Raw genomic sequence first — 112,563 nt, forward strand, 5'->3', positions numbered from 1 at the left:
CTGCCTTGGTGTTGGGGATCGCTTCCAGTCGATCTGTTTCTGCGTGATAAATCACCAACTCATCTTTGGCGACATCAACACCCACGATCGGCTTTGCGACAGAAACCGGCATTGCCATTGAAAATCCTCCGGGCTAAGGTTTGAACACTTGAAGGGTTCACCCAGAGGCGCAGGCTTGTTCCTATCGTCGGTCTAGGCCAGATGCATTCTTTATCGGCGCTTGGGTGAAAGGAGGAGGGGTGAAATCTCCCACGGTCTGTACTGCGGCTAACAGTCAGAATCGAGCTTTGTCCCTCCTCCTCCCTTCAAGTCCTACCATACAAGCGAGCTTGCTCGCGATGAGGCCATCCGTTGCACTGAAGACTCAAAACCGGCGCAATGAAAAAGGCCGCGGTCCATTTGGATCGCGGCCTTTTTCATGCCCGGTTATTCACTTCACACCGGATCCAGCTCCGGCTCGTCGGCCTGGACATTCACCGTGGCCTTCACCGCATCGTGACGACGGATGTATTTCCAGTCCGCTTCGTCGATGTAGATGCCGTTCGGGCCGCTGCCGCCTTCCAGGTCGATGGCGACACTGGCGCAGACTTGCGGCTTCACACTGGCGAGGATCGGCACGAAGCCCAGTTGCAGGCTGGTCTCCAGCAGTGCCGCCTGGTTTTTCTCGTCGATGTCCGCCGCTTCGTCCAGGTAGTAAGGCAGGCGCACGCGGCCGGCCTGTTCGCGGTCCATCAGGTGCAGCAACAAGTACATGTTGGTCAGCGCCTTGATGGTCATGGTGGTGCCGTTGGACGCCGCGCCGTCGATGTCGGTGTGGATCACGGGCTGGCCGTTGACCTTGGTGATCTCGAACGCCAGTTCGAACAGGTCCTTGAGGCCGAGCTGGTTGTGATTCGCCGCCACCAGCCGCGCCAGGTATTCCTTGGCCTCTTCGTTCTTGTTGTCCTGCTCGGCGCTCTGGCTGAGGTCGAACACCGACAGCGTCTCGCCTTCCTCGTACTGACCGGCGCTGTGGATGATCTGGTCGATGTGCTTGAGCGCTTCCTTGTTCGGTGCCAGGACGATCCGGAAGCTCTGCAGGTTGGACACCTGGCGCTTGTTGATCTCGCGGTTGAACAGCGCCAGTTGATGCTCGAGGCTGTCGTAGTCGCTGCGGATGTTGCGCAGGGTTCGGGCGATGTCGGTCACGGCCGCACGGCGCGCCTTGCCCAGGGTCAGGGCCTCGTCGGTGCGGTGGGCATAGGCGTTGATCAGCAGTTGCAGGCGCCGCTCCATGTCATCTTCGCTGTCGAACTTGGCCACGCCCTTGAGGCGCACCTGGGCATACAAGGCTTCGATCTGGCCATCGACGCGCAGCAGCCCTTGCCAGCTGTCCTGGTAGTCGTTGAGCAGCGGCAGCAGGTTGTCCATGGAGTCGTCGACCGGGTCCATGAACGGCGTGCCGAACGGCAGGTCCGCCGGCAGCAATTGGCGACGGCGCAAGGCATCGTCGAGGGTGCGTTGCTTGGCTTCCATGTCGGCGATCTGCCGGCCCACCAGTTGCAACTTGGCGGACAATTGCTGGACGCGTTCGGTGAAGGCATCGCTGGAGCGCTTGAGTTCGTCCTGGGCGGCTTCCATCTGCGCCAGCTGCTCGAGCTTCTCGCCTTCCTCGGCGCTCAGGGTCTGGCTGCGACGGAAGTCTTCCAAGGCTTTTTGCGCATCCAGTACCTGCTGGTACAGCGCCTCGGTCTGGGTCTTGCTCGCGGCGCGGTCGGCGGCCACGGCTTGTTGGGTCTTGAGCTGCTTGAGTTCTTTTTCCAGGCGCTCTTTCTGGTCCCGCAGCGCGGCACGGTCGGCCAGGGCTTGCAGGGCGGGCGGCTCGATGTGGGACAGGTCGATGGACAGTCCCGGCACTTCGAAGCGCTCACCCTTGAAGCCGTCGAGGATCAGCTCCATGGATTTGACCCACTCGCCGTTCTCGTCCAGCGCGATGCCGTGTTCGCCCAGAGGCAGGCTGAACAGGGCGCTGTTGAACAAGCGCATCAGGCGTTCGACATCCTGCTGCGAGAATTCTTCACGTAGGCGGGCATAGCTGTTGTTGTCGGCGTGATCGAGTTGCTGCTTGACCGACTTCAGGCGTTTTTCCAGGTCCCGCAGGCGCTCTTCCAGGTCTTCGGCGCTGAATTGCCGGGACTGGGCCAGGGCGCCGGCCAGTTCGTCATGGGCGTCCTTGGCGGCGAGCAGTTGTTGCTCCAGGACCTTGACGTCGTCCACCAGGGCAAAGCGATGCTTGAGCACCGACAGCTCGCCGAGCCAGCGCTGGATGCCGCTGATTTCCCGCTCCAGGCGCATCAGCTCCTGGGTGCCACCGCGCTGGTCGTTCTGCAGCGAGTCTTGCTCGTTGCGGTAGTGTTCGGCCTGGATAGTCAGCTCTTCCTTGCGCGCACTGGCGTAGTCCGACCAGGTGCCGAGCAACGAATCGAGCAATGGCGAGAGGCGATGCAATTTGCCGCGCAGGACATCGCGCTGCTTCACGCCATTGGCCAGGGCTTCCACCAGCGGGCCGGCGGCCACGAGGGAGTTGTAGTCCTGTTCCATGCGGCGTACGTCACGGAAGGCTTCTTCGCACGCGGCGATGTAGTCCACGCTGCCGGAACGCAGGCTGTGTTCGAACGCATCGAGGAACAATTGCTTGAGCTTGGCCGCGGTGATTTCGCGCATGTGCAGCAGGTTGATGAACAGCGCGCGGAAGGTCTTGAGGCTTTGCTCGCTGGTGGAGCGCAGCGGGATCAGCGTCAGGTCCAATGGGATTGAGGTGTGCCCACCCACCAGCAGGCGCCGCAGTTCATCCGGCTTGAGCTCGTAGGCTTTCAGGCCTTCGCGCTCCAGGTTGGTGAACAGCTCTTTCTGCCGCAGGCACGTGTCATTTTTCTGATAGTGGGCCAGGTCCAGTTTGCCGGCATAGGCAAAGAACTGGTGCCCGAAACCGCCGCCGGGGCCGCGACCGACCACGCCAATCACGTGCGGGCCGTGGGGCAGGGCGACTTCCACCAGGATGTAGCTGGTGTCCGAGGCAAAGTAGAAACGCCGGGATTGCTCCAGGCTGTACTTGCCGAAGCTCATGTCCGACATGCGCGCCAGGATCGGGAACTGCAAGGCGTTGATCGAGGCGGATTTACCCAGGTTGTTCGCGCCGTACACCGACAGCGGTTCTTCCAGCGGGAACAAGCCAAGGCTGTAGCCGGCGGTGTTCAAAAGGGCAAAGCGGCGGATGCCGTAGCGTTCCTTGCTCATGCGTCGGTCTCCTGTTCTTCGGCAATGGCGCGGGCCAGGGCGTCTTCTTCGCTTTCACCTTCGAATTCGCTGAGGTCCAGCGGATCATCGGTCTGCAGCAGTTTTTCGTCGCTGTCTTCGTCGATCAATACCGGTACCGGCAACGGCAGCACGCTGTGCAGGCTGGCGGCCAGGTCGCGGTCCTGCTGGACCGACAGGCAGACGTCGAGGAAGCGGTGCATCGGCGGCAGGAAGCGGTACACGCCGTTTTCTTCGCTGGCAAAACCCAGTTGGGTCATGCGGCGCATGATTTTTTCTTCCAGCTCTTCCTGGGTCTGTACTTCGGCCTGTATGAACAGGTCGCGGTATTTTTCCAGCAGCGAAGGCAGCTCATCGCGGCCCAGGCTGCCGCCGTCGAGCACGGCGATCGGGTCACGGCCCTGGTCGGCCAGGTGCTCGACCAGGATGAAGGTGAACAGGGCCAGGCGCTGGGCGGTCTTGTTTACCGCCGCGGCGGCCAGATCCGGGACGAAGTAGTAGAAGCCACGGGTGTCGCATACCAGCTCGAAGCCCAGGGCCTTGAACAGCGTGCGGTACTGGTCCTGGAAGTTCGACAGTTGCGCGTACAGCTCCGGGTCGCGGCGGCTGACGTGGTAACCCTTGAACAGCTCGCGGAAGATCGGCGCCAGCTGGGACAGTTCGGATAGATCAAGATGCATGGGGGATGCTCGCAGAATCCTCGGCGGCGGTGTCGCCGGCCGAGAGCAGGGCGAAGGAGCGCAGGCTGACCTGATGCTCGTGAGTGTGGTAGTCGCGGCGCTCCAGGCGCTCGCGCTTGAAGCGTTTTTCCCGCGACAGGCGCGAGAACCAGTACAGCAATTCGTCGGTGGCGCCGTCCGGTTCCTGTTCCAGCAGCCAGGTCATCAGGTCCGGCATCGGCAGGGCGTCTTCGCAACGCTCGACCATCTCGCGCACAGTGCGTGGCGCGCGCGGTGCTTCGCCACCCTTGTGGGTCTTGTGGGACTTGGGGAAGCGCGCCGGTCTCGGTTCGAAACGGGCCAGGGCATAGACATAGGCTTCGACCTGGCTGGCACTGCCCAGGAAGGTGCTTTGCGGCCGAGTGAACAGCGGCATGGCGGCTTGTGGCACTGCGTCGATGCCTTTGCGGCGAATGGCGGCCAGGGCCAGGGCGGCGCCACGGGTCACGGCGTTGTGGCGGCGGGCTTCTTCGCGCAATGGCAGCAGCAGCTCGCGGGCATGGCGCAAGGTCAGTTGGGCGCTGGTCTGCATCTCGAGGATGCGCGCGTGGGTGCGCAGCAGCATGTCGTCGTCCACCAGGTGCCCGAGGCGCTGCTGTTCGGTGAGCATGCGCAACAGCACGTTCTCGACCTTGCGCACGCCTTGCTCGAAGGCGCCGTCGGCGTTCACCAATTGGATCATCGGCTCGACGTATTCGTCCCAGGTCGCCAACACTTCGGCGTAGCGTTGACGCAGCGGGATCTGTCGGTCGCTGGTCTTGGCCCGTTCGGCCACGGCCACCAGTGCCTGTTCGTCGTTGGCGAGTTTCTTGAGGACGTCGCGCACACGCATGTCCAGCAGGCGCAACTGGCGGGCCAGGTCGTTGCCGTCGCGAATGTCGAAGGCGTCCTGGATGTAACCTGCCAGGCGCTCGAGGTGGCGCAGGTAGGCTTCGATTTCCAGGCACAGGCCCAGGCGGTGTTCGCGGCGCAGGTAGGCGAGGAAGTCGTGGATCTGGGCGTTGAGCTCGAAGCGGTTCGGGCTTTTCGCCACCGGTACGAGGATGTCCAGGCGGATCCACACGTCCAGCAGGTTGGTGATGTCCTGGGGCGTGCTGTCCAGTTGTTGGGCGGCCAGCTGTGAACGCAATTCGTTGAGGCTCAGGGTGCCCTGGTCGAAGTGCTCGCACAAAGGTTCCAGCAATGCCCAGTGTTCAGCGAGGGCGCGCAAGACGCGCTTGGGTTCGATCATCGCAATGGCCGTCGGGTTGGCAATTAAAAGCGGCGATTGTACTGCATCGAGCCGGTTGCGATTCACCCCTTGGACGGACTGTCGTTCTCTATCGATCAACTATTGCTCCAACAGGGAAGCGATCCGCGCCGAAGGGCGGTAGAATCGCTTCCACTTTCAGTTATCCACAAGTGGCCGACCCTTGCTTATCGAGTCCCGTCGCCGCGCCTATCTGACCGCCATGCAGGTGGTCAACTGGCTGCCGCGTACCGAATTGCCGTTCGCCGCCCCGTCGCGGCCCGAGCTGTTGGAAGCGCCCGAGCCCGAGTACATCGCGCCGGCCGTGATGGCGCCTGTGGCCAAGACGGTCGCCGAGCCGCCAGCGGCAGCCCCCGAGCGTCCAAAGATCGAAGTGCCGCGCCCGAGCCTGGCGTCGACCCGCACCAATGCCAAGCCGGTGGAGGAGGTGGTCGAGGCGCCGCCCAAGGCTCCCTATGTCGCCCCGCCGCGTTTCGCCCTGCAACTGCTGCGGGCCGGGCGTTGCCTGCTGTTGGTGGAGTTGCCCACGGGCGAGCCGTTCCAAAGCCGCGATCCGGCCTATTTGCTGCTCAAGGACATGCTGCGGGCTGCCGGTCTGCCGGACAGCCCGCAAATCATCGGCGAGCCGGTGCGTTGGCCGTTGTTGTCACGGGGCACCATGGACCAAGGGCCGGAAGCGGCGCGGGATTTCGTCCAGGGCTTCGTTTCGGCGCGGCTCGAAGACGAGCCCTGCGTGTGCCTGTGGCTGATCGGCCTGCCGGCGGTGAAGTTTGCCGGCGAGGCGGATGCCGAAGCATTCAATCGCGAACTGCAGGTCGAAGGCCTGGGCTCGGCCTGGGCGTTGCCCGGGTTGGAACTGTTAATGGAAACGCCACAGCGCAAGGCTGATGTCTGGCAAGCCATGCGCCGGCTGATGGCGCGCTGGAAAGAATCGAATGAGTGACGCTGTATCGTTCCGCCCGATGACCGAGGCGGACCTCGACGCTGTACTGAAAATCGAATACGCCGCCTACAGCCATCCCTGGACCCGCGGGATATTTCTCGACGGGCTGGGCAAATACCAGATTTGGCTGATGTTCGAAGGCCAGCAGCAAGTGGGCCATGGCGTGGTGCAGATCATCCTGGATGAGGCGCACCTGCTCAACATTACCGTCAAACCGGAAAACCAGGGCCGTGGCCTGGGGTTGCGCCTGTTGGAGCACCTGATGTCGATCGCCTACAAGGCCGAGGCCCGGGAATGTTTCCTGGAGGTGCGTGACAGCAACCGCACGGCGTTCCGCTTGTATGAGCGCTATGGCTTCAACGAAGTGGGCCGACGCCGGGATTACTACCCGGCGGTGGGTGGGCGCGAGGATGCGGTGGTCATGGCGTGTACCTTGGTGGATTGAACTGGACTACCGCTATCGCGAGCAAGCTTGAGGCCAGCGCATAAATGTGGGAGCGGGCTTGCTCGCGAAGGCGGCGGTACATTCAGGATTGATGCAAACTGATTCACCGCTTTCGCGAGCAAGCCCGCTCCCACAGGAGCTTGGCGGTGTGCATCAAGTTTGTGATCAACACAAAACCATGTGGGAGCGAGCTTGCTCGCGATAGCGGTTGCCGGGTCAAGGCTTGCCATCCAGCGGATCGATATCCGCCATTTCCGCCTCGTCCAACCCGTCGCCTCCGCCAATATCGTTTTCATCCACCACGCTCAGGTCCCAGTCCGCCCGCTCGTCGGCTCCGGCTTCGTGGGCGTCCCGGGCGCCGTCTTCGTGAATGAGGGTTTCCGGGCTCATGTCGTCATCGGTCGGTTCGTGATCATCCGTCGAGGCGCCTGTCATGCCCGCTTCACGCACGCGTTCACGAGGCATCAGCTGTTCGCGTTCGTCCTGCGGCAATTCGTCGCCGATTTTCGCGCTGGGCTGCTCGTCGTCGAACTCCAACTCATGCATCGAGCCCATGCGATCCTCATTGTCGTCGATGGGTTCCGGTTGCGTCGCATCGAAAGGGCGTCGTGAATCATTCATGGCAATTCCTCATACTGTGGGCCTTACTGGTGTCGACCGACAGCGCAGCCAGGAATTCCAATGCATCGCCGACGTGACCTCGACCGGCGGTCGTCTGTCACAGTTGCGCACTCTCTATCGAGGCTAGACAGCATGAACGAATTACAAGATCTGATTGATAACAACGCGCGCTGGGCCGATGCGATCAAGCAGGAGGATCCTGACTTTTTCGCCAAGCTGGCTCGTCAGCAAACCCCGGAGTATCTGTGGATCGGCTGTTCCGATGCGCGGGTGCCGGCCAACGAGATCGTCGGCATGCTGCCGGGCGATCTGTTCGTGCACCGCAACGTGGCCAACGTGGTGCTGCACACCGACCTCAATTGCCTGTCGGTGATCCAGTACGCAGTGGACGTGCTCAAGGTCAAACACATCCTGGTCACCGGCCATTATGGCTGTGGCGGCGTGCGTGCCTCGATGCAGGACCGTCAACTGGGCTTGATCGACGGCTGGCTGCGTTCGATTCGCGACCTGTACTACGAACATCGCGAGGCGTTGGGCCAGTTGCCGACCGAAGAAGAGCGGGTCGACCGCCTGTGCGAACTCAACGTGATCCAGCAGGTGGCCAACGTCGGCCATACCAGCATCGTGCAGAACGCCTGGCACCGTGGGCAGAAACTGTCGATTCATGGCTGCATCTACGGCATCAAGGACGGACGCTGGAAGAGCCTGGACACCACGATCAGCGGGTTCGAGCAATTGCCGCCGCAGTATCGGCTGCGTCCGGTCGGCGCGCCCTGACGCCGGCTCGTCAGTCGCGGTGACACTGACGACGCCAGTGCCGTAGAAATGTCATTCCCTGCTCATTGGGCGGTTCGTCATAGCCGGTAATCCAGCCATGACAGTTGTACGAACCGCACCGGCAGGCGAACTGGCGGTACAGTTTCTGTTCGGTGCTGGCGTAGTCCATCGTCAGGCAGTCGCCTTCATCGATACGGGCCAATGACCACAGCCACAGTTCGCTCATGTCGAGGAATACATTCGGGTTGCAGGAGTGCAGCAGCAATCCGGCGAAGCGTGGGTCATACATGTGCACGCCTGGCAGGATCTGCAACGTGTGCAGGCGCCGTCGGCTCACCAGCAACCCCGACACCCTGCACATCCTCGTCATGGGCGCGAAGAACTTGCGAGCGATGATGCCGTGGCCGCGCCCGTCGCTCGTCTGGCGCACTTCAAAATCGTGCACAGAGGGGTAGCCCAGGCGGGTGCTGAGTTGTTTTTCCGGGTAGATGCAGTCCCGGCGTTGGGAACAGGTGTCATCGCGGATGAACAGGCTCATGACAGTCCTTGTCGGTGATAGACACTCGACTTGCTGGCGCTGGCGATCCTGCCGGCGGTCGTTGAAAAAGCTTTTGACAGCTTCGCCCAAGTCGAGGGCCGTATCTACTGTCGAGTCTGACAGGAGCCAAAGGCGCTTTCCCGTGTCAGCACAAGCTTACGCGGGAAGGCGCCTCAAGCTTTACACCGCCTCGGCAGGCAGCGGCATGGGCACTTTAAGTTGCGGAAGTTGCGACTTGATCGCTGGCGTTTCGCATTTTTTCGCTGCATCTGCCTCGCTCAGCTTGCGCACCGAGGTGTAGAACAACTCGCAGGTCTTTTCCTTTTGCGTGACCTGCCAGGTCTGCGTGCATTGGTTCAGCAGGGTGCTCGGGTCGGTGCCCGGCTTGCTGCCCATGCCGGCTTGCCAGCAGGCGGCGCTCAGGTCCTGGCCCATGACTTTCAAGCCGGCGGCATCGGCCTTGGCTTCGTCACCGTCGTAGTTTTCCTTGTCCGCGGCATACCAGATATAGCTCGGGTGGTTGGAGCCCAGGACCGGGACCTTGACCCCCGCGGTCGGCGTGATGGTCGCCAGGCCGAGCACGCCAACGGTCTGGCCGTACTGGGTCTTGATCCAGTTCCGAACGGGCGCTCCGAAGGCCACCATCGGCAATGCGGCGCCGCTGGCGGTTTGGGTGACCTGTGTGACCATGGTGGTCTGGTAATCGTTGAAGTAGCTGTAGAGCCCCTCCAATGTGCTGCCAGCATTGGACGGCGCTGCGATGGGCGCGATGTCGATGATGGTCTGGTAGGCCGGCGTCTGTTCAACGACAATGCCGTTGACGGTCAGCAGCGTGGCCCAGCGATCAGTGGTCGCCGACTCCAGGTAATCCTGGGCCTGGGTCAGGGAGTAGTCCGGCGGGAAGTGCAGCAACTCGACACTCTTGCGGTTTTCCAGGGCCATGCCCAGCGGCAGGAACAGGTACCAGTTGTAGGACCATTTCTTGTCGCTGTTGAGTTTCGAGGCACCGTTGTACGCCAGGTCTCCGGCGTCGAGCAGCGCCTTCAGCGGTTGGCCGTAGCTCTTGGGCACGCCGTCGATGCTGGCATAGACCTTATCGTTGTCGATGTTGACCTGGACCTTGGCGGTGTCGTAGCCGTCGCGCTGCACACTTTGGGTCAGGTAATGCTCGACGGTCTGCTCCAGGGTCCAGTCGCGAAAGCAAATGACGTTGCAGTTGTTGGGGTAGGCGAAGAGGCGGGTGACGCGCTCGGTGCTGCCCAGCTGTACGTCGATCTTGGTAACGTCGGCGGCGTGGACGGTGGCGCTCAGGGTAAGGGCGGCAAGAGGAAGCACTGCGAGTTTGAACATGCTCAGATCCTTTTCAGCGTGAGGGACCCTTGAAAGCAGGGCGTATCCATACTGAAACAGACCGAGCCGAAGAAGAAGTGGGCCGATGGAAATATCGGCCCTTTTTTATGGCTTTATGGCATCACTGGCGGCAAATAACTCAATGTCGTTCCCAGCGCCCATAGCAACGCCAGGACCAAGGGCGTATGCACCAGCAACTGCACGAAGGAAAAACCGATCAAGTCCCTCGCCTTCAGTCCCAACACCCCCAACAACGGCAGCATGTAGAACGGATTGATGAGGTTGGGCAGCGCTTCGGCGGCGTTGTAGATCTGCACGGCCCAGCCCAGGTGATAGTTCAGGTCGTTGGCCACCTGCATGACGTAGGGCGCTTCGATGATCCACTTGCCGCCGCCGGAAGGAATGAAAAAGCCCAGGACCGCCGAATAGACGCCCATCAGCAAGGCGTAGGTGTCATGGGAGGCGATCTGGACGAAAAAGGTCGAGATATGGTGGGCCAGGGTCTGGGCATCGCTGCCCTTGACCGTGGTCAGCAGCGCGGCGATCGAGCCGTACAACGGGAACTGGATCAACACGCCCGTGGTGGTCGGCACCGCGCGGGCCACGGCGTCAAGAAAGCTACGCGGCCGCCAGTGCAGCAAGGCGCCCAGCATGATGAACAGGAAGTTATAAGTGTTGAGCCCGGAGATGGCACTGATCGCAGGCTTGGTCGAAAACTCATGGAACAGCCAGCCGGCGGCCAGCAGTACCAGGGCGATGGTCAGCAGCGGACTGTGCTCCAGCCATTCTCCCGGGCGGGTACGGGGCTGCAACGCCGGCATGCTGAAACTCGGGTCGACCCCGCAGGCGGCGGCGTCACGGGCGCTGTTGGGGCCGGGCGCGGTGGCGTAGGCGACAATCAACGAGATCACGATCAGCGCCAGCAGCATCACGCCAGACTGCCAGAGGAAAATCGTCTGAGTGAACGGAATGACGCCGGTAATCGACAGGATCGAAGGCGGCAGGCTGGCCGGGTTGGCCTGCAGTTGCGCCGCCGACGAAGACAAACCCAGCGCCCACACCGCGCCCAGGCCCAGGTAGGCGGCGGCACCGGCGGCGCGGTAATCCATCTTCAGGTCGGTGCGACGGGCGAGGGCGCGCACCAGCAAGCCGCCAAACACTAACGACAGGCCCCAGTTGAGCAACGACGCGACCATGGAAATCAGTGCCACCCACGCCACCGCGGAGCGACCGTTGGTCGGAATACGCGCCAGGCGATCGATCAACTTGACGGCGGGCGGCGAGCTGGCGACCACGTAACCGCCAATCACCACGAAGGCCATCTGCATGGTGAACGGGATCAGGCTCCAGAAGCCGTCGCCAAATGCCATGGCCGCCGCCGTGGGCGTGGCGCCGATGAATTGCGTCGCCACGGCGACCACCAGCACCGCCAGCGCGGCGAAGACCCAGGAGTCGGGGAACCAGCGCTCGGCGAAACTGGAACAGCGCAAGGCGAAGCGGGCGGAACGGCTGTCTTCGATGTCAGTGGTCACGGCAATTACCTCGTTTTTATGGTTATGGGTATTCATGGCGGCAAGGCTTCAAAGGTCAGGCGCAACAGTAGAACAATCCAGTGACCATGGGAGGTTTATCGGGTTCGAGGTCACCCGGGAATATTTTCAATAGGGCTCACGGCGCTCTTTAGAAAAAAAATGCCGGGCCGATGGCAAGGGAACAGCCTAATAATTCTTCTGCTGTTCCTGGAGCTGCCCATGTTCAACAACCGCCTGAAGCAGGAGCTACTGGCTCTTCGCCAAGAACTGTCCAGCCTTGTGCAAGTCAAGGAAAGCCTGGACCGTGAAATGCTTGGTCTCACCCTGGATGCCGATGGAAGGATTCAATCGGTCAATCAGAATTTCCTCGACGAGATGCACTACAAGAGCCAGGACCTGATCGGTCGGCCTGTGGATGAGTTGGTTCCCGCGTATTTGAAATCCAATGAATTCCAGGCTCGCTTCAAGTCGGCGCTGACCCGTGGCGAACACTTCTCCGGTGCCGTGCGCTTGCTACGGGGCAACGGCCAGGAGGCCTGGCTGCGTTCGATCCTCCAGCCCGTACGGAATGCCGACGGGCGGATCCGCTTTTTTTCGATGTATGCCAATGACCTGACCCGCACCATCGAGGGTTCCCGTGAACATGAAAACCTCATTGGTGCGTTGGTGCGTTCAACGGCGGTGATCGAGTTCGATCTGGGCGGTCACGTACTGACGGCCAACGATCGCTTCCTCAATGCCATGGGCTATAACCTCGCGCAGATCAAGGGCAAGCATCACCGCATGTTTTGTGAGCCCGAGGAGTACAACAGCGCGGACTACCAACAATTCTGGAAGCGGTTGAACAGTGGCGAGTTCGTGGCGGGGCGTTTCAAGCGCATCGACAGCAACGGCCGCGAGGTCTGGCTGGAAGCCTCCTACAACCCGGTGCTCGATGCCAACGAGCGACTGTACAAAGTGGTCAAGTTCGCCACTAACATCACGGACCAGGTCAACCAGGAAAAAGCCGTCGCCGAAGCGGCCAACATTGCTTACAGCACCTCGTTGCAGACCGACAACAGCGCCCAGCGCGGCACGACTGTGGTGACCCAGGCCGTGGACGTGATGCGCGACCTGGCCCGGCACATGCAAACCGCTGGCGAAGGCATCGAGGCGTTGAACGAGCAATCCCAGGTGATCGGTACCATCGTTAAGACCATCAGCGGCATCGCCGAACAGACCAACCTGCTGGCGCTCAACGCCGCCATCGAAGCGGCCCGGGCCGGCGAGCAAGGGCGGGGCTTTGCGGTGGTGGCCGATGAGGTGCGCCAACTGGCATCGCGTACCAGCCAGGCGACCGAGGAAATCGTCGGCGTGGTCCGCCAGAACCAGGACATGGCCCGCAACGCGGTGGCGCTGATGACCGACGGCCAGCACCAGGCCGAACATGGCCTGGCCCTGGCTGCCGAGGCGGGGACGGTGATCGTCGAGATCCAGGATGGGGCGAAGAAGGTGGTCGATGCCGTGAGCCAGTTTGCCAATCAGCTATCGACTTGAAAAAACTGCTGAGCGAGCCGCCATCGTGAGCAAGCTCGCTCCCACAGTTTTACCAAACTGTTCAAAAACCTCGCGTACGCCACAACCCCCTTGTGGCCCCGCTCCCACAAATGCTGATCGGCGAGTGCTTAATCTCCCAGCGCGGCGCCTTCCCGCCGCGGGTCCGCACCGCCGGCCAACGAGGTTTTCCCTTGGGCGTCACGTACCCGGACAATCGCCTGGGTGCCGCTGTTCATGTCGATCTCGCTCACCTCATGGCCTTTGTCTTTCAGTGCCTGGATCAGTGCCGGGCTGAATTGGCCCTGCTCCAGTTCGGTAGGGCCGTTGCGGCTGCCGAAGTTGGGAAGGTTGATGGCGGTTTGCGGGTCGAGGTCCCAATCCAACAGGCCAATCATTGACTTGGCGACGTATTCGATGATCTGGGAGCCGCCGGGGGAGCCGACAGCGGCCACCAGTTCTCCCCGACGGTCGAAGATCAGCGTCGGTGCCATGGACGAGCGTGGGCGCTTGCCCGGTTCGACGCGGTTGGCGACTTTTTGCCCATTTTCTTCGGGGATGAACGAGAAATCGGTCATCTGGTTGTTGAGCATGAAGCCCTGGACCATCAAGTGTGAGCCGAACGCCGACTCCACTGTCGTGGTCATGGACACGGCGCCACCCTGGTCATCCACGGCCACCACTTGCGAGGTGGAAATACGCAGGGGGGAACGGTCCGGGGCGTAGGCCACCTGGATGCCCGGTGGTGTGCCGGGCTTGGCGACGCCCATGCTACGAGGGCCGATCAGGCTGGCGCGGCTGGCCAGGTACCCGGCATCGACCAAGCCTTTGAGCGGCACGGCGACAAAATTGGGGTCGGCAATGTATTGGGCACGGTCAGCATAGGCCAGGCGCTCGGCTTCGGCGATCAGGTGCACCGCTTCGGGGGTGGGTTCGATGCCGGCGGGCTTGTCGGTCTTGACGGGTTTCAAGGGCGCGAGGGCCGCGTGGCTGTCGCGCTGTTCCAGGGCCTGCAACGTGCCGAGGATTTGCGCCACGGCAACCCCGCCCGAAGACGGTGGTGGCATGCCGCAGACTTGCCAGCGCTTGTAGTCGGTGCACAACGCCGGCCGCTCCCGTGCGGTGTAGCCTTGGAGGTCATTGAGCGAAAGGCTGCCGGGGTTGGCGTGGTTTTGTACCTTGGCGACGATCTCCTCGGCGATCGGGCCTTTGTACAGCGCATCGGGGCCTTCGTTGGCGATGCGCTTGAGCACACCGGCCAAGGCTGGATTCTTCAGCACCGTGCCAACCGCCTTCGGGCTGCCATCAGCGTTGAGAAAGTAGGCGGCCATGTCTGGTGAGCCCGGCAAGGACGGGTCGGTAGCGATCAACGTGTGCAGGCGGGGTGAAATCGCAAAGCCTTGTTCCGCCAGCGTGATGGCTGGCTCGAACAGCGTCGCCCATTTGAGGCGGCCATGTTGGCGATGGGCCAATTCCAGCCCACGCAACACCCCCGGTGTCCCCACGGAGCGACCGCCGATCTGGGCGGCGGTAAACGGCATGGGTTTGCCGTCGGCTTGCAGGAAAAGTCTTTCGTTGGCGCCAGCCGGTGCCGTTTCGCGGCCGTCATAGGTGCGTACGGCCTTGCCATCCCACAGCACAATGAACGCACCGCCACCGATGCCCGAGGATTGCGGCTCCACCAGGGTCAGCACGGCCTGCATCGCGATGGCCGCGTCGATGGCCGAGCCGCCGCGCCGCAACATCTCGCGCCCGGCCTCGGCCGCTAAAGGATTGGCCGCAGCGGCCATGTGCTTCTCGGCGTAGCGGGTCTGCAGATCGGTACGGAAGCCGGAGATGACCTCCGGTGGGGCGGGCAATGCCGGTGTCGCTGTGGAGGAGGGTGGCGCCTTACAGGCCGCGAGTGTTAGAGCGACAGCCAGCAGCGAAACGGCTGACAGGCGACGAAAATTCGGTTTGAGGTCTGTAGGCACGTGTCGCTCCATCCGTGGTGTGGAATATAGAGACCGACTGTAGCGATGGGAGGTGTAGGGCGCAAACCAGAAGCCGAATTGTTCACGCGCCATTCCCAGTCTTGGGGGCTCGACAGCGCATTTGCCACGCCGCAGTGTGGCGTGGCATGCCGGGCCGATGAACCTAAGGGGCGGGCGTCAGTGTCAGGGTGCCTTGGGTATGCCGGGCCACGTCCGTCGATGAAAGGTGCAAGGCCTGGTACTCGCCGCGCATGAAGGGCAGGACCTGATCCTCATAGTGGCTGTTGAACGGAACGCCGCTCTGGCCCACCGGGAGTATGCCGAGGGCTTTGTCCGGCGTGGCCAGGTCGATGACCCGTCGCGTCGAGGGACCGTAGGTGACCGACCAGGGCGCCGGACTCAGCGGTGCGGAGAAGTTGTTCGGCACTTCGTGGCTCCCAGGGGCCGGATAAGGGCCTGCGTTGAGCAGCGGTGCCAGCCATTTCTGGCTGCCAAGCGGATGCCCCTGCGTCAGTTGATGCACCTTGCCCCATTGCCAGTGCGTGGAGTCGTCACCCAGGGTGGCCCGCAGATGGGCGATGCTGGTGTTCCAGGCACGAACGATCACGTCGGCCCGCGTCTGCACGTCCGGTTGTGTCCTGTCCTTCCACCAGGGCGAGTACTCGTCGGCGACCAGGCGCGGCAGCGCAGCGTCTATTACGCGGGTGCTCAACAGATTCTGGAACATCGTGTCGCCCAGCTCATCGTGCAGGGCGCCATAGCTCAGGTCGTAAAGGAACTGCGTGAACAACGTGGCGTCGATCGAGTCCAGCGGGTAGTCGCCCTGCCACTGCGCAAGCCCCTCCAGCCACTGGCGTTGGCGCGGGTCGGCAATCGCCGCGCGCAGGATCGGCAGCACCGGTTGCAACACACGTTGGGCATAGCCGGTCTGGGTGTCGAGTTGCAGCCGGGTGCTTTTTTCGATGTTCCACTGATCGTCCAGGTCCAGTTGTCGGGTCAGGCGTCGGCCTCGGTCGGGCAGGTTGTAATAACCGGGTATCGCCATGCCATCTGGCGAGACGGGCTGGGCGTTGGCGGAGACGATGTAGCCCCTGGCTGGATTTTCTTCATGCGGGTTGGCGCTGAACGGGTAGTAGCCGTCCTTGTCGGCGTCGGGGGTGCTGCCGTCGAGAATGAAATCCGCGGTGACTTGGGACGGGCGCCTGGGCAATCGCGCAGCCGCCCACCAGGCGATGTCGCCTTGGGCATTGGCGTACACCACGTTGAGTCCCGGGGCCTTGATCAATGACGCCGCCGAGCGAGCCTTGTCCAGCGTGTTGGCGCGGTTGAGCTGATAAAAGGCATCCACCACCGGGTTATCGCCGTCCAGGTACGACCACCAGAGGGCGATGGGCCGGCCAGGGGCATTGTCGCCCAGCGCATCATTGATGATCGGGCCGTGGGGGGAGCGGCGCAGGCGCAGCATGACCGGTTCGGCATCACGCACCTCGATAGTCTGCTGTTCTTCCTGCATGGCGACCCAACGGCCCTGGTACCAGACTTCATCGGGGTTGTCGGGATTGGTGGTTTCGCCAATCAAGTCAATGTCATCGTTCTGGAACATCGTGAGGGTCCAGGCGAAGTCGTTGCTGTGCCCCAGCAAGGCGAACGGCACGAGGCTTTCGTAATCGCCGTAGAGTTCGAAACCGGGGGCGTTGAGGTGGGCTTCATACCACACCGATGGTACGGAAAAACGGATATGCGGGTCACCCGCCAACAGCGGCTTGCCGCTTTGCGTGCGCCGGCCCGAGACAACCCAGGCGTTGCTGCCCTCCATCTGCGGTAGCCCGGAATGGTTCACGGCCTGTTCGCTGAGCTGCGCCAGCGCCGCCATCGATTGCCAGTCGGTGGCGTTCAGTGCCTGGCTGCCAAGGGCGCCCTTTGGGTCCCAACTGCGATCGAAAATGGCCAGGTAGGGTGCCCCCAGCGAGTCCTTGACGTAGGTCAGCATGGGTTCGGTACGAAACGCAGCGGCGAAGCTGTAGGCCATGTAGCCGACCACGCTGTAGACGTCCTGGGCGGTGAACGGCCTCTTCTCGATACCGAGCAAGTCGAACTCTACAGGGCGTGGATTTTCCATCTGATAGGCGTTGATACCGTCCAGGTACGCCTGCAACGCCTGCCAGGTCGCGCTCTGGTGATCGGCATGCGCCACCTGCCAGTCTGCTTGTTCACGGATACGCAGGGTGCGGAACAGTCTGTCGGTGGGCAGCAGCTTGCTGCCCAGTACGGCGGCCAGTTCACCGCGGGCCAGGCGCCGGAGCATTTCCATCTGGAACAGGCGGTCCTGGGCATGCACGTAACCCAAGGCTCGGTATGCGTCGGGCTCGTTGCCGGCAGTGATATGCGGTACGCCACGCTCATCGAACCGCACCTCGACTGGCGACTGTAGTCCAGGCAGGCTGGCCAGCCCCTGTCGCTGCGGTTGCTTGCCATAGAGGTAGATGGCGATCACGGTAACGCCGATCAGCAGCGCCGCCGCAACGAAGACGCCGATGCGCTTGAGCACGCGTGGTTTTGCAAGGGGCGTGGGGGGCAGGGAGACATTGAGGGCGGTCATTGCACGCCCAGCCTTTGGCGAGCGTGACGCAACCGTTGCAGCAGGTTGAGCAAGGGGCCGGTCATGACCGTGGTGACGACGGTCATGATGACAAAAAGGGTAAAGAGCTCTTTGCCGATAATCCCCAGGTCGAGGCCGATTTTCAGTACCACCAGTTCCATAAGGCCCCTGGCGTTCATCAATACGCCGATGTCAATGGCCACCGGTGTCGAATAACCGGCGAAGCGGGCGCCCAATGCCCCGCCCAACAGTTTGCCGGCGATTGCCACCAGCAGCACCAGGCCTAGCAGGCTTACACCGACGGCCGAAAACGTCGCAGCGGTGGTGTTGAGCCCGGCGAGGGCGAAGAAACCGGGCATCAGCACAATGACCGCAATGTGCTCCACTCGCTCGACCAGCATGTTCAGCAGCCGTTGGTCTCGCGGCAGGCACGCGCCGAACAGAAAAGCCCCGAACACTGCATGAACTTGCAGCCATTCGGTGATGCTGCCGTACACCAGCGCACCACACACAAGTACCGCGAGCAGGGTCAAGGTACGCCTGCCCTCGAGGTGGGCTATCCAGCGCCTCAACAAGGGACGTACGCACCAGAATGAAGCGCCGCACAAGGCTGCCAGGCCACACAACCGCAGAGCCAACTCCTGCCATTGACGGTCCAATTGCAAACTCATCGCGGTGATCGCCAGCAACACCCAGGCACAGACATCACTCACGGCGGCAGCCATCAGCGAGAGCGCACCGACCTCACTGTCGAGCAACCGTCGCTCCTTCAGAATGCGCGCCAGGACCGGGAACGCGGTGACCGAAAACAGCGTTGCAATGAACAGGTTGAAGCCTAAGTGGGGGACGCCGGCAGGTGCGAAGGTGCTGTAGAGAATAGGGGCGATCGCAATGCCCAGAATGAAGGGCAGGGCAATGCTGCAGCCGGCGATCAGCAGCACTTTGCCATGGGCGTAGGGGGAGTGCTGTTCAGGCATACGGAACTCGGCGCCGACGACAAACATGAACAGCAGAATTCCGAGGTCGCTGAGCACCTTTAATTGTGTAACAGCGTCGCCCTTAAATAGTGCATGGTGGAAGTCGGGAAAGAAAAAACCAAGTACTAAAGGGCCCAATACAAACCCGGCGATCATCTCGCCAACCACTTCTGGTTGCCCTAGTCTTTTCAGAAAGGCACCCGCAACCTTGGCCGTTAATATTATAAAAACGATTTGCAAGAAGAGCATGGGGTTACCTTGTCCGAGAATTGAGGGTACGCCGCCACCGGGCTCTATATAACGTGCTGGCAGTAGGCAGAGGATGTTAGCGGAGCGCGCGGGGATAAAAAAACTACCAGATCTGGTAGTATTTTTTGATGAGATGAACCTGTTAGATTTTCCTCGCTTCGTTGTTGTGCGGCTTGTTAGTCGTGCCCGACTCATGTTTGCCGATAATTCAGAAGGTCGATTATGAAAGACGCGATATTTACGATCATTCATCAAGCCCTGATTGAAGTTAATGCCACACGTAAAGAGAAGATCGATTTACAGAATATCGATACGTTGGCGCTTTATGGTACTACCGGGGTGTTCGATTCCATGCAATTGGTCAGCTTTCTGGCTGCGGTAGAAGAAGGCTTGGACGATGAACTGGATATTGAAATCTCGTTGACGTCGGAAAAAGCGGTGTCACAGACCGTCAGCCCGTTCAGCAGCGTTGCCTGTTTGATTGATTTCATTATCGCCGAGCAGCAGGTTCCTCAACTGGCCTCTGCCTGAATGAACGCCTCGCAGGGAGCATTGACGTGAACGTGACGGTCCGTAAAGCGCTGAGCAGTGACATGTACCCGGTGTGCAAACTGTTGCGCGAGTCCACCTTGAACTCCAACTGGATAGGCGTAAATGTGCGCAAGCGCATGTTTGCCGATATCTGGTCCGGGGGAGAGGACTACTTCGGCTATGTGATGCTCGACGGCGACGTGGTGGTGGGTTTTCTCGGTTTGCTGTTTACCACCCAGCCCTGCAACGGGCAGCAGCGCTTCTGCGAATTGCACAGTTGGTACGTGCAGGTCGAGTACCGCAAGGAAAGCCTGAAGCTGTTGTTGCCGGTACTGTCGATGCGCAAAGTCACGCTGCTCAACTATACGCCCACGCCGGATGTGTACGAGATCAGCAAGAAGTTCGGCTTTATCGACCTGGAAACCGAGCTGGTGCTGATGTACCCCTTCCCCAATCCGCTGAAAATACGTCGGCGCTATCGCCTGGAAACCGATGTCCATCGAGTCGCGGGCTGGCTGAGCGAGCAGGAAAGCGTGGTCTTCCGGGATCACGCGGGGGTCGAGTGTCGGCACCTGATGATCGTCGATTCAGTGACCGGCGAGTCCTGCTACCTGATAGTCAAGCGCATGACCCGGCGCTGGTTCGAGCCGATCGGTCGGGTACTGTTCATCGGCAACCCGCAGTTGTTTGCACGCAGTCTCGACAGTTGGCGATTGTCCTTATGCCTGCAAATGCGCGTTCAGTGCCTGGTGAGTAATGCGGCGGAACTGGCGGGGTATCCCCTTAGCGGTGTTCGGTTGATCAAGCGCGAAGTTCCGTCACTGGTAAAACCTGCTTCTGGCAGTTTGGCAAGTGCACCGATAAAGCCGCTGTACAGCCTGCCGCTACTCATCGGATATAAGTTGCATTGATATGATTATATTGTTGACGGGTACCCGCAAAGGTGTCGGTAAAGAAGCGGCGCTGTATTTTCTGGAACAGGGCCACTTCGTCATTGGTTGCAGTCGCGGTGAAGGTTCAATCGAACATGAGCGCTACACGCACTTCTGTCTGGATTTGAATGACGCCAGTGCGGTCAGGAAAATGATCAAGCATATTCGCTTGAATCATGCGCAACTGGATGTGCTGATCAATAACGCCGGTGAAGCCAATATGGCGCCTTTTCAGTTGACGCCCGCCGAGACGGTCCAGGGTTTATTTGCGAGCAATGTATTTGGCTTGATGAATGTTACCCGCGAAGCCGTCAAGTTAATGCAGAAGAACGAGCATCCGGGTGTCATCGTGAATATATCTACCGTGGCGACCCATTGGGCCATTCCAGGCCAATCGATATATGCCGCCAGCAAAGCCGCTGTCGAACAGCTGACCCGAACGTTGAGCAAGGAACTTTCGGTTTTTGGCATTCGCATCAATAACCTGGTGTTACCGCTGTACCGAAGCTCTTTGACCCGCACACTTCCTCAAGAGATCAGACAGAAGATGATTGAGCGCCAGACGATAGCCAGGCCCTGTGTGTTTACCGACCTGATCGGACCCTTGAAGTTTCTTATCTCCAGCCAGTCGGCTTTTGTGACGGGTGAAACCCTCAGCCTGGGAGGTGTGCAATGAGCCGCGATGCCTTGCTGGCAACGCTGGCCGAACCGGGGCAGCGCGTGGCGCTGTTGCATGGCGAGCAGCAGTGCACCTACAACGATCTGCATGCCAAGGTGCAGCAGTGCCTGGCCTGGCTGGTCGACCACGGCGTCAAGCCGGGGGATGCGGTCATCCTCAACAGTGACTACAGCGTGCCTGGCGTCGCTGCGCTGTTGGCCTTGTACCTGAACCGCAATATTGTGGCGCCGCTGGTCGATCTCAGTGAGCGTTCCCTGCAAACCCTGCAAGGTGCCGCACGGTGCCAGTATCGGATCGAGATCGTCGCCGATGCCTGGGTGCATCACTCGCTGGCACAACCGGTCGCCGACGAAAGCCCTGAGTACTACAGCGCGCTGCGGGAGAAGGGGCGCTCAGGCCTGGTGTTGCTGAGCAGCGGCAGTACCGGCGCGCCCAAGGCGATCCTGCATGACCTGGATGACCTGATCGACACCAAGCTGGGCAAGGAGCGCAAGAAGCCCCTTTCGATCCTGATGTTCCTGTTGTTCGACCACATCGGCGGCTTGAACTCCTTGCTCAACACGCTGGCGGTGGGCGGGTGCGCGGTGATGCCGGTCGATCGGGCCCCCGAATCGATCTGCGCGCTGGTGGCGCGGCATGGGGTAAAGGTGCTGCCGGTCAGCCCTACCTTCCTTAACCTGATCCTGATGGGGCGGCATCACGAACAGCATGACCTGTCCTCGGTACGGTTGATCACCTATGGCACTGAAAGCATGCAGCAAAGCCTGCTCAAACGGGTCCAGCAGGCGTTTCCCAAGGCCAAGATGCTGCAAACATTCGGCACCAGTGAAACGGGTATCAGCGCTACGGTCAGCCAGTCCTCGGCCAGCACCTTTTTCAAGCTGGCCGATGCGAACACTCAGTACCGCATTGTCGATGGCGAGTTGCAGCTCAAGACCCGCAGCCAGTTTGTCGGCTATCTGAACCAGGACACCGATAACGTCACCGAAGATGGCTGGTTCCGTACCGGTGATCTGGTGGAGCAGAACGAAGAGGGTTATCTGCGGATCCAGGGACGGCAAAAGGAGCTGATCAACGTCGGAGGGCTCAAGGTGCTTCCCACCGAAATCGAGGACGTGATGCTGCGCAGCTCGCTGATCGACGACTGCGTGGTCTACGGCGTGCCGAATGCGATCACTGGCCAGGCTGTACACATGGATGTCATGGCCGCAGGCGTGGAGAGCAAGAAAGCCCTCAAACAGCATGTGCTCGAGCATCTGGGCAGTTGCCTGGAAGCCTACAAGTTGCCTGTCAAAGTCAACAAGGTCGACGAAATCGCTTTTTCCAATCGGTTCAAGAAGACCCGGGCGGTGCTCTCATGAGCGATATCGTGATCCTCGGCGCCGGGCGCTTCGCGCTGGAACTGGCGACTTACCTGCAAGACATCGAGCCGTTGGCAGTGGTGCGTCACCTGATCGTGCCGGATGAGGCCGGGGGCGATGCCGCCCCTGCCGCGCCGTGGCCCGCCCAAGGCCTGGACCCACGTTATCGCTACGTTCTGGGGGTGGCCGATATTGCCTTGCGCCAGCAACTGATCGACGCGTACTTCAGCGATGGCCGCTTGTTGGCGCCCAACTTCATCCACCCCAGCGTCCGTCATCGGTTGGACCTGCGCACCAGCCGCGGCAATGTCATCGCCGCCGATTGCCACGTGGGTGTCAACACCCGGATCGGTTCCTGGAACATGATCAATTACCACTGCAGCGTGGGCCACCATTCGCAGTTGGGCGACAACAACTTCCTGTCACCGCATTTCAATGCCGGTAACAGCGTGACCCTCGGTAATCGCTGCTTCATCGGGCTCAGTACCGTGGTCACGCCCCAGACGGTGATTGAAGACGATGTGACGATCCAGGCCGGTTGCACCCTCAGCGAGTGCATCCCGGCGCATTCGCACTGCACATCCACGGCCCGCCAGAAAATCCTTCAACTGGTCTAAAGGAGTAGTAACCGCATGAACAAGTCTGCACACGTCATTATCATGGGCGGTGGTCCAGCTGGCAGCATCGCAGCGTTGACCTTGCAAAAACTTGGGCACCAGGTGACGGTGTTCGAAAAAGAGAAGTTCCCGCGCTACCGCGTAGGCGAATCTTTCTTGCCTGGCACGTTGTCGATCCTGCACCGCCTCGGGCTGAGTGAAAAGATTGCGCAGGCCGGCTACGTGCTCAAGCCTTCCGCCACCTTCCTGTGGGGCAAGACCGAAGCGCCGTGGACCTTCTCGTTCAGCACGCCCAAGACCGAAGACTGGGTGTTCGACCACGCCATCCAGGTGCTGCGCTCGGACTTTGACCAGATGCTGCTCGACACCTGCCGTGAGCGCGGTGTGCGCGTGTTCGAGGAGGCGGCAGTCATCGATGTGGATACCGAACAGGCCGACAAAGTCAGCGTCACGGTACGGCACAAGGACGAGACCAGCGAATTCACGGCCGACTACCTGATCGACGCTTCCGGCAGCAATAGCCCGCTGGTGCGCAAGCTGGATCTGCGTGAGTACGACGAGTTCTACAAAAGCGTGGCCTTGTGGTCGTACTTCAAGACCCCGGACCCGTTCAAGAACGACCTCAATGGCACCACTTTCTCGATCACTTTCGAAGATGGCTGGATCTGGATGATCCCGCTCAAGGACGGTATCTACAGCGTGGGTACCATTGTCGACCAGAGCAAGCTGGCCGATATCAAGGCCATGGGGCTCAATGCTTTTTATGACAAGACCCTGGCCAAGAGCGAGCGAGCCCTGTCGATCCTCAACGGTGTGGAGCGTTACGAGGATGTGAAGCTGGTGCGTGACTGGTCCTACGAAACCAAATACTTCTCCCGCAACCGCTTTTTCCTGTGCGGCGATTCGGCCTGCTTCACCGACCCATTGTTCTCCCAAGGGGTGCACCTGGCCTCGCAGTCGGCGGTCAGCGCAGCCAGCAGCATTGACTACCTGATGCAGCATCCGGAGCAGAACGAAAAGGTCCACGCCTGGTACAACCGCAGCTACAGCGAGACCTACAACCAGTACCACGAGTTTCTGGCGTCCTTCTACACGTTTGCCTCGTTCACTGAGCCGGAATCCGAGTTCTGGACCAAGCGTCGCATCAGCGAGTCGGCCGACGAACGCTTGAAGCGCAAGGAGTGGTTCGAGCAATTGGTCAACGGGGAAAAACAGAACCGCCCGCAGATTGGCGACTTCAAGGACCGCGCCTCCACCATGATTGCCATCGGCCGGCACCAGCGCAATGAGTTGACCGACGAGTTCATGGATGCCGAGCTTAACCCGGCTCGCGTGCGCTGGATCTCCGACTTGACCAAACAGTTGAATCGCATCGCCAGCTTCAACTGGTTGGGCGACCGGGTCGAGACCGCCGACTATTTCAAGATCGAGCCCCTGAGCTTCAAGCTGAGCCTCAAGCGGATCCTGTCCAACGGGGCCGGCAAGGACATGACCAAGTACACCGTGAGCGAAGCGCTGGTGCAGCTGTTCAAGGACCTCTACGAACAGAAATTCGGCTACAAGGAGTTGATGGTGCGCCTCAACGAAGTGGGGGAGGTGAACTCCTCGCAGTTCGTTATCCGGCTGATGGAGGCCGGTTTGCTCGATGGTTTCGACAAGCATGGGCAACGAGTGCTGGTGCAGGATCGCCTGCGCTTCGATGGGGTAGGTGTCGAATATGAAGTATGACGAGGGGTTCAGTTGGCTTTTCCTGGCGGGCGTCGGCAACTCCGGCGATACCCACTGGCAGCGGCATTGGAAGACCGAGCATCCCGATTCATTGTGGCTGGAGCACCGTGACTGGGATAACCCGGACTGCGAGGAGTGGGTCGCGGATTTGCAGGCGCTGTTGTCCGGGCAGCAGCGACCGGTGGTCGTGGTCGCCCATAGCCTGGGGTGCCTGTTGCTCCTGGAGTGGGCGGCGCGACATCGCTCGGACCTGATGCGCGGCGCGTTTCTGGTCGCGGTGCCGGACCCCAATGGCAAGCAGTTTCCGGAGCAGGCCCGTGGCTTCCGACCGGCCGACCAACTGAGCGTCGACTTTCCGGTCACGGTGATCACCAGCCAGAACGATCCCTACGGGGACCTGGATTACGTTCAGCGCAGCGCCCGCCAGTTGGGTTGCGGCTGCACCAACCTGGGCGAGCTGGGCCACATCAATGGGAAGTCGCAGTTGGGGTACTGGGATCAGGGCTACAACCTCTTGCAATCCTTTGCCCGGTCACTGAGTCACTGAGTGACGATTGAACACAGGCTGCCCACGGCGGCCTGTATTTCTTTAAGCCATCAGGACGATGCTATGTCAGCTAATGCCGTGTCTGTGCTGCCGGGCGATGAGCTTGGCGCCGCATTATCGCCATCGGTTCGAGGGGTTGCGCAGGGGCAGTGCCACCGTATCCCGGTGCATGCCCGATTTGAAGGGCACAGTGTGCCGGCCACGTTGGCGGTCCGGGACGAGGTGCATTGCGTGCTTGAAGTGCCGGCCGGTCTCTACAGTGCCAACCCCGAGCCTTTCACCGTGACGCTGTGTTTCCAGCAGTGCCTGCATCGCCCGCAAGTGCCGGTGAACATGCAGGGACGGTGGTCAGGCAATGACCGACCCTGCCTGGAACTGGTGAGCTGCGGCTCCAGGCCGGCGTACCTGAATGAGCGCGATCGCGCCGACGCGTCACTCAGGGCGGCGGCGCGAAGCCCCATACTGTTCAATCGTCGCCTGACCGTACAATTGCATTACCTCAGCCCGCTCAACGGCGCCTTCGAGGTACTGGACCGAGATGTAGTGATCGTGCCGGGCATGGACCTGGAACTGCAGTTCAACTGTCCCTGGAGTGGCCAGGCCATGGTGCGTGTGCAGGTCCAGGGGCGTTTCGAGGACCAGGGCCGTTTCCTCTGTCATTTCCGGGTGCTGGACAAACCCTCGAGCACCGCGGTGGCGTTGATGCTGCTGTGCCAGCGTCGGCACTTTTCCTTCGACAGCCTGCCCGTGGCGCTACGCAAGAGTCCGGCCATCGGTCGCCTGATCCATGTCGCGATTATCGAAGGGACCGGCGCCATGGACGATTTGCTGACGTGCCGCCTGGCTGCCAACCGCCACTACGGTCGGCTGGAGGACGTGCAGGATCCGCGAGTCTTGTGGGATGAATGGGACCCTTACGCCATCCAGGTCAGCGCGCGGCTGGGCAATAAATGTGTGGGGGCGGGGCGTGTCGTCGTCAACAGCGGCTATCGTGAGCGCTGCGAGATCGAGATGGCGACGCCCTTGCCTCAATGGTTGTGGGCGGCGGGTTTTGTCGAGATGTCCCGGGTCGCCATTTTACCCGAGTACGCCGGGCATCACGTGATGCTGGCACTGCTGCGCGAACTGGGCCGGATTACCCTGCATCTGCAGAGCCGGTACATCGTGCTGGACGCCATCGATCTCCTGGTGCCGATCTACACCCGACTAGGAGCGCAATGCCTGCCGATCAGCAAAAAGCACCCCTATAGCGGTGAAACCGTGCGCGTCATGTATTTCGACGTTGGCCGTCTTCTGAGCCGTCTCGACTGGCATTTGCCCCAGTGGCTGTTTGTCTTCGGTCCTACCATCGGGCACAGCGTGCATCGCCAGCACATCAGCCAGTTGGCCGCTCAATTCCGGGTGTCGGCCACGGGGATACGGGTCAAGCGGGGGATCGCGCGTGCGCTCAAGAAACTCATGGGTTAATCCCTCGGTCGTGAGGCTTGTCAGCTCCACCGCGTCGGCCACCCTGTACGCCGGTTGGGTGGCATTCTGCGCCCGTCAGTTACCCTGGATGGCCATGGCGCAATCGGCCTTGGCGCAGTGGCTGCTCAGTTTCGCGGCTACTTTTGCGTTCTCGGCATTTATCAGCCGCCGGATCGGCAGCAGCCCGCACCAGGCCGTTGCGGTGCGAGTGGCCGCTTGGGCGATGCTGATCTACGCGGCTGTGCTGCTGAGCGTGCACATGATGATCGGCACGCCGGATCCGGTGCTGACCCTGCTCCCGGTATTGGGCCTGGCGGGAGCCTATGCTTTGTTCTATGCCCGGTTGCAGGTCCGTCACAATGCCCGTGAACAATCTGCATGAGCGCGTTGCAGTTGGTTGTCTTCCCGGTCCATGCACTGGCTGATGTCGCTTGGCATACCGTGCTGGACGCACAGCAGATGCGACACGCCGCGACCTTGGGCGAGCGCCAGCGAGTTCGTTACCTCAACGCACGCATTGCCCTGCGCCTGACGGTGGCCGGGCTTGTGCAGTGCGATCCGCAACAAGTGGCGATCGAACAGCAGGCCTCGGGGCAATTGTGCATTTGTACCCAGCCCCGACTATTCGCCAGCGTGACTTATGCACAGCGCCTGGGCCTGCTGGTCGTGGGGTCGTCCCGTGTGGGCCTTGACTACGAGGACGGTGCCGCCCCGGTCTTCTGGCGCAGTGCTGTGCGTCGATACTTTTGCGAGAGTGAGCGTCGCTGGCTCCAGAGTCGCGATGAGGGTACGCGGGAAGCCGACTTTGTGTGGTTGTGGACCCGGCGCGAGAGTCTGCTCAAATACCGGGGGAGTGGGATACGCGGTGATACGCGGTGCTTATGTCGGCCCGAAGATGCCGCCCCTTCCCAGCGCAGTTTCAACCTGGCCGGAGGAGTCGGCACACTCACCGGTGAGGTGCTTACAGCCGATCTGTTGCCTTCGCGGTTGGGCCTGTGCGGTGAGTGGTCGCCAGAACTCGATTTCAGCTGGCACCCGGCGCCTGGCCGGATGCCTTGCTGTGTCAGATCTGAATGAGCTGCATCGACAGGGCCTGGACAACGGCGGCGCTACGCGTCGTCACGCTGAACTTTCGGCGGATATTCTTGAAGTGATAGTCCACGTTGGCTTCCGAACAGCAGCAGATATTCGAGATCTCCCAACTGGTCTTGCCAAAGGCACTCCAGCGCAGTATTTCCTTTTCACGCCGGGTCAGCTTGACCTGGGTGACGGGCGCTGGCGGAACCATCAGGGCCAGGGCGGCTTGCAGGGCTGCGTCCCTGAGCATCGATAGCGTACCCATGTGGTGCCTGATCATCGATTGCGCCTGATCAGCGTCGCGTGCCTGGAGATTGAGGCCCAATGTCCCGAACTGGCCTTGCGGGCCGTGCAGGGCGAAGGTGACGCCATGCTCCAGGCCGTGGGCGATGGCCAGCGCTCGCAGGCTGTGTTGTTGCGGTGAGCTGTACAGTCGCTCGGTCCAGACGATGGGCGTGACGTTATGCATGCAGTGCAACATGACCGGGTCGATCCTGACGTAGCCTGCCTGTTCGTAGGCCTCATGCCAGGCTTGTGGGTAATCGCCGATGACCAGTTCGCTGCGCTCCCGTGCGTTTCTGTCCTGTTTGAGGCGCAGTTCATAGCGGCCAAAGCCCAGTTGCAGAACCGGTTCTTTCAAGCGATCGAACAGATCGCTGCTGGTCGAGACGCCGGGGCCGTCCAGAAGAAACTCAAGCGCTTGCGATAACATCATTCATTTCCTTTTCAATGATTGCCGGCTCAGCATCGCAGGATGCGGATCAACGGTTCATCAGCCAGATCGAAGCCGCGACCAACAAACCTCCAAGGCATTGCCAAACGGAGAGTTGGATATCCAGTACGGCCCAGGACAGCAGCACCGCGAACATGGGCGCCAGGAACAGCCAGCCACTGGTGCTGGTGGCGTCTGCCTGTTTCAGCGCGACGAACCACAGCCCGAACGAGCCGGTCGAGGCCGGTATGGCCAGCCAGGCAAACCAGCCCCACTGCTGGATCGAGAGGTGATCGGGCCAGTGTTCGCCGGCCAGGAGGGCGCAGGCGAGTGCCCCCAGGGCGCCGATGAACAGTTGCCAGAAACTCAAGGTCCACGTGCCGACCGCCACCGGGTTGCGCTTGATGATCAGTGTCGCGGTGGCCCAACTGACGGCGGCGCCCAAACCCAGCGTTACGCCGATCCAGGCGCCAGGCTGTGGGTCTTTTGCAACGTCAGCGCCAATGGCCAGCGCTACGCCGATCAAGCCTGTAACCAGGCCCAACAGGCGGTTGGCCTTGAGCGGCTGCGCGAAGAACAGTCGGTTGCCTACCGCGACCCACACGGGGTTGGTGAAAAGCAGGATCGCGGCCGTGGAGGCCGAAACGGTGCGCATTGCCAAGAACAGCAGGCTCATCACGGCCGTCGTCTGGGTAAGGCCGATGAGGGCGATCACCAGCACCTGTCGGGCGTCCAAGTGGCGTGGGAGCAGGTTGGTACGCCAGGAACCACCTTGCATGAATACCAATGGCAAGGTTGCCAGCGCGGCCAGGAAGAACCGCCAGCCCACCAGCATCAAGGGATCGAATCCCTGGTCGAGCAATATCTTGCCCGACACGAAACTTGAGCCCATCAGAAATGTGGACGCCAGGATCGTGACAGCGAAACCCAGTCGGCTATGGAGGCCCGTCGCCTCGCCAGCCACTGACATTGCCATCAGCGGATCTCGATCCGCAGCGGCAGGACCCGGCTCGGTAACAATGGTGCGATGCGCCATTGGCCCAAGCGCTTGGTGGTTTCCTGTGGTGCCGGCGCCAAGGCAAGCTGCAGCACCCCGGTTCCGTCGATCAGCGCTTTGCCGGCGCTCAACCTGAGGCTCTGGCTCTGCTCCAGGAGCATGTCGCGACCTTCCCAGCTCACCCAATGACTGCCGCTCAGGGCGTGAGCGATGATGTCCTGGCGCAAGTGCAACGACATCAACTCGGTCGGGCGAAGATAGATGTAAACCCAGTCCGGCTCGCCGTCGGATGACCCCTGGGAATTGGCACTGAAAGAGACCGTCAACGTACGCACCCTGGTCTTCCTTCTGAAAAAGTCATTGGAAAATACATCTGTGCTTACATTAAATGGCCGGTTTCGGTAAAAACATCAGTAATTTCTTGAAGTAATTGTTAGCGGGGCTTACATGTCGGCGATCCCTCCCCTCAGTTGTCTGCGCAGTTTCGAAGCTGTCAGCCGCTTGTCCAGTGTCACCTTGGCGGCGACGGAGCTGCACGTCACTCATTCGGCGGTCAGCCAGCAGCTCAAGGTGCTGGAAGAGATGCTGGGTGTGACACTGTTCGTGCGCGAGGGGCGTACCTTGCGCATCACTGAAGACGGTCGGTTGTACTCGTTGCAGGTGCGTGAATCGTTGAAGAACATCGCCGATGCGACTCGCCAGGTTAAAGCGCAGCCCAAGGCTTCGGAGCTGGTGGTGGCGGTCATGCCTTCCTTCGGCTTCTCCTGGCTGCTGCCGCGCATCGGTCGATTCCAGGCGCGTTACCCGCATATCACGGTGCGCCTGCAGGCCAGTCTCACCGTGACCAATCTGGCGCAGGAGGCGGTGGACGTCAGCGTGCGCATGGGGCGGGGCGACTGGGAACAGGTGGAAAAACAGCTGTTGTTTCACGACGAAATGATCGTTGTCGCTTCCCCGGGCTTCAATGGTGGGCAGTTACCGCATACGCCAGCGCAGATCGTCGCGAGCCCGATCATTTTCACCATGGACTCCTGGCAGCCCTGGTGCGAGGCGGCGGGGCTGGACACCGAGGTCACGCGCAAGGGGCTGTGCAGCAACGATTCGAATCTGGTGCTGGAGGCCGTGCGACTCAAGCAGGGTATCGCGCTGGTGCGTCGCAGCCTGGTGCATGACGCCATCGGGCGTGGTGAACTGGTGCAGTTGAGCGAGCATGCGGTGCCGTATGCGTACCCGTATTGGCTGCTGCTACCAGACCGCGAGCGCGTCGAGGCCAAGCGGCAGCAGTTTGCCGAATGGCTGGGTGAGGAGGTTGAGTCGTATCTGCGAGAGCTCAGCCAGGCACGTCGACTGCCGGCCTGCTGAGCGATCCTTTTTTCGATGCATAAAAAAACGGCCTATCTTTCGATAGGCCGTTTTTAGTACTTGGTGGCTACACAGGGACTTGAACCCCGGACCCCAGCATTATGAATGCTATGCTCTAACCAACTGAGCTATGTAGCCAAGTGGCGCGCATTATTCGCCGGTAACGAAGATGTGTCAAGCGTAAATCTGAAATATTTCTCTGCGCTTTCAACCGCTTAACAATCTCCGCCGCAGATCCCTGTCAACTGAGCTGAAATCTCCCTGTGTTGGCACTCAAGGCCTGGCTCCCCTGACTCAAGGTATCCGCCGCCACGTTCACGGCCCGTGCGCCTTCGAGCAAGCGCATGGCCGCCTGGTCGACCTGCTGGATGTTGCCGCTGACCTCGTCGGCGGTGCTGGCTTGTTCATCCACGGCAGTGGCGATTTGCGCCAGGGTGTCGGTGACACTTTGCACGGCGCTGGCAATTTCTCCCAGCCGTTCGCCCAGGCCGGTGACGGCTTGGGCGTCGGTCTGGGCCTGGCCGCAGGCGGCTTCCATCAGGCTGACGGCTTCGTTGACCGTGGCACGCAGGCTGTCGACGGTGCCGGCAATCTGTTGCGTGGAGGACTGGGTGCGTTGCGACAGGCTGCGTACTTCATCGGCCACCACGGCGAAACCACGGCCCTGTTCCCCGGCGCGAGCCGCTTCGATGGCGGCATTGAGGGCCAGGAGATTGGTCTGCTCGGCCACGCCACGAATGGTATCGACCACCAGTTGGATCTGCTGCCCTTGTTCGCTGACGCGCCCCAGTGCGGCGGCGGTTTCGTTGAGTCGCTGGTTGAGCTGTTGGATGCTCGCCGTGGTGCGCTGGCTGTCGCGGCTGCTGTCGGTGGCGATGCGGCGGGTCTGCTGGGCACTGTCGGAAGCCTGTTCACAACTCTTGGCCACGCCCTGGGAGGTGGCGGCCAGTTGCGTCGCGGCGGCGGCGATCTGGCTGATCTGCATCTGCTGGGCCTCGACTTCTCCCAGGGCGCCGCTGGAGTGGGTATTGAGGGTGCGTACGGCATTGCTCAACTGCAACGTTTCGTGGTCCACCCCCAGCAGGCTGTTGCGCAACTGCACCACGGCGACATTGAGGGCGGTGCTGATGGCCGCCAGTTCATCGCGCCCTTGCACCGGCACTTGCAGGCTGAGGTTGCCGTCGCGCAGGGCTTCGGCCAGCAGGGTGATGCCGCTGGCGCTGCGCCGGATCGACGCTTGCAGGCACACAAAAAGATACAGCGCCGCCAGCAGCAGGCAGCCCAGCACCGTCGCTACCAGGCTGAACTGGCGAATCGCCGAACCGTGGTAGTGATCCAGCCGCGTATCCAGTGCCACCAGTGATTGTTGCCGCAGGGTCGCCAGGTCGGTAAGGAGGGCGTCCATGTGTTTTTCGAAGTCTTCCGGCTTCAGGTTGATGGAGCCGCCGAATACGCCGTCATCCAGCACTTTCAGGCCGGCGTCCAAGTGCTTGAGGCTGCCTTGGAATTGTCCGGCCCAGGTTTGCAAATCGCTGGGCAGGCGGGTTTCCAGCAATGCTCCGGTCTTGACCAGTTGGTCCCGGGCGTCACCGATACGGCTGCGCAGGTCCCGCAGTTGCAGGCGACTCTGCAGCGTGAACTGGCCCGATACCACAGAGGCCTGGCCAACGCTGGCCAAGCGGCCGACCCGTTCGATCAGGTCCGGTGTTTGTTGGGTGGAAATCTGGGTCAGCAGGTAGGTTTCCAGCCAAGAGGCGAGGGTCAGGCGGTTGTCCATGACCATCTGCTCGCGCAAGGCTTGCAGGGCGCTGAGGGCCGCGGTGAAACGGTCGTAGCCGTCCGGCCACCAACCCACGCTGCCCAGGCTCTTGGAGTCCAGACCGTTGAGGCTGGTTTGCAGGGTTTGATAGCGGGCAAGCGTGTCGGCTTCGGCACCTTCGCTTTGCAAGGTGGTGCCCAGGTCGCTGGCGGCCTGGTTGAGGGCCGGCTGCACCGCATCGAAGGCCGCCATGGCGGCGATGGTCGCCGGGGTCGGTTGGCGATTGGTTTCCGTGGCGCGCCAGCGGGCGGCGCGGTTGCGCTGGGCGGTGAGCAGGTTGTCGAGATTATCCAGTGCCAGCAATTGGCGAACCCCGGCGCGCTCTCCGGAAATCAGGCTGAGTTTGTCACGATAGTCCTGGCCGATGAGCCACAGGCTGCCCATGAGCGGCAGGATAAAAAGCAGGAACAGCAATTGGAATTTGCGGGCGAAGCCGAAATGCCCCAACAACCTGATTCCCGGTGATAGAAAAGCCTGCATGCCCATACTCCCCTGGACACCCCTGCACTGTTTTTGTGCGTTTTTACACAGTGCTAAAACGGGTGCCCTTTTAAAAGGCTTCGAAAGTTTGTCCAAATCGGCTCGGTAGGCCAGCTCTGTAGCGAAACTTCCCATTCTCGGTCTCCTTTGTAAGGAAGCCGCGTTGTAGCTCATTAACAAGGCAAGATTCAGACCATGGCGTTGGGCTATCACCTTGGAATTCGACAATTTTTTCAAGGTAGATAGCAAGCTAAGGGGATAGCCTTGTCGCACCGAAAAATGGCACATTGACGCACCTGCCCATGTGCACCCTCTGTCGTCTGGAAACTCCCATGGCTATCAGCAATACCCAAGCCGCCACCCCATCCGTTGCCGCCCCGGCGCAAAGCAGCCCGTTGGTCATGCGCATCATCGGTGCCGTGGCGCTGGCGCACCTGATCAACGATTTGATCCAGGCGGTGCTGCCGTCGATCTACCCGATGCTCAAGGACAGCTATGGCCTGACCTTCACCCAGGTTGGCCTGATCACCCTGACGTTCCAGTTGACCGCATCTTTGTTACAGCCCTGGGTCGGCTATCACACGGATCGCCATCCCAAGCCCTGGCTGCTGCCGGCCGGGACGGTGTGCACGTTGATCGGCATTGTGATGATGTCCATGGTCGGCAGTTTTGCCTTGATCCTATTGGCGGCGGCATTGATCGGTATCGGCTCGTCGACCTTCCACCCGGAAGCATCGCGGGTGGCACGACTGGCGTCGGGTGGGCGCTACGGGTTGGCGCAATCGACATTCCAGGTGGGCGGCAACGCCGGCTCTGCCTTCGGCCCGCTGCTGGCGGCGGCGATCATCATTCCCTACGGGCAAGGCAATGTGGCCTGGTTCGGGTTGTTCGCCCTGTTTGCGCTGTTCGTGCTGTACCGCATCAGCCGCTGGTACGCCAACCACCTGAACCTGTTCAAGCTCAAGCAAGGCCAGGCGGCCACCCATGGCCTATCCAAGGGCCGGGTCTTGAGCGCGCTGGTGGTGCTGGGGTTGCTGGTGTTTTCCAAGTACTTCTACATGGCCAGTTTTACCAGCTACTTCACGTTCTATCTGATCGAGAAGTTCGAGCTGTCGGTGGCCTCTTCGCAGTTGTATCTGTTCCTGTTCCTCGGCGCAGTGGCGGCGGGGACCTTTTTTGGCGGACCGATTGGCGACAGGATCGGGCGCAAGGCGGTGATCTGGTTCTCGATCCTCGGTGTGGCGCCGTTCACCCTGATTCTGCCTCACGTCGACCTGCTGTGGACCAGCATCCTCAGCGTGGTCATCGGCTTCATCCTCGCTTCGGCGTTCTCGGCCATCGTCGTGTACGCCCAGGAACTGGTGCCGGGCAATGTAGGGATGATCGCCGGCGTGTTCTTCGGGCTGATGTTCGGTTTCGGCGGGATTGGCGCCGCGCTGCTGGGGCATCTGGCGGACATCCGTGGCATTGAGTACGTGTATTGGTTGTGCTCGTTCCTGCCGTTGCTTGGGGTGTTGGCGATTTTCTTGCCGAGGACTAAAAAAGTCTGATCCGCATCCAGATGGCCGTTGCCAATGAATATCGAGTTTTATGCTGAAAAATCTTTTGATCAGAACGGTGACCGCCGCCATGGGTAAGCGTAAACGCAAGACACTGCCGAAGGATTTCGGCCAGTTGCTGGAACAGGCCTCGTTTGCCGAGCTGGTCGCCGTGTTCGATGCGTGTGAGATTGAAGCCACCGGCGGCTACAGCAAGAGCACCGCGCTGGGTTTTTACAACTGCCCCGACGAACTGGCCCGCTGGCTGGTGGAGCAGGGCGCCGATATCAATGCCCGTGACACTTACCAGCGAACGCCTCTGCATCATCGCAGTTCGAGTTGGATCGGGGGTATCGATCTGCTGCTGGATCTGGGCGCCGATATCGAGGCGCAGGATTACCAGGGCTACACGCCGTTGCATGCCGCGGCCAACAGCCACAAAGCCGAGGCCATCGCGGCCCTGATCCGCCGGGGCGCCAATGTCGATGCCAAGAGTCGGCAGGGGCACGGTGTCCTGCATATTGCCTTGGCCACCACCCGCAACGCCGATATCGAGGCCACCGCGGAAATCGCCCAGACGCTGTTGGCGGCAGGGCTGCAAGGCGATGACGGTATGCTCGCTGAAGTGCAGCGCATCGGCCGTGAGTTCGAATTTCACCGGGCCTCTTTCAACCCGGACTACCTCGAGGCAACGGACGCCGCCCTGACCCGTCTTTATCGCCTTTTCGACGTCGTGCCCGTTGCCTCTCGCAAGGTTCACGACGGTCAGGCCGCCATCGTCGTGACGGCCAGTGGCTGGCCAGACCAGCATCAGCAATTGTGGGAGCTGCTGGTGCCATCCTCAGGCGCCGCAGCGACGGCGCAGGGTGAGGTGATCCGCATCAGTGGCCGTATCTCCCGAGAGATTCACCACAACGGATCGGCCAACTGGGACGCCGATTTCAAAGCGATGTTGGTGGCTCTGGTTGACCATCTGGGCAGCGCCGTGCCCTTGCCTGAGGCCGACCTCGCTGAAGCCCGGGCACTGGCTGCCGGCCTGCGGGGTGGCAACGATAACGACGAGCAGACTGATCGTCTCTGTGAATTGGCCGTGCGTTGGGTGATCGCCAACCCGCAGCCGGTGCCATTGGCGGCGCCTTCCTACAGCAGGTGACGTGACGGCGCGTCCCGCCTCTTCAGGAGCGAATAGCCCGGCGTGACACCTCGTGCCGCACTTGTATTGAATTACGACCAAAGTACTGTTTTGTATAACGCCTAAGTTCGATTTTGTACAAAAGTCGGTCGTGTTAATTTGTGGCTGTGGTTATTGGTCTGAATGGATTCTGCGAGATTATTCAAGAGTGACCCCAGGGTTACTGGAAAAGCAGGGATCGCGCATTCTTTCCACCTATCGCCCTTATTGCCCTGGCACCTAAGGCCTTCGGTTCTTGATTTGGATACCTCTAGCTGCTTTTCAGGCGGATAGAGCGGATTTACGCCCCAACCTGCCACGTTTCAAATACTTATAAAGTGCTGTATCGCCGTGCCCTTTCAAGGCGATTGGCTTGTGGGCAGCGTAAACAGCCGTAATCGATTGTTATTTGCCGCGTCGTGCAAAAGTTAGAGGCCGTCGTCTTTAACGTTGGCAATAAATAGAATCAGGCAGGGGATGATATGAAGTTCAAGTCATTGCAGGCACGCATTTGTGTCACGGCAGGCGTATGCCTGTTTGTTTCATCCGTCAGCCTGGTGGTCTACGGGCTCTTTACCGCTCGGACCAATGAGCAATATGTCGCTTCCGAAGTCTCGGCGCTGGTTGAACAGTCAACAATCCGGGAAATCCAGAACCTGGCCGAGTCCCGTGCCAATGCCATCCAGGCCAAGCTGCAGAATGCCCTTGACGCGGCCCGCACCATGGCCAATACCTTTGCCGCCAGCAAGGCCGCGCAAAGTCCCTTGGCGTTGGGGCGTGAGCAGATCAACAGCGTATTGCTCAGCATCCTCAAGGATAACCCGGACTTCAACGGCACCTACTCCTGCTGGGAACCCAATGCGTTGGACGGCCAGGATCCGGCGTTCCGTAATGCTACCGATGGCAATAATCCCCTGACAGGACGCTTCACGCCTTACTGGACTCGCAGCGCCGACGGTCATGTCGCGGTGCAGCCATTGGTCGAGTATGACTCCCCGGATCGTCATCCCAACGGCGTGCCCAAGGGCGGCTGGTACAGCGGCCCGCGCGACACTCTGAAGGAGAGCGTGCTCGATCCCATTCCCTATGTGGTCCAGGGCAAGAACGTCTGGCTGACCACCCTGTCGGTGCCCATCGTGGCCAACGGCAAGTTCTACGGTGTGGTCGGGGCTGACTTCGATATCGCCTTTATCCAGAAACTCAGTGAGCAGATGTCTGCCGAGCTCTACGGCGGCAAAGGCACGGTTTCGATCCTGAGTAACCAGGGCTTGGTGGTCGCGGACAGCCAGCGCACCGACCTGATCGGGCAATCCATCAAGGTTTTGTTGCCTGACTCCTGGGAAAAAGTGCTCAGCGATATCCAGGGCGGTCGGGGAGACGGTCTGCTCAATCCGCAGACCCAGAACATCGAAGTGCTGATGCCCATTGCTCTCGGTCGCACGGGCAAACCCTGGGCGGTGTTGATTCGTTTGCCCAAGGCCGTGGTAATGGCCCAGGCCATCGCCCTGGAGCAGGAGTTGCAAGCGCGCAGCATCAACAACAGCATCTGGCAAGTGTCGGTAGGGCTGGGCATTTCCTTGTTGGCGTTGGTCGCCCTTTGGTTCGCCACGGCGAAAATCGTCGGCCCGATCCGCGAGGCCGCGGCGTTGGCCGCCAATATCAGTCTTGGCGATTTCTCGCGCCGCCTGGTGCAGCAATCCGAGGATGAAGTCGGGCAACTGTCTGCCGCACTCAATGACATGTCCGAAAGCCTGCAACGGCAGGTCAGGGTGGCCGAGCGTATTTCCGAAGGGGATCTGGACCTGGAGGTCCGCTTGTCGTCGCCCCACGATACCCTCGGCAAGTCGCTGGAGAAGATGGTCAGCAACCTGAACCAGCTGATTTCCGAGGTGCAGACCAGCGCCACCCAGATTACCGGCAGCTCGGCGCAGGTCACCGATCTGAGCCAATCGTTGTCCGATGGTGCGTCGAACTCCGCGTCGTCCATTACCGAAATCAGCGCGGTGATGACGCAAATGGCTGCGCAGACCCGGGACAATGCCGCCAACGCCAAGAAAGCCGATGAGCAATCCCAGGCCTCACGGGCCGATGCGGGGGAGAGCGATAAATTGATGAGCGAGCTGATTGCCGCGATGGCTGAAATCGACAACTCGGGCAAGGACATCACCGCGATCATCACCACCATCGACAACATTGCCGCACAAACCAACCTGCTGGCCCTGAATGCGGCCATCGAAGCCGCCCGGGCGGGTGAGCTTGGGCGCGGTTTTGCCGTCGTCGCCGACGAAGTACGCAGCCTGGCCGCCCGCAGTGCCGAGGCCGCCCAACAGACGGCCGCGTTGATCGCGGATTCGTCGAGCAAGACCCAGCGCGGCATGATCATCGCGGGCCGGACCGCCGAATCGCTGAAAAACATCGTTCATGGAACCAGCGCGGTTTCCAACCTGGTTTCGCTGATCTACCAGGCCTCCAGCGAGCAGGCTTCGGGCTTGCAGCAGGCCAGCATCGGCTTGGAACAGATCGATGAAGTGACGCAGAAAAACCAGTCCAACTCGCAAGAGTGCGCGGTGGCGGCCAAGGACCTTTCGGAGCGGGCCTCCCTGATGCAGCGTGTGCTGGGTCGTTTCAAAGTCAAAAGGGGTTAGTGGTTTTCCAGCCGGCTCCAGGCGAATCTGTAATGTAATGACGCAAAATCCCCGTATCAGCCAATGTTGACGGGGATTTTCTGTTTCAGCGCTTGGCCGGGCTGGTTTGACTGACTTACCGTAAGTGATCGCAATTGCATTGCTTGACCGATGGGGCCTCGATAACGCTCTTGAGGGTGTACTATCGATATCTGCCCATCGGATATCAGTTAGCCATGTCCACGCTAAGCGAAGAGAGCCGTCAGATCGTAGCTTCTCTGACGCACCGCGTTGGCCCCAACGCTGACATTGCAAAGACCGCCCACGCGATCATTTCAATTTTGCAGGATATAGAGGCGGCCCTCACGCCCGTTATTGGTCAACAAGGCGTTGCCGCGCTTTATCGCCGCAGTTTGCATCTGTGTGGGGCCAATCATCCGCGTCTGACCAGCCCCTGCGACAGGGTGCAGGCCGGCCAGGTGCTGACTGCCCTTAAATCCGTACTCGTTGAGCAAAGCGAAGCCGATGCGCTGTTTTTCGGTGAAATGTTGCTGACCATCTTCTACGAGTTGCTGACCACGCTGATCGGGCCCTCGCTCACCGCACGTTTGCTTCGTGGCGTGTGGGAACCTTCCTTGAGCGACACCCCTTCGCAGGAAAATTCGCCATGAGCACCAAAGTGACTATCAACCGCTTGGCCACCGGCGTGCCAGGACTGGACGAGGTCTTGGGCGGAGGATTGCCGGAGTTTTCGTTCAATCTGATCGCCGGTCCGCCCGGTTGTGGCAAGACCACCCTAGCGCACCAGATGATGTTTGCCCTGGCGACCCCCGAGCGTCCCGCGCTGTTTTTTACCGTGCTGGGCGAGCCGCCACTGAAGATGCTGCGTTATCAGCAGCAGTTCGATTTCTTCGACAGCGAAGCGATCAATCAATCGATCCGTTACGTCAATCTGGCTGATGACACCCTGGCCGGGGACCTGGACGAGGTGCTGCGGCGCATTGTCAGCGAGGTGGAGGCTCACTCCCCGGCGCTGGTGTTCGTTGACTCGTTCCGTTCGGTGGTGCTGGCCAGCCAGACCCAGGACAACCCGAATAACAACCTGCCGCAGTTCGTCCAGCAACTGGGCATGCTGATGACCACCTGGCAGGCCACGACGTTCCTGATCGGCGAGTATTTCACCGAAACCGATACCAACCCGATTTTCACCGTGGCCGATGGGCTGATCTGGCTGCGCCAGAGCGTTCAGCGCAATTCCATGGTGCGCAAGATGGAAATCATGAAGATGCGCGGCCAGCCGACACTGCCGGGGCTGCACACTTTCCGTATCGCCTCGTCGGGGATCAAGGTCTTTGCTCCTGCGCCGCTCAACCCGGTCGAAGCCCCGCTGGAGTTCCCCATCAAGCGCCTGGCCATGGGCGTGCCGCAGCTCGATGAAATGCTTGGCGGTGGCTTGCCGCGCGGTTATTCCTTGTTAGTGGCGGGGCCGTCCGGTTCGGGCAAGAGCATTCTGGCGGCCTCCTTCCTCGACGAAGGCGCGCGCAATGGCGAAACCGGCGTGATCGCGGTATTCGAACAACGTCCCAATCATTCCCAGAACGCCACTCTCGCCAACTTGATTCAATGTGGAAAAGTCGGGCTGGTGGATAGCCGGGCGCCGGATCTGTCCATCGACGAAATCGTGCACCTGCTGCTGGGCGAGATCGCCCGCCTGAAAGCGACCCGGGTGGTCATTGATTCGCTGTCGGGCTTCGAACTGGCGCTGGCGCCGACCTTTCGCGAGGACTTTCGCGAGTCGCTGTCGCGCATGGTCACGGCGTTGACCAGCGCTGGCGTCAGTGTCTTGCTGACCTCGGAGCTGGAAGACCGCTACACCGACCTGCGCTTCAGTCCTTACGGCACGGCGTTTCTCACCGACGCCATCATCGTCCAGCGTTACATTGAAGTGCAGAGCCGTTTATTGCGCATCATGGCGGTGGTCAAGGTGCGGGCCAGCTCCCACTCTGATGAATTACGCCTGTATCGCATCGATGACGGCGGTTTGCAGATCGGTGAAATGTTGCCGGACCAGGAGGGACTGCTCGGCGGCCGGCCTACCCGGCAGCGTGCTGTCAACGACAGTGAATGAGTCAGAATAATGGATGAGGCCAATGGCAAGGATGAGCAAGCGATGACTACGGTCGCTCGCGAGCTGTTCCTGCTCGGCCAGAAAACCGTCGAGGCGCGGGCGGTGCTGGCGGCGTTGCACAAGGAACTGAGCGACGCCAACACCCAGCTCGCCGACAAGCGACAGATCGAGCAATTGATCGAGGCCAACCAACAGTTGGTCCTGGCGATCCTGTCGGCCCAGTCCGAGGCGCAAAAGCCAAAAAACACGCCGGTCGAACAACAGTTGTACCTGGATATGCGCGAAGCCAATGAGCTCCTGGTCATCGCCGCCCTCAGTGCGCAACACCTGAGGACCTCGGCCGAACGCGCGCTAGAGCGTCAACGTAACGTTCTCGCCCTGGTCGCCCATGAACTGCGCAATCCGCTGACCCCTATCAGCATGATTGCCGGCCGACTGGCGCGGGTGCCCAGCGAGGAACTGCCGCGCATGCAGACGCTGATCGAAGGCCAGGTGCGGCATATGTCCCGTTTAGTCGAAGACTTGCTTGACGTCTCTCGCGTCAAGACCGGCAAGCTTCGTCTCGATTGTCAAAGGATCGATCTGCTGCAGGTCATTGATGAGGCCATGGACATCTGTAAGCCGGTCATGCTCTCCAGGGACCTGCATTTCATTGGCAGACTGCCCGAATGTGCCTTGTCGTTGAACGGCGATCCGGTGCGCCTTGCGCAGATTCTCGGCAATCTGCTGGGCAATGCGGCCAAGTACACCCCGGCAGGTGGCACCGTCGTACTTTCGGTCGCCGCCGAAAGCGACACAGTGGAGATAAGCATCCGCGATACCGGCATCGGTATCTCGCCCAAGGCACTGCCGTTCATCTTCGAGCCTTTTGTGCAGGATGTTCACGCCATCGGGTTCAATGGCGCGGGCCTGGGCATTGGCCTGACGGTGGTGCGCGAGTTGGTCGAAAGCCACGGCGGCACGGTGATCGGCAAGAGTGCGGGGGATGGGCAGGGTAGCGAGTTCGTGGTGAGGTTGCCGTTGGTGAGTCAACTCACCGGTGAGGATGGGCTAAAGCACAAGACTTCCGATTGAAAAAGCGGATAATGGCCGCCTATTTTTTGCTCGTTATGCTGGTAATCCCGTATGGAAATCAAGGTCAACTTTCTCGACAACCTTCGACTTGAAGCCAAGTTTGATGACTTTACGGTGGTGGCCGATCAACCTATCCGCTACAAGGGCGATGGCTCGGCCCCCGGGCCGTTCGATTACTTTCTGGCTTCGTCGGCGTTGTGCGCGGCTTACTTTGTGAAGTTGTATTGCCAGACGCGCAATATTCCTACCGATAACATTCGCCTGTCGCAGAACAATATTGTCGATCCAGAAAATCGCTACAACCAGATCTTCAAGATCCAGGTCGAGCTCCCGGCGGATATCAGCGACAAAGACCGCCAAGGCATTCTGCGCTCCATCGACCGTTGCACGGTGAAGAAGGTCGTGCAAGCCGGGCCTGAGTTTGTCATTGAAGAGGTGGAGAACCTCGACGCCGATGCCCAGGCGTTGCTGATGCCCAATTCGGTTTCCCAAGCGGGTACCTATATCGCCGGCAAGGACCTGCCGCTGGAGCAGACCATCGCCAATATGTCGGGTATTTTGGCGGCCCTGGGCATGAAGATCGAGATCGCTTCGTGGCGCAATATCGTGCCCAATGTGTGGTCGCTGCATATTCGCGATGCACACTCGCCGATGTGTTTTACCAATGGCAAGGGCGCGACCAAAGAGGCCGCCCTGGCGTCGGCGTTGGGCGAGTTCATCGAGCGACTGAACTGCAATTTTTTCTACAACGATCAGTTCTGGGGCGAAGACATCGCCAACGCGGCGTTTGTGCATTACCCGGACGAGCGCTGGTTCAAGCCTGGCCGTAAAGATGCGCTGCCGGCGGAAATCCTCGATGAGTACTGCCTGAAAATCTACAACCGCGACGGCGAGCTGCGTGGCTCCCACCTGATCGACACCAACTCGGGTAATGAAGAGCGCGGCATCTGCTCGCTGCCGTACGTGCGCCAGTCGGACGGCGAGGTGGTGTATTTTCCGTCCAACCTGATTGAAAACCTGTTCCTGAGCAACGGCATGAGCGCCGGTAACACACTGGCTGAAGCTCAGGTGCAGTGTCTGTCGGAGATTTTCGAGCGCGCGGTCAAACGCGAGATCATCGAAGGTGAATTCGCACTGCCGGATGTACCGGCCAACGTGTTGGCGAAGTACCCGGGAATCATGGCCGGTATCCAGGCGCTGGAAGAGCAGGGGTTCCCCGTCCTGGTGAAGGATGCCTCCCTGGGGGGCGAATTCCCGGTGATGTGCGTCACGTTGATGAACCCGCGGACCGGCGGTGTGTTTGCCTCGTTCGGCGCACACCCGAGCCTGGAAGTGGCGCTGGAGCGCAGCCTGACCGAATTGTTGCAGGGCCGCAGTTTCGAAGGCCTCAACGACTTGCCCCAGCCGACGTTCGAAGGCCATGCGGTGACTGAGCCGAATAACTTCGTCGAGCACTTCATCGACTCCAGCGGCGTGGTGTCGTGGCGCTTTTTCAGTGCCCAGTCAGATTACGAATTCGTGGAGTGGGACTTCTCCGGCCAGGGTGAAAACTCGAATGCCGAGGAGGCCGCGACCTTGTTCGGCATCCTCGAAGGCATGGGCAAGCAAGTGTACATGGCGGTCTACGAGCATATCGGCGCGAAAGCCTGCCGTATCCTGGTGCCGGGCTATTCGGAAATCTATCCCGTGGACGATCTGATCTGGGATAACACCAACAAAGCGCTGTTTTTCCGCGCCGACATCCTGAACCTGCATCGCCTGGACGAAGACGAACTGCAAGCGCTGGTGGAGCGTCTGGTGGAAAGCGAGCTGGACGACTACACCGACATCACCACCTTGATCGGCATCGAGTTCGATGACAACACGGCTTGGGGCCACTTGACGATCCTGGAGTTGAAGCTGCTGATCTATCTGGCCTTGCAGCAGTTCGAAGAGGCGAAGGAAGCGGTGGAAACCTTCCTGCAGTACAACGACAACACGGTTGAGCGCGGGTTGTTCTACCAGGCCGTGAATGTGGTGCTGGAGATGAAGCTGGACGAAGACCTGGAACTGGAAGACTACGAGGCCAATTTCCGTCGGATGTTTGGCAACGAGCGGATGGATGCGGCGATCGGCTCGGTGGACGGCAGCGTGCGCTTCCATGGCTTGACGCCGACCAGCATGAAGCTGGAGGGGCTCGATAGGCACCTGCGCCTGATCGACAGCTACAAAAAACTGCACGCGGCGCGGGCCAATGTGTCGGCTTTATCTTCTGGGCTCGCCCCGTCGCTTGGCTAAACTCGGCACTTGCATAGGGTTCGGTTTTTTCCGAACCCCGAGATTCAGTCAAACGGAACGAAAGCGCAGGATCTGCGCGCCGTCGAAAGGGTCGATCAGGTAATGGGCGTGCACGCCGAACGTAGCCTGCAAGCGTTGCGGGGTCAGCACCTCAAGAGGTTTGCCTAGCGCTACCAGCCGGCCCCGTTCCAGTACCGCCAGGCGATCACAGGTCAACGCCTGGTTCAGGTCGTGCAGGGCGATGACCGTCGTGACAGGTAGCGCTTGCACGACTTTCAGGATGGCGAGCTGATGCTGGATATCCAGGTGATTGGTGGGTTCGTCCAGCAAGAGAATCTGCGGGCGTTGGGCCAGGGCCCGAGCGATGTGAACACGTTGGCGTTCACCGCCGGACAGGCTGTGCCAGGTGCGGTTTTTCAAGTGCGCCGCATCGACGTCCCACAGCGCCTGCTGGACGATGGCAGCGTCTTCGTTTGACCACGGACTCAAGGCTGATAGCCACGGCGTTCGGCCCAAGGCAACGGCGTCGAACACGCTGATCGCATCCAGTGTGTCGGCCTGTTGCTCAACCACGGCCAGGGTCTGCGCGACGGTTCGCCGTGCCAGCGTCTTGAGGGGCTGGTTGTTGAGGTGAATGTCGCCCCGGCTGGGGGCGCGCACGCCCGCCAGCAGTTTGAGCAATGTGGATTTTCCCGAACCGTTGGGGCCGACGAGGCCCAGGGTTTCGCCCCGACGGATGTCCAGGCGGATATCGTGCAACAACTCGGCGTCCCGCACATGGAAGCCGAGGCCGGAACAACTCAGCACGGATTCGCCGATGACAGAGGTGACGGCATTCATCGGGCATTTCTCCGACCGATCAGGATCAACGCGAACACCGGAGCACCCACCAGTGCAGTGATGACGCCGACCGGGATGACTTGGCCTTTGATCAGCGTTCGGGAGAAGACATCGGCGGCGATCAGGAACACCGCGCCGCCCAACGCGCTTGCCGGCAACAGGCGCGCATGCCGGGTACCCAGCAACAAACGCACGGCATGGGGAATGACCAACCCGACGAAACCGATGGAGCCCACAATCGACACCATCACCGCTGTCACCAGTGCTGCGCAGCTGATCAGCAGGAATTGCACCCGGCGTACCGGAATGCCAAGGGAGGCGGCCGAGTCGGCGCCAAAGGTAAAGGCGTCCAGCGCCCGCCGGTGCCACAGGCACACCGCAAGACCGATCAATGCCACGGGCACCGACAGCCACACCGACGGCCAACGGACCCCACTGAGATTTCCCAGCAACCAGAACATGATGCCGCGCGCTTGTTCGGAACTGGCGGACTTGGTAATCAGAAACGCGGTGAGCGCATTGAACAACTGCGAGCCGGCAATGCCGGCCAGGATGATCTGCCCGGTGCCAGCGGGTGAGCGGCTGGCACGGGCCAGCAAAACGACCACGGCGAACGCGGCAACGGCCCCGGCGAAGGCCCCGACCGACAACGAAATCAGCCCCGCCCCAATGCCCAGCAGCGCCACCAGTACCGCGCCTGTCGAGGCCCCGGCGGAGATGCCGAGCAGGTAAGGATCGGCCAACGGGTTACGCAACAGCGATTGCAAGATCACCCCGCAGGTCGCCAGGCCCGCACCGCAGGCCGCCGCCACCAGCGCACGGGTCAGCCGGTAGTTCCAGACGATGCCTTCGTCTATCGGGTCGAGGGCATAACCTGCGGCCCACAGTTTGTTGGCCAGCACCTGGAACACCACACTCGGCTCGATACTCGTCTCACCGATGGCCACGCCGGCAATCACTGCCAGGAGCAGCGCCGCCAACGCCAGCAACGTTCGAATCAGCGTCGGAATCATTTCGGCAGGTCGTAGCCGCTGATGGCCGTCGCCAGGGTTTCCAGGCCGTCGAACATTCTGATGCTCGCTTGCATGGCCATCGCATCGAGAATGATGATGCGGTTGTTTTTCACCGCGTCCATATTGCGGGTCACCGGGTCACTGCGCAGGAATTGCAGCTTCTTTTCATGGTCATCCGCCGGAAAACGTCGGCGATCCATGCGGGCAATGACCAGGAAGGTCGGGTTGGCCTTGGCGATGGTTTCCCAGCCGACGGTCGGCCATTCCTCATCGGATTCAACCACGTTGCGCACGCCCAGGGTACTGAGCATGAAGTCAGGAATGCCCTTGTGCCCGGCCACATAGGGGTCGATGTCCAGACTGGCGCTGGAGAACCAGAACAGCGCGCTCGTCTGCTTCAGATCCTTGGCCTGCACCGTGGCGATAGACTTCGCCAGGCTCGCCTTGAGTTGGGCGTTCAACTGCTGGCCACGCTCCTGTACGTCGAAGATTTCAGCCAACTGGCTGATGCTCTTGTAGATACTGTCGATGCGAAACGCCTCCAGCCGTGTGCCATCCGCACCGACCAGATTATCCTTGGCCTCGCAATCGGAGGGCATCAGGTAGGTGGGGATCTTCAGTTCGTGAAACTGCTGGCGGGTACCGACCACGCCTTGCGGTCCGACCATCCATTCCAGTTCCACCGCCACCAGTTGCGGGCGTTTGCCGATCACCGCCTCGAAGCTCGGCTCGTTATCAGCCAGGCGTTCGATCTTGTCGTTCTGTGCCTTGTACTTCATCTGCACATCGTTGAACCAGAGCGAAGTGCCGACCACCTTGTCGCTCAAACCCATGGCATAGAGCATTTCAGTGCCGGCCTGGCCGATGGTCACGGCGCGACTGGGTGGTTGCTCAAAGGTCAGCGTGCTGCCGCAGTTCTCGAGGGTCAGGGGATAGTGAGTCGGGGCCGCGTGGGCGAGGCTCGGCAGACCCAGGGCGATGACGAGGGGGGCAAGGCGGGGCAGCAGCATGACGCAAACTCCAGTTGACCGTACACGGAGCAGGGGACGGACTGGAAAACACATCATCGAACGCTGCCGCTGAAGCACTGAAGTGCCGATCGGCCCAGTGATGCGCAACGCAAGGATGCCCTTCCCGGACACCCCGCCGGTTAGTGATTGACTTGGCCGGCAGGTCTCCTGACTGATGCGTCATCGCCTGGCTCCAGCCTTCCCGGGGTGATCCCAGTGGCCATTGAGGAGCAGGCTCAGCACCTACAGTTGCGGGGGCAGTTCCGTTTGATGCCGTGCGAGGCATCTCGGATTCCCTATTAGTCCCGTGGGGGAACCGGCGCTGGGCATGGTAGTCGATCAGGGTGTTTATCACCACTCGCCACTGAGAGGCCTTCTCCTGGCGTCGTACGATTGCGGGAATGATTTTCCGGAGGTGCGGCATAGCGCCGCTTCTTGCTATTCTGGTCGCCCTCTTCATGGACGAACACTGAGACAAACCATGGCTAACTACACCCCGTCACACATCGGGAAGATATTGCTGGGCCTGCTGTTTGCCCTGATTGGTATCGGTTTGTTGAGCATTGCCATCAATCTCACGCTTGAGCGACGCGAGTTTCTCGGCCGCGCACAGACCGCCGATGGCATCGTCAGCCACTTGAATGCCGGTGGTTCGCATCCTGAGATCGCGTTCACCACGAGCAGTGGTGAAAAAATCTCCTACCCCCAAGGCGGCTTCATTTTCGGCTATCAGCAGGATCAGCCGGTGCGGGTGTACTACCTGCCCGAGCAGCCGGCCAACAGCGCCATCGTCGATGACTCTGCCGCGTTGTGGGGCACTTCCGGGGTCCTGGGTTTTATCGGTCTGGTGTTCACCCTTGTCGGTCTGGCAAAGGCTATCCGTCAGCGCGGTCGCGGTGCGGTTCATTCACATAAAGGACTTTAACGTATGAGCTACAACATCCCGATTCCGGTCAATGAAAGTCGCTGGCAGTATCAGACCGCCAGTGGCGGCGGCCTGACCGTGGTCATGGTGGCGGGCAGCGGCGGTTCGATCATCCTGCGTTCGCCCGAGGGCGAGGACATCAGCTACCGCTACGGTGGCGTCGGAGTAGGTGCCGGATTCGGCGCGCGGCTGCCGCGTTTCGGCAAGATCAATATCCAGATCAAGGGCAAGGGTGTGTCTGCGGCCGGCGCGGCGGAGGCCTTTCCCAGCACCGGCAAGGTGTTTGTCAGCGATGCCTTGGTCGCTCGCGACCTGACCAGTGACGACATCACCGGACCGTGCATGTACACCGAAGTAGGGGTGGGCCTGGGAATCGGTGGTTCGGCCACGGCGCTGTTGTTCGGGCTTGATCCCAAGTTGCTGGCGTTGTCGATGGCACTGAATTCCAACCCGGCGACCTCGCTCATCGCTTCCACCCTGGTCAACCAGCGGCTGGCGAAGTCGGCCAAGGGGGCGGTGGTCATGGCCGGCATAAACGCTGGTTTGCAGGCCGGTGGTGGCGCTGCGATTTACATAGGCTATCTGTTCTAGCCCGGTTGTAGGAGTGGGCAAGACCACAGTGCCAATCAATTAGCTCTGCTCACGAAGCGCCCGCTGCATCTTTCGGCGGGCGCCTGGATGAGGTCAGTTCAGTCTTTTGAACTCTGCGTCGATGGCTTCAGCTTCAACGCGCCATGCCTGGAAGCGCTGCTGACGTACACGGCTTTCATCCACATTGCTCTGCAGTTCTTTGCGGCGTGTGTTGAGCAGCAGGTACTCCGGGAAGAACTCCTCCTTGAAGCGTTCCGAGTTCACGAGGGCAAGGAAGTCCTGACGTTGCTGTTCGAAGTTGCCGACCATCGTCGCGACTGCTTTCTTGAAAGCTTCTTCGCGCTTGTATTGCTCCCAGCTGTCCCAGGCTTCGAGGGCCACGCCGAGGAAGGCCAGTGCGCCATTGGCACCTTTGGCGAACTTCACCGCCCCCCACGGCTTGAATTTCAGGTACTTGCCGATATCCATGCCTACCGTCTTGGCGATGGTGGTGAGGCCATCCCGTGCGGCCAGCACCGTGGTGTTATTGATGAAGTTGCCTTTGAGCACGTGGTTGATGCCTTGTTTACCCAAGGCCTTGACGGTGGTGTTGAAGTGGTTGACCTCGCTGTCGAAGCCCACTTGCATCTTCTCGACCTCAAGGGTAATCGACTGGGTCTGGCGGCTGAATTCATTTTGCAGACGGGTGGACAGGATGATGCCCTCAGCACCGACCTCGCGTTCGAAGAAGTCCGCGAAGGTTTCCAGGCTGCAACCTTTAGCCTGAAGGATCAGGTCGGAGAAGTAGCGGGTGGCAAAATCACGAAGGCTGATCCGTGCCTCTTCGATTTGCTGCCCGGTTGTTGCCAGTTGCTTGCCCAGGCGAGCATTGAGCTCATCGAGCCTGCCGACCTCCAGCGAAACCTTCTGATCGTTCTCGATGGCAACGGGCAGTTGGTTGCTCAGCACGTCACGGATGACGCTGGCGCGCATGTCGTTGATCAGCGCGGCGCTGCCTCCGTTCTGCTGCATCTTTCCTGTGGTGGCCGTCTGAAGTGTGGCGATGTGAGACAGCGCCTTGAACTGTTCGAGGTTGCCCAGCCAGTGCTCTACACCCATGTCGAAGGGGTTCGCGGCGACGGCGACAATGGACAGTTCGGCTGCTTCCTGGTCGGTCAGCGCGATCTGTTCACGAAGCCGGCCTGTCACGTTTTCGCGTTTGACCTGCAGGTTGGCCAGGTAGTCCTGTTCATCTTCTACGTCAGCCACTTCGTCGAAGCGGCTGAGGACGAACACTGTGCGTTGCAGCAGATCCAGAGTGCGGAACAACCAGATCAGGTCATCCTTGTGGCTTTCCTTGACGGGGTTGGTCGAGTTCATCACATAGAGCACCAGGTGAGATTCGCTCACGTATTTTTTAGTGATGTCCTTGTACTTCTCGATGGCGTGAGTTTCGGCATTTTCCATTTCCTTGAAGCCGAACAGCCCGGGGGTGTCGATCAGCACGAAGTCTTCGTCGATTTCGTAGACTTTCACCTCATTGGAGGATTCCTGATGGCTGATCTTCATGCTGGACCTGTCCAGCTTTTCCATCCAGGCCGCCGCAATCGAAGTCTTGCCTTCAGAGAAGCCGCCAATCAGCGCGACCTTGAGTTTCTCACCAGACACGCTGCTGACGACATTCTGCAGCTTGCTGCTCAACGCTGGGTCAATCGGAACGCCGGCCTGGGCCCCCTGACCGAGGAAATTCTGCAGCCTGTCCAGCAGCGTCAGCGTATTAGCCTGTTGGGCCTTGAACGTCTTGAGAGTGTTTTCCATTACAGGTTTCCTGCGAGTTCGATTTGGCGGGAGAGGGTTTTCAGGCGGATGGTCGAGCGCGACAGCGTGCTCACCTGATTGGCCGCCTGTTTGGCAGGCGCTTCAAGTGCCAGGTCGAGTTGGTCGATAGTCTTCTGCATTTCGCTCAGAGCGCTGTCCAGACTTTCGCGCAGCATGTCGCGCAATTGCTCGGTGGCGCTGCGCAGATTCTTATCAAGGGCCTGGCGTTGTTGGGACATCTTGTAGTCCGTGCTGAGCGCGCTCCAGAGTGCCTTGCCGATCGAGACAAGCGCGGTCAGTACTGAAGCCCCAACGAACCACAAGCTGGCTCCGCCGGTGAACGGTGCCGTCGCGATACCCACAAGGCTTGCCAGCAGCCCCGCAACGTTGACGCCGTTGTCGATTTTTATGTTCAGGTTGAAAGGTTGGTTGAATCGCATGCTGCCCAGCTTTCCGTAACTGGAGGTCAACTCTTGGGCGTGTTTTTCAAAACGGGAGAGAATATCCTCGGCGGCCTTCTGGAATTTACCGACCTCTATGTTCACTGCCACGGGCAGCTGCTTGCTGAGCTGGCGCTGCTGGGTTTCAAGCTGCTCGGTCAGGGCGCTTTTGAAAGCGTCGTTGCTGATGTCTTTTTCGATGCGTGCGTAAACGTCGTTACGCACCTTACGGGTGAAGTTGTCGATCAAGGTTTCGCCGCAAGACTCCAGACGTTTCTTCAGCGCCGCAAAGCTGGTGGTCAACTGGCTCTTGGCGCTTTGCTCTTCCTGGGAGAGCTTTTCCGACAGCGCATTCAGAGTCTGCTGAACGCCTGAGAGTGTCTGGGTGGTGTGGTTGAGCGCGTCATTGGCCTTGTTGAAGTTGGCGCGAATGATCTTGGCTTTGCCGTTGTGAATCAGCTGGCGGCCTAGCAAATCCAGGAAGGGGCGCAGACGGGATTTTTCCAGCAACTCGTCGGCACCGAAATCCTCGAGCACTTTGCTGCGGCGCTTGGCATTCTGTGATCCCGGTGCAAGATGGTCGGTCGAGGCGAGAAAGGCAGGAAGCGCGCTCAGCGGAAACACATGTTGATAGTGCTTGCCGAGCTGCTCGCTCATTTTCTGGTCAAGCCCGGCAAGGCTGGCGATTTCGTCGTCGGAGACCAGCGGTCGGTCAGTCAGTGAGTGCTTGGGGTTGGTGATCTTCTTGTTGAAGATGGTCCACACCTCGGTTTGCGCTCCCAGATGCTGCTTGATCTTTTCCAGTGTGCCCTGGTGCTGGCCGTCACCCGTTTGTGGCGGTGCGGCCTGGTTGGTGACATAGAACACCGCGTGAGCGGTCTGGACGGCACGTTCTATCTGGTCGAGTACCAAGCCTTCCTTGCCCTCGATACCGGGTACATCCAGCAGCGCGAAGGGTTGGCCGTCCAGCTCGAACTCATAGCGCTGAGTCTCGCGGGTGAAGTCGCTCAAACCGTGACCGATGATTTGACCGTCAGCATGAACTTGCAGCTCTCCCAGCAACTGCGCCAGTTGGGTCTCATGTTCGAGTCGCTGCTGGGTGAGCGCTCGCTGCTGCTGCGTCGCCTCCGCCTGTTGCGCGGACAGCGCCGCACAAGCGTCGTCGCGCCTGGTTACGATCTCGCTCACCTGCTGCTCCATCGCACGGCACGCCTGTTCGGCTTTCGTCTGTTCGACGTGCAGCGTCGCGGCAGCACTGTCCCGTGCCGCTGTAGTTGCGGTCAACGAAGCGGTGGCCTCATTCAACTGAAGCTCTTCCGGCATCGTTCTGAAAAGATTCAACAGCTTTTGCCAGAGCGAAGCGTTGCTTTTGCGTGTCGCAAGAAGCGTGTGCAGGCGAGTGACGGCGGCAAGGGCGTCCTTATGTGATTGCTCGTGTTGCTCAAACGCACCGCCCAGTCGCTGTTTCACCTCGCTGGACCGGGCGTTGGCCTGGTCCAGCGCGCTCTGTGCGTCCCTGAAAGGCTGTTCGAACTGCGACACTGTCGCACTCAGTTGCTGCGTCAGTTCTTCAAGTCGCGCTTCGGCTTGCTCGATGCTCCGTTGCAGCCCCTGCAGGGTTTCTTCAGTCAGCCCGTACTGGTCGCGCAGCTTGCGAAACGCCTCTTGACTCGCCCGCTTGCCGGGCTCCTGAAGCAGGATGCGCAGGGTCTCGATGAGGGTCGACTTGCCTGCCCCCGTCTCGCCATAGAAGGCGATGGTGAACGTGTTCCACTCGGCATTTTTCTCAAGTTCCGCGAGCCGCTCAAACAGCGCCGTCCGATGCTCGGTCAGCCGCCGAAGCGCCTCCTGACGGGATAGGTTCAAGGCTTCGTCGTCCGAAGGATGTCTCAGTTCACTGATAATGAGTGCCAGCTCGTCATTGATTTGCTGGTAAACATCAAGAGGGCTGTTCAGTTCGAGTTTCATGTCGTGTTCTTCGGCGAGTTGTTCGGGCGCCAGCGGTGGCAAGAGTTCTTCTGCAGGTGTTTGAGCAGCGTCCGACGAGCCGGGGGCGTGGGCTTTGAAACGAGTCTCCGCCAGCACTTCTGGCAGTCGTTCCCAGTAATCGGTGTGACCGAAATCGTTCATTTCGATGCTCTCGAAGTGCTCGATCTCGTTACGTCCCAGGCAGGTTTCACCCCAGTTCAACAGCAGGGTCCTGTCTGCCTTGGAATAGGCATTGATAAGCCTCCCCTTGAACCGTTCACGCAGCTGCCGCGCTTCCATGGCGGTGACTTCAACGGCGGCGGCCATAAGCAGCACATCGTTGATAGCCAACTGCTGTCGATACGAAAAACTCTTCAGGCTGCTGATAACCAGCCGCCCACCGAGCGAGTGCCCGATCAGGTTGATGGTCTTGATCTTTGGATGGTTGCTACGCAAGTAATCCTGCAACTGGTCAAACAACACCGCTCCCATGTGCTCCGCCCGAGTGCGGGCCTGAGTGAAGTTGCCCATCCGGTCCTTGGCGAAGGCCCCCACAAGGCCGAAAGAATCGAGGGGCGAACTCGACATGGTTTTACCGAAATTCAGACCTGCCGCGCCAAGTGCCCAAAGCGAAGACTTGTCGAAACGCAGAAGATGATTCGAAGGCCAGAACGCAAAGATATTGGTGTAGTGCTTTAGCTGGTCGGGGATCTTGTCGAGCAGAAACTGCTTGTCCTCCTCGCTATGCCCGGCGCTGTAGCCATGGACGAAAACGTTGGCTTCAGTGGTGCCCGGTCCGGCGAATGGCGAGGTTTGAAACTGAAAAGGGTGAGGCATGGACTCTCCTTATCCACGGTCATGCCGTTTCAAGGCTTGGCTGTCAGACTTATTTGCGTGGGTGCTTGGGGAGCGGGTGCTACAGGGCAGGTTCCAGGGGACGGTCGTTGCTGGCGGGCATGGCTACATCCTTGTGCTGTTCGGGGGGAGTGGGCTTGTTGGCGTCACCTCTTTGGCTAATTTACCTTAAGAGTGTGGCAAGTTGCTATCAGGAGGGGGCTTACGGCTTTTTCTCCGGTAGGAAGTTCGGTGGCTGAGCTAGCAGCTTGGTTGATTCACCCTGCGATTCTTCTGGCGAAGGATGGAAACAGCAGAAGCGAAATGTGACGTTCTGAAACAGAAAAACCGCGCTAAGGCGCGGTTCTCTGGGGTTGTATCGGTTCCTAGGTGTTTCAACAAACACCCTGGAACTTAATAGGCCGGTCAGACGTTAAAGCGGAAGTGCATCACGTCGCCATCCTTGACGATGTATTCCTTGCCTTCCAGGCGCCATTTACCCGCTTCCTTGGCGCCGGCTTCGCCCTTGTACTGGATGAAGTCGTCGTAGGCGATGACTTCGGCGCGAATGAAGCCTTTTTCGAAGTCGGTGTGGATCACGGCCGCGGCTTGTGGCGCGGTGGCGCCGACGCGTACGGTCCAGGCGCGCACTTCCTTTACGCCAGCGGTGAAGTACGTCTGCAGGTTGAGCATTTCATAGCCGGCGCGGATCACGCGGTTCAGGCCTGGTTCTTCAAGGCCCAGGGCCTCCAGGAACATGTCCTTTTCTTCGCCGTCTTCAAGCTCGGCGATTTCCGCTTCGATCTTGTTGCAGACCGGTACGACCATCGCGCCTTCTTCTTCGGCAATGGCTTTCACCACGTCCAACAGCGGGTTGTTTTCGAAACCATCTTCGGCAACGTTGGCGATGTACATGACCGGTTTGGTGGTCAGCAGATGGAAGCCGCGAATGATCTGCTTCTCATCGGCGCCCATGTTCTTGATCAGGCTGCGTGCCGGTTTGCCCAGGGTGAAGTGGGCGATCAACTGCTCGAGCAAGGCTTTCTGAGCGACGGCGTCCTTGTCGCCGCCCTTGGCGTTGCGAGCGACTTTCTGCAGTTGCTTCTCGCAGCTATCGAGGTCGGCGAAGATCAGTTCCAGATCGATGATTTCGATATCGCGTTTCGGGTCGACGCTGTTGGAGACGTGAATCACGTTCTCGTCTTCGAAGCAGCGGACCACGTGGGCGATGGCATCGGTTTCGCGGATGTTGGCCAGGAACTTGTTACCCAGGCCTTCACCCTTCGAGGCACCGGCCACCAGGCCGGCGATGTCGACGAACTCCATGGTGGTCGGCAGCACCCGCTCCGGGATCACGATGGCTGCCAAGGCTTCCAGGCGCGGATCGGGCATCGGCACGATGCCGCTGTTCGGCTCGATGGTGCAGAAGGGGAAGTTCTCGGCCGCGATACCGGATTTGGTCAGGGCGTTGAACAGGGTGGACTTGCCGACGTTAGGCAGGCCGACGATGCCGCAATTGAATCCCATGGTGTTTCCCCTCGGATAAGTGTCAGGCCTTCTGGCTGTGCAGGTTTTTCATCGCGCGGTTCCATTCACCGGCGAGAATATCCGGCAGCACGCCGAGGGCAAAGTCGATGCTGGCATCGAGTTTTTCCTGTTCGGCGCGAGGCGCACGACCCAGGACAAAGTTAGAAACCATACTGGCAACGCCCGGGTGGCCGATGCCAAGCCGCAGGCGGTGAAAGGTATTCTGATTACCCAGTTGCGCGATGATGTCGCGCAACCCGTTGTGACCGCCATGGCCGCCGCCTTGCTTGAGCTTGGCAACGCCCGGAGGCAGGTCGAGTTCGTCGTGGGCCACCAGGATTTCTTCAGGCTTGATGCGAAAGAAACCGGCCAATGCCGCCACGGCCTGGCCGCTGCGGTTCATGTAGGTGGTGGGAATCAACAGGCGAACATCCTGACCCTGATGCGAGAAGCGCCCGGTCAGGCCGAAATACTTGCGATCGGCCGCCAGGCTGACGCCTTGTGCGTGCGCGATGCGCTCAACAAAAAGGGCCCCTGCGTTATGCCGGGTCTGTTCGTATTCAGCGCCTGGATTTCCCAGGCCAACGATCAGTTTAATGGCAGTCACGATAGGGGCCCTTCCTGGAGTGTGGATAACGATGTCGCAATCAGGCGGTGTTGCGACAGTGGACGAAAATGGCGGATTTACCGTTGAGTAAACTTCGCGTTCTCGCCCGCTGTCTCGCTACGTTCCAGTCCGCGATGTTTCCGGTCACTCCGGCGACAGAGTGAAATTACTCTGCAGCGCCTTCTTCAGTGGCTTCTGGAGCAACACGTGGAGCGTGGACGTTGGCAACAGCCTTGTCATCGCCGTGTGCCAGAGCAACAAACTCAACGCCTTTAGGAGCCTTGAGGTCGGACAGGTGAATGATCGTGCCGATTTCGGCGTCAGCCAGGTCGACTTCGATGAATTCAGGCAGGTCTTTCGGCAGGCAGGAAACTTCCAGCTCGGAAGTCACGTGCGAGATCTCGCCGCCTTTCTTGACCGGAGCAGCTTCGTTGATGAAGTGCACTGGAACAACAGCAGTCAGCTTCTGACCGGCAACAACGCGGACGAAGTCAGCGTGCATCACGTGGCCTTTGGCCGGGTGACGCTGCAGGGCTTTGATCACGACGTTTTGCTTGGTGCCGCCAACGTTCAGCTCGATGATGTGGCTGTAGGCCGCTTCGTTTTCGAGCAGTTTGGCAACTTCTTTGGCCAGCATGCTGATGGACTCAGGGGCTTTTTCGCCACCGTAGACTACAGCTGGAACCAGGCTTGCGAGACGACGCAGGCGGCGGCTCGCACCTTTCCCCAGGTCGGAACGCACTTCAGCATTCAGAGTAAAATCGTTCATGTTGTATCTCCAAAATAGCCATGACCGAGTGACGTTTGCGACCAGCGTCAGGCACGGTATGGGCAAAAAAGCCCCGCCCCGACAGGTGATGTCGGGGCGGGGCGCTTTTCGTCAACGAGATGTCCTGGAAAGGGCAGGGCCCTTAGCGGAACATCGCGCTGATCGATTCTTCATTGCTGATGCGGCGAACCGCTTCGGCAACCACCGGTGCGATATCCAGTTGACGGATACGTGCACAGGCTTGTGCTGCAGCGGACAGCGGAATGGTATTGGTCACCACCAGCTCGTCCAGCACGGAATTTTCAATGTTCTCGATCGCTCGACCCGACAGCACAGGGTGTGTGCAGTAGGCAAAGACCTTGGCAGCGCCATGCTCTTTCAGGGCCTTGGCCGCGTGGCACAGGGTGCCGGCGGTATCGACCATGTCATCGACCAGGATACAGGTGCGCCCTTCGACGTCGCCGATGATATGCATCACTTCGGAGTGATTGGCTTTCTCACGGCGTTTGTCGATGATACCCAGATCCACGCCCAGGGATTTGGCAACAGCCCGTGCACGCACGACGCCGCCAATGTCCGGGGACACGATCATCAGGTTTTCGAAGCGCTGATCTTCAATATCATCCACCAGGACCGGGGAGCCGTAGATGTTATCCACGGGAATATCGAAGAACCCCTGAATCTGGTCAGCATGCAGGTCAACCGTGAGGACACGGTCGATGCCGACTACGGTGAGCATATCAGCCACGACTTTCGCGCTGATCGCCACACGTGCGGAACGCGGACGGCGATCCTGACGGGCATAACCAAAGTAAGGAATAACAGCAGTGATACGAGTAGCCGAGGAACGGCGGAAGGCATCAGCCATCACGACGAGTTCCATCAGGTTATCGTTGGTCGGAGCGCAAGTCGGCTGAATAATGAAGACGTCTTTACCGCGAACGTTTTCATTGATCTCGGCAGTGATTTCGCCGTCGGAAAATTTACCGACAGAGATGTCACCGAGAGGGATATGCAGCTGACGTACGACACGCCGAGCCAGATCGGGGTTGGCGTTCCCCGTAAAGACCATCATCTTGGACACGCGCAGTACCTGAAGGCTGAGGGTATACCTGGATGAGTATAGGAAAATGGCAGGGGCGGCTGGATTCGAACCAACGCATGGCAGGATCAAAACCTGCTGCCTTACCGCTTGGCGACGCCCCTGTATCTGTTGCTGCGAGTGCCCAGCACTCGATTCCTTTTAGAGCAGGTCTTGCAGCTTGCGATGCAACATCGAAACGTTGCTTCCTTTTGCTACAAATCCTGTAAGGGTCTCTGTAAGAAGGGCCGAGACTTTATCAGCTTCAGCTTTGCTTGGGAAGCCCCCAAACACACAACTTCCAGTTCCGGTGAGTTTTGCTTCGGTAAATTTACCTAACAAATTCAATGCGTTACGAACATCTGGATAACGCCTTGCTACCACCGGTAAGCAGTCATTTCGACTGTTTCCCTTGGGAACGGGGCGCACTTTAATGGGAGGAGAGTTACGTGTCAACAGTGGATCTGAAAAAATTTCTGCTGTACTTACAGATACTTGCGGCACCAGCACCAAGTACCAGGGTTCCTCGGGTTCCACTGGGGTGAGTTTTTCCCCGACGCCCTCGGCGAAAGCGGCGTGGCCACGCACGAAAACCGGCACGTCGGCGCCCAGCGTCAGGCCCAGCGCAGCCAGGCGATCGATGTCCCAGCCAAGCTGCCACAAATGGTTGAGGCCCAATAAAGTCGTCGCCGCATTCGAGCTGCCGCCGCCGATGCCGCCGCCCATGGGCAGGATTTTCTCGATCCAGATATTGATGCCCAGCGTACAACCGGATTGCGCCTGGAGTTGTTTCGCGGCCTTGACGATCAGGTTGCTGTCGTGGGGCACGCCTTCAAACTCGGTGTGCAGATGAATCACGCCGTCGTCGCGCACGGCGAAGGTGATGTCGTCGCCGTAGTCCAGGAACTGGAAGATCGTCTGCAACTCGTGGTAGCCGTCCGGACGACGGCCGAGGATGTGCAGCATCAGGTTGAGCTTGGCCGGGGAGGGCAGCGTCAGGCGTGCGGCGGTCATGTCATTGCCCCAGCTTGCGCGGCTGCCATTGCTTGATCACCAGCGTGACGTCGAGGTCGCTGCCGTGCAACTTGATGCGTTCGGGCAGCCAGTAGCCGTTCTGCTGGGCATAGCTGAGGTATTCGATCTGCCAGTCATCCTGTTCCAGGTTGGACAGGCGGCTGTCGGCGTCGAGGGTCAGGCGACTTTTACTGTCCGGTGCCGGCAGCCCGCGAACCCACCAGGTCAGGTGGGAAACCGGCAGTTTCCAGCCCAGCTGTTCTTCCAGCAGCGCTTCGGGGCTCGGGGCCTCGTAGCGTCCCTGATTGGCGACTTCCAGGGAAACCTGGCCCGGCCGGCCAGTCAGGCGGGCCGCGCCGCGACCCAGTGGGCCCGACAGGCGAATGTCGTAGTAGTCCTGGCGTTGCAGCCAGAACAGCGTGCCGCTGCCCGAGTCTTTCGGGGCGCGGATGCCGATCTTGCCGTCGATCTGCCAGCCGTCGAGGCCGCTCAGTTGTTGCTTGTGCTCGCGCCACTGGGCCTGGTTGCCCTGGCCCTGGACGGATTCACGGGCGCCGAAGCCCGCGCAACCGGCGAGCAAGGCAATGAAGCTGAAAACGATGAGATGGCGCAAAAACATAATCTTAAAGGGTCTCGGATCCGGTCAGGCGTTTGATGGTGCTGCGCAAGATAGGGCTGTCTGGCTGATCCTTGAGGAATCGGCTCCAGATCTGCCGGGCTTCGCGTTGCTTGCCGTTGGCCCACAGGACCTCGCCCAGGTGAGCGGCGACTTCCTGGTCGGGAAAGCGCTCCAGGGCCTGGCGCAACAGGCGTTCGGCTTCGTCGAGGTTGCCCAGGCGGAAATTCACCCAGCCAAGGCTGTCGAGTACCGCCGGGTCTTCCGGATTGATCTGGTGGGCCTGTTCGATCAGCAGCTTGGCTTCGTCATAGCGGGTGGTGCGATCCGACAAGGTGTAGCCCAGGGCATTGAGGGCCATGGCGTTGTCCGGGTCGCGCTGGATGATCAGGCGCAGGTCTTTTTCCATCTGGGCCAGGTCATTGCGTTTTTCCGCCAGCATGGCGCGGGTATACAACAGGTTCAGATCGTCCGGGTACTGCTTCAAGGCTTGCTGCAGTACGTTCCAGGCCTTGTCGCCCTGATTGTTGGCCGACAGGGTTTCGGCTTCGATCAGGTACAGCTGGATGCCGTAGTCCGGCTGGGAGTCGCGTTGTACCGCGAGGCGGCTCTGGGCATCGGCGGTCTTGCCATTGCTGATCAGGATATCGGCCTGGCGCAACTGCGCCGGCAGATAGTCGTTGCCCGGGCCGACCTGGGCGTACTCGATCAGTGCGCTCTCGGGGTCGTTGCGTTCCTCGGCGATGCGACCCAGGTTCAAATGGGCCGAGTCGACATGGCTTTCCCGGGCGATCAGGTCTTCCAGGTAACCCTTGGCCTCTTCCCAAGCCTTGGCTTCCAGGCAGACCAGCGCCAGGGAATAGCGCAGCTCGTCGTCTTCCGGGTATTGCTGGACCAGGCTGGAGAATTCCACCTTGGCGTCGTCCATGCGGTTGTTTTCCACCAGCATGCGGGCGTAGGTGAGGCGCAGGCGTTTGTCGTCCGGGTACTTCTTGATGCTTTTTTCCAGCAGCGGCAAGGCTTCGTCGCCGCGATTCAAGCCTTGCAGCAGGCGGGCACGAAGCAGGATCGGCGCCACTTCGCCGGCTTCCGGCGGGTTGTCTTCCAGCAGGGTGAGGGCGCCCTGGGTGTCGCCATCCTGTTGCAGCAGCAGGGCCTTGCCGAAAATCAGCTGGCCGTTATTCGGGTGGCGCTGCAACAGGCGATCGAAACTTTTCATCAGCCCGTTGCGGGTTTCCTGGTCGGTATCGGCGGCCGACAGCGCCAGGAAGTCGAAATGGGTGTCGCCCTTGCCCAGCAGGACTTTCTCCATATAGACCATGGAGTCGTCGTAACGCCCGGCCCGGGCCAGTTGCACGGCGGCGGCGCGCTGCGCTTCCAGGTCATCGGGGGCATTCCTGGCCCAGATCAGCGCGGTATCCAGCGCGGGCTGGTCGGCGCCCAGGTATTCGGCAATGCGAAATGCCCGCTCGGAGATGCCCGGGTCCTGGGTATTGATGGCCTGGGTCACGTAGTTGTCCAGCGCAATGTCGAAGCGATTGCGCTGGCCTGCCAGTTCGGCGCTCAACAGGCTGAAGATGGTTTCTTCGCTGAACGAGCCATAGACCTTGGGTTTTTCAGGGGCCTGCACGCTGTCTTCGACTGGCGGCGTACCGTCCGTCGAAACGGGGGCCATGGACTGGCAGCCGCTGAGCAAGGCAAGGGCGAGGAGCAACGCGGAAGATCTATTCATATAGGAAGAGGACGACTAACCTGCGGTCGGATCATCATGACACAAGCCTTGGGTCAAACATAACCGCCCCGTCGATTTACAAGCCAGGGCAGGGCGATAGAGATCGAGTGGTTGTTCTGAATCTGACGAAGTAGGACAATTGCCGGCTTCACGTCACCATCAGCGACCTTGAATGGCCTTCCTTGCACTCGGTATTAACCACAAGACTGCTTCAGTAGACGTCCGCGAGCGCGTGGCCTTTACGCCTGAGCAGCTGGTTGAGGCCCTGCAGCAGCTCTGCCGACTCACCGACAGCCGCGAAGCTGCGATCCTCTCCACCTGCAATCGCAGTGAGCTTTATATAGAACAGGATCACGTTTCGGCCGATTCAGTGCTGCGCTGGCTGGCCGAATATCACAACCTGAGCCTTGAAGAGCTGCGCGCCAGTGCTTATGTGCACGAAGACGATGCGGCCGTTCGTCACATGATGCGCGTCGCCTCGGGGCTCGACTCGCTGGTGCTGGGCGAGCCGCAGATTCTCGGCCAGATGAAATCGGCCTACGCCGTGGCCCGTGAGGCCGGCACCGTCGGCCCGCTGCTGGGGCGCTTGTTCCAGGCCACCTTCAATGCCGCCAAGCAGGTGCGCACCGACACCGCCATCGGCGAGAACCCGGTGTCCGTGGCGTTCGCCGCCGTCAGCCTGGCGAAACAGATTTTCAGTGATTTGCAACGCAGCCAGGCGCTGCTGATCGGCGCCGGCGAGACCATCACCCTGGTCGCTCGCCATCTCCACGACCTGGGTGTGAAGCGCATTGTCGTCGCCAACCGGACCCTGGAACGGGCCAGCACCCTGGCCGAACAGTTTGGTGCCCATGCCGTGCTGCTGTCGGACATTCCCGCCGAGCTGGTGCACAGTGATATCGTCATCAGTTCCACCGCCAGCCAGCTGCCGATCCTCGGCAAGGGCGCCGTGGAAAGTGCCCTGAAGCTGCGCAAGCACAAGCCGATTTTCATGGTGGACATCGCCGTTCCCAGGGACATCGAGCCGGAAGTCGGCGAGCTGGACGACGTTTACCTCTATAGCGTCGACGACCTGCACGAGGTGGTGGCCGAGAACCTCAAGAGCCGGCAGGGCGCAGCCCAGGCGGCGGAAGAGATGATCGGCGTCGGTGCCGAGGACTTCATGGTGCGCCTGCGCGAGCTGGCGGCGGTGGATGTGCTCAAGGCGTATCGTCAACAGAGCGAACGCCTGCGCGACGAGGAGCTGCAAAAGGCCCAGCGCCTTCTGGCCAACGGCGGCAGTGCCGAAGAGGTGCTGGTGCAACTGGCCCGCGGCCTGACCAACAAGTTGCTCCACGCCCCCAGTGTCCAGCTCAAGAAGCTGACTGCCGAAGGCCGCCTCGATGCGCTGGCCATGGCCCAGGAACTCTTTGCCCTCGGTGAGGGCTCACCGGATAGCTTTTCGGATAAAAAACCGCAATGAAAGCGTCGCTGCTCAACAAACTGGACATTCTCCAGGACCGTTTCGAAGAATTGACCGCCTTGCTGGGCGATGGCGAAGTCATTGCCGACCAGAACAAATTCCGCACCTATTCCAAGGAATATGCGGAAGTCGAGCCGATTGTCGCCACCTATAAACAGCTGCTTAAAGTGCAGGACGACCTCGAAGGCGCCCAGGCGCTGCTCAAGGACAGCGACCCGGACATGCGCGAAATGGCCGTGGAGGAAGTGCGCGAAGCCAAGGAGCAGTTGCTCGAACTGGAAAGCAACCTGCAACGCATGCTGCTGCCCAAGGACCCGAATGACGGGCGCAACGTGTTCCTCGAGATCCGTGCCGGCACCGGCGGCGACGAGGCGGCGATTTTTTCCGGCGACCTGTTCCGCATGTATTCGCGTTATGCCGAGCGTCGCGGTTGGCGCGTGGAGATCCTGTCGGAGAACGAAGGCGAGCACGGCGGCTATAAAGAAGTCATCGCCCGGGTCGAAGGCGACAATGTCTACGGCAAGCTGAAGTTCGAATCCGGCGCCCACCGTGTGCAGCGCGTACCGGCCACCGAATCCCAGGGGCGCATCCACACCTCGGCCTGCACCGTGGCGGTATTGCCCGAGCCGGACGAGCAGGAAGCCATCGAGATCAACCCGGCGGACCTGCGGGTCGACACGTACCGTTCCTCCGGCGCGGGCGGCCAGCACGTCAACAAGACCGACTCGGCGATCCGCATTACCCACTTGCCCTCGGGCATCGTGGTCGAGTGCCAGGAAGAACGTTCCCAGCACAAGAACCGTGCGCGGGCCATGGCCTGGTTGTCGGCCAAGCTCAACGACCAGCAGACCAGCGCCGCTGCCAATGCCATCGCCAGCGAACGCAAATTGCTGGTGGGTTCGGGCGATCGCTCCGAACGGATCCGCACCTACAACTTCGCCCAGGGCCGGGTCACCGACCATCGCGTCAACCTGACCCTGTATTCCCTGGACGAGATCCTGGCCGGTGGTGTCGATGCGGTCATCGAGCCGTTGCTGGCCGAATACCAGGCCGACCAGTTGGCGGCGATTGGCGAGTAAGCACAGGTGAATAAATGACCATCATCGCCAGTCTGTTACGCGCCGCCGAGCTGCCGGATTCGCCCACGCCACGGCTGGATGTCGAGTTGTTGCTGGCCGCTGCCCTGGGCAAGCCCCGCAGCTTCCTGCACACCTGGCCCGAGCGGATCGTGCCCAGCGAGGCGGCGTTGCTGTTCTCCGAATACCTGCGTCGCCGTCGCTCCGGCGAACCGGTGGCCTACATCCTTGGGCAGCAGGGTTTCTGGAAACTCGACCTGGAAGTCGCGCCCCATACGCTGATCCCGCGTCCCGACACCGAGCTGCTGGTGGAAACCGCACTGGCCTTGCTGCCCGCGACACCGGCCCGGGTCCTGGACCTGGGCACCGGCAGCGGCGCGATTGCCCTGGCATTGGCCAGTGAGCGTCCGGCCTGGAACGTCACGGCGGTCGACCGGGTGCTGGAGGCCGTGGCCCTGGCCGAGCGCAATCGCCAGCGGCTGGACCTGCGCAATGTCACGGTGTTGAGCAGCCACTGGTTCAGCGCCTTGGAAGGCGAGCGTTTCCAGTTGATCATCAGCAACCCACCGTACATCGCGGCCAGCGATCCGCATCTGGCCGAGGGCGACGTGCGTTTCGAGCCGGCCAGTGCCCTGGTGGCCGGGCCGGACGGGCTCGATGATCTGCGCCAGATCGTGGCCCAGGCGTCGGCGCACCTCGAACCGGGTGGCTGGCTGATGCTCGAGCATGGTTACGACCAGGCCGAGGCGGTGCGCGATTTGCTGAGCGCCCAAGGATTTGTCGAGGTCCACAGTCGCAAGGACTTGGGAGGGCATGAGCGCATCAGCCTGGGGTGCCTGCCGTGCTGAACGATCAGGAGCTGTTGCGCTACAGCCGGCAGATTCTGTTGCAGCACGTCGACATCGACGGCCAATTGCGTCTCAAGCAAAGCCGCGTGTTGATCATCGGCCTCGGCGGGCTCGGCGCTCCGGTGGCGTTGTACCTGGCCGCCGCTGGCGTGGGCGAGATGCACCTGGCGGATTTCGACAGCGTCGACCTGACCAACCTGCAACGCCAAGTCATTCACGACACCGACAGCGTCGGCCTGAGCAAGGTCGATTCGGCGATGCGGCGCCTGGGGGCGATCAACCCCGAGGTTCGGTTGGTGCCTCATCGGGTCGCCATGGACGAAGACAGCCTGGCCGCGGCGGTCGCGGCGGTGGATGTGGTGCTCGACTGCTCGGACAACTTCTCGACCCGCGAGGCGGTGAACGCGGCCTGTGTCGCGGCGGGTAAGCCGCTGGTCAGCGGTGCGGCGATTCGCCTGGAAGGGCAGTTGTCGGTGTTCGATCCGCGTCGCCCTGAAAGCCCTTGCTACCACTGCCTTTACGGTCATGGCAGCGAAGCCGAGCTGACCTGCAGCGAGGCGGGGGTGCTCGGGCCACTGGTGGGCCTGGTAGGCAGTTTGCAAGCCCTTGAAGCCTTGAAGTTGCTGGTCGGTTTCGGCGAGCCGCTGGTGGGACGGCTGCTGCTGATCGACGCCTTGGGCACGCGTTTCCGCGAATTGCGGGTCAAGCGCGACCCGGGCTGCAGTGTCTGTGGTGGCCCGCATGAATGACGCACCGGTGGGCGTACTGGACTCGGGCGTCGGCGGGCTGTCGGTGCTGGGTGAGATCCGTCAGTTGCTGCCCAATGAGTCGCTGCTGTACGTGGCTGACTGTGGGCACATCCCCTACGGCGAGAAGAGCCCGGAATACATCCGACAGCGCAGCACGATCATTGCCGACTTTCTCTTCAGTCAGGGCGCCAAGGCGTTAGTGGTCGCCTGCAACACCGCAACGGTGGCCGCGGTCGCCGATCTGCGGCGCGATTTTCCCCGCTGGCCGATTGTCGGCATGGAACCGGCAGTCAAACCGGCGGCCGCCGCAACCCGCAGCGGTATCGTCGGGGTGCTGGCGACCACCGGCACCTTGCAAAGCGCCAAATTCGCCGCCTTGCTCGACCGTTTCGCCACCGATGTGCGGGTCATCACCCAGCCGTGCCCGGGCCTGGTCGAGTTGATCGAAGCGGGGGACCTGCACAGCCAGGCCCTGCATCAACTGCTGCAACACTACGTCGAGCCGTTGCTGGCAGCCGGCTGCGATACGCTGATCCTGGGCTGCACCCACTATCCATTTCTCAAGCCTTTGCTCAAGGACATGATCCCAAGGGACATCAGCCTGATCGACACCGGCGCCGCTGTGGCCCGGCAACTTCAGCGCCTGTTGGCCGAACGTGGGTGGCTGGCGGAGGGCGAGCCCCATGAAACGCAATTCTGGACAAGTGCAGACCCGATACATTTCAGAAAAATCCTACCGCTTCTATGGCATTCGTCCGGCATTGTGCGAAGCTTTGGTCTGTAAAAAAAACGTGAAAAATGTGTAAAACGGGGTGAACTTCTGTTTTAGCGCAGATTTCTATAGTTTTGTCTTTGTAACAAAATTAACTAAGTCTGTTCGGAAAAGGATGTTTCTAATGAAGCGCTTATTCTGCTTTGCCGCGTTTGCGGCTGCGTTGTTGGGGCACACTTATACTGCGCAAGCAGCGGGTGTGGAATTTGGGGTGGGCCAGACCAGCGATTCGACCATGACCTATCGCCTGGGCATGCAGTTCGACTGGGACAAGAGTTGGTTGCAAAGTGACGTCGGTCGCCTGACTGGCTACTGGAGCGGCGCCTATACCTATTGGGAAGGTGACGAGACGTCCAGCAACCATAGCCTGTCGTTCTCGCCCGTGTTTGTGTATGAATTTTCCGGCCAGAACGTGAAGCCATACATCGAGGCGGGTGTCGGCGTTGCGCTGTTCGCCAATACCGAAGTGGAAAGCAACAAGTTGGGAACGGCCTTCCAGTTCGAGGATCGCATCGGGTTCGGCCTGCGCTTCAATGGCGGACATGAAGTGGGCATTCGCGCCACTCACTACTCCAACGCTGGTATCAAATCGACCAACGACGGTGTGGAAAGCTACGCGCTGCACTACACGATGCCGCTGTAACATTAAATACTGTGGGAGCGGGCTTGCTCGCGAAGGCGTAGTGTCAATCACTTCAGTGCTGGCTGATCCGACGCTTTCGCGAGCAAGCCCGCTCCCACAAAAAATCGGATCTATTTTCCTACCGATACGCCGTCGCAATGCCCTGACGCTCTTCCAGGCATTCCGGCGCGCCCATCTCGAACTCGCGGCAGATCAGCGGGCGCTTTTCGTAGATGGTGCACATCATGCTGTCGCGATCCAGGGCTGCGCACCAACCGTCGTCGAGCCGCAGCATCACTTCCCCGCCCCAGTCGTCCGTGTCGATATAACGCTCCGGGACCCCGGTGTCGGTGATCAGCATCACTTCCAACTGGCAGCAGCACGCCGCGCATGTCGAGCAGGTGACGGCCGGTGCCGGGATTTCATGGAGGGGGATGGTTTTCATGGCGCGCAGTGTAAGGCAATCGGCGGCTCAGGGTCGTCCCTTGATCGGATTGCCGTTTTTTGCCTGGCGTGAGTCGATGTCGGCCGATAGGGTTTCGGTGGATGAAGGCAAGGGCCACAGTGCGGTCAGGGACGCCATGGGAAGCGCGACTTCCCGGGGGCGTTCGACCAAGTGCTTCAGCACATGCCGCGCCGCTTCTTCTGGCGACCAGTGGGCCGGGAATGGGAAACAATCGTCGGGCCCCCGCGATGGATCGTCGTAGCCAGGATGCACCCAGGTCACATCAACGCCCGTAGACGCCAGCTCTGCCCGAGTCGATTCGAACAGATGGCGCATCGCGCTTCCACCCGCTTCGATTCTCGAGGGCGGCAGATAAGTCACCGGGCTGGCAATACCCACCAGATGAGGTTGGGTCCCGGCGCGCAACAAGGGCATGGCCACTTCGATGCAGAAACTGGCGGCCAGCAGGTTACTGCGCACGATATGCTCGATCAATGTGTGGTCAGTATGCTGTTCGTCAACGTACTCAGTCGTTCCAGCATTGAGGATCACCTGATCCAGGGCGCCCCATTGTTGGGTGATCTGTTCACCGATCTCGCGCACGGCCTGGCTGTCGGTCAAATTGCCGGGCACGCTCAGCACTTGTCCTGGATAACGTACCAAAAGGTTTTCGCACGAGCGGGGCGAGTGTGAACTGACGGCCAGGTATGCACCTGTCTCAAGTATCGCTTCGGCCAACGAAGCGCCGATTCCATTGCCGGCCCCGGTGAGCCAATAGCGCCGGGGCAGTCTTGAATCCATTCCGTACTCCTTTCGATTGCATAACGCTGATACACGACGTTCAGTAGAGTTCGTACGATGAGTACGACTATAAGTTATCGGGTAAAGATTGCATCCCGCGGCCCGGCAATTTCATGTCCGCTAATCGCCCACCCCTTCAACGGCTGCGTCCTGTCGCGTCGGCAGGTTTCTGAACGCTGCCAGTGCACGGGCCCTGGATTCGCGCAAATCGACGATCGGTGCCGGATAGTCCACTGCGCCAAACAAGCCGCCCTGGGTATTTGGGTTATGGACCTGTTGTCTGTTCAGGTCGTTCAGTTCAGGTAACCAGTACTTGATGAACAGGCCCTCGCGGTCAAATTTTTCCGACTGGCTCAAAGGGTTGAAGATGCGGAACCAAGGCGCCGAGTCGGTGCCGGTGGAGGCGCTCCACTGCCAGCCGCCATTATTGGCGGCGAGGTCGCCGTCGATCAGGTGCTGCATGAAAAAACGTTCGCCTTCACGCCAATCGATCAGCAGGTTCTTGGTCAGGAACATGGCGACCACCATCCGCAAGCGGTTGTGCATCCAGCCGGTTTCCAGCAATTGGCGCATGGCCGCATCGATAATCGGCAGGCCGGTGCGCGCCTGTTTCCAGGCCTCCAGTTCGCCGGGGGCCTTGCGCCACGCGAGCGCCTCGGTTTCCGGGCGGAACGCGCGGTGGCGCGACACACGTGGGTAGCCCACGAGAATGTGCTTGTAGAACTCGCGCCAGAGCAATTCATTAATCCAGGTCACGGCGCCGGCACTTCCACTCTCGAACTCACCCCGGTTGGCTTGCAAAGCCGCATGCAGGCACTGACGTGGCGACACCACCCCGGCTACCAGATAGGCCGAGAGCTGGCTGGTGCCGGGCCGGGCCGGGAAGTCCCGCTCGTGCTGGTAGTCGTCGAGGTGCTGGTCGACAAAACTGTCCAGGCGCCGTCGGGCTTCGGTTTCACCGGCGGGCCAGAGGGCACGCAGTGTTTCGCTGGGCGGGGCGAATCCATCGACATGCGTCGGCACCGGATCGCGGGCAATGCCGGTGCGGGCCTGCTGGCGCGGTGTGGCGACCAGGCTCGGCAGCGAAAAATGCAGACGGTTGTAGCAGACCTTGCGGAACTGACTGAACACCTGGAAATAATTGCCGGTCTTGGTCAGTACACTGCCAGGCCTGAACAGCAGTTGATCGAGGTGCTGGTGAAACTCGATGCCCTGATCATTCAACACTCGGGCGACTTCGGTGTCGCGCTGCGTTTCATTCAGGCCGTACTCTTCGTTGACATGCACGGCGCCAACGTCCAGTTCGCGACATAGCTTGAGCAGCACGTGTGGCGCCTGGTGCCAATGCGTTGCCTCACGAATCAAGAGCGGGATGTTCAATTCATCCAGGGCCACGCTCAATGCGCCGAGGTTGCGCAGCCAGAAATCGATCTTGCACGCTGCGTCGTCATGGGTACGCCATTGTCCGGGGCTGGTCAGGTACACCGCCACGCAGGGCCCTTGGGCTGCGGCCGCCGCGAGGGCGGTGTTGTCGTGCAGGCGCAAGTCGCTGCGCAGCCAGATCAGTTGCAGGTTGTTTTCCATCTAAAGGAGTTCTCTGCGGCTCAGTTCGCGGTGAGCCGATAGCGGGTCTTCGGCCCAGGACAGGTCAATCATCGAAACGCCTGTGGATAACCGGGTCTGGTGGATCGACGCGGCCGGGCCGGCAATGATGATCGGGCAATCGATGCCACCCAGCAGCCTGGGCAGTTGGGACAGGTTGATGGCGTGACTGGAATACAACAGGACGCCGCGAGCCTTGAGACGTTCGACCGCCAGGGCCAGCTCACCCGCCGGTAGCGGGCTGTCGAGCACCTCCACCGGGCAATCGGCGCTGCTGGCCAGCCAGGCTGTGAGCCACAGGTGCGGCTCCTGGGGCAAGTCCGAATGATTGACCAGCAACAGTGGCGCACCGCGCAACTGACGGTTGTTGTGGTAGATCCGGCTGCCAAACTTGCTGCGCAGCCACGAGTACAGGAAGACCCGTTCCAACTGCGCGCCGAACTGGCCTTGCCAGCGCAAGTGCAGCTCGGCCAGCAACGGCAAGAGCAATTGCTCGCAAACGGCCCAGGGCGGATACAGCGCCATCGCCTGGTTGACCAGGTCATCGATCTGACGCTCGGCCAGTTGCGTCACCGCCAGTGCCAAGGCGTTGCGCTGACGCTGCCAATCGTTCTCCGGTGGCGGCGTGGGGGCTGTCGGCAGCGGCGGTGTATCCAGCAACGGCTTGATCTTGCTCACCGCGACGCCACGATCGATCCAAGTGAGGATGCTCCGGATCCGTTGCACATGCTCGGCATTGAACAGGCGATGACCCTTGGGCGTGCGATGGGGCACGATCAGTCCGTAACGGCGCTCCCAGGCCCGCAACGTGACGGCGTTGATACCGGTCTGCCGGGCGACTTCGCGTATGGGCAGCCAGCCTTGCGCCAAGGCCTTGGCAAAGTCGGCCCCCAGGTCTTCGCGGGCACTGGAATCGGGGTTGTTATTCATTAAATGGCGTTTCGCAAACTGAGGTTTTCCGGGTGCGGCTGCAGGTAGACCTGCTGTGCCAGATAAGGATCGGGGTGCTGGCGCAGGTGATGCTTGAGCAGCGTCAGCGGCACCACCAAGGGCACGATGCCGAGGCGGTACTGCCCGATGAGATGCTGTACCTCCTGCTTGTCGTCGGCGTCGATGGCGCCCTTGAGGTAACCGCTCAGGTGTTGCAGCACATTGGTGTGGGTGCGGCGGGTGGCGCATTTCTTCAAGGCGGCCATCAATGCACTGAAATAGCGTGGACCCAGTTCATTGGGATCGGCCTTGCCCATGTCGCCCAGCAGTTTGCCCAGGGCCTTGTACTGCTCGGGGTTGTGAGCCATGAGCAGGTATTTGTAGCGCGAGTGGAATTCGATCAGGTCGCGCCGGGTCAGGCCCTGGCGGCGCAAGGGTTGCCAGGCGGCATAGGCAAACACCCGGGTCAGGAAGTTTTCTCGCAGTACCGGGTCGTTGAGGCGACCGTCTTCCTCCACCGGCAGATCGGGATGGCGTTCGCAAAAGGCCTGGGCATAGATACCGCGTCCGCCGCCTTCCTGGGGGACACCGTTGTGGTCATAGACCTTGACCCGCTCCAGTCCGCAGGACGGCGATTTCTGCATGAAGATGTAGCCGCAGAGGTCATCCAGTTCCCCGGCCATCTGCTGCCCATAGTCGGCCAATGGCCGGGTTGCGTTGAGGTCGCGATTCACCGTACCGAGCGCCTCGGGGTGCTCAGGATTGCCCACCAGGCGAATCGGCTCCCGGGGAATGCCCAGGCCGATGGCGACTTCGGGGCACACCGGCACGAAATCGAAGTAATCGATGAGGGTGCGGCTGCACAACGACGATTGCTTGTGCCCGCCGTTGAAGCGAACTTCGGCACCCATCAGGCAGGCGCTGATGGCGATTCTGGGTTTGGCGATGGCTGCGCTGGGCATGGGCGACCTCTGATGGGTTAATCTTGTACAAGTTTACATTTATGTACAATATTTTCATCATAGGTCCGAATGCACACAAGTCAACCGGATTCATCGAGGGGCTGGGCGACGTCAGTGGGTGCCGCGGGCAGGCTGCTGTCTCTTTCGACAGCAGCGAAGAGCGATGGGTGACTCGATCTATTGCAGGCTTGCGTGCAGGCGGCGTGCAGCCTCCTGGCCGCTGAGCCATGCGCCTTCGACCCGGCCGGACAGGCACCAGTCACCACACACGTACAGCCCCAGGTCGGCATCGGCCAGGGCGCCCCACTCATGGCTGCCGGCGGGTCGGGCATAGAGCCAACGATGGGCCACGCTGAAGCTCGGTGCGGGCATCGCGCTGTGGAGCAGTTCGGCGAACGCACCGTGCAGGTGTTCGATCACCGCTTCCTTGGACAGGTCGATATGCTGCCGGCTCCAGTCGCTGGTGGCGTGCAGGACCCAGGTGTCGAGCTTGCTGTCGCGTCCCGGTTTGCTGCGGTTGCGCGCCAGCCAGTCCAGAGGGCTGTCTTGTACGAAGCAGCCCTCCATGGGCGTATCCAGCGGGGCTTCGAAGGCCAGGGCCACAGCCCAGGTCGGGTCCATCTTCACGCCGGCGGCCACGGCGGCCAGCTTCGGTACGGCCGCCAGCAATGCGGTGGCCTGGGGCGCGGGCGTGGCGATCACCACGTGGCCGAAGGGGCCGTGGGTGAAACCTTCCGCGTCCTGCAGATGCCAATGCTCCTGGCCGCGGTACACCTCGGTGATCCGGCAGGAAAACTGCACCTGCAGTTTGTCGAGCAAGGCGCGGGTGATGGCGCTCATGCGCGGGGTGCCGACCCAGCGAGTCTGTTCGTCCGGCGATGGGCTCAGTTGCCCATTCTGGAAGTTGTAGAGCTGCGGGTTCCATTCCGCGGCCCAGCCGTTGGCTTGCCAGCGCTGGACCTCTGTGACAAAGCGGCGATCGCGGGCAGTGAAGTACTGCGCGCCCATGTCCAGTGCGCCAGCGTCGCTGCGTTTGCTTGACATGCGTCCGCCACTGCCGTGGCTTTTATCGAAGAGTTGAACGATATGCCCGGCCTCCGTCAGGGCCTGGGCGGCTGAAAGTCCGGCGATGCCGGTGCCGATGATCGCGATAGGTACAGTCATGAGGGCCTCGTTTACCTTTCTGTACAGACTACGCCGTCGTTTAAACCTGTACAATTCGGGTTTTTGGTATAAGTTTTACCGTTCGCGTTTGGACAGGTTGTCCTATTGTTAAACACAGACCCTGTCCGATACGAAAAATCCCTGCCTATAAAAATAGACTAATGGGCCGGGTAAAACGCGATTCGAGGAACATCTCATGCACATATTGCTGACCGGCGGTACTGGTTTGATCGGACGTCAGCTCTGCCGCCTCTGGTTGCAGCAGGGGCATCGCCTGACAGTATGGAGTCGCCGACCCGAAGAGGTGGCGAAAATCTGCGGGACACCGGTGCGGGGCGTGGCCAAGCTCGATGAAATCCACGAGCCGGTGGACGCGGTGGTCAACCTCGCCGGCGCCCCCATCGCCGACCGTCCCTGGAGTCATAAACGCAAGATGTTGTTGTGGAGCAGTCGTATCACGTTGACGGAAGTCTTGCTGGCGTGGCTGGAGCGTTGCGAGCAGAAACCGCGGGTGCTGATTTCCGGTTCTGCGGTGGGCTGGTACGGCGATGGTGGCGAGCGTGAATTGACCGAGGAGTCGGGACCGGTGAGCGAAGATTTCGCCAGCCAGTTGTGCATCGCCTGGGAAGAAACCGCGCAACGGGCCGAGGCCTTGGGCCTGCGCGTGGTGCTGGTGCGTACCGGTCTGGTCCTGTCCGCCGAGGGCGGCTTTTTGTCGCGGCTGCTGTTGCCGTTCAAACTGGCGCTGGGCGGGCGTATCGGCAATGGTCGGCAGTGGATGCCGTGGGTTCATATTGACGATCAAATCGCCCTGATTGATTTTCTTCTGCACCGCACCGATGCCAGCGGTCCTTATAATGCGTGCGCGCCGAACCCGGTGCGCAATCGCGATTTTGCCAAGGCCCTGGGGCGCGTATTGCATCGGCCGGCCGTGGTGCCGATGCCGGAGCTTGCGCTGAAGGTCACGCTGGGGGAATTGTCCTTGCTGTTGCTCGGCGGCCAGCGCGCCACGCCGGCCCGATTGCAGGCGGCGGGTTTCACATTCCGGTTCACTGATTTGCCTGCGGCCCTGGAAGACTTGTCCAGCCGCCTTTGAAATAGGACGTTGCATGACCGATCACGCGTTGCTTCTGGTGAATCTGGGTTCGCCTGCCTCCACCTCGGTGGCCGATGTGCGCCGCTACCTCAATCAATTCCTGATGGACCCGTATGTCATCGACCTGCCATGGCCGGTGCGGCGTTTGCTGGTGTCGCTGATCCTGATTAAGCGGCCCGAACAGTCGGCCCACGCCTACGCCTCGATCTGGTGGGAAGAGGGGTCGCCGTTGGTGGTGCTCAGTCGCCGGCTGCAACAGGCCATGATCGCGCAGTGGACCCAGGGCCCGGTGGAGCTGGCGATGCGTTATGGCGAGCCGTCCATTGAGTCGGCACTGGTGCGGCTGGCGAGTCAGGGTCACAAGAAGATCACGTTGGCGCCGTTGTATCCGCAGTTCGCCGACAGCACCGTGACCACGGTGATCGAGGAGGCCAAGCGGGTCGTGCGGGAAAAGAAACTCAATGTGCAGTTTTCGATCCTCCAGCCGTTCTACGATCAGCCCGAATACCTCGACGCCCTGGTGACCAGCGCCAAGCCGTACCTGATGCAGGAACACGATCATCTGTTGTTGAGTTTCCACGGCTTGCCGGAGCGGCACCTGACCAAGCTCGACCCGACGGGATTCCATTGCTTCAAGGATGCCGACTGCTGCAAGAACGCGCCGCCGGAGGTCATGGCGACCTGTTACCGCGCGCAATGCATCCGCACTGCCGAACTGTTTGCCCAACGCATGGGGCTGGCGGATGGCAAATGGTCGGTGTCGTTCCAGTCGCGCTTGGGGCGTGCCAAGTGGATCGAACCCTACACCGAGGCGCGCCTGGAGGAACTGGCCAAAAGCGGCGTGAAGAAAGTGCTGGTGATGTGCCCGGCGTTCGTGGCCGACTGCATTGAAACCCTGGAGGAAATCGGCGATCGCGGCCGTGAACAGTTCCGCGCGGCAGGGGGGGAGGAGTTGGTGCTGGTGCCTTGCCTCAATGATGAGCCGCAATGGGCACAGGCGTTGAGTACTCTCTGCGAACGGGCTCCGATAGCGTTGTGAGGTTCAAGGGCCTCATCGCGAGCAAGCTCGCTCCCACATGGAATCTGCGGTGTACACAAATGTTGTGACCACTCAAGATCCACTGTGGGAGCGAGCTTGCTCGCGATGGCTATCAGGCTGACAACAAAGCCTTCAAGCTTGAGTCAGATCAGCGGCTCATCCGCCTTCTTCTGCTTCCAGCCGTCATTGCCCGGCAGCAGCAGGTTCAGCGCGATCGCCACCACCGCGCACAACGCGATGCCTTTGAGGCCGAAGTCGTCCGGGCCGGTGCCGGTGCCCACCAGCACGCCGCCGATCCCGAACACCAGCGTCACCGAAACGATCACCAGGTTGCGCGCCTCGCCCAGGTCGATCTTGTGGCGGATCAGCGTATTCATGCCTACCGCCGCAATCGAACCGAACAACAGGCACAGGATCCCGCCCATCACCGGCACCGGGATGCTTTGCAGCAGCGCGCCGAACTTGCCGATGAACGCCAGGCTGATGGCAAAGATCGCCGCCCAGGTCATGATCTTCGGGTTGTAGTTCTTGGTCAGCATCACCGCGCCGGTCACTTCGGCGTAGGTGGTGTTGGGCGGGCCACCGAACAGGCCGGCGGCGGTGGTGGCAATGCCGTCACCGAGCAGGGTGCGGTGCAGGCCGGGTTTCTTCAGGTAGTCGCGACCGGTCACGCTGCCCACGGCAATCACGCCGCCGATGTGCTCGATGGCCGGCGCCAGGGCGACCGGCACGATGAACAGGATCGCTTGCCAATTGAACTCCGGCGCGGTGAAGGCTGGCAGGGCGAACCAGGGGGCGGCGGCGATTTTCGCGGTGTCCACGACCCCGAAGAAAAACGCCATGGCAAAGCCCACCAGCACACCGGAAATGATCGGCACCAGGCGGAAAATGCCCTTGCCGAACACCGCCACGATCAGGGTGGTGAGCAGGGCCGGCATCGAGATCATCATCGCGGTCTGATAATGAATCAGCTCGGTGCCGTCACCGGCCTTGCCCATTGCCATGTTGGCGGCAATCGGCGCCATGGCCAGGCCGATGGAAATGATCACCGGACCGATGACCACTGGCGGCAGCAGCCGGTCGATGAACCCGGTGCCCTTGATCTTCACCGCCAGGCCCAGGAAGGTGTAGACGAAACCCGCCGCCATCACCCCACCCATGGTCGCGGCCAGGCCGAACTGGCCCTTGGCGAGGATGATCGGGGTGATGAAGGCAAAGCTCGAGGCCAGGAACACTGGTACCTGGCGCCCGGTGACGACTTGGAACAGGATCGTTCCCAGGCCGGCGGTGAACAGCGCCACGTTAGGGTCCAGCCCGGTGATCAGCGGCATCAATACCAGCGCGCCGAAGGCGACGAACAGCATCTGCGCGCCGGACAGGATCTGGCGCCAGAGCGGATCGTTGAACTCATCCCGCATGCTCAAGCGTCCTTCTGCTTGGTGCCGAAGATCTTGTCGCCGGCATCGCCCAGGCCCGGGATGATGTAGCCATGCTCGTTGAGTTTCTGGTCGATGGACGCGGTGTAGATGGTTACGTCCGGGTGGGCGTCCTGCACGGCCTTGATGCCTTCGGGAGCGGCGACCAGCACCATGGCGCGGATGTCCCGGCAACCGGCCTTTTTCAACAGGTCGATGGTGGCGACCATGGAACTGCCGGTGGCGAGCATCGGGTCGATGATCATCGCCAGGCGCTCGTCGATTTCCGGCACCAGTTTTTCCAGGTAGGTGTGGGCTTGCAGGGTCTGCTCGTTGCGAGCCACGCCCACGGCGCTGACCTTGGCCCCCGGGATCAGGCTCAGTACGCCTTCGAGCATGCCGATGCCGGCGCGCAGGATCGGCACCACGGTGATCTTCTTGCCGGCGATTTTCTCGACCTGGACCGTACCGGCCCAGCCGTCGATTTCGTAGGACTCCAGCGGCAGGTCCTTGGTGGCTTCATAGGTGAGCAGGGCTCCGACTTCCTGGGCCAGTTCACGGAAGTTCTTCGTGCTGATATCGGCACGGCGCATCAGGCCGAGTTTGTGTCTGATCAGCGGATGGCGGATCTCGAGGATGGGCATGGGGAAGGCTCCGGCGGCGGGCAAAAAAACCGGTCTAGATTAATCTATCCGAGGGTGTTGTCCTATAGACAATACAGAACGTTAGTCCACAAACGCTTGATCTGGCCGGGCGGGATGCGTACCTTTGCCGGCTTTTCCGAACCCTGCCCCCCTGGAGAGCGCCATGTCCGCTGATCTCGAGCATATCCGTCAAATCATGCGAGAGGCTGACTGCCTGTACACCGAAGCCGAAGTCGAAGCGGCCATCGCCCGTGTCGGTGCGCAAATCAACGAGCAACTGGCCGATGCCAATCCGGTGGTGTTCTGCGTCATGAACGGCGGGCTGATTTTCTCCGGCAAGCTGCTGACCTATCTGAACTTCCCCCTGGAAGCGTCCTACCTGCACGCGACGCGTTATCGCAACGAAACCAGCGGTGGCGACCTGTTCTGGAAAGCCAAGCCGGAAGTCTCGTTCATCGACCGCGACGTGCTGATCATCGACGACATCCTTGACGAAGGTCACACCCTGGGCGCGATCATCGACTTCTGCAAACACGCCGGCGCCCGTGCCGTGCACACCGCCGTGCTGATTGACAAGGACCACGACCGCAAGGCGCGGCCGGACTTGAAAGCCGATTTCGTCGGCCTGCCGTGTATCGACCGCTACATCTTCGGCTACGGCATGGACTACAAAGGTTACTGGCGCAACGCCAATGGCATTTTCGCCGTCAAGGGGATGTAACCGATGACACGGCCAAGTTTCCTGGAACAAGCGTTGTTCGATGAACTGGCCGAGAAAGCCGCGGCCAGTCCTCGCGGACGCCAGCACCATAACTTCCATGAGATGGATGAACCGTGCCACCGCATGGCGGTTGGCTTGCAGCCTTGCACCTACATCCCGCCGCACCGCCACCTGAGCGCCGATAAGGCGGAAACCTTGCTGGTGCTCAAGGGACGGCTGGGGGTGTTGATTTTCGACGAGGCCGGGGCGGTGGTGGACAAGCGCATCCTGCAGGCTGGTGGCGATTGCCTCGGCGTCGACCTGCCCTCTGGCGTGTATCACGGGTTGGTGGTGCTGGAAGCCGACAGCCTGATGTTCGAGTGCAAGGCCGGCCCTTACCGGCCCGTGGGCGAGGGCGAGCTGGCCCACTGGGCGCCCCGCGAAGGCGAGCCGGGCGTGGCCGAGTACCAGGCCTGGATGCGCGCTCAGTTCGACTGAGCACCGAATCAGGCACAGGCACGGAGCTTTTGTGGCGAGGGGATTTATCCCCGCTGGGTTGCGAGGCAGCCCTGAAATCAGGCGACTCGGTATGCCGGGTTGAGCGAGTCGATCGGTTTGGGGTCGCTTCGCAACCCAGCGTGGATAAATCCCCTCGCCACATGAATCTGCTGTGCACCAGCGATCTCACTATGAATCAAGCAAGTCTTGGATGAGCGGTGTTGCCGCCGGCCAACCACTGCTCACTCTTGACCCGCGCCTGCTCCAGGGTCTGCACATACGCCAATTGCCGCTGTTCGCGATGAATCCCGGCGCGGCGCAGTTTCAGGCGCACCCTGGGCGCGGTCGCCACCAGGATCAGTCCGATGCCGTGCTTGCGGTAATCCTTCAGGATATTTTCAAACGCAGCCAGCGCGGTCATGTCCAGCATGGGCACGGCACTCATTTCCACGACTACCACCCGAACGCCCGGGTCGAACCGGCGCAGCACATCCAGGGCTTTTTCCGCCGCGCCAAAGAACAACGGTCCGCGAATGGCGTAGCAGCGAACGTGCTCGGGCATGTCCAGCAGGGCCTGGTGAAAATGGCGCGGCAACTCGGCGCTGTCGGTCAGTTCGCTCATGCGCTTGATGAACAGCCCGGCGGCCAGCAGCAGGCCGACGGCGACAGCCAGGACCATGTCGAACAGCACCGTCAGGCCCAGGCAGGTCAGCAGCACCAGCACGTCGCTGCGCGGGGCGATGCGCAGGGTGTGCAGCACATGCCCGGCTTCGCTCATGTTCCAGGCGACCATCACCAGCAGCGCGGCCAGTGCGGCCATGGGCAAGTAACTGAACAGCGGCGCCAGTAGCACAATCGCCACCAGCACCACGAGACTATGGATGATCGCGGCCAGCGGTGAAAAGGCGCCACTGCGCACATTGGTGGCGCTGCGGGCAATGGCGGCGGTGGCGGTGATGCCACCGAACAGCGGCGCCACCAGGTTGCCCAGGCCCTGGCCCATCAGCTCGGCATTGGGATCGTGCTTGCTGCCGGTCATACCGTCCGCCACCACGGCGCACAACAGCGATTCGATGGCACCGAGCATGGCAATGGCAAAGGCGGGCGCCAGCAATTGGCGGATCAGGTCATAGGACAGGATCAACGGATGTCCCTGGCTGTCCGGCAGGTTCCAGGGCCAGTCGAAGCTGGGTAGAAAGGGCGGGATGCCCGGGTGAGCGATGCCATCGACGACGTAGCTGAAACGTTCGCCCAGCGTCGCGATCGGCCATCCGCCGCGCTCCATCGCCAGTCCCAGCAACGTGCCCACCAGCAGCGCCACCAGATGCCCGGGCACCCGTGGCACCCAGCGTGGCCAGACGATCAGCACCGCCAGGCACGCGGCCCCGATGACCCCATCAGCCAGACGGGCGCCGGGCAGCGCCACGATCAATTCGCCCAGTTGTTCGATGTAGTGTTTGGCTTGGCCGGCAGTGGTCAGTCCCAGCAGATCCTTCAGTTGCAACGTGGCGATGACCACGCCGATGCCCGCGGTGAAGCCGAGGATGACCGGATAGGGAATGTACTGGATCAAGCGGCCGGCGCGTATCAGGCCTAAGGCGATCAAGATCAGGCCGGCGAGCATGGTGCACAGCAGCAGGCCGCCCAGGCCGTATTGTTGGGTGATGGGCAGCAGGATCACCACGAACGCCGCTGTCGGCCCGCTCACGTTGAAGCGCGAGCCGCCGGTGAGGGCTATCAGCGGCGCCGCCACCAACACCGTGTACAGGCCGTGCTGCGGCGGCACGCCGACGGCAATCGCCAGGGCCATGGCCAGGGGGATGGCAATGATGCCGACGGTCAGCCCGGCCACCAGATCGCCGCGCAGGCGTTCCAGGGTGTAACCGGCACGCCAGGCCTGGCGCCAGGCGGCGAACAACGGTGGGGCGGAGAAAGACATGAATACTCCTCGCAAGGGGGACACTGGCCTTGTACAGATCGTTGTACAGATCGTTCCCACGCTCCGCGTGGGAATGCCGCCCGGGACGCTCCGCGTCCCATGTGACGCGGAGCGTCACTGGATGCATTCCCACGCAGGAACGTGGGAACGATCATGCGCCGGTAGGCCGGGGCTGATGGCTCTTTGAGTATGCCGTGCTCGTTGCGCGGATGTATTGATCTGGATCGTTATTTTTACCATCCAGGCTCATGCTAGAGTGCTCGGCCAAGACCCCGGAGCTTGTCATGCGTGTATCGATCCGCCGCTGCGCCACTTCACTGTTGATCGCCAGCCTGCCTTTGACGGCCGTGGCCGCGCCGATGCACAGCCAGTTCCTGCCGCCGGATGACCTGGTGGTGCGCCAGGAACAGCCCGAGCAGCAGCAGTTGCTGCAGGTGACCGAGTACTCGGTGGTGCTGGGTAACCAGCGCCAGTCCAACCAGCAGCCGATCCCGGTCACTTCGCCCTTGCTGGTCCGTCTCAAGGGCAAGTCCTTGAACAAGGGGGCGACGATCAGCCAGGTGATCCTCAACTTCGACGGCGAAAGCAAAAGCTTGAAGAAACCGGCCTTCGACGAGGCGAGCAAGACCCTGACACTGTCTTATCCACAGGCCCAGTACCGGGTGGTCATCGATCTGTTGCGCAACAACACGGTCTACGTGCAGTTCCTCACCTACGCCAACGGCCATATCTGGGCCGATCTGCACACCGGCACCGAACGCCCGCGTTGAGCCCCGAGGCCTGCCGGGGGTAAACTGCCCGCCCCGTGAATTGTGCGAGTTGGAGCCGGCAATGCGTAAAGACAAGAAACAAGTGATTGGCGACGAGATTGGCGACGAGCAGATCAAGCTGTTCCTCAATTTCGAACCGGTCGATGCCACTTCGCCGTCGTTGCACAAACTGATCAAGGCCTACCGTGGCCTGCGGGTCGATGATTTCGAGCGTTTCTTGACGTTCTTCGTCGAGGCCGGCCATGACCTCGACGGCAAGGATGAGCACGGCAACGATTTCGTTGCGCTGATCCAGGACCAGCGCAATGCCGAGGAATACATCGAATTGATCAACAAGGCGCGCCGCTGAATTGAACCCTGTCAACGCTCTTCGGAGCGTTGAAGCGTTCGGGCTGACCGCAACTAATTTCTTCTTCTGCAAGTTGCTCCGAAAGGTTATGTCACCATTCGGGCTGTTTTGTTTTATTTGAATTTCCATTACTTTTGCGCCGAAGCCAAGTGGCTTTGACGTCATCGTTTAAATGGAGTTGTATTCATCATGGAAGATCAAAAGAAGTTTGTCGCCGGGGTGTTGTTGTCCCTGGCGGCGTGTCTGGCAAGTTCAGCTTCCTGTGCGCGGGATGAAATTGTCAATGTCGAAGTCTATAACGCAACCGCCGCCGTCATCGTTCCCGGCAGCGATTTTACCTGGACGCAGAATCCGGCCAATGCAGGCCACAGCTTTTCGATAAACCCGGGCGAGAGCCAGGAATTAACCTACTACCTGCCCCAGTCACGCGCCGAGCGAGAGGCCTTCAGCTACACGCAAGGCAGCCGAACCTGTCATTTCAGCTTTGGACATGTCCCAAGGGCCCCGGGCAATGATAAAGAGGCAATGCCTTATCATCGCTGGGTCAAGGCTGAGCCGGCGGGTTCCTGTGTCGCTGAACTGTTTTATGTTGAAGATGATGACGACTATGTCAGTCACGGTGGAACACGGGTTAAATTCAGCATGAACTAACACCGAGGAAATAAAAAAGCCTCCCGTCTGCACGGGAGGCTTTTTTATATGAGTGGCAAGGTGTCAGGCGTAACTTTGAGCCTTGCTGTCTTCAACCAACTCCAACGCAATGTTGTTCTGCGCGTTGATCTTGCGATACAGCGCCGCGTCGGTTTCCAGCACTTTTTCCCGGGCCGGGAATATCTCTGCGAGCTTGCCAGCCCACTCGCCCTTGGCCTTGTCCGGGAAGCAGCGTTCGATCAGTTCCAGCATGATCGATACGGTCACCGAAGCCCCCGGCGATGCGCCGAGCAGGGCGGCGAGGGTGCCGTCCTTGGCTGCCACCAGTTCGGTGCCGAACTGCAGGACGCCACCTTTCTTCGGATCTTTCTTGATGATCTGCACCCGCTGGCCGGCCACTTCCAGGCGCCAGTCTTCGGCTTTCGCCTCGGGGTAGAAGCGACGCAGGGATTCCAGGCGCTGCTCCATGGACTGCATCACTTCGCTGATCAGGTACTTGGTCAGGTCCATGTTGTCCCGGGCCACGGCCAGCATCGGGCCGATGTTGCCGGCGCGTACCGACAGCGGCAGGTCCATGAGCGAACCGTGCTTGAGGAACTTGGTGGTGAAACCGGCGTATGGCCCGAACAGCAGGGATTTCTTGCCGTCGACCACGCGGGTGTCCAGGTGCGGCACCGACATCGGCGGCGAACCCACGGCGGCCTGGCTGTAGACCTTGGCCTGATGGTGCTTGACCACTTCCGGGTTATCGCAACGCAGCCACTGGCCGCTGACCGGGAAGCCACCGAAGCCCTTGCTTTCCTCGATGCCCGAGGCTTGCAGCAGCGGCAAGGCCGCGCCGCCGGCACCGAGGAACACGAACTTGGCGTCGACTTCGCGGGTGCTGCCGGAATTGACGTCCTTGATGCTCACGGTCCAGCCGCTGCCGTTGCGCTTGAGGCCGGTGACGCGCTTGCAGTATTTGACCTGGGTGTCCGGGGCGCTGGTCAGGTGCTTGAGCAACTGATTGGTCAGGGCGCCGAAGTTGACGTCGGTCCCGTTCATGACGCGGGTGGCGGCGATGACTTCATCGTCCGGCCGGCCAGGCATCATCAACGGCATCCACTCGGCCATCTGGCCTTTGTCTTCGGTGTATTCCATGTCGGCGAAGGCGTGATGCTGACGCATCAGCTCGAAGCGCTTCTTCAGGAACGCCACGCCTTTCTCACCCTGTACGAAACTCAGGTGTGGCACCGGGGCGATGAAGGACTTGGAGGAGCCGAACGTGCCTTTGCGGGTCAGGTACGTCCAGAACTGCTTCGACACTTCGAACTGGGTGTTGATGTGCACGGCTTTCTTGATGTCGACCGTGCCGTCGGCCGCCTGGGGTGTGTAGTTGAGCTCACACAGCCCGGCGTGGCCGGTACCGGCGTTGTTCCACGGGTTGGAACTCTCCGCGGCACCGGAGTCCATCAGCTCGACGACTTCCAGCGAGACCGCGGGGTCGAGCTCCTTGAGCAGCACGGCCAGGGTGGCACTCATGATGCCGGCCCCTACCAGAACTACATCGACTGCTTCGTTATGCGCCATTTAACGCGTCTCCAAAATCTGCAGCACCAAATTGTCGGCATAGCGGCCAGGAGTGGCGGGGCGGGTCAGTTGCGCCCCAGTTATCCATGGCCAGGATCGCCATGTCCGAATCTTCGCAATTTTTCGCACCTACTGCGGATGCATGCAGCCTGGCCTCAAGAGTCACATGAACTCATTTAAGCGCCGGGCAGGCAATTCGACTTATGGCCGAGACATCCGTTCGTGCAACCAAATCCGTAGCGGACAGGCTTCAGGCGCCGGTTCTTGAGCGATATCCGGTCCTGTGTCGTTGGGCTGTTTCAGACGCTAATGGTGCTTGTTCAGACGCAAAACTCTTCATTTGCTCGCCACACTCTCGTGAAGTTGTGAAAACCCGTTTTTTCACGCTCTTTTGAAGACGTGAACCTCAAAAAAGGGCTGTCCCAGCCTGGCACCGTGCCCGGTTTGGTTGCCCCCATGCAGTACATGACAGGCAAAACAGGCAGACAGCTCAGTGACCGAGCGTAATGACAGCTCTGCAGATTCGCGAAAAGTGGTGATTTGCCTGGAGAACAGCAAGCGCGCCAGCTTCACTCGATCTGTGTGGGCGGCTCTCTGTGGGCGGTGCGGGGTGCCAATACCAGGGTATCAGCGGTGTTGCGAGGCCCGATCAGGAGACGTCCTTATAATCGGGGGGAGATTGTATCGAAGAAACGCAGGGAAATGGTCGTGTTTAATGACTTTTATTAGCCGTCCGGTCAGATGGTCAACAGTTGCCGGTTGCGTGCGCGGGCACGAAGCGGTTGCACGCGGGCGCTGGCGGGCAATGGCTGGTGCAACCAGTTGAGGCGGATTTCGTCGATTTCCACCCAGCCCTCGCCCATGGGTTGCAGGCTGCACTGCTTGAAGGCCTGGCAACGGCCGTTGCGATCGAGCAGGGCGAAGCTACGGTGATGGGGACGCGGGGTGAACAGGGAAATGAGGAAGCGCATGGGCGGATACCGGGTCAGGGAGCTTGGAGCAAGCCTGACAGCGAGCCATGACATGCCGGTGTACGGACCGTGACAATGGGGTGACAGGAACCGGCAATCACGGCCCGTGTCAGACATTTCAGTATTCATCGTGTGACGCTAGTTCACGGCGATGGCGCACCGCTATACTGCCGGCCTGTTTGTGCCCGATTCTGGAGAGAAGAGCATGTTGCAACGCCTGTTGTTCGGTTTGATCGCTGTGACCAGTCTGACCCTCGTCGGCTGCGCCCACAGCCCGCAACAACTTAACCCGGAGCCCAAGCTCAATGCCCAACTGGCGCCTGTGGGGCGTGGCCAGCCGGTGGTGGTGCGGGTCGTGGACGGTCGTCCGTCGCCGACGCTCGGCACCCGTGGCGGGCTGTACCCGGAAACCAGCGTGATCACGGTGCAGGGGGCGCAGATCCTGCCCAAGCTGCAGGCCCAGGCTGAAGCCGCGGTGCGTTTGCTGGGCTTCACGCCGACCGCCAATGCCTTGAATGCACCGCAACTGACCGTGACCCTGGCTGAGCTCAAGTATCAGTCGCCCAAGGAAGGCATGTACGTGACCGAAGCTACCATCGGCGCGACCTTCCGCTCCGACGTGCAGAACGCCAACCGCCGCTACAGCGGTCGTTACGGGGCGTCCCTGGACCAGCGCTTCGGCATGGCGCCCAACCAGGACACCAACACCAAGCTGGTCAGCGACGTGTTGAGCGATGCCCTGACCCGGCTGTTCAAGGACCCGACCATTGGCCAGGTGTTGGCTGAGTAAGCACCAAGTCTGCAACCCCGTGGGAGCGAGCTTGCTCGCGATAGCTGAGTGTCAGCCATTTCGATGTTGGCTGATCCACCGCCATCGCGAACAAGCTCGCTCCCACAATTTTTTCAGGCGGCCTGGGAATAGAATTCCAGCACGCTGATCCCGGTCAGCAGGTCTGTCTCAGGCAGGTCGGCATGTTGATGGCCGCCGAGGGCGCAGTATACCAGCCAATGACGGTCCTGCACATTGAAGGACAGGCTGTCGACGAGGTTCTGTTGTTCCTCGCTTGGGCTGATGAGATAGAGGCGATCCTGGTTTTCGGCGTGCAGCATGACGGGTTCCGTGCGGGTTTGAAGGGCGACAGAGTGGCCTATTCAGATGACGAAACCGTGACGTAAAGAATTACGATGGATTGAGGCCTTTCTCCTGCAGAAAGCTCGGGGCTGCTTCGCAGCCCAGCGGGGATAAATCCCCTCGCCACAAAGTCACTACGCCAACATCCGAAGGCGCCGAAGAAGGTCGTTACTGGTCGGAAAAAACGGTGCAGGGCGGCAGGCTTTCGGTAGAATCCGCGCCCTGTTCGTAGGTCATGGGCGTATCTGTCCTGTCCGTTTTTCGCTTGAGGTTCGTGATGTCGCTGCATCTGTTTTCGTTGTTCGCCGCCCACCCCGCCAAACTGATCAACCTGCTCGCGCTGCTGTTTGCCTGCCCGGGCGGCTGGGTATTGCACGCGACGCGTCGCCGTGAACAGCGGGCGCGCGCCTGCCTGCAAGCACGCAATGGCAATGGCGAGGAGCGCTTCGAAGCACTGCTGGACCTGGCCACCCAGCGCATGAACCGGTTCTTCTATCGGTTCGGCTTTGGCTGCCTGGCGCTGGCGTTGCTGGTGTCGTGGATCAGTACGCAGTTCTGATGAGATAACCGTTTTGATCGGGGCATGGTGGCCTGTGGCGAGGGGATTTATCCCCGTTGGGCTGCCGTAGCAGCCCTGATCAGGTTGATGTGATCGACCAGACTTACCGAGCTGTCAGGGTTTGGGGCTGCTGCGCAGCCCAGCGGGGATAAATCCCCTCGCCACAGCAAGCTCCCTTGCCACAGGGAACCCGTGTCCTCAGACCTATCGTTTAAAGCGCCAACCCGGCCTTGACCCGGTACTGATTACGCACCGGCGTCGCATATTGCAGCACCAGGAACGGCCGGTGTTCCGGCGGGCAAGCGTCCAGCCGGCGCTGCCATTCTTCCTGGGCCTTGGCCAGCTCGTCGGCACCAAACACTTCGGCCGCCGTCGGCACCTGCAACTGCGGGTCGGCGTCGGCCCATTGGGCGTAAGCCAGGTAATGCACCGGGAACAGGCGGTAGCCGCCGAGAATCTGCCGGTCCATTTCCAGGGCCAATTGCTTGGTGTCCTCGAACAGCTCGGTGATGGGCGCGGCGAAGTTCACGTGGACCCGGCCCTTGTAGCCGGTGATGCCCTTGGCGATGCTCACGTCGTCCTCGCCCGGTGCCTTGGTGTAGGTGCCGGTGGTGGCGCGGATATACAGCTCGCGGGCCTTGGCCTGGTCGCACGGGTCGTATTCGTAGCTGATCGACACCGGCGTGAGGTTCAGCGACTGGATCACCTCGCCGAACGGTTCGTCCTTGCGGCTCATGTGGAACATCTTGAGGATCGCCGATTCGGTCCGGTCGTCACCGTCCTTGGCCCGCCCTTCGGCCTGGGCGATCCAGATCGAGGCGCAGTCGTTGCGGATCGAATGGTTGATGTACGCCGACAGCAACTGGTACGCCGCCATTTTTTCCCGCCGTCCGGTGATTGAGCGGTGCACGATGAAGCTCTTGTTCAGGCGCATCAGGTCGCTGACAAAAGGCTTTTGCAGCAGGTTGTCGCCAATGGCGATGCGCGGCGTCGGCAGGCCGGCGTGGTACACGGCGTAGTTGACGAAGGCCGGGTCCATCACGATATCGCGGTGGTTGGCGATGAACAGGTAGGCGCTGCCGGACTTGAATTGCTCCACGCCGGTGTAGGTCACGCCATCGGTGGCGCGCTCGATGGTGTGGTCGACGTAGAACTCTACCTTGTCCTGCAAAGTGGCGACCGACGTCACACCGGCGAACTCACGGCGCAATCTTTGCGCTATAAGGGGTTTGAGCATCCAGCCGAACGCGCCGGCCAGGCGTGGGAAGCGGAAGTGGGTGAGGATATCTAGAAACGCCTTGTCGCCGAGCAGCCGTGCCAGCACCGCTGGGACTTCGCTGTCGTCGTAAGGTCGGATGGCATCGAATTCGCCCATCATGCTCTCTTGTTGGAAACGGCTAGGGTAAGTAAAGGTTCGATCGAAAAAACGACGGGGCACGGCCTGGAAGATAAGCCAGACGAAAATAGCCCTGCAAATAGACCGGCGATTATACGCACAAGTCACTTGGGAGACCGCGATGCTGGAGCAGGCTCATTATGATTGTCCCTATTGTGGGGAGGATGTGGAGACAACCGTGGACTTGTCCGGCGGCGACCAGACCTACATCGAGGACTGTCAGGTGTGCTGTCGACCGATCACTTTTGTGCTGCAGGTCCATGGCGAGGAATGGCATCTCGAAGTCTTCAGCGAAAACGAATGATGGGGCGCCCATGCAGCGAATCTACGAGCTGGAAAACCTGATGGAAGGCGAGTTGTTGCAAGGGATGCTTGCGAGCGAAGGCATCACGGCGCATCTGGTGGGGCGTGATTTGCTGGGCGGCGCGGGGGAGTTGCCCATTCAGGGCCTGCTGGGGCTGGCGGTGGAGGACGAGCAGGCGCAATACGCCCGTGAGTTGATCGCCGCGTACAATGCCGCGCTGCCGCTGCCCGGCGATGAACCGGACAGCTACCCCGGCACGCTGGTCTGTTAGGCTGGCGGTCGTTCGTTCGATCAAGAGTCGTGTTGCCCCATGTGTGGACGTTATGCCCTGTTTCGCTGGAACCCCGCCTTTGCGGCCCTGCCCGGTTTTCCCGCCGATCAGAAGGCCCAGTGGAATATTTCGCCCAACGATTCGGTGCTGATACTGCGGGCCGGCGCCGAGGGCCAGCGCGAGCTGGCTCGGGCGCGCTGGGGCCTGACGCCGCCGTGGCTGACCGACCTGTCCCGCACCCCGGCCCATGCCCGGGCCGAAACCGTGGCCGAGCAGCCGATGTTTCGCGAGGCCTTGCGCCTGCGCCGCTGCCTGCTGCCGGCCAACGGCTTTTATGAGTGGCGCGGCGGCACGCGCAAGCGTCCGTACTGGCTGACGCCGGGGGAGGGCTCGTCGCTGTCTTTTGCCGCGATCTGGGAAGCGTATCCGGTGCAGGAGCAGGTGTGGCTGAGCACGGCGGTCATCACTCAGCCGGCGGCGGGGCAGCGCCGGCCGTTGATCCTGGACGAAGAAGGCCAGCGCCTGTGGCTCGACCCTCAGACGCCGCTGCATGCCTTGCAAGGGTTGCTGGCAAGCGAGCCGGCGCCACTGCGCGAGCGGGTATTGGCCAATATGGTCAATGATCCGAAGCTCAATGGGCCGGAGTGCTTGACGCCTGCTTGAGTTTTGCGGCGCTTTTATTGGCCTCATCGCGAGCAAGCTCGCTCCCACAGGTTATGGGCGTTACTCGTGATGCGGTTCGCCCAGGAAGGTCAGCGAGGTGAACACGCCGCGGGTGGCCACGTCCTTGTTGTCCTTGAGCGCAATTTCCATCTGCGCCGCGATCACATTCAGGCCTTCGTTGCGCACCAGCACCTTGGCCCGGCCTTCTGCGTCGGTTTCGGTCGATACGGTGTTCGGCGCGCTGCGGTAGTCGCCCACCAGTTTCACTCCAGCGGCCGGTTTGCCATCCAGCAGCACCCGTACCGGCAGTGACTGGCCCGGGCCTACGGTCAGCGGGTCGACTTCCGGCAGGATCACGAACTTGATCGGTGCAAGCGTCGGCAGTTTCGCCCCCGGCTCATAGATCGCCAGGCTGTATTTGAACGTATGGGTCGATTCGATCGCCCCGGGCACTTTGCTGCGGCCTTCGTTGATCCACTTCTTGTCGGCCGTCTGGGACCACATGCCGTTGTCCAGCGCCACGGCCAGCACCGCTGGCGGCTTGAGCGGTTGCAGGCGGGCGTGGTCCGGCAGGCGCTCTACGGTGACGGGGATCATCTTGCCGCCCAGGTCATAGGCCCAGGCACCGCTGATTTTCTGCGCCTTGAAGGGGTTGTCTTCGGCGCCGTGGCCGTAGATCACTTCGACGTTGCCGCGACGCTGTTCGGTCCACAGGCCATGGGCCGAGGCCTGCGCGGCCAGGAGCAGGCCAAGCAGGGCGAAGGTCTTGGGGTATTTCATGCTGACTTCCTTATAGATCGAGGGTGAGGCTGACAGTGAAGTTGCGCGGATCGCCGGGGGTGACCCAGTAGTTGCTGTAGGAGCGTTCGTAGTATTTTTCGTCGAAGACGTTATTCAGGTTCAGGCCCACGGTGACGTCATCGCTGGCCTTGTAATGGGCCAGCAGGTCCACGGTGTGGTAGGCCGGCAGTTCGAAATCCTTGCCGGCTTCGCCCGAGCGATCGCCGACGTAAGTGAACGCCGCGCCAACATCCGAGCCGCGCAGGTGCCCATCCTGGAATTCGTAGACCCCCAGCACGCTGCCGCTGTGTTTGGCGACGCCGAGGATCCGGCTGCCAGTGGGGTTTCCCGGGTCACCCTTGGTCACTTCGGCGTCGATGTAGGCATAGGCGCCGATCACGCGCACGGCGTCGGTCACCTGCCCAGTCACTTGCAGGTCGATGCCCTGGCTGCGGGCCTTGCCGATGGCGCGGCTGAAGTCGGTCCCGGCGACCGGGCTCAGGACGTTTTCCTTCTCTATATGGAAGGCCGCCAGGGTAGTGCTCAGGCGATCGTCGAACCACTCGCTCTTGATCCCCACTTCATAGCCGACCCCTTCTTCGGGATCGAAAGTCTTGCCACTGGCATCCAGGCCGTTGTTGGGCTTGAACGAGGTGGAGGCGTTGGCGAACAGCCCGACTTCGGGTGTCAGTTGATACAGCAGGCCGGCTCGTTGCGTCAGGGTGTCGTGGCGCTGGCGGCTGGTTTTACTGCGGGTGTGGTCGTCGATGCTCTGCTCGAAATGCTCATACCGCACGCCGAGCATGCCCCGCAGCTTGTCAGTGAAGATGATCTGGTCCTGCAGGTTCAGCGCCCGGCTTTGCACATGTTCGAAGAAGTCTGTGCCGGTCCGGGCACCATTGGGTTTCGGCTGGCCGTAGATCGGCTGATAGAGGTCGATGGGGTAGGGGCTGCCACCGATGGTGGTCACGCGCTCGTTCTTGCGGTAGTCCTCGTATTCGCTGCCGACCAGCAGTTCGTGCTGCCACGGGCCGAGGTCGAACAGGCCGCGCAGTTCCAGTTGGGTGATGCTGTCGTGCCAATTGTTGTCGCGCTCGCGGTAGCGGCGGTTCACCGTGTGGCCGTCGGCGTTCAACGGGCGTGCTTCGGAAGCGAATCCCCAGAGCTCACCCTGCTTGTAATGGCTGGCCAAGCGTAACTGCCAGGCGTCGTTGAGCTGATGCTCGAGGGCGGCCTGGAGCATGTTGTTGTGATTGTCGATGTCGCCGTCGTTGGGCTCGCCCAGGAACGTCGAGCGGGAAACGCCGCTCCAGCGATTGTTCGGGGCGACGATGCCACGGTCGAACGTCGAGCTGTGGCGCACGATTTCGCTTTCCACCCGCAACCGGGTGTCGGGGTTCAACTGCCAACTGATGGAAGGCGCGACGAAGACGCGCTTGCTGCCGACGTGATCGCGAAAGCTGTGGTTGTCCTCGACCGCCAGGTTGACCCGCGACAGCAGGTTGCCCTCGGTGTCCAGTGGCGTGTTGACGTCCAGCGCGGTGCGGTAGCGGTCCCAACTGCCGGCGCTGGTCTGCAGGGTGGTGAAGGCTTCCGGTTGCGGTTTCTTGGTGACAATGTTCACCGTACCGCCGGGATCGCCCCGTCCATACAGGCTGGCGGCCGGGCCCTTGAGCACTTCGATGCGTTCGATGTTCGCGGCGTCCGGGGTGCTCGGATAACCGCGGTTGGCGCTGAAGCCGTCCTTGTAGAACTCCGAAGTGGTGAAGCCGCGCACGCTGTATTCGTAGAGCGTCAGGCCGCCGAAGTTGTTCTGCTTCGACACACCGCCGGCATATTCCAAGGCTCGCTCGACGCTGGTGCTGCCCAGGTCCTTGAGCACGCTGGCGGGAATCACGCTGATCGATTGCGGGATGTCGCGCAGGGCGGTGTCGGTTTTGGTGGCGCTGGCCGAGCGGGTGGCGCGGTAACCCGTCACAGGGCCGGTGGGGGATTCGTAGTCGGACGTCACGGTGATGGCGTCCAGTTCCAGCGGTTGGATTTCTTCGGCGTAGGCCGGATCGCCGAGCAGGCCGAGGGCGAGGCTGACAGCCGAAATCCGTTTTAAGGGTGGCATGTTATGTTGTTCCAATTTTTAGTATTGAAACAATATAACACTACTAATGAGAATTTATGCTATCTGTAATTTCAAGTGGAATCTGGATAGGTTTGCCAGGGGGATCACATTGGAGGTGCAGGTAGGCATCTTTGTGGCGAGGGGATTTATCCCCGTTCGGCTGCGCAGCAGCCGTAGACCGTTGGTGCGGTTCGTCTGATGGACCGCGGTGTCTGATTTTGGGGTTGCTGCGCAACCCAGCGGGGATAAATCCCCTCGCCACAAGTTTTTCAGGCCCCCAGGATGTGTTCCGCGGCTACTGCTCTTCCTTGAGCACCACCGGCGCCGGCGGCGGGCGCAGGCCGATTTCGGCGGTGAGCTTGAGCTCCTTGCCGTTGCGCATGACCTGGATCGTCACCTTGTCGGTGGGCTTGATCCGCGCCACCTGGTTCATCGAGCGGCGGCCATCGCCGGCCGGTTCGCCATCGATGCTCAGGATCACATCGCCCAGTTGCAGGCCGGCCTTCTGCGCCGGACCGTCGCGGAAAATTCCCGCCACCACGATACCGGGCCGCCCGGACAAGCCGAAGGACTCCGCCAGTTCCTGGGTCAGCGGCTGGACTTCAATGCCCAGCCAGCCACGGATCACCTGGCCGTGTTCGATGATCGACTTCATCACCTCCATCGCCAGCTTCACCGGAATGGCGAAACCGATGCCCTGGCTGCCGCCGGACTTGGAAAAGATCGCCGTGTTGATCCCGGTGAGGTTGCCGTTGGCATCCACCAGCGCGCCGCCGGAGTTGCCGGGGTTGATCGCGGCGTCGGTCTGGATGAAGTCCTCGTAGTTGTTCAGGCCCAACTGATTGCGCCCGGTGGCGCTGATGATGCCCATGGTCACGGTCTGGCCGACGCCGAACGGGTTGCCGATGGCCAGGGCGACGTCACCGATGCGGATGCTGTCGGAGCGGCCGATGGTGATGGCCGGCAGGTTCTTGAGGTCGATCTTCAGCACCGCGAGGTCGGTTTCCGGGTCGCTGCCGATCACCCGGGCCAGGGTTTCACGGCCGTCCTTGAGGGCCACCACGATCTGGTCGGCACCGCTGGTGACGTGGTTGTTGGTCAGGATGTAGCCTTCCGGGCTCATGATCACGCCCGAGCCCAGGCTCGACTCCATGCGTTTCTGCTTGGGCGAGTTGTCGCCGAAGAAGCGCCGGAATTGCGGGTCTTCGAACAGCGGATGGCTGGGTTTGTTGATGACCTTGGTGGTGTACAGGTTCACCACGGCCGGCGCGGCGGTGGTCACGGCGTCGGCATAGGACACCGGCCCCTGTTGCACCGCCTTGGTTTGCGGTGCCTGCTGCAGGTTGACGTCGAGGCTCGGCAGGCCGACCCATTCCGGGTAGCGCTGGATAATCAGTAGAGCGACAAGCACGCCGGCCAACAGCGGCCAGCCGGAAAAACGCAGCGCCTTGAGCATTAAGCACGTCCTACAAAGGTTGCAGGCGGTATGAGACCGCCCATAATGTCGCGCATTATACGAGGCCGCGCGCGCCTCTGAACGGGATATTTAGGAGTCTTTTATGGCCGTAGCCCTGAACACCCTGGTTGAAGAAGCGGACCGTTACCTGGCCAGCAGCCGGATTGCCGATTATTGCCCCAATGGCCTGCAGGTCGAAGGCGCGCCCCAGGTGATGCGCATCGTCAGCGGTGTCACCGCCAGCCAGGCGCTGCTCGATGCCGCCGTCGAGGCCGAGGCCGACCTGGTGCTGGTGCATCACGGTTATTTCTGGAAGGGCGAGAACCCTTGCATCACCGGCATGAAACAGCGTCGCCTAAAAACGTTGCTCAAGCATGACATCAGCCTGTTGGCCTATCACTTGCCCCTGGACCTGCACCCCGAGGTGGGCAACAACGTGCAATTGGCCCGCCAGTTGGACATCACCGTCGAGGGCCCCCTGGATCCGGACAATCCCAAGGTTGTCGGTCTGGTCGGTTCCCTGTCCGAACCGATGACGGCGCGGGATTTCGCGCGCAAGGTCCAGGAAACCCTGGGGCGCGAGCCCTTGCTGATCGAGGGTGGGCAGATGATCCGCCGGGTCGGCTGGTGCACCGGTGGCGGCCAAGGTTATATCGATCAGGCGGTGCTGGCCGGGGTCGACCTGTACCTCAGCGGCGAGGCGTCGGAGCAGACATTCCACAGTGCGCGGGAAAACGGCATCAGCTTCATCGCCGCCGGGCATCATGCGACCGAACGCTACGGCGTCCAGGCACTGGGTGACTACCTGGCGCGACGGTTTGCCCTGGAGCACATCTTCATCGATTGCCCGAATCCCATCTGACTGTAACCGGACCTGTGGGAGCGGGCTTGCTCGCGAATGCGGTGGGTCAGTCAACAGTTATGCAACTGAACCACCGCATTCGCGAGCAAGCCCGCTCCCACAAAGGTCAGTGCAATACCCGAACCACCAGGCATATCCATATGCTGTTTCGATCTAGTTGGCGCCCTGATTAGAAGAGGTCGCTGTGCTAGGATTCCCCGCTCGAACACGGCCCGCTGGCCGTTCATAAGAAAGTTTTCGTGAGTAGCCATGGTCGACAAACTGACGCATCTGAAACAGCTGGAGGCGGAAAGCATCCACATCATCCGCGAGGTGGCCGCCGAGTTCGATAACCCGGTGATGCTGTACTCCATCGGTAAAGACTCCGCCGTGATGCTGCACCTGGCACGCAAGGCGTTCTTCCCCGGCAAGCTGCCGTTTCCGGTGATGCACGTCGACACCCGCTGGAAATTCCAGGAAATGTACAAGTTCCGCGACCGCATGGTCGAGGAGCTGGGCCTGGACCTGATCACTCATGTGAACCCGGACGGCGTGGCGCAGGGCATCAACCCGTTCACCCACGGCAGTGCCAAGCACACCGACATCATGAAGACCGAAGGCCTCAAGCAGGCCTTGGACAAATATGGTTTCGACGCCGCGTTCGGCGGTGCCCGTCGCGATGAAGAGAAATCCCGCGCCAAGGAGCGCGTGTACTCGTTCCGTGACAGCAAGCACCGCTGGGACCCGAAGAACCAGCGGCCGGAACTGTGGAACGTCTACAACGGCAAGGTCAACAAAGGCGAGTCGATCCGCGTATTCCCGCTGTCGAACTGGACCGAGCTGGACATCTGGCAGTACATCTACCTCGAAGGTATCCCGATCGTGCCGCTGTACTTCGCCGCCGAGCGTGAAGTGATCGAGAAGAACGGCACGCTGATCATGATCGACGACGAGCGCATCCTCGAGCACCTGTCCGACGAAGACAAAGCCCGTATCGTCAAGAAGAAAGTGCGTTTCCGTACCCTTGGCTGCTACCCGTTGACGGGTGCGGTGGAGTCCGAGGCCGAGAGCCTGACGGACATCATTCAGGAAATGCTCCTGACGCGAACTTCCGAGCGCCAGGGCCGGGTCATCGACCACGATGGCGCAGGCTCGATGGAAGATAAAAAACGTCAAGGGTACTTTTAAGCTTCGAGTTACAAGCGGCAAGCTGCAAGTTAAAGGCTGTATGCGTAATTTGTAGCTTGGTGCTTGCAGCCGGTTGTTGCGAGCCGCGATTGAGTGACTCGTAATGGATTTCGAGAAGTTGGTTGTTTGGCAGAGAAGCAAGTGTCTGGCGGTGGGAATCTACCGAGAGTTTGCTCAATGCAGGGATCTTGGTTTTAAAGACCAAATCACCCGCTCAGCACTTTCGGTGCCTTCCAATATTGCTGAGGGAATGGAGCGGCGCAGCGCCAAAGAAAAGGTACGTTTTCTTTGGATCGCGAAGGCCTCTTGTGGAGAGTTACGAACACAGATTCTCATCGGCAGCGACATTGCTTACATCGCCCACCCGCTGGCTGATAACTGGATTGCAGAAACTCGCGAGCTATCAAAAATGCTCTGCGGCTTGATAAACAAAATTTCTGACTAGCTGTACGCCGACAAGCTTGCCGCTTGAAGCTTACAGCTCGGAGCTTGAACACAATGAGCCACCAATCTGATTTGATCAGCGAGGACATCCTCGCCTACCTGGGCCAGCACGAACGTAAAGAGCTGCTGCGCTTTTTGACCTGCGGTAACGTCGACGACGGCAAGAGCACCCTGATCGGGCGCCTGCTGCACGACTCCAAGATGATCTACGAAGATCACCTGGAAGCCATCACCCGCGATTCGAAGAAAGTCGGCACCACCGGGGACGATATCGACCTGGCGCTGCTGGTCGACGGCCTGCAGGCCGAGCGCGAGCAAGGCATCACCATCGATGTCGCCTACCGCTATTTCTCCACCGCCAAGCGCAAGTTCATCATCGCCGATACCCCCGGCCATGAGCAGTACACCCGCAACATGGCCACCGGTGCCTCCACCTGTGACCTGGCGATCATCCTGGTGGACGCCCGCTACGGCGTGCAGACCCAGACCCGTCGCCACAGCTTCATCGCTTCGTTGCTGGGCATCAAGCACATCGTCGTGGCCATCAACAAAATGGACCTCAAGGACTTCGATCAGGGCGTGTTCGAGTCGATCAAGGCCGACTACCTGAAGTTCGCCGAAGGCTTGAAGATGAAGCCCACCAGCATGCACTTCGTGCCGATGTCCGCCCTCAAGGGCGACAACGTGGTGAACAAGTCCGAGCGTTCGCCGTGGTACACCGGCCAGTCGCTGATGGAAATCCTCGAGACCGTGGAAGTGGCGGGCGACCGCAACTTCACCGACCTGCGTTTCCCGGTGCAGTACGTCAACCGTCCGAACCTGAACTTCCGCGGTTTCGCCGGCACCCTTGCCAGCGGCATCGTGCACAAGGGCGACGAAGTGGTGGTGCTGCCGTCGGGCAAGAGCAGCCGCGTGAAATCCATCGTCACCTTCGAAGGCGAGCTGGAGCATGCCGGTCCAGGCCAGGCGGTCACACTGACCATGGAAGACGAGATCGACATCTCCCGTGGCGACCTGCTGGTGCATGCCGACAACGTCCCGCCGGTCACCGACAGCTTCGAAGCGATGCTGGTGTGGATGGCCGAAGAGCCGATGCTGCCGGGCAAGAAATACGACATCAAGCGCGCCACCAGCTACGTGCCGGGCTCCATTGCCAGCATCGTCAACAAGGTGGATGTGAACACCCTTGAAGAGGGTCCGGCCAGCGCGCTGCAGCTCAACGAAATCGGCAAGGTGAAGATCGCCCTGGATGCGCCGATCGCCCTGGACGGTTACGAAAGCAACCGCACCACCGGCGCATTCATCGTCATCGATCGCCTGACCAACGGCACGGTCGGTGCCGGTATGATCGTCGCCCAGCCGCTGACCCACGGCAGCAGTACGCACCACGGCAAGCTGGCCCATGTGTCGGTGGAAGAACGCGCCCAGCGCTTCGGCCAGCAACCGGCCACGGTCTTGTTCAGTGGCCTGTCGGGTGCTGGCAAAAGCACCCTGGCCTATGCGGTCGAGCGCAAGCTGTTCGATTCGGGGCGTGCGGTCTTTGTCCTCGATGGCCAGAACCTGCGTCATGACCTGAACAAGGGCCTGCCCCAGGACCGTGCCGGGCGGACCGAGAACTGGCGCCGCGCGGCGCATGTCGCTCGTCAGTTCAACGAAGCCGGCCTGCTGACCCTCGCCGCGTTCGTCGCGCCGAGCGCCGAAGGACGTGAACAGGCCAAGGACCTGATCGGTCGTGAGCGTCTGCTGACGGTCTACGTCCAGGCCTCGCCAACGGTGTGTGCCCAGCGTGATCCACAGGGGCTGTATGCCGCCGCCGGCGACAACATCCCGGGCGAGTCCTTCCCGTATGACGTGCCGCTGGATGCCGACCTGGTCATCGACACCCAGGCGCTGACCCTGGAAGAGAGCGTCAAGCAGGTGCTGGATCTGCTGCGCAAGCGTGGGGCAATCTAAGGAACGCCGCTGTCAGTAAAAAGCCCGCAGATGAGTAATCATCTGCGGGCTTTTTCATTTCCAGAGGGTCGCTCGATCAAATGTGGGAGCGGTGGTCTGGATACTCGCGGTGCATCTGCTCCAGCAACGCATCCTTGTCCTGCCACAGCTGGTTGATCCAGCCCTGGAACTCCAGGCGATACACACCGTCCTGGTCGTAGTTCTTGCCGATGAACTGCGGCGCAATCTTCAGTTCCTGGAAATGCACCACCACTTCCCCAACGTTGCCGCAGAGCAAATCCCAATACCCCGGACGCCCGCCCGGGTAATGGATGGTCACGTTGATGATCGATTCCAGTTGCTCACCCATGGCATCGAGCACGAACGCGATGCCACCGGCCTTGGGCTTGAGCAGGTAGCGAAACGGTGACTGTTGCTGGGCATGCTTGCCGTCGGTGAAACGCGTGCCTTCGACGAAGTTGAAAATGCCCACGGGGTTGTTGCGAAACTTCGCGCAAGTCTTGCGAGTGGTTTCCAGGTCCTTGCCTTTCTTTTCCGGGTGCTTTTCCAGGTACGCCTTGGAGTAGCGCTTCATGAACGGGAAGCCCAGGGCCCACCAGGCCAGGCCGATCACCGGCACCCAGATCAGTTCCTGCTTGAGAAAGAACTTCAACGGCCGGATGCGCCGGTTCAGCACGTACTGCAACACCATGATGTCGACCCAGCTCTGGTGGTTGCTGGTGATCAGGTACGAATGTTGGTAGTCCAGGCCCTCCAGGCCACTGAGGTGCCAGCGGGTACGGCGCAGCAGGTTCATCCAGGCCTTGTTGTTGCTGATCCAGGCCTCGTGGATGTGGCCCATCAACCAGTCGGTGAAGCGCTGGGCGGTGGGGAAGGGCAGCAACAGCTTGAAAATCGCCACGATGAACAGCGGCGTACAGCAGGCGATGGTGTTCAGCGCCAACAGCAGCGAGGCAATGACGCCGCGCAAGGGGGGAGGCAGGAAGTCCAGCATTTAAATATCCAGAGGTCGGTTGGCGGCTTGGATCGCGGTCAGGGCGATGGTGTACACGATGTCGTCGACCTGGGCACCGCGGGGCAAGTCATTCACCGGTTTGCGCAGGCCTTGCAGCATCGGCCCGAGGCTGACGCAATCGGCGCTGCGCTGCACGGCCTTGTGGGTGGTGTTGCCGGTGTTGAGGTCGGGGAAGATGAAGACCGTCGCCCGGCCGGCTACCTGGCTGTTGGGCGCCAATTGCCGCGCCACGGTTTCATTGGCGGCGGCGTCGTATTGCAGCGGACCGTCGATCAGCAGGCCATGCTGGGCTTCGTGGGCCAGGAGGGTGGCTTCACGGACTTTTTCCACTTCTTCGCCACTGGCCGACTCGCCGCTGGAATAACTGAGCATCGCCACCCGCGGCGTGATGCCGAACGCGGCGGCCGAATCGGCGCTTTGCAGGGCGATTTCCGCCAGTTCCGCGGCGCTGGGGTGCGGGTTCATCACGCAGTCGCCGTAGACCAGCACTTCTTCGGGGAAGAGCATGAAAAACACCGAGGACACCAGGGAGCAACCCGGCGCGGTCTTGATCAGCTGCAACGCCGGACGGATGGTGTTGGCGGTGGAGTGGATGACCCCGGATACCAGCCCGTCCACTTCATCCAGGGCCAGCATCATGGTGCCGATGACCACGGTGTCTTCCAGTTGCTGCTCGGCCATCGGCGCGTTCAGGCTCTTGCTCTTGCGCAACCTCACCATCGGTTCGACATAACGCTCGCGAATCGAATCCGGGTCGAGAATCTCCAGCCCCGGCGGCAGCTCGATGCCTTGGGCGCGGGCCACCGCTTCGACGTCGGCCGGTTTGGCCAGCAACACGCAGCGGGCAATGCCCCGGGCCTGGCAAATGGCGGCGGCCTGGACGGTCAGCGGTTCGCTGCCTTCGGGCAGCACGATGCGTTTGTTGGCGGCTTGGGCGCGCTGGATCAACTGATAGCGGAACACCGCCGGTGACAAGCGCATTTCCCGCGGTGTGCCGCAGCGCTGGTGCAGCCATCTGGCGTCCAGGTGGCTGGCGACGAAATCGGTGATGATCTCCGCACGTTCGCGGTCATCGACGGGAATTTCCTTGTTCAGGCCGTTGAGCAGGTTGGCGGTGTCATAGGAGCCGGTGCTCACCGACAGCACCGGTAACCCTGCCTGCAAGGCGCCGCGGCACAGGTCCATGATGCGTGGGTCGGGCAGGGTATCGCTGGTCAGCAGCAGGCCGGCCAGTGGCACGCCGTTGATCGCGGCCAGGCTCACGGCGAGGATAATGTCGTCGCGATCGCCGGGAGTCACCACCAGCACACCGGGCTTGAGCAGTTCCACCGTGTTGCGCATGGTGCGGGCGCAAATGATGATGTTGCTCATGCGCCGGGTTTCGTAGTCGCCGGCATTGAGCACTTGGGCGCCCATCAGGTCGGCCACGTCGCGGGTACGCGGGGCGTTGAGTTCGGGACGAAACGGAATGCAGCCGAGCAGGCGGAAATCACCGCTGCGCAGCAAGGGCGAGTGCTCCTTGAGCCGTGCGGAAAACGCCTCCATGCTTTCCTCGGTGCGGACCTTGTTCAGGATCACCCCGAGGACTTTCGGGTCCTTCGGCCCGCCGAACAGCTGCGCCTGTAGCTCTACCCGCCCGGAAAGCTCGGTCAGCACTTCGTTCTCCGGCGCCGACACCAGGATGACCTCGGCGTCGAGGCTCTTGGCCAGGTGCAGGTTGACCCGGGCGGCGTAGCTGGCGTTGCGGGTCGGGACCATGCCTTCGACGACCAGCACGTCCTTGCCGATGGCCGCTTGCTGGTAAAGGGTGATGATTTCTTCCAGCAGTTCATCGAGCTGGCCGTCGCCGAGCATGCGCTCGACGTGTGCCAGGCCCAGGGGCTGTGGGGGCTTGAGGCCATGGGTGCGGGCCACCAGCTCGGTGGAGCGCTCCGGCCCGGTGTCGCCGGGATGCGGCTGGGCAATGGGTTTGAAAAAGCCGACTTTCAGCCCGGCCCGTTCGAGGGTACGCACCAGCCCGAGGCTGATGGAGGTCAGGCCCACACCAAAATCGGTGGGTGCGATAAAAAAAGTTTGCATGCGGATTCTCTAAAGGAGCATGGCAATGGCGCGGCCTATGACTGGCCGTCTACCCACAATTCAGTCGCCAAGGTTATCGCTAACCGGGCCTTGAGCGCACCAGCCGCAAGCAAAGGGCTGGCCTATTTTTTCAATACGTTGCACAGGGTCCAGCACCCAGGCCCGGGACTGCCAGGGTGGTTGGTGGCGCAGGTGCTGGGTATGGCCGCAGGACAGCTCGGCCACCCAGTGCCCGTCCTCATCCTGATGCAAACCGGTGACCGTCGGTCTGTTCGAGCAGGCCCGTTTGTCCGGGTTCCGTTCGCTTTCGGGCAAATCCTTGTTTAGACTTGTCCGTTCTTCATTCTTATGCAAAAGGTCTCGCCCCATGCTGATCGCCGCCAATAAGGCTGTCTCCATTGACTATACCCTGACCAACGACGCTGGTGAGGTCATCGACAGCTCTGCCGGCGGCGCTCCGCTGGTCTACCTGCATGGCGCAGGCAACATCATCCCGGGCTTGGAAAAAGCCCTGGAAGGTAAAGCGGTCGGTGACGACCTGAACGTTGCCGTCGAGCCGGAAGACGCTTACGGTGAATACTCCGCCGAACTGGTCAGCACCCTGAGCCGCAGCATGTTCGAAGGCGTGGATGAGCTGGAAGTGGGCATGCAGTTCCACGCCTCGGCGCCCGATGGCCAGATGCAGATCGTCACCATCCGCGACCTGGAAGGCGATGACGTCACCGTTGACGGCAACCACCCGTTGGCCGGCCAGCGCTTGAACTTCAAGGTCAAGATCGTCGACATCCGTGATGCCAGCCAGGAAGAGATCGCCCATGGTCACGTCCATGGCGAAGGTGGTCATCACCATTGATTTGTGCGCTACGCTCAAGTTGACTGGAGAGGCGCCCTATGGCGCCTTTTTAGTCGCTTGCTGTTAGCATCACCCATGGCTGTTTCGAAAAGATCTGCAAACCTGGAGTTCGTCATGAGTGCTTTCCACGACCTTAAACTCAAAGCCCTGGATGGTCAGGAGCTTGCTCTGGCGCCGTTCAAGGGGCAAGTCGTGCTGGTGGTCAACGTCGCCTCCAAATGTGGCCTGACGCCTCAGTACGCGGCGCTGGAAAATCTCTATCAGCAATACAAGGACAAGGGGTTCAGCGTGCTGGGCCTGCCCTGCAATCAGTTCGCCGGGCAAGAGCCGGGGACCGAGCAGGAGATCCAGGAATTCTGCAGCCTCAACTACGGCGTGACGTTCCCGCTGTCCAGCAAGCTGGACGTGAACGGTCATGATCGTCATCAGTTGTATCGCCTGCTGGCGGGCGAGGGGGCCGAGTTTCCCGGGGACATTACCTGGAACTTCGAAAAATTCCTGCTCGGCAAGGACGGCCGGGTGCTGGCGCGCTTTTCGCCGCGTACGGCGCCGGATGATCCCACGGTGATCCAGGCGATCGAAAAAGCACTGGGCTGAAAGCCAGGCACGGCACCCTGTGGCGAGGGGATTTATCCCCGCTGGGCTGCGAAGCAGCCCCAAGAGCAAGCGACTTGTCTAGGCTGACACACCGAGATATCAGATTTTAGGGCTGCTGTGCAGCCCAGCGGGGATAAATCCCCTCGCCACAGGTTCTGCACCCGGCTGTGCATTCGGTTCGGTCCACCCAATCGCGATCCGTCTGTGCCTTCTGATCCTTAATCATTCAAATCAATAGTGCTACCCAGCACTCCCTATGCTCCATATTATCGTCGTCATATCCGACCTGTGACTTCGTCCCGTGGAGTGCCCCATGCCTGCAAAAGCCCTGTTCAAACCCTTCCACCTCGGTGCGTTCGAGTTGCCAACCCGGGTGGTGATGGCCCCGATGACCCGTTCCTTTTCACCGGGCGGCGTGCCGAATGCCAAGGTGGTCGAGTACTACCGTCGCCGCGCGGCGGCCGGGGTCGGCCTGATCATCACCGAGGGCACGACGGTCGGGCACAAGGCGTCCAACGGTTATCCGAATGTGCCGCATTTCTACGGCGACGCCGCGCTGGCCGGTTGGAAGCAGGTGGTCGATGCGGTGCATGCCGAAGGCGGCAAGATCGTTCCACAGTTGTGGCATGTAGGCAGTGTGCGCCGCATCGGCACCGAACCGGATGCCAGCGTGCCCGGCTATGGTCCGAGCGAAAAACTCAAGGACGGCCAGGTGGTGGTCCACGGCATGACGCAGGCCGATATCGACGAGGTTATCGCTGCGTTTGCCCAGGCGGCGAAAGACGCCCAGAGCATCGGCATGGACGGGGTGGAAATCCACGGCGCCCACGGCTATCTGGTGGACCAGTTCTTCTGGGAAGGCAGCAACCAGCGCACTGACGGTTATGGCGGCAGCCTGGCCAACCGCTCGCGCTTCGCGATCGAATTGATCCGTGCCGTGCGGGCGGCAGTGGGCGAGGGCTTCCCGATCATTTTCCGCTTCTCCCAATGGAAGCAGCAGGATTACACCGCGCGCCTGGTGCAGACCCCCGAAGCCTTGGGCGAATTCCTCAAGCCGTTGTCCGAGGCGGGCGTGGACATTTTCCACTGTTCGACACGGCGCTTCTGGGAGCCGGAGTTCGAAGGTTCCGAGCTGAACCTGGCCGGCTGGACCCGCAAGCTCACCGGCAAGCCCACCATCACCGTCGGCAGCGTCGGCCTGGATGGCGAGTTCCTGCAGTTCATGGTCAACACCGACAAAGTCGCGCAACCGGCCAGCCTGGAAAAGCTGCTGGAGCGCTTGAACAACGATGAGTTCGACTTGGTGGCGGTGGGGCGTGCGCTGCTGGTGGATCCGGACTGGGCGCAAAAAGTCCGTGAAGGGCGGGAGCAGGATATCTTGCCGTTCAGTCGCGAAGCCTTGATGACCCTGGTTTAAGCGGCGCCTGATCTGACGCTATCGCGAGCAAGCTCGCTCCCACATTTGATCTTCAGCGAACATGATTCTGGTGTTCGACAAAGATCCCCTGTGGGAGCGAGCTTGCTCGCGATGGCGATCTCAATATCGCCGAAGACTCAGCGCACAGTCGGCGCAACAGGCATCACCTGCTCACCCACGCAAACCCCTCGCAGTTGCGCTTCAAATTGCTCGATCACCGCCGCCCAACCCTGGCGACTGGCATGCTGGCGCGCATTGAGCCGCACGCAACGCAAGGTCTCGCGCTCCTCCAGCAGCCAACGGGCGGCATCGCAGAACGCCTCTTCATCCCCCGGCATCGCCAGCACGCCGTTATAGCCGTGGCGAATGTGTTGCGCAGCCGCGGCCTGATCGTAGGCCACCACACCCAGCCCGGACGCCAGCGCCTCCAACACCACGTTGCCGAAGGTTTCGGTCAGGCTCGGAAAGACAAACACATCCCCGGACGCATAGTGGCTGGCCAGCGCCTCGCCGCGTTGCGAGCCGCAAAAGATCGCCTCGGGCAATGCCTGCTCCAGCTCGGATCGTTGCGGGCCGTCGCCGACTATCACCAGCTTCATCCGTCGCCCCGCAAAAGCGCTGCACAGCGTCTCGAAACTGCGCTTGAGCAGCCCCAGGTTTTTTTCCGGTGCCAGGCGTCCGACATGGAGTACGGCGATGTCGTCGTCGCCCAGGCCCCACGCTTCGCGCAGGCTTGGCGAGCGCTTGACCGGATGGAACAGTTGGCTGTCCACGCCACGGGACAACAACGCCACGCGCTCGAAATGCCGTCGTTCCAGTTCCAGGCGCTGGCTGAGACTGGGCACCAGGGTCAGGCTGGAGCGGTTGTGAAACCAGCGCAGGTAATGGGTGAGCACGCGACTTAACAGCCCGAGGCCGTACTGTTGGGTGTATTGCTGGAAATTGGTGTGGAAACCACTGACCACCGAGATGCCCAGGCGCCGTGCAGCCCGCAGCGCCGACAAACCCAGCGGCCCTTCCGTGGCGATGTAGAGCACGTCCGGACGATGACGTTTCCAGCGCCTGAGCAGCTTGTGCATCGACGCCTGGCCCCACTGCAAGCCCGGATAGCCCGGCAGCGGCCAGCCCCGGCACAGCAGCAACTGCTCGTCACCGGCTTGGCGTAAGTCGTCGGCCTGGCGAGGCCGTATCAACTCGACCTGATGCCCGCGAGCGCGCAAGCCGTCGTACAGGCGACCCAAGGTATTGGCCACGCCATTGATTTCCGGCGGGAAGGTTTCGGTGATCAGGGTAATGTGCAGGGGTGTGGTCATGACCCCAGTGTCGACCGGGGCCATTTCGTCATTGTGACGCCAGGATGATGGATTTGTGACGGCTCAGCCCTGACGGGCCAGGGCGGTCTCGGCGCCTTGCTCGCGCACCCAGAACAAGGTCGCCCCGGCCACTGCCGCTGGCATCATCAGGATGTTCACCACCGGGATCAGCAGCACCAGGTACACGCTGCCGCCAAAACCCAGGCTCTGCCAGCGTTTTTCCCGCAGCCAGGCGAGCATTTCGTTCCAGCCCAGCTTGTGGTTGTCCGCCGGGTAGTCGATGTACTGGATCGCCATCATCCATACGCCGAACAGCAGCCACAGCGGTGCCGCCACCAGATTGACCACGGGGATGAACGACAGCACGAACAACCCCAGGGCGCGGGGCAGGAAATAGCCGAGTTTGCGCGCTTCCCGACCGAGGGTCCGGGGGATCATGGCAATCAATTCGGCCCAGCTGAAGGCCGGGAAGTCGTCGGTGCCACGGATGACCACTTCGACTTTTTCCGCGAGAAAGCCATTGAACGGCGCGGCGATGATGTTGGCGAGCATGGTGAAGGTAAAGAACACCATCAGCACGACGAGCACCACGAACAGTGGCCAGAGCACATAGCTGAGGAAACTCAGCCACTCTGGCAGCGACGGCATCAGCGTATCGACCCACAGGCTGAACTGATGGCCGGCCAGGTAGATCAATCCGACGAACAGCACCAGGTTGATCGCCAGGGGCAAGAGTACGAACAGGCGCAGGCCCGGGCTCAGGACCAGCTTGAGGCCTTCTCGCAAATATTGCGGGCCGGACAGGACGGGGGCGGGCATAGGTGACTCCGAGCGAAGGTGAACGCGCCGACCTTACCGGCTTTACCCAGCGCGGGAAAGCGGCGACATGGCGCGTAACAACCTTTATGGCAGCGAATGCGCCTATTGAAGGGGCCGCTGCGGATAGAGCTCACCTATGAGCTGGATTGTTAAACCGTATTTCCTTAATCTTCGCTCCCTCGATACGCTGCACCCATTCTTTCCCAGGACTGTCGAACCCAAGCCTTCCCCAAGTGCGTCAACGGTCCTTTTTTATTCACGCCGCTCACCCGGCGTTCCGGTCCGCGAGGTCCGGTCAACAGGAGCAGGTCATGTCTGAAGTGCGTCATTCGCGAGTGATTATCCTTGGTTCCGGCCCTGCCGGTTACAGCGCTGCGGTCTATGCGGCCCGTGCCAACCTCAAGCCGTTGCTGATCACCGGCATGCAGGCCGGCGGTCAATTGACCACCACCACCGAAGTCGACAACTGGCCGGGCGATGTCCATGGCCTGACCGGCCCGGCCTTGATGGAGCGCATGAAGGAACACGCCGAGCGCTTCGAGACCGAGATCGTTTTCGACCACATCAATGCCGTGGACTTCGCCGCCAAGCCGTACACCCTGACCGGCGACAGCGCGACCTACACCTGCGATGCCCTGATCATCGCCACCGGTGCCAGCGCGCGTTACCTGGGCCTGCCGTCGGAAGAGGCCTTCATGGGCAAAGGTGTGTCGGCTTGCGCCACCTGTGACGGTTTCTTCTACCGCAACAAGCCAGTGGCGGTGGTCGGTGGCGGCAACACCGCGGTCGAGGAAGCGCTGTACCTGGCCAACATCGCCAGCACGGTCACCCTGATCCACCGTCGCGAAACCTTCCGCGCCGAGAAGATCCTGATCGACAAGCTCAACGCCCGCGTCGCCGAAGGCAAGATCATCCTCAAGCTCAACGCGACCCTGGACGAAGTGCTGGGCGACAACATGGGCGTGACCGGTGCCCGCCTGAAGAACAACGACGGCAGCTTTGACGAGATCAAGGTCGACGGCGTCTTCATCGCCATCGGCCACACGCCGAACACCTCGCTGTTCGAAGGCCAGTTGGAGCTCAAGGACGGCTACCTGGTGGTCAAGGGCGGCCGCGACGGCAACGCCACCGCCACCAGCGTCGAAGGTATCTTCGCGGCCGGCGACGTGGCCGACCACGTCTACCGCCAGGCGATCACCTCGGCCGGTGCCGGTTGCATGGCAGCCCTGGATACCGAGCGTTACCTGGATGGCCTGCAGAACGCTTCGTTCTGATCCATTGGGCATAAAAAACCGGCTTCGGCCGGTTTTTTTCTACTTAGGTTCCATGCAAACCCTGTGGGAGCGGGCTTGCTCGCGAATGCGGTGGATCAGCCGGCACAGTGTTGACTGACATACCGCATTCGCGAGCAAGCCCGCTCCCACAGGGTTTTTGTGTCCTCAGAAGCACTGCATTTCAGGACAGCTTCGCCAGGCATGCCTCCAGAATATCCAGCCCCTCTTCCAGCACTGCCGGCTCGGTCGTCAACGGCGCCAGCAGCCGCACGATGTGTCGCGACTTGCCACTGGGCATCAGCAGCAGGCCCGATTCCCGTGCCAGGGCCAGCAGTTGCGTCAATTGCGCCGAAGCCGGGGTGCCGTCGGCCTGGCTCAGCTCGATGCCGCGCATGGCGCCGACGCCGGTCAGGCGGCCCAGGTAAGGGCTTAGCCCGCGGCTGCGCCAGGATTCGTAGCGGCTGGCGATCGCCTCTTCCTGTTGCACGCCCCAGGCGTGCAGGTTGGCGTCGGTCATTTCGTCCAGGGTCGCCAGTGCGGCGGCGCAGGCGATGGGGTTACCCGAGTAGGTGCCGCCCAGGCCACCCTTGGGCAGGTTGTCCAGCAGCGCCTTGCGTCCCACCACCGCACCGAGGGGCACGCCGCCGGCAATGCTTTTGCCCAACAGGATCAGGTCTGGTTCGATGCCCAATCGGGAGAAGGCAAAGCGCTGGCCGGTGCGGCCGAAGCCCGACTGGATCTCATCGATGATCAGCACAATGCCCTTGTCATCGCAGAACTGCCGCAGGGCCTGGGCGAAAGGCACGTCCATCGCCAGGAAGCCGGCTTCGCCCTGCACCGGTTCGACAATGAAACAGGCCACGTCATTCACATCGATCTCGACGCTGAACAGCCGCTCCATGGCCTTCAAGGCTTCTTCACAGGTGACGCCGTTATCCCGGCTGGGGTACGGCAGGTGATACACCGGCCCGGGCAGGACGCCGACTTTCTGTTTGTAAGGCGCGACCTTGCCGTTGAGGTTGAGGGTCGCCAGGGTGCGGCCATGAAAGGCACCGTCAAATGCGATCACGGCGGTACGGCCCGTGGCGCCCCGCACGATCTTCAAGGCGTTCTCCGCCGCCTCGGCGCCGCTGTTGGTGAGCATGCCGCTGACCGGGTAATCCACCGGGACAAACGCAGCCAGGCGTTCCATCAATTCAATGTAGGGGGCGTGAGGGGCGGCGTTGAATGCGTAGTGAGTCAGCCGCGTAGCCTGTTCTCGGATCGCCTCGACAATGCGCGGATGACAATGGCCGAGGTTCAGCACACCAATGCCTCCGACAAAGTCGATGTAGCGTTTGCCATCGGTGTCCCAGACCTCGGCGTTCCTGCCGTGGCTGAGGCGGACGGGATGCACGATGGAGATCGATTGGCTGATGGTTTCGTTGCTCATGGATGACGGCCCGGACGAAGGAGAAATTTCCGTTATCTAAGCCGCGAGCAGAGGGGGCCGGCAAACGAAATAAAGTTGCCGGGTCAATCTTAAAAGTCGGGATGTTGGAAAGTATTGGTCAGCCAGGATGAGCGCGGCCCTTGTGGCGAGGGGATTTATCCCCGTCGGGCTGCGCAGCAGCCCCAAAGCAGTTACCCAATCAGTCTGACACACCGAGGCGGCAGGTCTCAGGGCTGCTGCGCAGCCCAGCGGGGATAAATCCCCTCGCCACAAAAGCGGGCCTCACCACACAGGCAGGATCGATCAGCGCCGTTGCAGCGGCTGCTCGTCGAACTTCACACCTGCCAGGCCATGAACCATCAGCGCGCGGATATTGCCATGATCACTGCCTTCGGGTGTGGCCAGTACCGAACGGTAATGTTCGCCGAAAGCCAGCAGCGCTTCTTCATCGCTCAAGCCTTCGAGCAGGGCCAGGCCCAGGGTCTTGCACGAGCCTTCGTTCTGCCCGGCGGCGTTTTGCACGCCACCGTTGTTGAAGGCTTGGGGTTGGTAGTCGTAGCCGGCAGTGATAAAGGCCAGGGTGTCGGCGAAGACATGTTCGCCGCTCTGGAGGCTGGTGCGCAGGGTATTGAGATCAGGCATCGGGTTTTCCTTTGGCGAACGCCGCCTGTTGTTCGGCGCTGGCTTCTTTCTGGTATTGGGCTTTCCATTCGGCGTACGGCATGCCGTAGACCACTTCGCGGGCGTCGTCGAGGCTGACCTCGACCTGGCGCTCATCGGCGGCGGCCTTGTACCACTTGGACAGGCAGTTGCGGCAGAAGCCGGCGAGGTTCATCAGATCGATGTTCTGCACATCCTTGCGGCTGTCCAGGTGGGCAACCAGCCGACGGAAAGCGGCGGCTTCGAGTTCGAGGCGTTGTTGGTCGTTCATGGAGGTCTCTGCGAGGCAGCTTCAAGGGGCAAGCTTCAAGCTGCAAGAGTGGATTTGCGGTGGTCAGGCTTGAAGCTTACAGCCTGAGGCTTGCAGCTGCTACGAAGTAGCCCGGCTTGCTGCGAGTGTGATCGACACTGATTCGGCGAATCGCAAGGCGTGGGGCTTGTCGACTTCGACTTCGGCGTACAGCACCGACTCGTTGGCCATGACCAGGTCGAGCAATTCCTGGGTCAGGCGTTCGAGCAGGGCGAAGCGGTTGCCTTCCACGTGGGCAATGATCGCCTTGGTGATGGTGCGGTAATTCAGCGCGTGATCGATGTCGTTGTCGCGCACCGCCTCTTGCGCGGCATAGAGGATGGTCAGGTTGATCAACACATCCTGCTTGTTGAGGATTTCATCCTCGTTGATGCCGATGAAGGTGCGCAGGCGCAGGTCCTTGACCTTGATGCGTGCCATGGCTGGCTGAAGTTGTGGCATTTACTTGCTCCGTCGAATCAATTGCAGGAACTCCTGGCGCGTGGTGCTGGAATCGCGAAAGGCGCCGAGCATCACCGAGGTGTTCATGGTCGAGTTCTGTTTTTCGACACCGCGCATCATCATGCACATGTGCTGGGCCTCGATCACCACCGCCACGCCAGCGGCCTGGGTGACCTGCTGCACCGCGTCGGCGATTTGCCGGGTCAGGTTCTCCTGGATCTGCAGGCGGCGGGCGAACATGTCGACCAACCGGGCGACCTTCGACAGCCCCAGGACCTTGCCGGTAGGAATATAAGCCACATGGGCCTTGCCGATGAAGGGCAAGAGGTGATGTTCGCACAGGGAATAGAGTTCGATGTCGGCGACGATCACCATTTCATCGTTGTCAGAGGCGAACAGCGCGCCGTTGACGATCTGCTCGACGCTTTGTTCATAGCCGTGGCAAAGGTACTGCATGGCCTTGGCGGCACGCACCGGAGTGTCGAGCAAACCTTCGCGCTCGGGGTTTTCCCCCAGGCCGATGAGGATCTCGCGGTAGTTCTGGGGCAGGGATAGCGTCATGGTGCATCCTCGAAACAAGGCTATTTGACGTGCCGCCCGCCGTTGACGGTCAGGGTCGTGCCGGTGACATAAGGGTTGTCCAGCAGATAACGCAGGCTCTGGTAGATCACTTCGCTGCCGGGTTCTATACCCAGTGCGGACTTGGCCAGGGCCTTGGCGCGGTAAGCCGCGTCGTCTTCGGGGTTGAACAGTAGCAGGGCCGGGGCGATGCCGTTGACCTTGATCGCCGGGGCGAACTTGGCCGCGAACGACAGGGTCAGGCTTTCCAGGCCGGCCTTGGTTGCGCAATAGGCGATATGTCGGGCGCTGCCCTTGCGGGTCACGTCATCGCTGATGTGCACGATATCCGCCGGCGTTGAACGCAGCAGCAACTCGGCGCAATGCAGGTTGATCAGGTAAGGCGCAAGCATGTGCACGCCGAACATGGCGTTGAAGGCCGCCGCTTCGCTGCCCGGGCCTTCGGCCAGCCAGGCCGAGGCGTTGTGCACGATGGCCCGCAGCCGGTCGGTGTGTTGCTTGAGTTGCTCGATAAAGGCCAGGATCCCCGTTTCGCTGGAGAAGTCGGCGAACAGCACCACTGCCCCCAGGTCCCGCAACGTTTGCACGCCGGGGCGTTCGGTGCGATAGGTCGCGATCACCGGGTGCCCGTCCTCCAGCAAGCGCCGGGCGCAATGCAGGCCGACGCGCTGGGCTGCACCAGTGATCAGGATCGGAGCGGTGACGCTGGACATGGGACGGCTCGGTTCACGGCAAGAGCAAAACTATAACAGCGACACGGGGCGCGTCCTATGTACAAAGATCAATCCGGTCGCGACCAGTTGCCCACTGTGGGAGCGAGCTTGTTCGCGATGATGGACTGACCTTCAATATCCTCATCGACTGTCACACCGCTATCGCGAGCAAGCTCGCTCCCACAGGAGGACTGTCGAGGCCGGTGGCATCAATGATTGCGCGTAGCCGGCAACGCTTGCTGCGGCGCGCCGTTGAGCCAGTTCGCCAGCAGATGGGTCGACATCGGGATAAACAGGTAGACCATCAACGGTGTCAGGATGACGGTGCTGATGAGCACGCGGCTCAACAGGCCCAGTTCGCCCAGCAGTGGTCCCAACAGGAAATTGAACAACAGCGACACGGGGAAAAACGCCAGCCAGATGGCCACGGCCTGTTTCCAGCGTGGCGGACGCTGGCCGACCGCGCCGAACCAGCCTTCGATGCCACGCACCCGATGTTCGGAGGGATGGGCAAACAGATCGCTGCCCCGTCCCAGCCAGGCCGTGCGCGAGGCGGAGTGTTCCCAGGCGTGCAGTGTCTGCTCGTCGGCAAAACGGAAAATGATCTGGAATTCATCGTCCTGGGGCGGTGGCGCGAGCACGCCGGACCCCAGGTAACCCGGGAAATCGGTGGCCAATTGTTCGCCTTCGCGCAACCAAGCTATCAGATCCTGATAGCGTCCATTGGCGACGCGGCGGGCCACCATCAACGTGACGGGTGAGGTCGACATTATGTATCTCCGTAAGACAGGCGCAGCGCTCCGGATAGGAGGTTTGCGGGGGACGCCCCCGGGGTGGTGGTTGCGTCTGGTCGTCAAAAAACAGGCAAGGATTATTCCCGATTGTGCGTAAAACAACAAAACCGTACACCTGAATACGTTTGCCCTTGTCATGACGTGTCTTGGAGGAGGAAGATAGGATCCAATTGCCAGCCGGAATTGTCTGCCAAAATGAGCGTAATCACAGAGGATAGCTTTGTTTTCCAGGCATCAGCCTTGAAAAGGGAAGATCTGTTTCCCATTCGCGAAGTCGCCCGCATGACCGGCGTGAACCCCGTGACCCTACGCGCATGGGAGCGGCGCTACGGTTTGATCCAGCCGACTCGCACCGAAAGCGGGCATCGCCTGTACTCGTTGAGCGATATCGAAAAGGTTCGCAGCATCCTGGCATGGATCGAGCGCGGCGTGGCAGTCAGTAAAGTAGGCAAGATCCTGGCCAAGACCGAGGCGGTGCAACCGGTCTCCACGCTGCTTTCATCCGACCTGGTCAAGGCTGATCACGCCCGGTGGCAGCAACAGGTAGCGGACGCGGTTGGCAACTTTGACGATGTGGAGCTGGATCGCGTCTACGGCCAGGTCTTTTCCACCTACACCGTGCCGGTCGTATTCCAGGACATCCTGATGCCGCTTTGGCGACAAATGCTATATCGCCAGCCAGAGTTCGGGCAAATCAGTGAATGGGTGTTTTTCGACGGGTTCCTGCGTTCGCGCATCATCCAACGGCTGTTGTTCAAGCGCGAAGGTCATTCGCCGCGGGTCCTGGTCTGTGCCCTGGCCGGCCAGTGCCGTGAGCTGGAGTTGCTGGTCGCGGCGCTGTTCCTGTCCAGCGCGGACGTGGGCGTCAGGGCGCTGTCGATCGGCCTGCCATTCAACGAACTGACCTTGGTGTGCCAGAAGATCCAGCCGCTGGCCTTGGTGCTGGTTTCCAATCATGCGCCGGTCCCGGATTTGTCCAAGCGCTTGGGCAAATTGGCGATGAGCCTGGATTGTCCGTTGATGCTGGCCGGTGAAGCATCCGACCTGGCGCAGGAAAGCCTGGCTGGCTCGTCGATCGGTTGCCTGGGTAACGAAGGAACAGTGATGCGCCAGCGCCTGCGTCAATTTCTGGCAGGCAACCTCGACACCTAGAGATGCATGGAGGGATGGGTCAGGCGATGTTGCTGCAGGATGTACTGGCGCAGGCGCTCAGTCTCGTCCTGGTCATTCTGGTTCAGGTGATAGGCCAGCAAACCTCGATCGGTTTCACGTTCGAAGGCACCACGCAACGAAATTCTTTCGTAGCCTGAGGGGCTGAACCACAAGGCAAACTGCTTCGGTGGCTTGGTCCGGCTGCGGTTTTCCAGCAATACACCTTTGCAGGACACTTCGTGGACCCAGAGCGG

Annotated in this window: 106 protein-coding genes, 2 tRNA genes, 1 pseudogene and 1 riboswitch (1 of these 110 only partly in view); of the genes and pseudogenes, 51 read left to right on the forward strand and 58 right to left on the reverse strand. The window is 60.9% G+C overall.

Annotated elements, in window-relative coordinates; genetic code table 11:
* The 4 genes and pseudogenes from BM317_RS31205 to mksB form a co-directional block, all read right to left on the reverse strand.
* A pseudogene (locus BM317_RS31205) lies at positions 1-118 on the reverse strand (IS110 family transposase); the annotation flags it as partial.
* A gap of 317 nt (positions 119-435) precedes the next feature.
* The gene (gene mksF / locus BM317_RS19155; RefSeq protein ID WP_092172271.1) at positions 436-3,276 is read right to left on the reverse strand and encodes an Mks condensin complex protein MksF; all 2,841 of its coding nucleotides are present in this window, start codon (positions 3,274-3,276) and stop codon (positions 436-438) included.
* The gene (gene mksE / locus BM317_RS19160) at positions 3,273-3,974 is read right to left on the reverse strand and encodes an Mks condensin complex protein MksE (protein WP_003205590.1); all 702 of its coding nucleotides are present in this window, start codon (positions 3,972-3,974) and stop codon (positions 3,273-3,275) included. Before mksE ends, mksF begins: the two co-directional genes overlap by 4 nt.
* Positions 3,964-5,244 carry an Mks condensin complex protein MksB gene (gene mksB / locus BM317_RS19165; RefSeq protein WP_092475694.1) on the reverse strand — a complete coding sequence of 427 codons (1,281 nt, stop codon included), beginning with the start codon at positions 5,242-5,244 and terminating at the stop codon, positions 3,964-3,966. Before mksB ends, mksE begins: the two co-directional genes overlap by 11 nt.
* A gap of 181 nt (positions 5,245-5,425) precedes the next feature.
* On the opposite strand from mksB, the gene BM317_RS19170 reads away from it, so the two are divergent.
* Together BM317_RS19170 and rimI are read left to right on the forward strand one after the other, a co-directional pair.
* Entirely contained in the window at positions 5,426-6,205 is a 780-nt protein-coding gene (locus BM317_RS19170) for an energy transducer TonB (protein WP_092475697.1), read from the forward strand.
* Positions 6,198-6,650, forward strand: coding sequence for a ribosomal protein S18-alanine N-acetyltransferase (gene rimI / locus BM317_RS19175; RefSeq protein ID WP_047229376.1), 453 nt, complete (start codon positions 6,198-6,200; stop codon positions 6,648-6,650). Before BM317_RS19170 ends, rimI begins: the two co-directional genes overlap by 8 nt.
* A gap of 216 nt (positions 6,651-6,866) precedes the next feature.
* On the opposite strand, the gene BM317_RS19180 is transcribed toward rimI, so the two are convergent.
* A complete protein-coding gene (locus BM317_RS19180; RefSeq protein ID WP_092475700.1) occupies positions 6,867-7,271 on the reverse strand; it encodes a serine kinase/phosphatase in 405 nt (134 codons plus the stop codon).
* A 132-nt stretch (positions 7,272-7,403) separates the two neighbouring features.
* On the opposite strand from BM317_RS19180, the gene can reads away from it, so the two are divergent.
* A complete protein-coding gene (gene can, locus BM317_RS19185; protein WP_003185433.1) occupies positions 7,404-8,048 on the forward strand; it encodes a carbonate dehydratase in 645 nt (214 codons plus the stop codon).
* Positions 8,049-8,058: 10 nt separating this feature from the next.
* Here can and BM317_RS19190 read toward each other — a convergent pair whose 3' ends face one another.
* From BM317_RS19190 to BM317_RS19200, 3 genes are all read right to left on the reverse strand, one after another.
* A complete protein-coding gene (locus tag BM317_RS19190) occupies positions 8,059-8,586 on the reverse strand; it encodes an SET domain-containing protein (RefSeq protein WP_092172256.1) in 528 nt (175 codons plus the stop codon).
* Positions 8,587-8,766: 180 nt separating this feature from the next.
* Positions 8,767-9,936, reverse strand: a complete 1,170-nt coding sequence (locus tag BM317_RS19195; RefSeq protein WP_092475704.1) for a hypothetical protein — start codon at positions 9,934-9,936, stop codon at positions 8,767-8,769.
* A 113-nt stretch (positions 9,937-10,049) separates the two neighbouring features.
* Entirely contained in the window at positions 10,050-11,468 is a 1,419-nt protein-coding gene (locus BM317_RS19200; RefSeq protein WP_092172303.1) for a short-chain fatty acid transporter, read from the reverse strand.
* 219 nt (positions 11,469-11,687) lie between these two features.
* Between BM317_RS19200 and BM317_RS31360 the strand changes: the two genes are divergently transcribed.
* Positions 11,688-13,004 (forward strand): methyl-accepting chemotaxis protein, encoded by a 1,317-nt coding sequence (locus BM317_RS31360; protein ID WP_092475707.1) that lies wholly within the window; start codon positions 11,688-11,690, stop codon positions 13,002-13,004.
* 128 nt (positions 13,005-13,132) lie between these two features.
* On the opposite strand, the gene ggt is transcribed toward BM317_RS31360, so the two are convergent.
* The 3 genes from ggt to BM317_RS19220 all read right to left on the reverse strand — a co-directional run bounded on the left by ggt (position 13,133) and on the right by BM317_RS19220 (position 18,799).
* On the reverse strand, positions 13,133-14,986 hold the full coding sequence (gene ggt / locus BM317_RS19210) for a gamma-glutamyltransferase (protein ID WP_092475787.1): 1,854 nt from the start codon (positions 14,984-14,986) through the stop codon (positions 13,133-13,135).
* Between the two features lie 151 nt (positions 14,987-15,137).
* Complete coding sequence (locus tag BM317_RS19215) at positions 15,138-17,573, reverse strand: penicillin acylase family protein (protein ID WP_092172247.1); 2,436 nt, start codon at positions 17,571-17,573, stop codon at positions 15,138-15,140.
* Positions 17,570-18,799, reverse strand: coding sequence for a cation:proton antiporter (locus tag BM317_RS19220; RefSeq protein WP_092475710.1), 1,230 nt, complete (start codon positions 18,797-18,799; stop codon positions 17,570-17,572). The genes BM317_RS19215 and BM317_RS19220 overlap by 4 nt, the downstream gene beginning before the upstream one ends.
* A 222-nt stretch (positions 18,800-19,021) precedes the next feature.
* Between BM317_RS19220 and BM317_RS19225 the strand changes: the two genes are divergently transcribed.
* From BM317_RS19225 to BM317_RS19270, 10 genes are all read left to right on the forward strand, one after another.
* The gene (locus BM317_RS19225) at positions 19,022-19,330 is read left to right on the forward strand and encodes a hypothetical protein (protein WP_060740623.1); all 309 of its coding nucleotides are present in this window, start codon (positions 19,022-19,024) and stop codon (positions 19,328-19,330) included.
* Positions 19,331-19,356: 26 nt separating this feature from the next.
* A complete protein-coding gene (locus BM317_RS19230) occupies positions 19,357-20,241 on the forward strand; it encodes a hypothetical protein (protein ID WP_092475713.1) in 885 nt (294 codons plus the stop codon).
* Between the two features lies 1 nt (position 20,242).
* Positions 20,243-20,938: an SDR family NAD(P)-dependent oxidoreductase gene (locus tag BM317_RS19235; RefSeq protein ID WP_092172237.1), complete on the forward strand. Its 696-nt coding sequence runs from the start codon at positions 20,243-20,245 to the stop codon at positions 20,936-20,938.
* A complete protein-coding gene (locus tag BM317_RS19240; RefSeq protein ID WP_092172234.1) occupies positions 20,935-22,302 on the forward strand; it encodes an ANL family adenylate-forming protein in 1,368 nt (455 codons plus the stop codon). The genes BM317_RS19235 and BM317_RS19240 overlap by 4 nt, the downstream gene beginning before the upstream one ends.
* Positions 22,299-22,919, forward strand: coding sequence for an LbetaH domain-containing protein (locus tag BM317_RS19245; protein WP_060740627.1), 621 nt, complete (start codon positions 22,299-22,301; stop codon positions 22,917-22,919). Before BM317_RS19240 ends, BM317_RS19245 begins: the two co-directional genes overlap by 4 nt.
* Positions 22,920-22,934: 15 nt before the next feature.
* Positions 22,935-24,647 (forward strand): chloramphenicol-biosynthetic FADH2-dependent halogenase CmlS, encoded by a 1,713-nt coding sequence (gene cmlS / locus BM317_RS19250; RefSeq protein WP_092475716.1) that lies wholly within the window; start codon positions 22,935-22,937, stop codon positions 24,645-24,647.
* Positions 24,637-25,194: an RBBP9/YdeN family alpha/beta hydrolase gene (locus BM317_RS19255; RefSeq protein ID WP_092172228.1), complete on the forward strand. Its 558-nt coding sequence runs from the start codon at positions 24,637-24,639 to the stop codon at positions 25,192-25,194. The genes cmlS and BM317_RS19255 overlap by 11 nt, the downstream gene beginning before the upstream one ends.
* A 63-nt stretch (positions 25,195-25,257) precedes the next feature.
* Entirely contained in the window at positions 25,258-26,661 is a 1,404-nt protein-coding gene (locus BM317_RS19260) for a GNAT family N-acetyltransferase (protein ID WP_139236048.1), read from the forward strand.
* A gap of 10 nt (positions 26,662-26,671) precedes the next feature.
* Positions 26,672-27,043: a hypothetical protein gene (locus tag BM317_RS19265; protein WP_139197889.1), complete on the forward strand. Its 372-nt coding sequence runs from the start codon at positions 26,672-26,674 to the stop codon at positions 27,041-27,043.
* Complete coding sequence (locus BM317_RS19270) at positions 27,040-27,738, forward strand: 4'-phosphopantetheinyl transferase family protein (protein WP_092172219.1); 699 nt, start codon at positions 27,040-27,042, stop codon at positions 27,736-27,738. The genes BM317_RS19265 and BM317_RS19270 overlap by 4 nt, the downstream gene beginning before the upstream one ends.
* Here BM317_RS19270 and BM317_RS19275 read toward each other — a convergent pair.
* Genes BM317_RS19275 through BM317_RS19285 form a run of 3 tightly spaced genes read right to left on the reverse strand, consistent with a single transcriptional unit; the run spans position 27,725 to position 29,782 of the window.
* A complete protein-coding gene (locus BM317_RS19275; RefSeq protein WP_092475721.1) occupies positions 27,725-28,453 on the reverse strand; it encodes a LuxR family transcriptional regulator in 729 nt (242 codons plus the stop codon). The genes BM317_RS19270 and BM317_RS19275 overlap by 14 nt on opposite strands.
* 46 nt (positions 28,454-28,499) lie before the next feature.
* Positions 28,500-29,426, reverse strand: coding sequence for a DMT family transporter (locus BM317_RS19280; protein WP_218190553.1), 927 nt, complete (start codon positions 29,424-29,426; stop codon positions 28,500-28,502).
* Complete coding sequence (locus tag BM317_RS19285) at positions 29,426-29,782, reverse strand: hypothetical protein (protein WP_092475724.1); 357 nt, start codon at positions 29,780-29,782, stop codon at positions 29,426-29,428. Before BM317_RS19285 ends, BM317_RS19280 begins: the two co-directional genes overlap by 1 nt.
* 112 nt (positions 29,783-29,894) lie before the next feature.
* Between BM317_RS19285 and BM317_RS19290 the strand changes: the two genes are divergently transcribed.
* A complete protein-coding gene (locus BM317_RS19290; protein WP_092475727.1) occupies positions 29,895-30,809 on the forward strand; it encodes a LysR substrate-binding domain-containing protein in 915 nt (304 codons plus the stop codon).
* Positions 30,810-30,870: 61 nt separating this feature from the next.
* Here BM317_RS19290 and BM317_RS19295 read toward each other — a convergent pair.
* Both BM317_RS19295 and BM317_RS19300 read right to left on the reverse strand, forming a co-directional pair.
* Positions 30,871-30,947: transfer RNA gene (locus BM317_RS19295), tRNA-Met, on the reverse strand.
* A gap of 103 nt (positions 30,948-31,050) precedes the next feature.
* Complete coding sequence (locus tag BM317_RS19300; RefSeq protein ID WP_092475730.1) at positions 31,051-33,108, reverse strand: methyl-accepting chemotaxis protein; 2,058 nt, start codon at positions 33,106-33,108, stop codon at positions 31,051-31,053.
* A 332-nt stretch (positions 33,109-33,440) separates the two neighbouring features.
* Between BM317_RS19300 and BM317_RS19305 the strand changes: the two genes are divergently transcribed.
* The 7 genes from BM317_RS19305 (at position 33,441) to BM317_RS19335 (ending at position 43,920) form a co-directional block, all read left to right on the forward strand.
* Positions 33,441-34,658 carry an MFS transporter gene (locus BM317_RS19305; protein ID WP_092475733.1) on the forward strand — a complete coding sequence of 406 codons (1,218 nt, stop codon included), beginning with the start codon at positions 33,441-33,443 and terminating at the stop codon, positions 34,656-34,658.
* 79 nt (positions 34,659-34,737) lie between these two features.
* A complete protein-coding gene (locus tag BM317_RS19310) occupies positions 34,738-35,799 on the forward strand; it encodes an ankyrin repeat domain-containing protein (protein WP_092475793.1) in 1,062 nt (353 codons plus the stop codon).
* Between the two features lie 500 nt (positions 35,800-36,299).
* A complete protein-coding gene (locus BM317_RS19315) occupies positions 36,300-38,462 on the forward strand; it encodes a methyl-accepting chemotaxis protein (RefSeq protein WP_092475736.1) in 2,163 nt (720 codons plus the stop codon).
* Between the two features lie 215 nt (positions 38,463-38,677).
* Positions 38,678-39,112: a hypothetical protein gene (locus tag BM317_RS19320; protein WP_256574173.1), complete on the forward strand. Its 435-nt coding sequence runs from the start codon at positions 38,678-38,680 to the stop codon at positions 39,110-39,112.
* Positions 39,109-40,569 (forward strand): ATPase domain-containing protein, encoded by a 1,461-nt coding sequence (locus BM317_RS19325; RefSeq protein ID WP_092172197.1) that lies wholly within the window; start codon positions 39,109-39,111, stop codon positions 40,567-40,569. Before BM317_RS19320 ends, BM317_RS19325 begins: the two co-directional genes overlap by 4 nt.
* Before the next feature lie 9 nt (positions 40,570-40,578).
* Entirely contained in the window at positions 40,579-41,643 is a 1,065-nt protein-coding gene (locus BM317_RS19330; protein ID WP_092475739.1) for a sensor histidine kinase, read from the forward strand.
* 51 nt (positions 41,644-41,694) lie between these two features.
* Positions 41,695-43,920 carry an OsmC domain/YcaO domain-containing protein gene (locus tag BM317_RS19335; protein ID WP_092475742.1) on the forward strand — a complete coding sequence of 742 codons (2,226 nt, stop codon included), beginning with the start codon at positions 41,695-41,697 and terminating at the stop codon, positions 43,918-43,920.
* A 48-nt stretch (positions 43,921-43,968) separates the two neighbouring features.
* Here BM317_RS19335 and BM317_RS19340 read toward each other — a convergent pair whose 3' ends face one another.
* The 3 genes from BM317_RS19340 to BM317_RS19350 are packed head-to-tail and all read right to left on the reverse strand — an operon-like array spanning position 43,969 to position 46,783.
* Positions 43,969-44,760 (reverse strand): ABC transporter ATP-binding protein, encoded by a 792-nt coding sequence (locus tag BM317_RS19340; protein ID WP_092172188.1) that lies wholly within the window; start codon positions 44,758-44,760, stop codon positions 43,969-43,971.
* Entirely contained in the window at positions 44,757-45,773 is a 1,017-nt protein-coding gene (locus tag BM317_RS19345; protein ID WP_060740642.1) for a FecCD family ABC transporter permease, read from the reverse strand. Before BM317_RS19345 ends, BM317_RS19340 begins: the two co-directional genes overlap by 4 nt.
* Positions 45,770-46,783, reverse strand: a complete 1,014-nt coding sequence (locus BM317_RS19350; protein WP_092172185.1) for an ABC transporter substrate-binding protein — start codon at positions 46,781-46,783, stop codon at positions 45,770-45,772. The genes BM317_RS19345 and BM317_RS19350 overlap by 4 nt, the downstream gene beginning before the upstream one ends.
* Before the next feature lie 140 nt (positions 46,784-46,923).
* Positions 46,924-47,119: riboswitch (cobalamin riboswitch) on the reverse strand.
* A 145-nt stretch (positions 47,120-47,264) separates the two neighbouring features.
* On the opposite strand from BM317_RS19350, the gene BM317_RS19355 reads away from it, so the two are divergent.
* The gene (locus BM317_RS19355; RefSeq protein WP_092475745.1) at positions 47,265-47,708 is read left to right on the forward strand and encodes a DUF3592 domain-containing protein; all 444 of its coding nucleotides are present in this window, start codon (positions 47,265-47,267) and stop codon (positions 47,706-47,708) included.
* Positions 47,709-47,711: 3 nt separating this feature from the next.
* Positions 47,712-48,299, forward strand: a complete 588-nt coding sequence (locus tag BM317_RS19360) for a hypothetical protein (protein ID WP_092172179.1) — start codon at positions 47,712-47,714, stop codon at positions 48,297-48,299.
* 93 nt (positions 48,300-48,392) lie between these two features.
* On the opposite strand, the gene BM317_RS19365 is transcribed toward BM317_RS19360, so the two are convergent.
* The 10 genes from BM317_RS19365 to BM317_RS19410 all read right to left on the reverse strand — a co-directional run bounded on the left by BM317_RS19365 (position 48,393) and on the right by BM317_RS19410 (position 60,684).
* Positions 48,393-50,096 carry a LeoA/HP0731 family dynamin-like GTPase gene (locus tag BM317_RS19365; RefSeq protein WP_092172175.1) on the reverse strand — a complete coding sequence of 568 codons (1,704 nt, stop codon included), beginning with the start codon at positions 50,094-50,096 and terminating at the stop codon, positions 48,393-48,395.
* The gene (locus BM317_RS19370; RefSeq protein WP_092475748.1) at positions 50,096-53,341 is read right to left on the reverse strand and encodes a DUF726 domain-containing protein; all 3,246 of its coding nucleotides are present in this window, start codon (positions 53,339-53,341) and stop codon (positions 50,096-50,098) included. Before BM317_RS19370 ends, BM317_RS19365 begins: the two co-directional genes overlap by 1 nt.
* A gap of 423 nt (positions 53,342-53,764) precedes the next feature.
* Complete coding sequence (ychF, locus tag BM317_RS19375; protein WP_092475751.1) at positions 53,765-54,865, reverse strand: redox-regulated ATPase YchF; 1,101 nt, start codon at positions 54,863-54,865, stop codon at positions 53,765-53,767.
* Positions 54,866-54,887: 22 nt separating this feature from the next.
* Positions 54,888-55,472 (reverse strand): aminoacyl-tRNA hydrolase, encoded by a 585-nt coding sequence (gene pth, locus BM317_RS19380; RefSeq protein WP_003185374.1) that lies wholly within the window; start codon positions 55,470-55,472, stop codon positions 54,888-54,890.
* A 166-nt stretch (positions 55,473-55,638) separates the two neighbouring features.
* A complete protein-coding gene (locus tag BM317_RS19385; protein ID WP_092172166.1) occupies positions 55,639-56,241 on the reverse strand; it encodes a 50S ribosomal protein L25/general stress protein Ctc in 603 nt (200 codons plus the stop codon).
* A 142-nt stretch (positions 56,242-56,383) separates the two neighbouring features.
* On the reverse strand, positions 56,384-57,325 hold the full coding sequence (locus tag BM317_RS19390) for a ribose-phosphate pyrophosphokinase (RefSeq protein ID WP_003171603.1): 942 nt from the start codon (positions 57,323-57,325) through the stop codon (positions 56,384-56,386).
* 47 nt (positions 57,326-57,372) lie between these two features.
* A tRNA-Gln gene (locus tag BM317_RS19395) sits at positions 57,373-57,447 on the reverse strand.
* A 37-nt stretch (positions 57,448-57,484) separates the two neighbouring features.
* Positions 57,485-58,336 carry a 4-(cytidine 5'-diphospho)-2-C-methyl-D-erythritol kinase gene (gene ispE / locus BM317_RS19400; protein ID WP_092172163.1) on the reverse strand — a complete coding sequence of 284 codons (852 nt, stop codon included), beginning with the start codon at positions 58,334-58,336 and terminating at the stop codon, positions 57,485-57,487.
* 1 nt (position 58,337) lies between these two features.
* Entirely contained in the window at positions 58,338-58,955 is a 618-nt protein-coding gene (gene lolB / locus BM317_RS19405) for a lipoprotein insertase outer membrane protein LolB (RefSeq protein WP_060740650.1), read from the reverse strand.
* A gap of 4 nt (positions 58,956-58,959) precedes the next feature.
* The gene (locus tag BM317_RS19410; RefSeq protein WP_060740651.1) at positions 58,960-60,684 is read right to left on the reverse strand and encodes a tetratricopeptide repeat protein; all 1,725 of its coding nucleotides are present in this window, start codon (positions 60,682-60,684) and stop codon (positions 58,960-58,962) included.
* 172 nt (positions 60,685-60,856) lie between these two features.
* Between BM317_RS19410 and hemA the strand changes: the two genes are divergently transcribed.
* The 6 genes from hemA to BM317_RS19440 all read left to right on the forward strand — a co-directional run bounded on the left by hemA (position 60,857) and on the right by BM317_RS19440 (position 66,234).
* On the forward strand, positions 60,857-62,146 hold the full coding sequence (hemA, locus tag BM317_RS19415; protein ID WP_092172160.1) for a glutamyl-tRNA reductase: 1,290 nt from the start codon (positions 60,857-60,859) through the stop codon (positions 62,144-62,146).
* The gene (gene prfA, locus BM317_RS19420; RefSeq protein ID WP_072409343.1) at positions 62,143-63,225 is read left to right on the forward strand and encodes a peptide chain release factor 1; all 1,083 of its coding nucleotides are present in this window, start codon (positions 62,143-62,145) and stop codon (positions 63,223-63,225) included. Before hemA ends, prfA begins: the two co-directional genes overlap by 4 nt.
* A gap of 14 nt (positions 63,226-63,239) precedes the next feature.
* Complete coding sequence (prmC, locus tag BM317_RS19425; RefSeq protein ID WP_092172154.1) at positions 63,240-64,070, forward strand: peptide chain release factor N(5)-glutamine methyltransferase; 831 nt, start codon at positions 63,240-63,242, stop codon at positions 64,068-64,070.
* The gene (locus BM317_RS19430; RefSeq protein ID WP_092172287.1) at positions 64,064-64,819 is read left to right on the forward strand and encodes a molybdopterin-synthase adenylyltransferase MoeB; all 756 of its coding nucleotides are present in this window, start codon (positions 64,064-64,066) and stop codon (positions 64,817-64,819) included. Before prmC ends, BM317_RS19430 begins: the two co-directional genes overlap by 7 nt.
* The gene (murI, locus tag BM317_RS19435; protein ID WP_092172151.1) at positions 64,812-65,603 is read left to right on the forward strand and encodes a glutamate racemase; all 792 of its coding nucleotides are present in this window, start codon (positions 64,812-64,814) and stop codon (positions 65,601-65,603) included. The genes BM317_RS19430 and murI overlap by 8 nt, the downstream gene beginning before the upstream one ends.
* 112 nt (positions 65,604-65,715) lie before the next feature.
* Complete coding sequence (locus BM317_RS19440) at positions 65,716-66,234, forward strand: acyloxyacyl hydrolase (protein WP_060740656.1); 519 nt, start codon at positions 65,716-65,718, stop codon at positions 66,232-66,234.
* Between the two features lie 118 nt (positions 66,235-66,352).
* On the opposite strand, the gene BM317_RS19445 is transcribed toward BM317_RS19440, so the two are convergent.
* From BM317_RS19445 to BM317_RS19470, 6 genes are all read right to left on the reverse strand, one after another.
* Positions 66,353-66,658 (reverse strand): YkgJ family cysteine cluster protein, encoded by a 306-nt coding sequence (locus BM317_RS19445; protein ID WP_092172148.1) that lies wholly within the window; start codon positions 66,656-66,658, stop codon positions 66,353-66,355.
* Between the two features lie 27 nt (positions 66,659-66,685).
* Positions 66,686-67,459, reverse strand: coding sequence for an SDR family NAD(P)-dependent oxidoreductase (locus tag BM317_RS19450; RefSeq protein WP_092172145.1), 774 nt, complete (start codon positions 67,457-67,459; stop codon positions 66,686-66,688).
* 120 nt (positions 67,460-67,579) lie between these two features.
* Positions 67,580-69,031, reverse strand: coding sequence for a deoxyribodipyrimidine photo-lyase (phrB, locus tag BM317_RS19455; RefSeq protein ID WP_092475796.1), 1,452 nt, complete (start codon positions 69,029-69,031; stop codon positions 67,580-67,582).
* A 12-nt stretch (positions 69,032-69,043) separates the two neighbouring features.
* Positions 69,044-69,991 carry a MerR family transcriptional regulator gene (locus tag BM317_RS19460; RefSeq protein WP_092475754.1) on the reverse strand — a complete coding sequence of 316 codons (948 nt, stop codon included), beginning with the start codon at positions 69,989-69,991 and terminating at the stop codon, positions 69,044-69,046.
* Positions 69,991-70,953, reverse strand: coding sequence for a YbgA family protein (locus BM317_RS19465; RefSeq protein ID WP_092172139.1), 963 nt, complete (start codon positions 70,951-70,953; stop codon positions 69,991-69,993). Before BM317_RS19465 ends, BM317_RS19460 begins: the two co-directional genes overlap by 1 nt.
* 177 nt (positions 70,954-71,130) lie before the next feature.
* Positions 71,131-72,117, reverse strand: coding sequence for an NAD(P)/FAD-dependent oxidoreductase (locus BM317_RS19470; RefSeq protein ID WP_060740661.1), 987 nt, complete (start codon positions 72,115-72,117; stop codon positions 71,131-71,133).
* Positions 72,118-72,313: 196 nt separating this feature from the next.
* Here BM317_RS19470 and BM317_RS19475 point away from each other — a divergent pair, with 196 nt between their 5' ends.
* Positions 72,314-73,213 carry a TIGR01777 family oxidoreductase gene (locus tag BM317_RS19475; RefSeq protein WP_092172136.1) on the forward strand — a complete coding sequence of 300 codons (900 nt, stop codon included), beginning with the start codon at positions 72,314-72,316 and terminating at the stop codon, positions 73,211-73,213.
* A gap of 13 nt (positions 73,214-73,226) precedes the next feature.
* On the forward strand, positions 73,227-74,252 hold the full coding sequence (hemH, locus tag BM317_RS19480) for a ferrochelatase (protein ID WP_092172133.1): 1,026 nt from the start codon (positions 73,227-73,229) through the stop codon (positions 74,250-74,252).
* Between the two features lie 143 nt (positions 74,253-74,395).
* Here hemH and BM317_RS19485 read toward each other — a convergent pair whose 3' ends face one another.
* Positions 74,396-75,670 carry a uracil-xanthine permease family protein gene (locus tag BM317_RS19485; protein WP_092475758.1) on the reverse strand — a complete coding sequence of 425 codons (1,275 nt, stop codon included), beginning with the start codon at positions 75,668-75,670 and terminating at the stop codon, positions 74,396-74,398.
* 2 nt (positions 75,671-75,672) lie between these two features.
* Positions 75,673-76,311 carry a uracil phosphoribosyltransferase gene (gene upp / locus BM317_RS19490; protein WP_003185330.1) on the reverse strand — a complete coding sequence of 213 codons (639 nt, stop codon included), beginning with the start codon at positions 76,309-76,311 and terminating at the stop codon, positions 75,673-75,675.
* Positions 76,312-76,474: 163 nt separating this feature from the next.
* Between upp and BM317_RS19495 the strand changes: the two genes are divergently transcribed.
* A complete protein-coding gene (locus BM317_RS19495) occupies positions 76,475-77,032 on the forward strand; it encodes a hypoxanthine-guanine phosphoribosyltransferase (protein ID WP_053125250.1) in 558 nt (185 codons plus the stop codon).
* Between the two features lie 3 nt (positions 77,033-77,035).
* The gene (locus BM317_RS19500) at positions 77,036-77,509 is read left to right on the forward strand and encodes a WbuC family cupin fold metalloprotein (protein ID WP_092172127.1); all 474 of its coding nucleotides are present in this window, start codon (positions 77,036-77,038) and stop codon (positions 77,507-77,509) included.
* A 196-nt stretch (positions 77,510-77,705) separates the two neighbouring features.
* Here the strand turns inward: BM317_RS19500 and dauA are convergent, their stop codons facing one another.
* Positions 77,706-79,448, reverse strand: a complete 1,743-nt coding sequence (gene dauA, locus BM317_RS19505) for a C4-dicarboxylic acid transporter DauA (protein WP_092172124.1) — start codon at positions 79,446-79,448, stop codon at positions 77,706-77,708.
* A 284-nt stretch (positions 79,449-79,732) separates the two neighbouring features.
* On the opposite strand from dauA, the gene BM317_RS19510 reads away from it, so the two are divergent.
* From BM317_RS19510 to BM317_RS19520, 3 genes are all read left to right on the forward strand, one after another.
* Positions 79,733-80,218 (forward strand): hypothetical protein, encoded by a 486-nt coding sequence (locus BM317_RS19510; RefSeq protein WP_092172121.1) that lies wholly within the window; start codon positions 79,733-79,735, stop codon positions 80,216-80,218.
* 61 nt (positions 80,219-80,279) lie between these two features.
* On the forward strand, positions 80,280-80,567 hold the full coding sequence (locus BM317_RS19515; protein ID WP_060740669.1) for a PA4642 family protein: 288 nt from the start codon (positions 80,280-80,282) through the stop codon (positions 80,565-80,567).
* Positions 80,568-80,756: 189 nt separating this feature from the next.
* Positions 80,757-81,218 carry a hypothetical protein gene (locus BM317_RS19520; RefSeq protein WP_092475761.1) on the forward strand — a complete coding sequence of 154 codons (462 nt, stop codon included), beginning with the start codon at positions 80,757-80,759 and terminating at the stop codon, positions 81,216-81,218.
* A gap of 63 nt (positions 81,219-81,281) precedes the next feature.
* On the opposite strand, the gene mqo is transcribed toward BM317_RS19520, so the two are convergent.
* Positions 81,282-82,787, reverse strand: a complete 1,506-nt coding sequence (mqo, locus tag BM317_RS19525; protein WP_092172114.1) for a malate dehydrogenase (quinone) — start codon at positions 82,785-82,787, stop codon at positions 81,282-81,284.
* Positions 82,788-83,524: 737 nt separating this feature from the next.
* On the reverse strand, positions 83,525-83,758 hold the full coding sequence (locus tag BM317_RS19530; RefSeq protein ID WP_014340171.1) for a hypothetical protein: 234 nt from the start codon (positions 83,756-83,758) through the stop codon (positions 83,525-83,527).
* Positions 83,759-83,963: 205 nt separating this feature from the next.
* On the opposite strand from BM317_RS19530, the gene BM317_RS19535 reads away from it, so the two are divergent.
* The gene (locus tag BM317_RS19535) at positions 83,964-84,548 is read left to right on the forward strand and encodes a YajG family lipoprotein (protein ID WP_003205489.1); all 585 of its coding nucleotides are present in this window, start codon (positions 83,964-83,966) and stop codon (positions 84,546-84,548) included.
* 113 nt (positions 84,549-84,661) lie between these two features.
* Here the strand turns inward: BM317_RS19535 and BM317_RS19540 are convergent, their stop codons facing one another.
* Positions 84,662-84,868 (reverse strand): hypothetical protein, encoded by a 207-nt coding sequence (locus tag BM317_RS19540; RefSeq protein WP_092172111.1) that lies wholly within the window; start codon positions 84,866-84,868, stop codon positions 84,662-84,664.
* Positions 84,869-85,167: 299 nt separating this feature from the next.
* Between BM317_RS19540 and BM317_RS19545 the strand changes: the two genes are divergently transcribed.
* On the forward strand, positions 85,168-85,449 hold the full coding sequence (locus BM317_RS19545; protein WP_060740672.1) for a hypothetical protein: 282 nt from the start codon (positions 85,168-85,170) through the stop codon (positions 85,447-85,449).
* A 211-nt stretch (positions 85,450-85,660) separates the two neighbouring features.
* On the opposite strand, the gene BM317_RS19550 is transcribed toward BM317_RS19545, so the two are convergent.
* Positions 85,661-86,827: a 1-acyl-sn-glycerol-3-phosphate acyltransferase gene (locus BM317_RS19550; protein ID WP_060740673.1), complete on the reverse strand. Its 1,167-nt coding sequence runs from the start codon at positions 86,825-86,827 to the stop codon at positions 85,661-85,663.
* A 139-nt stretch (positions 86,828-86,966) separates the two neighbouring features.
* Here BM317_RS19550 and BM317_RS19555 point away from each other — a divergent pair, with 139 nt between their 5' ends.
* The 3 genes from BM317_RS19555 to BM317_RS19565 are packed head-to-tail and all read left to right on the forward strand — an operon-like array spanning position 86,967 to position 88,083.
* Positions 86,967-87,149, forward strand: coding sequence for a CPXCG motif-containing cysteine-rich protein (locus BM317_RS19555; protein WP_060740674.1), 183 nt, complete (start codon positions 86,967-86,969; stop codon positions 87,147-87,149).
* A 10-nt stretch (positions 87,150-87,159) separates the two neighbouring features.
* Positions 87,160-87,420, forward strand: coding sequence for a putative signal transducing protein (locus tag BM317_RS19560; protein WP_092172103.1), 261 nt, complete (start codon positions 87,160-87,162; stop codon positions 87,418-87,420).
* 39 nt (positions 87,421-87,459) lie between these two features.
* Complete coding sequence (locus BM317_RS19565; RefSeq protein WP_092172098.1) at positions 87,460-88,083, forward strand: SOS response-associated peptidase; 624 nt, start codon at positions 87,460-87,462, stop codon at positions 88,081-88,083.
* Between the two features lie 60 nt (positions 88,084-88,143).
* On the opposite strand, the gene BM317_RS19570 is transcribed toward BM317_RS19565, so the two are convergent.
* From BM317_RS19570 to algW, 3 genes are all read right to left on the reverse strand, one after another.
* Positions 88,144-88,863 carry a DUF4198 domain-containing protein gene (locus tag BM317_RS19570; protein ID WP_092475764.1) on the reverse strand — a complete coding sequence of 240 codons (720 nt, stop codon included), beginning with the start codon at positions 88,861-88,863 and terminating at the stop codon, positions 88,144-88,146.
* A gap of 10 nt (positions 88,864-88,873) precedes the next feature.
* A complete protein-coding gene (locus BM317_RS19575) occupies positions 88,874-90,979 on the reverse strand; it encodes a TonB-dependent siderophore receptor (protein WP_092475767.1) in 2,106 nt (701 codons plus the stop codon).
* Between the two features lie 295 nt (positions 90,980-91,274).
* On the reverse strand, positions 91,275-92,435 hold the full coding sequence (gene algW, locus BM317_RS19580) for a Do family serine endopeptidase AlgW (RefSeq protein WP_072344423.1): 1,161 nt from the start codon (positions 92,433-92,435) through the stop codon (positions 91,275-91,277).
* Between the two features lie 103 nt (positions 92,436-92,538).
* On the opposite strand from algW, the gene BM317_RS19585 reads away from it, so the two are divergent.
* The 4 genes from BM317_RS19585 to cysN all read left to right on the forward strand — a co-directional run bounded on the left by BM317_RS19585 (position 92,539) and on the right by cysN (position 96,861).
* Positions 92,539-93,297 (forward strand): Nif3-like dinuclear metal center hexameric protein, encoded by a 759-nt coding sequence (locus BM317_RS19585; RefSeq protein ID WP_092172087.1) that lies wholly within the window; start codon positions 92,539-92,541, stop codon positions 93,295-93,297.
* Positions 93,298-93,546: 249 nt separating this feature from the next.
* Positions 93,547-94,464, forward strand: coding sequence for a sulfate adenylyltransferase subunit CysD (gene cysD, locus BM317_RS19590; protein WP_003178041.1), 918 nt, complete (start codon positions 93,547-93,549; stop codon positions 94,462-94,464).
* A gap of 103 nt (positions 94,465-94,567) precedes the next feature.
* Positions 94,568-94,909 carry a four helix bundle protein gene (locus BM317_RS19595; RefSeq protein ID WP_092172083.1) on the forward strand — a complete coding sequence of 114 codons (342 nt, stop codon included), beginning with the start codon at positions 94,568-94,570 and terminating at the stop codon, positions 94,907-94,909.
* A 53-nt stretch (positions 94,910-94,962) separates the two neighbouring features.
* On the forward strand, positions 94,963-96,861 hold the full coding sequence (gene cysN, locus BM317_RS19600; protein ID WP_092172079.1) for a sulfate adenylyltransferase subunit CysN: 1,899 nt from the start codon (positions 94,963-94,965) through the stop codon (positions 96,859-96,861).
* Positions 96,862-96,937: 76 nt separating this feature from the next.
* On the opposite strand, the gene BM317_RS19605 is transcribed toward cysN, so the two are convergent.
* From BM317_RS19605 to BM317_RS19615, 3 genes are read right to left on the reverse strand one after another with little or no spacing between them, the layout of a single operon-like run.
* Positions 96,938-97,855: an acyltransferase gene (locus tag BM317_RS19605; protein ID WP_092475770.1), complete on the reverse strand. Its 918-nt coding sequence runs from the start codon at positions 97,853-97,855 to the stop codon at positions 96,938-96,940.
* Positions 97,856-99,955, reverse strand: a complete 2,100-nt coding sequence (pta, locus tag BM317_RS19610; protein WP_092172073.1) for a phosphate acetyltransferase — start codon at positions 99,953-99,955, stop codon at positions 97,856-97,858. It lies immediately after the preceding gene.
* Positions 99,956-100,015: 60 nt separating this feature from the next.
* Positions 100,016-100,354 (reverse strand): DUF3565 domain-containing protein, encoded by a 339-nt coding sequence (locus BM317_RS19615; RefSeq protein ID WP_060740683.1) that lies wholly within the window; start codon positions 100,352-100,354, stop codon positions 100,016-100,018.
* On the opposite strand from BM317_RS19615, the gene BM317_RS19620 reads away from it, so the two are divergent.
* From BM317_RS19620 to BM317_RS19630, 3 genes are all read left to right on the forward strand, one after another.
* The gene (locus BM317_RS19620; RefSeq protein WP_060740684.1) at positions 100,323-100,808 is read left to right on the forward strand and encodes an FKBP-type peptidyl-prolyl cis-trans isomerase; all 486 of its coding nucleotides are present in this window, start codon (positions 100,323-100,325) and stop codon (positions 100,806-100,808) included. The genes BM317_RS19615 and BM317_RS19620 overlap by 32 nt on opposite strands.
* A 114-nt stretch (positions 100,809-100,922) precedes the next feature.
* The gene (locus BM317_RS19625) at positions 100,923-101,405 is read left to right on the forward strand and encodes a glutathione peroxidase (protein WP_072409398.1); all 483 of its coding nucleotides are present in this window, start codon (positions 100,923-100,925) and stop codon (positions 101,403-101,405) included.
* 313 nt (positions 101,406-101,718) lie between these two features.
* Positions 101,719-102,822 carry an NADH:flavin oxidoreductase gene (locus BM317_RS19630; RefSeq protein WP_092172069.1) on the forward strand — a complete coding sequence of 368 codons (1,104 nt, stop codon included), beginning with the start codon at positions 101,719-101,721 and terminating at the stop codon, positions 102,820-102,822.
* A gap of 137 nt (positions 102,823-102,959) precedes the next feature.
* Here BM317_RS19630 and BM317_RS19635 read toward each other — a convergent pair whose 3' ends face one another.
* Together BM317_RS19635 and cysZ are read right to left on the reverse strand one after the other, a co-directional pair.
* The gene (locus tag BM317_RS19635) at positions 102,960-104,159 is read right to left on the reverse strand and encodes a glycosyltransferase family 4 protein (protein WP_092166093.1); all 1,200 of its coding nucleotides are present in this window, start codon (positions 104,157-104,159) and stop codon (positions 102,960-102,962) included.
* A 39-nt stretch (positions 104,160-104,198) separates the two neighbouring features.
* Positions 104,199-104,954, reverse strand: a complete 756-nt coding sequence (cysZ, locus tag BM317_RS19640) for a sulfate transporter CysZ (protein WP_053125122.1) — start codon at positions 104,952-104,954, stop codon at positions 104,199-104,201.
* Positions 104,955-105,265: 311 nt separating this feature from the next.
* On the opposite strand from cysZ, the gene trxB reads away from it, so the two are divergent.
* Entirely contained in the window at positions 105,266-106,228 is a 963-nt protein-coding gene (trxB, locus tag BM317_RS19645) for a thioredoxin-disulfide reductase (protein WP_003205459.1), read from the forward strand.
* A 181-nt stretch (positions 106,229-106,409) separates the two neighbouring features.
* Here the strand turns inward: trxB and BM317_RS19650 are convergent, their stop codons facing one another.
* From BM317_RS19650 to BM317_RS19680, 7 genes are all read right to left on the reverse strand, one after another.
* Entirely contained in the window at positions 106,410-107,660 is a 1,251-nt protein-coding gene (locus BM317_RS19650; RefSeq protein WP_092475774.1) for a 2-aminoadipate transaminase, read from the reverse strand.
* Between the two features lie 303 nt (positions 107,661-107,963).
* On the reverse strand, positions 107,964-108,302 hold the full coding sequence (locus BM317_RS19655) for a HopJ type III effector protein (protein WP_092475777.1): 339 nt from the start codon (positions 108,300-108,302) through the stop codon (positions 107,964-107,966).
* Positions 108,295-108,591, reverse strand: a complete 297-nt coding sequence (locus BM317_RS19660; protein WP_003205454.1) for a DUF1244 domain-containing protein — start codon at positions 108,589-108,591, stop codon at positions 108,295-108,297. The genes BM317_RS19655 and BM317_RS19660 overlap by 8 nt, the downstream gene beginning before the upstream one ends.
* A gap of 99 nt (positions 108,592-108,690) precedes the next feature.
* Positions 108,691-109,071, reverse strand: coding sequence for a dihydroneopterin triphosphate 2'-epimerase (folX, locus tag BM317_RS19665; RefSeq protein WP_025211888.1), 381 nt, complete (start codon positions 109,069-109,071; stop codon positions 108,691-108,693).
* Positions 109,072-109,632, reverse strand: coding sequence for a GTP cyclohydrolase I FolE (gene folE, locus BM317_RS19670; protein WP_060740690.1), 561 nt, complete (start codon positions 109,630-109,632; stop codon positions 109,072-109,074).
* 20 nt (positions 109,633-109,652) lie between these two features.
* Positions 109,653-110,363 (reverse strand): dihydromonapterin reductase, encoded by a 711-nt coding sequence (folM, locus tag BM317_RS19675; RefSeq protein WP_092475780.1) that lies wholly within the window; start codon positions 110,361-110,363, stop codon positions 109,653-109,655.
* A 209-nt stretch (positions 110,364-110,572) separates the two neighbouring features.
* Entirely contained in the window at positions 110,573-111,133 is a 561-nt protein-coding gene (locus BM317_RS19680) for an antibiotic biosynthesis monooxygenase (RefSeq protein WP_092166107.1), read from the reverse strand.
* A 219-nt stretch (positions 111,134-111,352) separates the two neighbouring features.
* Between BM317_RS19680 and BM317_RS19685 the strand changes: the two genes are divergently transcribed.
* Positions 111,353-112,309 (forward strand): MerR family transcriptional regulator, encoded by a 957-nt coding sequence (locus BM317_RS19685; protein ID WP_092166108.1) that lies wholly within the window; start codon positions 111,353-111,355, stop codon positions 112,307-112,309.
* Here the strand turns inward: BM317_RS19685 and BM317_RS19690 are convergent.
* A protein-coding gene (locus BM317_RS19690) for a hypothetical protein (RefSeq protein WP_060740694.1) crosses the window boundary here: on the reverse strand, positions 112,306-112,563 show its 3' end. The gene runs 348 nt beyond the window's last position; 258 of the gene's 606 nt are visible here — the last part of the coding sequence; the start codon falls outside the window, past its right edge; the stop codon is at positions 112,306-112,308. The two genes, BM317_RS19685 and BM317_RS19690, sit on opposite strands and share 4 nt — an antisense overlap.

Source organism: Pseudomonas sp. NFACC24-1 (assembly GCF_900115235.1).
Classification (GTDB): Bacteria; Pseudomonadota; Gammaproteobacteria; order Pseudomonadales; family Pseudomonadaceae; genus Aquipseudomonas; species Aquipseudomonas fluorescens_AA.

Bases quoted from the DNA above. Each gene is read 5' to 3' on its own strand.
- mksF (WP_092172271.1), bottom strand. From the start codon at position 3,276: ATGAGCAAGGAACGCTACGGCATCCGCCGCTTTGCCCTTTTGAACACC.
- mksE (WP_003205590.1), bottom strand. From the start codon at position 3,974: ATGCATCTTGATCTATCCGAACTGTCCCAGCTGGCGCCGATCTTCCGC.
- mksB (WP_092475694.1), bottom strand. From the start codon at position 5,244: ATGATCGAACCCAAGCGCGTCTTGCGCGCCCTCGCTGAACACTGGGCA.
- rimI (WP_047229376.1), top strand. From the start codon at position 6,198: ATGAGTGACGCTGTATCGTTCCGCCCGATGACCGAGGCGGACCTCGAC.
- BM317_RS19180 (WP_092475700.1), bottom strand. From the start codon at position 7,271: ATGAATGATTCACGACGCCCTTTCGATGCGACGCAACCGGAACCCATC.
- can (WP_003185433.1), top strand. From the start codon at position 7,404: ATGAACGAATTACAAGATCTGATTGATAACAACGCGCGCTGGGCCGAT.
- BM317_RS19190 (WP_092172256.1), bottom strand. From the start codon at position 8,586: ATGAGCCTGTTCATCCGCGATGACACCTGTTCCCAACGCCGGGACTGC.
- BM317_RS19195 (WP_092475704.1), bottom strand. From the start codon at position 9,936: ATGTTCAAACTCGCAGTGCTTCCTCTTGCCGCCCTTACCCTGAGCGCC.
- BM317_RS31360 (WP_092475707.1), top strand. From the start codon at position 11,688: ATGTTCAACAACCGCCTGAAGCAGGAGCTACTGGCTCTTCGCCAAGAA.
- ggt (WP_092475787.1), bottom strand. From the start codon at position 14,986: ATGGAGCGACACGTGCCTACAGACCTCAAACCGAATTTTCGTCGCCTG.
- BM317_RS19215 (WP_092172247.1), bottom strand. From the start codon at position 17,573: ATGACCGCCCTCAATGTCTCCCTGCCCCCCACGCCCCTTGCAAAACCA.
- BM317_RS19220 (WP_092475710.1), bottom strand. From the start codon at position 18,799: ATGCTCTTCTTGCAAATCGTTTTTATAATATTAACGGCCAAGGTTGCG.
- BM317_RS19225 (WP_060740623.1), top strand. From the start codon at position 19,022: ATGAAAGACGCGATATTTACGATCATTCATCAAGCCCTGATTGAAGTT.
- BM317_RS19235 (WP_092172237.1), top strand. From the start codon at position 20,243: ATGATTATATTGTTGACGGGTACCCGCAAAGGTGTCGGTAAAGAAGCG.
- BM317_RS19240 (WP_092172234.1), top strand. From the start codon at position 20,935: ATGAGCCGCGATGCCTTGCTGGCAACGCTGGCCGAACCGGGGCAGCGC.
- BM317_RS19245 (WP_060740627.1), top strand. From the start codon at position 22,299: ATGAGCGATATCGTGATCCTCGGCGCCGGGCGCTTCGCGCTGGAACTG.
- cmlS (WP_092475716.1), top strand. From the start codon at position 22,935: ATGAACAAGTCTGCACACGTCATTATCATGGGCGGTGGTCCAGCTGGC.
- BM317_RS19255 (WP_092172228.1), top strand. From the start codon at position 24,637: ATGAAGTATGACGAGGGGTTCAGTTGGCTTTTCCTGGCGGGCGTCGGC.
- BM317_RS19260 (WP_139236048.1), top strand. From the start codon at position 25,258: ATGTCAGCTAATGCCGTGTCTGTGCTGCCGGGCGATGAGCTTGGCGCC.
- BM317_RS19270 (WP_092172219.1), top strand. From the start codon at position 27,040: ATGAGCGCGTTGCAGTTGGTTGTCTTCCCGGTCCATGCACTGGCTGAT.
- BM317_RS19275 (WP_092475721.1), bottom strand. From the start codon at position 28,453: ATGATGTTATCGCAAGCGCTTGAGTTTCTTCTGGACGGCCCCGGCGTC.
- BM317_RS19280 (WP_218190553.1), bottom strand. From the start codon at position 29,426: ATGGCAATGTCAGTGGCTGGCGAGGCGACGGGCCTCCATAGCCGACTG.
- BM317_RS19290 (WP_092475727.1), top strand. From the start codon at position 29,895: ATGTCGGCGATCCCTCCCCTCAGTTGTCTGCGCAGTTTCGAAGCTGTC.
- BM317_RS19300 (WP_092475730.1), bottom strand. From the start codon at position 33,108: ATGCAGGCTTTTCTATCACCGGGAATCAGGTTGTTGGGGCATTTCGGC.
- BM317_RS19305 (WP_092475733.1), top strand. From the start codon at position 33,441: ATGGCTATCAGCAATACCCAAGCCGCCACCCCATCCGTTGCCGCCCCG.
- BM317_RS19310 (WP_092475793.1), top strand. From the start codon at position 34,738: ATGGGTAAGCGTAAACGCAAGACACTGCCGAAGGATTTCGGCCAGTTG.
- BM317_RS19315 (WP_092475736.1), top strand. From the start codon at position 36,300: ATGAAGTTCAAGTCATTGCAGGCACGCATTTGTGTCACGGCAGGCGTA.
- BM317_RS19320 (WP_256574173.1), top strand. From the start codon at position 38,678: ATGTCCACGCTAAGCGAAGAGAGCCGTCAGATCGTAGCTTCTCTGACG.
- BM317_RS19325 (WP_092172197.1), top strand. From the start codon at position 39,109: ATGAGCACCAAAGTGACTATCAACCGCTTGGCCACCGGCGTGCCAGGA.
- BM317_RS19330 (WP_092475739.1), top strand. From the start codon at position 40,579: ATGGATGAGGCCAATGGCAAGGATGAGCAAGCGATGACTACGGTCGCT.
- BM317_RS19335 (WP_092475742.1), top strand. From the start codon at position 41,695: ATGGAAATCAAGGTCAACTTTCTCGACAACCTTCGACTTGAAGCCAAG.
- BM317_RS19340 (WP_092172188.1), bottom strand. From the start codon at position 44,760: ATGAATGCCGTCACCTCTGTCATCGGCGAATCCGTGCTGAGTTGTTCC.
- BM317_RS19345 (WP_060740642.1), bottom strand. From the start codon at position 45,773: ATGATTCCGACGCTGATTCGAACGTTGCTGGCGTTGGCGGCGCTGCTC.
- BM317_RS19350 (WP_092172185.1), bottom strand. From the start codon at position 46,783: ATGCTGCTGCCCCGCCTTGCCCCCCTCGTCATCGCCCTGGGTCTGCCG.
- BM317_RS19355 (WP_092475745.1), top strand. From the start codon at position 47,265: ATGGCTAACTACACCCCGTCACACATCGGGAAGATATTGCTGGGCCTG.
- BM317_RS19360 (WP_092172179.1), top strand. From the start codon at position 47,712: ATGAGCTACAACATCCCGATTCCGGTCAATGAAAGTCGCTGGCAGTAT.
- BM317_RS19365 (WP_092172175.1), bottom strand. From the start codon at position 50,096: ATGGAAAACACTCTCAAGACGTTCAAGGCCCAACAGGCTAATACGCTG.
- BM317_RS19370 (WP_092475748.1), bottom strand. From the start codon at position 53,341: ATGCCTCACCCTTTTCAGTTTCAAACCTCGCCATTCGCCGGACCGGGC.
- ychF (WP_092475751.1), bottom strand. From the start codon at position 54,865: ATGGGATTCAATTGCGGCATCGTCGGCCTGCCTAACGTCGGCAAGTCC.
- BM317_RS19385 (WP_092172166.1), bottom strand. From the start codon at position 56,241: ATGAACGATTTTACTCTGAATGCTGAAGTGCGTTCCGACCTGGGGAAA.
- ispE (WP_092172163.1), bottom strand. From the start codon at position 58,336: ATGACCGCCGCACGCCTGACGCTGCCCTCCCCGGCCAAGCTCAACCTG.
- lolB (WP_060740650.1), bottom strand. From the start codon at position 58,955: ATGTTTTTGCGCCATCTCATCGTTTTCAGCTTCATTGCCTTGCTCGCC.
- BM317_RS19410 (WP_060740651.1), bottom strand. From the start codon at position 60,684: ATGAATAGATCTTCCGCGTTGCTCCTCGCCCTTGCCTTGCTCAGCGGC.
- hemA (WP_092172160.1), top strand. From the start codon at position 60,857: ATGGCCTTCCTTGCACTCGGTATTAACCACAAGACTGCTTCAGTAGAC.
- prfA (WP_072409343.1), top strand. From the start codon at position 62,143: ATGAAAGCGTCGCTGCTCAACAAACTGGACATTCTCCAGGACCGTTTC.
- prmC (WP_092172154.1), top strand. From the start codon at position 63,240: ATGACCATCATCGCCAGTCTGTTACGCGCCGCCGAGCTGCCGGATTCG.
- murI (WP_092172151.1), top strand. From the start codon at position 64,812: ATGAATGACGCACCGGTGGGCGTACTGGACTCGGGCGTCGGCGGGCTG.
- BM317_RS19440 (WP_060740656.1), top strand. From the start codon at position 65,716: ATGAAGCGCTTATTCTGCTTTGCCGCGTTTGCGGCTGCGTTGTTGGGG.
- BM317_RS19445 (WP_092172148.1), bottom strand. From the start codon at position 66,658: ATGAAAACCATCCCCCTCCATGAAATCCCGGCACCGGCCGTCACCTGC.
- BM317_RS19450 (WP_092172145.1), bottom strand. From the start codon at position 67,459: ATGGATTCAAGACTGCCCCGGCGCTATTGGCTCACCGGGGCCGGCAAT.
- BM317_RS19460 (WP_092475754.1), bottom strand. From the start codon at position 69,991: ATGAATAACAACCCCGATTCCAGTGCCCGCGAAGACCTGGGGGCCGAC.
- BM317_RS19465 (WP_092172139.1), bottom strand. From the start codon at position 70,953: ATGCCCAGCGCAGCCATCGCCAAACCCAGAATCGCCATCAGCGCCTGC.
- BM317_RS19470 (WP_060740661.1), bottom strand. From the start codon at position 72,117: ATGACTGTACCTATCGCGATCATCGGCACCGGCATCGCCGGACTTTCA.
- BM317_RS19475 (WP_092172136.1), top strand. From the start codon at position 72,314: ATGCACATATTGCTGACCGGCGGTACTGGTTTGATCGGACGTCAGCTC.
- hemH (WP_092172133.1), top strand. From the start codon at position 73,227: ATGACCGATCACGCGTTGCTTCTGGTGAATCTGGGTTCGCCTGCCTCC.
- BM317_RS19485 (WP_092475758.1), bottom strand. From the start codon at position 75,670: ATGCGGGATGAGTTCAACGATCCGCTCTGGCGCCAGATCCTGTCCGGC.
- upp (WP_003185330.1), bottom strand. From the start codon at position 76,311: ATGCCCATCCTCGAGATCCGCCATCCGCTGATCAGACACAAACTCGGC.
- BM317_RS19495 (WP_053125250.1), top strand. From the start codon at position 76,475: ATGTCCGCTGATCTCGAGCATATCCGTCAAATCATGCGAGAGGCTGAC.
- BM317_RS19500 (WP_092172127.1), top strand. From the start codon at position 77,036: ATGACACGGCCAAGTTTCCTGGAACAAGCGTTGTTCGATGAACTGGCC.
- dauA (WP_092172124.1), bottom strand. From the start codon at position 79,448: ATGTCTTTCTCCGCCCCACCGTTGTTCGCCGCCTGGCGCCAGGCCTGG.
- BM317_RS19510 (WP_092172121.1), top strand. From the start codon at position 79,733: ATGCGTGTATCGATCCGCCGCTGCGCCACTTCACTGTTGATCGCCAGC.
- BM317_RS19515 (WP_060740669.1), top strand. From the start codon at position 80,280: ATGCGTAAAGACAAGAAACAAGTGATTGGCGACGAGATTGGCGACGAG.
- BM317_RS19520 (WP_092475761.1), top strand. From the start codon at position 80,757: ATGGAAGATCAAAAGAAGTTTGTCGCCGGGGTGTTGTTGTCCCTGGCG.
- mqo (WP_092172114.1), bottom strand. From the start codon at position 82,787: ATGGCGCATAACGAAGCAGTCGATGTAGTTCTGGTAGGGGCCGGCATC.
- BM317_RS19530 (WP_014340171.1), bottom strand. From the start codon at position 83,758: ATGCGCTTCCTCATTTCCCTGTTCACCCCGCGTCCCCATCACCGTAGC.
- BM317_RS19535 (WP_003205489.1), top strand. From the start codon at position 83,964: ATGTTGCAACGCCTGTTGTTCGGTTTGATCGCTGTGACCAGTCTGACC.
- BM317_RS19540 (WP_092172111.1), bottom strand. From the start codon at position 84,868: ATGCTGCACGCCGAAAACCAGGATCGCCTCTATCTCATCAGCCCAAGC.
- BM317_RS19545 (WP_060740672.1), top strand. From the start codon at position 85,168: ATGTCGCTGCATCTGTTTTCGTTGTTCGCCGCCCACCCCGCCAAACTG.
- BM317_RS19550 (WP_060740673.1), bottom strand. From the start codon at position 86,827: ATGATGGGCGAATTCGATGCCATCCGACCTTACGACGACAGCGAAGTC.
- BM317_RS19555 (WP_060740674.1), top strand. From the start codon at position 86,967: ATGCTGGAGCAGGCTCATTATGATTGTCCCTATTGTGGGGAGGATGTG.
- BM317_RS19560 (WP_092172103.1), top strand. From the start codon at position 87,160: ATGCAGCGAATCTACGAGCTGGAAAACCTGATGGAAGGCGAGTTGTTG.
- BM317_RS19565 (WP_092172098.1), top strand. From the start codon at position 87,460: ATGTGTGGACGTTATGCCCTGTTTCGCTGGAACCCCGCCTTTGCGGCC.
- BM317_RS19570 (WP_092475764.1), bottom strand. From the start codon at position 88,863: ATGAAATACCCCAAGACCTTCGCCCTGCTTGGCCTGCTCCTGGCCGCG.
- BM317_RS19575 (WP_092475767.1), bottom strand. From the start codon at position 90,979: ATGCCACCCTTAAAACGGATTTCGGCTGTCAGCCTCGCCCTCGGCCTG.
- algW (WP_072344423.1), bottom strand. From the start codon at position 92,435: ATGCTCAAGGCGCTGCGTTTTTCCGGCTGGCCGCTGTTGGCCGGCGTG.
- BM317_RS19585 (WP_092172087.1), top strand. From the start codon at position 92,539: ATGGCCGTAGCCCTGAACACCCTGGTTGAAGAAGCGGACCGTTACCTG.
- cysD (WP_003178041.1), top strand. From the start codon at position 93,547: ATGGTCGACAAACTGACGCATCTGAAACAGCTGGAGGCGGAAAGCATC.
- BM317_RS19595 (WP_092172083.1), top strand. From the start codon at position 94,568: ATGGATTTCGAGAAGTTGGTTGTTTGGCAGAGAAGCAAGTGTCTGGCG.
- cysN (WP_092172079.1), top strand. From the start codon at position 94,963: ATGAGCCACCAATCTGATTTGATCAGCGAGGACATCCTCGCCTACCTG.
- BM317_RS19605 (WP_092475770.1), bottom strand. From the start codon at position 97,855: ATGCTGGACTTCCTGCCTCCCCCCTTGCGCGGCGTCATTGCCTCGCTG.
- pta (WP_092172073.1), bottom strand. From the start codon at position 99,955: ATGCAAACTTTTTTTATCGCACCCACCGATTTTGGTGTGGGCCTGACC.
- BM317_RS19620 (WP_060740684.1), top strand. From the start codon at position 100,323: ATGCTGATCGCCGCCAATAAGGCTGTCTCCATTGACTATACCCTGACC.
- BM317_RS19615 (WP_060740683.1), bottom strand. From the start codon at position 100,354: ATGGAGACAGCCTTATTGGCGGCGATCAGCATGGGGCGAGACCTTTTG.
- BM317_RS19625 (WP_072409398.1), top strand. From the start codon at position 100,923: ATGAGTGCTTTCCACGACCTTAAACTCAAAGCCCTGGATGGTCAGGAG.
- BM317_RS19630 (WP_092172069.1), top strand. From the start codon at position 101,719: ATGCCTGCAAAAGCCCTGTTCAAACCCTTCCACCTCGGTGCGTTCGAG.
- BM317_RS19635 (WP_092166093.1), bottom strand. From the start codon at position 104,159: ATGGCCCCGGTCGACACTGGGGTCATGACCACACCCCTGCACATTACC.
- cysZ (WP_053125122.1), bottom strand. From the start codon at position 104,954: ATGCCCGCCCCCGTCCTGTCCGGCCCGCAATATTTGCGAGAAGGCCTC.
- trxB (WP_003205459.1), top strand. From the start codon at position 105,266: ATGTCTGAAGTGCGTCATTCGCGAGTGATTATCCTTGGTTCCGGCCCT.
- BM317_RS19650 (WP_092475774.1), bottom strand. From the start codon at position 107,660: ATGAGCAACGAAACCATCAGCCAATCGATCTCCATCGTGCATCCCGTC.
- BM317_RS19655 (WP_092475777.1), bottom strand. From the start codon at position 108,302: ATGCCTGATCTCAATACCCTGCGCACCAGCCTCCAGAGCGGCGAACAT.
- BM317_RS19660 (WP_003205454.1), bottom strand. From the start codon at position 108,591: ATGAACGACCAACAACGCCTCGAACTCGAAGCCGCCGCTTTCCGTCGG.
- folX (WP_025211888.1), bottom strand. From the start codon at position 109,071: ATGCCACAACTTCAGCCAGCCATGGCACGCATCAAGGTCAAGGACCTG.
- folE (WP_060740690.1), bottom strand. From the start codon at position 109,632: ATGACGCTATCCCTGCCCCAGAACTACCGCGAGATCCTCATCGGCCTG.
- folM (WP_092475780.1), bottom strand. From the start codon at position 110,363: ATGTCCAGCGTCACCGCTCCGATCCTGATCACTGGTGCAGCCCAGCGC.
- BM317_RS19680 (WP_092166107.1), bottom strand. From the start codon at position 111,133: ATGTCGACCTCACCCGTCACGTTGATGGTGGCCCGCCGCGTCGCCAAT.
- BM317_RS19685 (WP_092166108.1), top strand. From the start codon at position 111,353: ATGAGCGTAATCACAGAGGATAGCTTTGTTTTCCAGGCATCAGCCTTG.